The following is a 90,573-nucleotide window of genomic DNA, read 5'->3' on the forward strand; positions in this document are numbered from 1 at the left end:
GAAGAGACCCGCGTGCGCCAGCGCTACAACGACCTCATCGTGCGCGAAGAGGCCCGCAAGAACGCGATGACCCGCGTGAAGGTCATGCGCGCCCTGCGCAACTACCTGGAGGACCAGGGTTTCGTGGAGATCGAGACCCCGATGCTGCAGACCCTGCACGGTGGCGCGGCTGCTCGCCCGTTCGTCACCCACTCCAACGCGCTCGACATTGACCTCTACCTGCGTATCGCGCCGGAGTTGTACTTGAAGCGCGCCGTCGTCGGCGGCATTGACCGCGTCTTCGAGATTAACCGTAACTTCCGCAACGAGGGTGTCGACCGCTCGCACTCCCCAGAGTTCGCCATGCTCGAGACCTACGCCGCATGGGGCGACTACAACGACTGCGCCCGCACCACCCGCGAGTCCATCCAGGCGGTTGCTCAGGCGGTCTTCGGTTCCCACAAGGTCACCTTGGCCGACGGTACCGAGTACGACTTCGGCGGCGAAGAGTGGCCGGAGATCGAAATGTACCCGTCCCTCAACGAGGCCCTGCAGCGCAAGTTCCCAGGCCAGCCTGAGGTCACTATCGACACCGACGTTGAGACTCTCAAGGGCATCGCCGACGTCATCGGCCTCGACGTCCCGAAGAACGGCGGCTGGGGCCACGGCAAGCTCGTTGAGGAGATCTGGGAGGTGCTCTGCGAGGATCAGCTCGAAGGCCCAATCTTCGTCAAGAATTTCCCGGTCGAGACCTCCCCGCTGACCCGCCAGCACCGCTCCATCCCGGGCGTTACCGAGAAGTGGGACCTCTACGTCCGTGGCTTCGAGCTGGCCACCGGCTACTCCGAGCTGGTTGACCCGGTCATCCAGCGCGAGCGCTTCGAGGATCAGGCTCGTCTGGCCGCCGGCGGCGACGATGAAGCCATGGTCCTCGACGAGGACTTCCTGGCCGCCATGGAGCAGGGCATGCCTCCGACAGCCGGTACCGGCATGGGCATGGACCGCCTGCTCATGGCCCTGACCGGCCTGGGTATTCGCGAGACGGTCCTCTTCCCAATCGTGAAACCGGAAAAGTAGACGGCCTTAGCAGGTTGGAATCTCGGCTGCGGATTCCAGCTCGCCCCGATAGAAAATCACAAAATTCGAGTGTTTTCCGTCGGGGTAAAAGCCGGTGAGGTCACCGGAGTTGGAAGTGTCTTTGCTCACAAACCCGATCTTGAACTTACGAAGTGGCGGGCGTGTCACCTAACGTGACACTTCGTGTCTCAAGAATCTAATAATGCAGCTAGTTCGAATCGTCTGTCCCGCGACGTAGTTATCAACCTCTCGATTTTGGTCCTCGGGGCCATGATCATGATTCTCAATGAGACTTCCTTGTCTGTCGCCTTGCCCGCGATCATGGCGGACTTCAGTATTCCTGCCACCTCTGCGCAGTGGTTGACTACCGGTTTCATGCTCACCATGGGCGTGACTATCCCGACGACGGGTTTCTTGCTCGAGCGTTTCACAACTCGCCAGATTTTCCTCGCCTCTACCGGGATGTTTCTTGCCGGTACAGTCATTGCAGCGCTGGCGCCAGTCTTCATCGTCTTGCTTGCTGGCCGCGTGGTGCAGGCTGCCGGAACAGCATTGATGATTCCGACGCTGATGACAGTAGCGATGACGCTAGTGCCACCACAGCGACGTGGCTCAGTAATGGGAATTATCTCTATTGTCATTTCGGTTGCACCAGCCCTAGGTCCGACGGTTGGTGGCGCAATCCTCAATGCCTTGAGCTGGCACTTCATCTTCTGGGCAATGGTTCCCTTGGTGGCTTTCATTCTGCTTGCCGGTGCGATCAAGCTGGTTAACGTGGGCGAGAACCGCAACACCCCGTTGGATCCATTTTCTGTAGTGCTTTCGGTCCTAGCTTTCGGAGGTTTGGTGTATGGCCTTTCCTCCATCGAGAAGATGCTCGAAGGAAAGGGCATGGTGGAGATCATCGTTTCGGTGGTCGGCGTCGTAGCGCTCATCATCTTCACCCGCCGTCAGATGAGCCTGGCAAAGGATAATCGTGCGCTGTTGGATCTGCGCCCGTTCCGCGTGCGCAACTACACCATCGCGGTGGCCATCATGCTCATCTCATTCGGTCTGATGCTGGGCTCAGTGACGGTGCTGCCTATTTACCTCCAGACCTCCGTGGGTGTTTCCGCCCTAGTGACGGGCCTTGTGGTGATGCCCGGCGGTTTGTTGCAGGGCATCATCTCTCCGTTCGTGGGCCGTATTTTTGACGCGCGTGGTCCGCGGCCGCTGATGATTCCGGGCGCTATCCTGCTGGTTGCGGGCCTGGGCTTGATGGCGACTCTCGACGCCGATTCCCGGGTGTGGATGGTTGTTGCCATGCACGTCACCTTTGCCTTGGGCATGGGTTTGATGATGACGCCGCTGATGACCACGGCTTTGTCTTCACTGCCGCATGAGCTTTACTCGCATGGCTCGGCGATCATGAACACCCTGCAGCAGCTCGCGGGCGCGACGGGAACAGCTTTCTTGGTTGTATTCCTGACTCGTGGCACCGTGGCCGGCATGCAGTCGGGAATGGACGAGGCCGCCGCGATCGCGCAGGGCGCCCACTGGGCTTTCCTGTTCGCCGGCGCGGCGTCGATTGTGGTGCTCGTGCTGGCGCCGCTGCTGCGTCCGGTCCCGCAGGACTAACAGGGGGAGAGGAACTCCGCGCGGGTGGAGAGGATACGCGGGTTGCCACCCAGGTGGGAAGCAGCGTAGCACGGCGCATCGGTGTCGAAGCCATAGTCAATGACCACCGGGTAGACCTTGCCCTCTGCTACCTCGCCGCGTAGTGACGGGCAGATTCCCGGGTTGTAGTACTCCGCGCCGGGGTTGTTAGCAACAGATCGTTGGATTTGCGGAAGGGCCTCTGCGGGGCTGTTGGCCACGACGGAATCGACGATCAGCACGCCGCGGCCGTCGCAAGCAACTGCGGAAGGATTAAATCCAGCGGGTAAGTCCGAGCTGGAATCTTTAGTTGCAGGCGCCGTGTATTCCTGCGTGACCGTCTGCTCCACGGTCTTGGTCATGGTTGCAGCTTCTTTAGATTTCTCGCACTCAGTGCGTTGGCTGTTTTCTGGATTCTCATCCTCTTGCGCGGTGCTCCCAGTTGCAGGGGCTTCGGCAAGTGGGGCTAGCTGGGACTGCGCATTTTCTTTGGCACCGCCCAGCATTCGCATGGCCAGAACACTGCCGCCAACCAGTGCAATTAGTGCTAGGACTGCGACGGCAATCGCGATGTAGATGCTCTTGTTTTCCTGCGAATTATCCATGGCCGCTGCTCCTTTAGGCGCACAATTGCATCTTTAGGCGCGCGTTTTCCGCCTCTGTGCCCCAGATAATGAAGGCGGACTGGGTGCCAGGTACTGCCATGTAATAGGTCGGCTCCTCGGCGTTCGGGGCTTCGAAGCTCTGGATGGTGCACTGGCCATTGGAAAGCTCGGTTGGATCAGGAGGCAGGATGGCGTCGCGGGCTTCCACGGATTCGTAGGAGGCGACGGCATAGCTTAAGTCGTCGCCCTCACAGGTGATCTTCGCCAGCTGGCCTTCCTCCGGCTCGCGGTGGTGGCACTTGGTATCGCCGTAGCCGGAGGTGCCGCTGCGCGAGCCCAGCAGTCCAGGGTAGGCCTCTGCGAGGTTGCTTTCATCATCGTTCCAGCCCGGGTACTGGTTGAAGAAGAAGATGCCGGCGGCGGCGAGAACGACCACTGCCAGTGCGGCGCATAGCGCGATGAGGCCGGTCTTCTTGCCAGAGCCGGACTTCTTTTCTGCAACCGGTGCAGCAAATCCCGCACCGTTTGGTTGGCCCTGCATCTGCCCCTGCGGCTGGCCTTGCTGGAACCCCTGCTGGTACTGGCCTTGCTGCATCATCGGCTGCTGCTGCGGCATGTACTGCGGTGGCATCTGCTGCTGCGGGGCCTGCTGCGCTGGCTGAGGCTGCGTCTGCGGGTGGGTTTGCTCGCGGGGTGCCGCAGCTTGCGGGCTGGCGAACTGGGAAGCAAAACCTGCGGCTGCGGCACCAGCTGCTCCCGCTGCAGCGGTGCCGGTGGAAGTAGAGGCGTTACGCAGGGCGTCGATAACCGTGCCAGCTGAGTTGAACTGGGAATTTGGCTTGAACTCCGGATGTGCAGACTTAATGAGCTCCGCAAAGCGCTGCGTGACCTGCTCAGCGGTGACGTTGCCCACGCCCGGGCCTGCCGCACACAGCACCGCATTGCTGCGCGAACCCGTAACCATGATGCGGCGTGGATGCAGCGCATGCATGGCAAAGCCCGTCTGGTTGTTCTGCAACAGGTAATCCACTGCCTCGGACAAAGGCGTAAAAACTGAAAGCGCCTCGGTCTTGGTGAGGTGCTGCGCGCCTAGGCCAGAGCCGGTGAAGGTAGAAAGTGGCTCGCCGGAAAGTGCGGCGCGCACCAGAAAGTCCTGGCCCTTTTCTGTGGTTCCGGTGCCGACGAGCGGGGCGATGGAGCGATGGTGGACGTCGGCAAGCGCGGAGGCTTGCTTAACCGCACCGCGGTGGTTGGCCTCAAAAAGCTCGACCGTCATTGGCTTATTAGAGGAGTCCACGACACCGAAAAGCGTGGAGACCGAGGATTCGTCCATTACGGAAAGCTGACGGAGTTGATGCTGAGTAGAGAAGAACTCAGGGAGCTTTTTCACAGGGATTCATCCTTTTAAATAATGGTTTTGGGCCTTTTCGCATTTAAGAGTAACGGCAACCGAGTCAAACTCCAGTAGCGAGGTGTAAAGAAACCTTCTGAAAGGCCTGTTCGCTACCGGCGTACAGTGCCCTGAGCTGGGAAAAGGTGCCTTCTGGAGAGTTGGTTCTAAAAACCGTGAATTGCATGTCCAGTCGGCGCGTTAGAGTGGGTGACACATTATTAGCGAAAGCATAGAGGTATAAGGCAATGTTCGAGAGGTTTACCGACCGTGCCCGCCGCGTCATCGTCCTGGCGCAGGAGGAAGCACGCATGCTCAACCACAACTACATCGGCACCGAGCACATTTTGCTCGGCCTCATCCACGAGGGTGAAGGCGTTGCCGCCAAGGCACTGGAGTCCATGGGCATCTCGCTTGAGGACGTCCGCCGCGAAGTAGAGGAAATTATCGGTCACGGCTCCCAGCCACACACCGGTCACATTCCGTTTACACCGCGCGCGAAGAAGGTGCTGGAGCTTTCCCTACGTGAGGGCCTGCAGATGGGCCACAAGTACATCGGTACTGAGTTCCTGCTGCTGGGCCTCATCCGCGAGGGCGAGGGCGTGGCAGCGCAGGTACTTATCAAGCTTGGCGCTGACCTGCCGCGCGTTCGTCAGCAGGTTATCCAGCTGTTGTCTGGTTACGAGGGCGGCAATGGTGAAAACGACGGCCAGTCCCAGGGCGGGCCAGTCGGTGCTGGTGCCGGCGCGGGCGCAGGCCTGGGTGGCCGCACCGCACCGTCCGGCGCGGGCGAGCGCTCCAATTCCTTGGTTCTTGACCAGTTTGGTCGCAACCTGACCCAGGCCGCCAAGGATGGCAAGCTCGACCCAGTTGTGGGCCGCGATTCCGAGATTGAGCGCATCATGCAGGTGCTCTCCCGCCGTACCAAGAACAACCCGGTTCTCATTGGTGAGCCTGGTGTTGGTAAGACCGCAGTTGTGGAGGGCCTGGCTCTCGACATCGTTAACGGTAAAGTCCCTGAGACCCTCAAGGACAAGCAGCTGTACTCGCTTGACCTTGGTTCTTTGGTTGCGGGTTCCCGCTACCGTGGTGATTTCGAGGAACGCCTGAAGAAGGTCCTCAAGGAGATTAATCAGCGCGGTGACATCATCCTGTTTATCGATGAGATTCACACCCTGGTTGGCGCAGGTGCAGCAGAGGGCGCAATCGACGCCGCTTCGCTGCTGAAGCCGAAGTTGGCCCGCGGTGAGCTCCAGACCATCGGTGCTACCACTTTGGACGAGTACCGCAAGCATATTGAGAAGGATGCCGCACTGGAGCGTCGTTTCCAGCCGGTCAAGGTCGACGAGCCTTCCCTGGATGACACCATCCTCATCCTCAAGGGCCTGCGCGATAAGTACGAGGCACACCACCGCGTTTCTTACACTGACGAGGCTCTGAAGGCTGCGGCCTCCCTGTCTGACCGCTACATCAATGACCGCTTCCTGCCGGATAAGGCCGTTGACCTCCTCGATGAGGCTGGTGCCCGCATGCGCATTAAGCGCATGACTGCTCCGGAAGGCCTGCGTGAGGTCGATGACCGCATCGCTGAGGTCCGCCGCGAGAAGGAAGCGGCTATCGACGCCCAGGACTTCGAGAAGGCAGCCGGCTTGCGCGACAAGGAGCGCAAACTCGGTGAAGAGCGCGCTGAGAAGGAAAAGCAGTGGCGCTCCGGCGACCTCGAGGAAATCGCTGAGGTCGGTGAGGAACAAATCGCTGAGGTCCTGGCACACTGGACCGGCATCCCTGTGCTCAAGCTGACGGAGAAGGAATCTTCCCGCTTGCTGCACATGGAAGATGAGCTGCACAAGCGCATCATTGGTCAGGACGAGGCAGTCAAGGCAGTGTCCCGCGCTATCCGCCGTACCCGCGCAGGTCTCAAGGACCCGCGTCGTCCTTCCGGTTCCTTCATCTTCGCCGGTCCGTCCGGTGTTGGTAAGACGGAACTTTCGAAGTCCCTGGCTAACTTCCTGTTCGGCTCTGATGATGACCTCATCCAGATCGACATGGGCGAGTTCCACGACCGCTTCACCGCATCCCGTCTCTTCGGTGCCCCTCCGGGATACGTTGGCTACGAAGAGGGTGGCCAGCTGACGGAGAAGGTTCGCCGCAAGCCATTCTCCGTGGTTCTCTTCGACGAGATTGAGAAGGCCCACAAGGAGATTTACAACACCTTGCTGCAGGTTCTCGAGGACGGCCGCCTTACCGACGGCCAGGGTCGCATCGTGGACTTTAAGAACACGGTCCTGATTTTCACCTCAAACCTGGGTACGCAAGATATCTCTAAGGCTGTGGGCTTGGGCTTTAGCGGTTCCTCCGAAACGGATAGCGATGCTCAGTACGAGCGCATGAAGAATAAGGTCAACGACGAGCTGAAGAAGCATTTCCGCCCAGAGTTCCTCAACCGTATCGACGAGATTGTGGTCTTCCACCAGCTCACTCAGGAGCAGATCGTTGAGATGGTCGAGCTGCTCATTGGCCGTGTGGAAAAGCAGCTGGCAGAGCGCGACATGGGCATCGAGCTGACCCAGAAAGCTAAGGATCTACTGGCAAAGCGCGGATTCGATCCAGTCTTGGGTGCTCGTCCGCTGCGCCGTACCATTCAGCGCGAGATTGAGGATCAGCTCTCCGAGAAGATCCTCTTCGGTGAAATCGGTGCTGGTGAAATCATCACCGTTGACGTGGAGAACTGGGACGGCGAGTCCAAGGACAACGCTTCTGCGACCTTTACCTTCAGCCCACGCCCGCGTCCGTTGCCGGAGGGCACGTTCGAGGAGGAACTCGAGGATGCCGAGGTACGCGAGGCTGACGAGGAGCTCGTGGCAGAGCAGAACGACAGTCCTGATTCCATCACCAGCGATGTCTTGCCAGACCCAACCGACGATGATAACCCGCCAGCTGCCGGTGCTGGCCAGCCTATCTAGGCTGAACTAGACGTGGTGCCGCCCTTTTGGGCGGCACCTTTGTCGTTTTCCCGGGGCAGCCAACTGCGCAGCCGCCCTAATTGCCAAATTGTGCCGAAAAATCAGACATTTCCGCCCACAATTTGGCAGTTGGGCTCATCTGGCGCCGACCAAGCCACCACTTCCCAAGGGGCAAGGGAAAGAACGCGATACAAAAAGCAGAACCTAGAGGCAGTTGGTGGGAGCAGGGACGTCGTTGAAACGCGCCATCAAGTAGTCCAAGCCGCGCGGTACGGAAGTCATCATCGGGCCAGCGTGGCCCAGGCCCGTACCGTTGATGAAGGTGACGGCCGGGGCCGCCTCAAACTGGACGGCGCTGCCCATGCGGCAGTACTGGCCAGCCATGGTGCGTGCCTGCTCGTAAGGGATGAGGTCATCGGTAGGGGAGTTGGCCACCAGAATCGGGCCAGTCACCGGGTGCTTGCCCAGCTTTTGCTCCTCCAGCAAGCGTGCGGCGGCCGGCTCGCGGGAAACGAGGTGGGCGAAGGACTCACCAGTCTTGGTTAGCTGGGAGGTGCGCGTAAAGCCCCAAGTGGCCATGGAATCACCGATGCAGGCGTCCGCGGCCGAACGCAGGAAGTGGATGCCGCGCTCGTTGAACTGCGGAATGATCGCGTTATAAAACTCCGGGCTGCGCTCCGCGAAGCCGTTGATGGCGTATCCCAAGACGTGGACGATACTCGAACCGTCCACCGCGTTCATCACCGCGAGCAGGTCAGCCGGCGGGGCACCAGCGTAGGTTCCCTTGATGTTGAGCTCGGGCGCATAGAGCGCCGCATACTCCGCCGCGGCCGCAGCAGCGCCGCCGCCCTGCGAGTAGCCTGCAAAGCCCACCGGGGAGGTCAAAGGCGCGCCGGAGAGCGCAAGGCCGGCGCGGGCGGCGTCGAGAACCGCGTGCGCTTGCTCAATGTTGTTGACATAAGAGTGGTGTCCAGGCGTGCCCAGCCCGATGTAGTCCGTGACCACCACCCGGATCCCGTGCTCAGCGGCCTGCTGGAAGAAAGGGTACTCATAGTTCATGTTCAACGTGGGCTGGCCGGCTGGGCCTAAAGCCAGGTTGCCCACCTGGCTGCCGGAGCGCGACGGCGCGCACTGGTCACCCTGGCCGCGCGTGCCCGGCGCGAACACGATGGTGGGGCGCTCGCCCTTGCCAGTCCACGGGCGCTGCGGCTCAAACACGGTTCCCGTCACCGGGGTGGCCATGCCATCGGAGCGGGTCGAGCCGTATGTGAAGGTGGTGGCGCGCGCACCCGTGGCAGACGACATCTGCGCTACCGGATGGCTCGCAGGGCGAGAGTCCATGACGGTGCCCGCGCCGGGCGCATTCACGCCAGGATTCGCCGGCGCTGAAACCGCACCGGTGTCTGCGGCTACGTCAGTGACGTCGGAGGTGTCCTGCGCTGGTTCGACGCCGAGTGCTGCAGGAACGGGGACGCTAAGGGCGGCGGTGAGTACCGCGGCCGCGATGAGACGAGGGAACTTCACGCACTAAACTCTAGCGGCCAGCGCAAGTGGGGGTGCGCTAAAATTTGTCACCATGGGCATTCAATACCGTTCACGCAAGAAAACCGGCAAGAATAGCTGGATTAATATCTCCGGCTCTGGGGCATCCATGTCCACCAAAGTTGGGCCCGTGACCTTCAATTCCCGCGGCGGCATGTGGATCAACCTGCCCGGTGGCCTGAACTTCCGGGGTCGCTGGCGCTAAAGACCAGCGCTTTAGCCATGCGAGAGCCAACTCCTGACTATGTCCGGATGGGCATCGAAGCCGACGTCATTTTGCGCTTGGGCATGTTGCTCATGGGCGCAGGTACGTCCGGCTACCGCGTGCTGCGCGGCATGAAGCGCGCGGCCCGTGCCCTGGGCTTCGACCGGCTCGATGCCAACGTGGGCGTTACGCAGATTACCTGCACCTTCCACAAGGGCCGCGCATTTCGCACGGTGGTGGCGCAGCAGCATTCGCCGGCTGTCGACGCCTCCCGCATCGAGGCCCTCGAGGACCTCACCCACCATCGGCTGTATGCCGGCATTACCGCTGAGGAACTCGATGCTTTTCTCGACGACATCGAATCGCACGTCGTCAAGCGCTGGAACGGCTGGGTCCTGGCTAGCGCTGCGGGCGTGGCCTGCGCTTCCTTCGCGGTTCTTAACTACTTCCAGTCTTATGTGGTGCTGCTGGTTGCCTTGGCCGCGTTCTGCGGGCAGTTCACCCGCTGGGCCTTGCATCACAGGCATGTGCACCAGCTGGGTTGCATCGTTGCCGGCGGTGCGGTCTCGAGCATGGTCTACTTCCTCACCACGGAGGCCCTCGCGCTTATCGGCTGGGCGGATCCCGCCGAATTCTCTTCGGGCTACGTGGCGGCGGTGCTATTCCTCATACCAGGTTTCCCGTTGTTCTCCGCCATCATCGATTTGGCCCGTTTCGACTTCGACGCCGGCATGGCGCGCCTGAGTTACTCGCTCACCGTCATCATCGCGGCCACGTTCACAGTGGCCATGGTCAGCTGGTTCACCGAACTGACCCCAATCCCGCCTGCCCCAGCTCCCGACGCCACCTGGTACGCCGCCGCGGTAGTCGCCAGCTTCTTAGGCATCGCCGGCTTTGCGTTCCTGTTTAACTCCTCGCGCCGCATGGTGCTGGCCGCGGCACTCGTGGGCACGGTGGCGAACATGGCGCGCCTTGGCATTTTATCGCTGGGCACCACGAGCTACTTCGCGGCATTCGTGGGCGGCGTCATCATCGGCCTGCTGGGCGCGCAGGTGGCTCGCAAGATGCATCTGCCGCGCATTACCACCACGGTCCCCGCCGCAGTCATCATGATTCCCGGCACCGCGATGTTCCGCGCGGTATTCCACCTTAACGCGGGCAACATGGACCAGTCGCTTTCGAACCTCGCCACCGCGACGATGGTCGTCATGTCCATCGGTTGCGGCCTCGTCTTTGCCCGCCTGCTCTCCGACCGGGATTGGGCGCTTGGCAGACTCATCGACTTCAGCCGCCCGCCGCACGACTCTAGGTACTAGAGCGTATTAAGCCGGCAAGTGGAACAGGCCCTGGGAATCTTGCTCCGCGAGGCCGTCGTCAAGCAGCGATGCCAAAGCCCTGGAACGCTGCGCTGCATCGGGCCACACCACGTCGATGGAACTTTGCGGCACCGGCCCCGATGCCCCGCGCAGCACGTCGAGGATGAGCCCGCGCACTTGGCGGTCGGTTCCCTTGAACTTCTGTATGCGTTTCTTTGCGCGCGTGAGCTCCTCCTCGCTGGGCGGCGGGCAGCCCGCGAGTTGCCACGCGCAGCCCGTGCGCAGCGGGCACTCCTCGCACTTCGGCGACTTCGCCGTGCACACGAGAGCCCCGAGCTCCATCAACGCGGCGGAAAAGCGTGGGCCATTTACCGCGGGTAGGAGTGCCTCCACCTGCGCCAACTCCTTCTTGGACGGTTGCGGCTGGAGGAACTGCCCATCCACGGCGCGGGCGTAGACGCGGCGCACGTTGGTGTCCACCACCGGCACGTTGCGCCCGTAATGGAAGCACGCCACGGCCCGCGCGGTGTACTCGCCGATGCCGGGCAGGGCCAGCAGCTTGGCGACGTCGCTTGGCACCGGGGCCTCACCAATCTCCTGCGCGCACTCCCACAAGCGCAGCGCGCGGCGGGGATAGCCGAGCTTGCCCCAAGCGCGCAGGACCTCAGCTCGGGAGGCCGCGGCGAAGTCCGCCGGGGTGGGCCAGCGCTCCATCCATTCCTCCCATACCGGAGCCACACGCGCGACGGGCGTTTGCTGGCTCATGACCTCGCTGAGCAGAACGCCCCACGCGGAGGTCCCGGGGCGTCGCCAAGGCAGCGGGCGTTCGGCGGAGTCGAACCATGTGAGGAGGGCGGCGGTATCAATCATCGGGAATCAGTGTAGGACAGCGGTGGTAGGGGACTACAGTTAGTGACATGCCACTTTCTAAAGTTCCACAAGATCCACAAAAGGTTTGGGAAGCTCTGCAAGCGGGCAACCAGCGCCTAGTAACCGGCAACGTCATCTCCGTCAACGATGATGCCCACATTCGCGCCGGGCTCACCAAGGGCCAGGATCCGCGCGTCATCGTGCTTTCGTGCTCCGACTCGCGCGCCCCTATTGAGCACGTATTCAACATTGGCTTTGGCGACGCCTTCGTCATCCGCACCGCCGGTCACATCCTCGATAACGCGGTACTGGCTTCGTTGGATTACGCCCTGGAGAATCTGAACGCCAACTTGCTCGTGGTCATGGGCCACCAGTCCTGCGGCGCGGTTGCTGCGGCTTCCGCGTTCCTCAACGGCGACATGAATCTACCGACCGGCCTGCAGCGCCCAATCATTGAGAAGGTAGCTGCGTCTGCGCTGCAGTCGCGCCGTGAGGGCCGCGACTCCACTCCGGATTTCGAGCGGGAGAACACTGCACAGACGGTTTCACAGATCATCGCGGATGTGCCTGCGGCCCGCCGGCTTCTCGACGCCGGAACCCTCGGCGTCGTGGGCTTGCGCTATCTGCTGGAGGATTCCAGTGTGGAGACCGTAGTACTGCACGGTGTGCAGTAGCTTAGTGCTGCACTCGCTCTCTCCCCAGTTGAGTCCCGCCATTTAGCCAGACACGCGGCGAGGGTTAGTGCAGGTTAGGGGCGTGGCCCCTTAAAATCAAGAACGTGACTGAGAACCGACGCAACCCGCTGCCCCAAGAGATCTACATGCGCCGCCGAGTGGCCGCGCTGATTGGACTCCTGGTTGTCGTGGGCCTGCTCTTGTGGGCTGCGACCTCGATGTTTGGTGGCTCGGATGAATCGGTTCCGGCGGCTTCGACAAGTGCGCGTGGCTCCGAAGCGGCGCCGGAAACGAAGGCCACCTCGAAGGCGGAAAAGACCAGCTCCAAGGAGTCGAGCACGCAGCCGGCCTCAGACAGCGCCACGGCATCGGCCACCAACCCGAGCGAGGAGCCGAAGAAGAACACGTGCGCTCTTGCAGACCTGCAACTGACGGGCTCTGTCAGCAAGCCAACCTATGGCCCGGGCGAGCAGCCGACTTTCTACATGGAGGTCAACAACCCCACGGCCGTCGACTGTGTCATTGATTTGGAAGCCGACACCATGCGCTTCGAGGTCTATGACTTGAAGACCAACCAGAAGATGTGGACCGACACCGACTGCTACCCGCCGGTCGAGGAGAAGACGCAGACCTTCAAGCCGGGCGAGCCACGCAAGTTCGAAGCCGTGTGGTCGCGCAAGATGTCCCAGCCGGGCCAGTGCGTGGACCGTCAGGAATCGCCGGTGGGCGGATACTTCATGCACGTGGTCATTGGCGATAACGCAGCACCGGCTCAGACGTTCAACCTCGTGGATGCGAACGGCGCTTAGCCCAGCAGCGCTATGACCTCGCTGAGCGTAGCGGCCTGACGCACCCGAATCCCGGTGGCATCTACTTTGCCAGCCGGGACGATTGCGTTTTTATAGCCCAAGCGCGCGGCTTCGGCGAGGCGACGGTCCAGGTTTGGCACTCGGCGCAGCTCGCCGGCCAGGCCCACCTCGCCGATGACCACGGTCTTAGCCGGCAGCGGCTTTTCGTGTAGCGAGGACCACGTTGCCAGCGCCACCGCGAGGTCCGTGGCTGTCTCCTGAATGCGCACGCCGCCCACCGTGGCAACGTAAGCGTCCTTGTCATTGGTGCGCTGGCCCGCGCGTGCCTGCAGCACTGCTAGCACCATCGGCACACGGTTGGAGTCCAAGCCCGTGACCACGCGGCGCGGGTTCTTGGCCACAGGATCCACGGTCAGCGCCTGGACCTCCGCCAGGATGGGGCGAACGCCATCCATGGCCACGGTCACCGCTGAGCCATCGGGCGTGCTGCCGCGGTGCGAGAGGAAGAGCCCGGAAGGATCAGCGACCTCGCGGATGCCGCCGGAGGTCTGCTCGAAGCAGCCCACCTCATCGGTAGCGCCGAAGCGGTTCTTGATGCCGCGCAGCATGCGCAGGCTGGATTGGCGGTCGCCTTCGAAGTTGAGCACGACGTCGACAAGGTGCTCCAGCACGCGCGGGCCCGCCACGTTGCCGTCTTTGGTCACGTGGCCCACCAAGAGAACCGGAATGCCGGTGGACTTGGCTAAGGTGGTCAAAGCCGCGGTCACGGCCCGGGACTGTGCCACGCCGCCGGCCACGCCCTCGACGCCCGCGGCGTGCATGGTCTGCACCGAGTCTACGATGATGAGGCTGGGCTTGAGCTGCTCAACGTGTCCGAAGACTACATCCAGGTTCGACTCTGCGGCGAGATACAGCGTGTCATGCAGGGCGCCGGTGCGCTCGGCACGCGCCCGCACCTGGCCCGCGGATTCCTCCGCCGTAACGTAAAGAGCCTTGCGGTCTAGCTGCGCCCAACGCGAGGCCACCTCCAACAAGAGCGTGGACTTACCCACGCCTGGCTCGCCCGCCATGAGCACCACCGAACCCGGCACAATGCCCTTTCCCAGCACGCGGTCTAACTCCCTGATGCCGGTGGTAATGGTCTTGGTAGCGCTTGCCCCAATCTTGGTGATGGGCTGCGCCGGGCTGCTGGGAGTAAGCCCCTTGACCATCTGCCCTGTCACGGCCGCCGCAGCCGCCGAGCCTGCCAACGCCGCGGGCGCCGACTCCTGGAGCGTGCCCCACGAGCCGCAATCTGGGCAGCGGCCAAGCCACTTGGGGGAGACGTAGCCACACTCAGAACAGGTGTGGACGGGACGGGACTTCTTTGCCATGCCAGTAACTCTAGGACACCCACCGGACACGGGTACCTATCCGCCCCAAACGCAAAGCCCCGCACTCGAAAGTGCGGGGCTTCGAAAGCTTAAACCTTAGTGGTGGCCAGCTTCAGGCTTCTCGGTGGTGTAGCCCTCGGTGGACTTGGAGTCGCGATTGTACTCACCGGACTTCAGCGGGGAAGCGGAAACAGCAGCGTTTACCTCGATGGTGCCATTGTTGAAGGTGAAGGTAACCGGGCGGGAACCGGCGTAGCCGTAGTCCTCGTTCTGCAGGGTGGTCTCAACGTACTGGACGTTCTTGTTCTTCTCGTCCTTCTTGAGCTCCTTGAGGTTAGCCGCGGAGTCAGCGATGATGGACTGGTCGCGAGCCATTGGCTTAACGGAGCCGAGGTCAACGTCCTGGCCATCGACGGAAACGGACTCGAGGGTGATATCAGAAACCTCGTAGCCCTGGTTAACTGCTACGAACTTCAGGGAGGTCTCGCCGGAGTCCGGTTCGACCTGAATGGTGACGTCGCGAACTGCGACTGCGCCGTCCTCGGTGGCAGCGGAGGAACCGTCAACAGCCGCAACCTTGTCGGAAGTCTGGGTAACGTGGCCTGCAGAGCAGGAAGCCAATGCCAGCGCAGACAGGGCGGTTACGGAAATGATGGCACCGCGACGAGCGGCGGTCTTCAGTGGCTGCACTTTGAGGGTCCTCCATAGATTGCGATCACAAAGCTTATCAACGCTTTAGCCTAGTACCTTTCCGTGCCGAGTACACAGTTTCGTGAAAACCAATTGGGTAGTAAGCGGGGTAATACGGGGGTAGACGTGGGCGTCGGCAAGCAGCTGTGCGGCGCGTGCTAAACTTGTTGCCCTGTATGTGTGCCGTTAGCGGCGCGAACATTTAATAAGGAGTGGCAATGGAATTTAAGGTCGGAGAGGTCGTCGTCTACCCGCACCACGGTGCTGCCAGGATTGCTGATATTGAGCATCGCGAGATGGGTGGCGAGACCCTGGAGTACTTGGTGCTCCAGATCAATCAGTCTGACCTTGTGGTTCGCGTGCCTTCCAAGAACGTGGAGCTCGTCGGTGTTCGCGACGTCGTGGGTAAGGAAGGCCTCGAGAAGGTATTCTCCGTCCTGCGTGAAATCGACGTTGAAGAGGCCGGCAACTGGTCCCGCCGCTACAAGGCTAACCAGGAGCGCCTGGCTTCCGGCGACATCAACAAGGTTGCCGAGGTCGTCCGCGACCTGTGGCGCCGCGACCAGGACCGCGGTCTGTCCGCAGGTGAGAAGCGCATGCTGGCCAAGGCCCGTCAGATCCTCGTGGGCGAGCTAGCGTTGGCCTCCCCGGTCGACGAGAAGAAGGCCGACACCATGCTGGAAGAAATCGACGCCACCATCGAGCGCCACCGCGCCGCGGGCATCGTGGAAGACAAGTCCATCACCACCGACATCGACAACGACATCGATCTCGATGACCTCTCCTTCGACGACGAAGACGAATAAGCCCGTTGTCGCGCTCATCGCGGCAGCAGGGATGGGCACGCGCCTCGGCGCAGAAGTGCCCAAGGCCTACGTTGAGCTCCAAGGACGCACGCTCCTGGAACGCTCCGTAGCGACCATGGCGCGCAGCGGCGTGGTTAAACACGCGGTGGTCACCGTCTCTCCGGTGATGGAAGACACCGCGCGAGCATTGCTTGCCGACGCCCCCTTGCCCATCACCCTCGTCCACGGCGGCGGCGAGCGCGCCGACTCCGTGTGGGCCGGCCTGCAAGCCATTGACGAAGAGGACGCCGTGGTGCTCATTCACGACGCCGCCCGCGCCCTGACCCCGCCAGCCATGATCGCGCGCGTGGCCCAGACCGTCCTTGACGGCGCTCCCGCCGTCATCCCGGTTCTGCCGGTTTCCGACACCATCAAGATCGTCGACGCCGAGCGCGTTGTCTCCACTCCGGATCGTTCCTCACTGCGCGCCGTGCAGACCCCGCAAGGCTTCGACTTGGCCACGCTGCGCGGCGCCAACGAAAAGTACTTCTCCGGGCAGCAGGAGTTCATCGCCACCGATGACGCCAGCCTCATGGAATGGTTCGGCGTGCCCGTGGCCACCGTGCCGGGCGACCAGTTAGCGCTGAAAATCACCACGCCCATGGACCTCACCCTGGCTACCGCGATTCTCAAGGAGAACTCATGACCCAGCCGATCATCCCGCGCGTTGGCATCGCCACGGACGCGCACCAGATTGAGCCCGGCAAGCCCTGCTGGATCGCGGGCTTGCTCTTCGAGGGCGTGGACGGCTGCGAGGGCCACTCCGACGGCGATGTGGTGAGCCACGCGCTTGTCGACGCCCTCCTTTCCGCCTCCAACCTCGGCGACCTCGGCTCGTTTGTGGGCGTGGGTCGCAAAGAATACGACAATGTCTCCGGCGAGCGCCTGCTGCGCGAGTGCCGTGAGCTGCTCGAATCCCATGGCTTTGTCATCGGCAACGCCGCCGCTCAACTGGTGGGGCAGTCGCCGAAGATGGGCCCGCGCCGCGAAGAGGCCGAGCGCGTGCTCAGTGAGATTTTAGGCGCTCCCGTTTCCGTGTCCGCTACCACCACCGACCACCTGGGATTCACTGGCCGCTCCGAGGGCCGCGCAGCCGTGGCCACTGCGGTGGTCTGGAAACAGTAATTCGCGGGTCGCCCCAGCGCGTTCCTGCGCCGCAGCCTCTTCTTTTGGCACATACCCAGCCCTAGAAATGCAGCTTCCTGGTGAAAAGCGCGGCGTCGGAAAGCGTGGGCGAAAGCGAACAGGAGGTCTTGGTTTCCAGGGCTGGGTATTTGCCGGGAAAAGGCGCGCGTGACCAACGTGACCCGTACGGTGCAGGAATTTCAAAATGCCGGCTACCAGGTCGTTGGCCTGGACGCCGGCGGCGAGCACACGCTCGACACCTACACCGGTGGCAAGGACCCTGTGGTCATCGTCATCGGTTCTGAGGGAAAGGGCATCTCCCGCTTGGTGCGCGAGAATTGCGACGTCATCGTGTCCATTCCGATGACCGCCTGGGTTGAGTCCTTGAACGCATCCGTCGCCGCCGGTGCCGTGCTTTCGGAGTTCGCTCGTCGGCGTCGCGCGGCGAAGTAACACGTAATTTGGAGGGCGTCGCGTTGTGCGGCGCCTTTTTGCTGTTTTACCCGGCCTGGTTTTAGCTTTTGGGCAAATACCCAGGCCTGGAAAACCAGACCTCCTGCTCGCATCTTCTTGCGTTTGCCGACGCCCCGCAATCCACCAGAGAGCTGCGGATTGAGGCCTGGGTATTTGCGCGGAGTTGATGAATCTGCGAAAGGTAACTTTTGACACTTGAACGCTGTCCAGGGGCAGCGTATATCTTTTAGCAGCGCGCGCTATAAGTTCGGATTCTTCTCAAGAAAGGAATGCTTATGAAAGTGGGCATGGCTAAGCAGGCAACAGCTCCCAAGAAGTCCTCTGGAAATAAGTCCTACTACCGACACTGCTAAGGCTCGATGAAAACTTCAGTCAGACTAATAACCGTAGGGATTTGGATCTCTACGGTTATTAGCGCATTCATTGCCTTTGTCGGAGCCAGCCTCTTATCGACTCTGGATTACCGGCTTGGCAACGAGTTTGTCCAGATCGAAGACTTCAAACCTGACAGTCACACAGAAACACTGTTTCCTGAGCTTTCTGAATTTGCGGGGGACTCAGGATTTGACGTATCGATTTATTACTCCTCGCTAGCTGATTCGGATGGTGAGCTGCGAATCTACTCCTCGGCTCTGCCTTCAGGTGCAGTTAACTTTGAGTCTCAAAAGTTTCAGAGAGGCGAAAAGTTTGTTTGGTATCCATTGTCGGAAATTCCGACTAAGGAACCGCGCCAAGTTTTTAACATTAAAGGATCAGAAAATGACGCTCGAGACCTAACGACATGGTTGGAGGAGCGCGGGTATTCCGTGATAGGGCTCCAGAACTTGACTTGGAGTTTCGTCATGACTTCGTCGCTGCCTTTGTTGGTCGCGGCTGCTTTTCTACTCGCGCTCGTGTTGGGTGGCGGGCACTGCCTAGTGCGGGCTCGCGAAATCGGCATTCACAGACTTTTGGGGCTAAAGCTATCGCAGACGCTAAGGCTTGATGTAACGCGGCTTGCCAAGCAAACATGGCTACCATTTTTTCTTGCGATCATTTTTATTGCGGCGGCGTTGTATCTTTACAACGACTGGGCAGAAGCGACGTTGTTTTGGGCCTTTTTCGGCGTTTCTGTGTTGCTCCAATGGGTCGGTTTGGCGCTGGGCTATGTGCTCGGGCAGTTATTGGTTCGAAATATTTCGATCCCGCAGGCCATCAAAGGCAAGGTTCGGGCGCGTCCAATTACCTACGCACTGTATGCTGTCCGGCTATTGGCACTCTTGACGAGCCTGACGGCACTTTCACAGATGGTTGATACCGGTGCTGAGGTGTCCGCGCGAGAGGAATTGCAACCGTATTGGATCGGACATGCCAATGAGCAAGAGTTTGCCCTGAGCTCGAATAGCACTCCGGATGAAAAAGAACAGGCTGCAGCTGCAGCGCCCTTGCGTCAGGCGGACCGCGAAGGAAAGCTACTCTTAGCGGATCCTTTTTGGCTTACCTGGCCGACTCAACTGGAAGCCCCGGTTATTCTCAGCAACCATCGGTTCGCCGTTCAAGCTGGTGTTGCCCCTTCTGAAGAAGACGTAACCGTATGTGCTCCCGTTGCCCTCAGTGAAGAATCCAAACAGACGATTATTGACTCCGTTGCATTTGAAGCCGAACTCGCGAAGAAGAAAGTTCCAGATTTTAACTGGAAAGAGGATTGTTCGCTTGGGCAAGTCTTTTCCTATGACGTTGAGCTGCGGCCAGTAATAAATGACCCCATTGTGGTCTCGTTACCAGTGGGACTTGAAGCTATCGGTGACCGGAATTTACTCGCGAAAGCCTCGCAGAAAGTCCTCCTTGCCATCGAGCCAACTGTCGTTGGTGAGCTAAAAGATGGGACGGTGGGCAAGGTGCTTGCCACGGCACAACCGCATGCTGATTCCTGGCGATCGTCCCTTGAGGAAGCCAAAGATCAATTCAGCCTTTGGTCGTTAAACACGGTCGTAGCGATATTACTGGTTTCCTTGCTAATCGTCGCGGGGCTTTTCAGTTTCCAGGTGGCGTTCCGGCGAGAGCTCTATGTTTCCTTCATTTGTGGGCGCAGCCCGTGGAAGATGTGCAGGAAGATTCTGCTGGCCGAGCTATTCTTTTTCGTTACCACCATCGGCTGGGTTTTGTATCGTTTGCGCGAGCACAAGGAACAACTGGAATCGCACTATCCATCAACGTGGTCGATGGGGTTTGAAAACAGGTGGTCCACGGCAACCGTTCTTGCTGTGGCCGCATTTTCGATCGTGTGGATGTGTATTTCAATCGGTTTGACCTGGTGGATTAGTGCGCGAAATCAAATGCGCTGGACAGACAGCGAGGGAAATTAGGATATGGAAATTCAGGTTGAAGACCTTCACTACAGCGTGAAGGGAAAAATGATTCTTTCCGGCCTTACGCGGTCTTTTGCGGCTGGCCGGGTGACTGCATTAACCGGTGTCTCTGGAAGTGGAAAAACCACCCTGTTGAACCTCTTGGGCGGTCTAATCTCGCCGGACAAAGGCTCAATCATGTGGGATGGAAACAACATTGCATCGCTATCGGCAGGTCGACTGCGCAAGTATCGTCGCGAATGCGTTGGGTATCTCTTTCAAGACTACGGCTTGGTTCCTGACCTCACCGTTGTCGACAACGTGAAGCTCGCAGCCAGCAACGTTTCGCGCCGTGCTTTCGACGAGGCGCTAGACAGCGCTTTGGCGCAGGTTGGTTTACGCGGCTATGAAAAGCGTGTGGTCAGCGGCTTGTCTGGCGGCGAACAACAACGAGTAGCCTTGGCGAGGATCCTCGTTTCCAAGCCCAAAATCGTAGTGGCGGACGAGCCAACCGGGGCGCTTGACGAGGACAATGCTCAGCTGGTTGTTGAACACCTCCGTGCTTTCGCTGACCAAGGCGCCGTTGTCGTCGTCGCGACGCATTCCAAGCATGTAGCCGACCAAGCAGACTGCGAGGTAACGCTTTAGTGTGGCGATTGAAATACTCGGATATGCCGTGTCTCCTCGCAGGCATCCGAGACGATGAGCAACCGATACTCGATGAGCTAAGACGCTACTTCCTCTGGACCCAGGTTGAATGTGCGTCCACTCAATGGGAGCTGCTGAATGCACTGTCTCGCTCACAGGAGCAATTGCTGGTGTTGTGCGAGCGCAAAGACTCGGCGACCTGGGTATGGGATATACAAGAGTTAAAGAGCAGCGATTTCATTTACTTGGTGGATTATTCACAGCATTCGCGTGAGAAGCTTCAAAAGGCAATCAATTTGGGCGCGTCTGCATATTGTGTGGTTACCCCGGAATCTCGCTCCGGCCATGAGGGCCTTAAATTAAGTTGTTGCTTCGATATAAACGGCGTAGCTGTTGGGACAATGCCTGAACCAGATATGCAGCGAAACCTCGAGCGACTATCCGCGATTCAGCTTCGAGTTTTAAACGGAACTATATGTGGGCACTCAAATTATGGCATCGCGGAGGAAACCCATCTTTCTGTGCCGATGATCAAGAAAATAGTTTACCAGCTGCTCGACATATTTGCTGCAGAGAACAGAGTCCAGTTAGCCCTCAAAACCTTACCCGCTATGGGTTGAGCTGCCAATCCTGTTGCAAATTCCCAGGGCAGGAAAACCAGACCTCCTGCTCGCATTTTCACGCGCTTGCCGACGCCCCGCAATCCACCAGAGAGCTGCATTTCCAGGGCTGGGTAAGTAGCGGGGAGGCGAGCCGCGGGGCTATAAGCCGAAGAAATCCTCCACCACCTGGGCCGCGATGAAGCTATCGGTATTCGGGCCTAAGCGCGCGTCGAGCTCGTTGCCCGAGGGGATGACGTGGCCCACGCCTTCCATGGTCCACAGCTCCACTGGGTTTTTGCCTGGCCACGTGCGCAGCTCGACGTCGTCGAAGGGCCGAGACACAACAACCTCGCCCGCGCCGTTGAGCTCAGCAAAGCGTTGCGCAGTCCACGGCGCCGAGGTCACCTTTCCGCGCGTGCTGCCCATAATGCCTGCCTCACCACCCTCGTAGGGAGCGAGCGGGTCCGCAGTGCCGTGCATCATGAGCACCGGGGTGGGCTTATAGCCATCGGGATTAGACGGCGCATGGTTAGCACCGCTGCCCAGCGTGGAGGCGAAGATGCAGGCGCCGTCGAGGAGGCCGGGGGCGTCGAAAAGCAGGCGAATGACCATCTGCCCACCGTTGGAATAGCCGCACGCGAAGGTGTGCTGGGTTCCGTACTCGTGGTGGATTGTATCAACCACGTGGCGCAGGAACGCGACGTCGTCGATGCCCAGCTCGCGGGTCTTGACCGGCAGGATGGCGCGGGAGTCGTTGAAGTGGCGGCCCACGCCGTCCGGATAGACCACCACTGTGCCCGTGCGCTCGGCTAGCTCGTCGAAGGTGCCGTCCGTGAAGCGCCGCAAAACGCTGCCATTCTGCAGCGAACCGTGCAGGAAAAGCAGCAGGTTAGGGCCGGGATTCTCCGGCGCAACGACGGTGTACTTGCGCTTTTGGCCCTGAAATTCCACGGTGGTCATGGGCCACTAGTTTAGTCCTGGTGCGCGCAGTGCTCGTCGTGGGTGCTGGTGTGGTGCTTTTCCGAATCGCTGCGGCCCTCGAAGTGGGCTTTGGTGACGCGGGCGGCGGCGATGTCGTCGCGAACTGCGCGGCGGTTGCGCAACCAGCCGATGAGGCGGCAGACCAAATAGATGATGAAGGAAATCGTAGTCACGAAGACCGAGACCGGCAGGCCCGGAGCCAGCGACAAAATGAGACCACCCACGGCTGCGACCTCCGCGAAGATGGTGGACCACAAGACCGCACGCACGGGGGAGGAAGTAATCTGCACCGCCGCGGCGCCTGGCGTGATGAGCAGGGCCATGACGAGCAGCGAGCCGACAATCTGCACCGACTGCGCGGCGGTCAGGCCCACCAGGATGGCAAAGCCAACGGAAATAACGCGGACCGGAACGCCGGCCGCCTGGGCCATGACGGGGTCGGCGGAGGCGAAGAGCATCGGGCGCCAGAACAGCGCCACGATGGCCACGATGATGACCGTGGTCAGCGCGAGCAGCCATACCGAGGCCGCGGAAACGCCCACGATCTGGCCGGTCAGCAGCGTCATCGCCGTATTGGAGTTGCCCGGGTAGAGGTGCAAGAACAGCACGGACAGGCCGAGACCGAAGCTCATCACCACGCCAATGGCGCTATCTTGCTGGCCTTTGAGACCCAGCACCGCGAGGATGATCGCTGCCACGATGGCGCCGGCAATTGCGCCGAAGCCCAGGTTGAAACCAAAAAGCAGCGCCGCAGAAGCACCCATCAGTGCCAGCTCTGAGGTGGCGTGGACCGAGAAGGACATCTGCCGCAGCACGATGAGCGAGGTCATAACGCCGGACAAGATACCCAGCAGCGCGCAGGCCCACAGGGAGGATTGCACGAAGTCGACACTGAGCAGGTACTGGGTGTCTTCCCAAAACTTAGACAGCGAGCTAGACAACGATGAGCCTCCCATCGACTTCAATGACGTTGACCTTGGAACCGTAGAGCTCCGAGAGGACATCGGAGCGCATGACCTCGTCCACCGCGCCATACATGTGGCCGTGTGGGGCGATGTAGAGCACCTTGTCCACCACGCCCAGCACCGGGTTGATGCCGTGCGTCACGAACAGAATCGAGGTGCCGCGCTCCGTGCGCCAGCGGTCGAGTTTTTCCACCGTGGCCTGCTGGCGGGCCGGGTCCAGGGAAAGCAGCGGCTCGTCGGCGAGGATGAGCTGTGGGTCGTTGGACAGGGCCTGCGCCTGGCGGACCAATTGCTGCTGGCCGCCGGAAAGCTGGCCCACGCGGCGATCAGCGATGCCGGTGGCACCCACCTCGGCGAGCAGCTCGTCGACGCGGGCGCGGGAGGGGCGTCGCTTAGCGATGGCCCCATGTGCCAACGACAGTGAGACCAAATCCCGGGCGCGCATGGGCAAATCCTGCGGGAACATGCGCTGCTGCGGGATAAAGCCCACGCGCGCGTTGACCTCCACGCGGCCGCCGGTGAGTTGACGCGTGCCCAAGATGGTGCCGAGCAGCGTGGACTTGCCCACGCCATTAGGGCCCAAAACGGCGATAAACTCGCCGCTTTCGACGGCGAGGTTAAGGCCTGACCACAGCGGCTCTACCGCTGCATCATGGAACTGTACGAGCACTAGGCTTTGACCACCTCGAGTGCGGAGACAGCCTGGTCGTAGTAGTCGAGGAAGTTGGTGTCCTCCGGCGGGGTCTCGCCGATTTCCACGATCGGCACGTTGCGGTCCTCGGCAGCCTTGCGGATGCGCGAGGAGATGTCCGTCTCAGTCTGCGGGTTGTAAATCAGCAGGTCCACCTTGCCGTCCTTGACGGTCTGCAGAAAGCGCGCCAGGTCCGCCGCGGTTGGCTCGCCCTCGGACACAGTGGCCTTGCGGAAGCCCTCCGGCGTCACATCCAGGGCAGGGGTGTACTTCATGATGTAGTCCGCAATCGGCTCGGTCTGCGCGTAGTTGAGCTTCGGCAGCTTCTCGACACGCGCCTTAATGCCCTCGACGCGCTCCAACAGCGGGTCTGCAGATGCCTTGGCCTCTGGGTTGGCCTTATTGACCAGGTCGGCGACCTCAGTGGCCACCTTCTCGATGGCGGCAGCGTCGTACCAGACGTGCTCGTTTCCCTCGATATTGGTGACCTTGGATGGGTCAGACTTGGCGACGGCCTTGGCTTCCATCGCGGTGACGACGTCCGGCTCTTCGTCGAGCTTGCCGTGGTCGGTCAGAGGGAGGGCGTGGATGATCTCGTCCTGATTCTTCACAGCTTGGTAGAGCCAGGAATCGTATCCGCCGCCGCCGACGATGAGGACGTCGGCCTCGTTGGCCTTAGCGATGTCTGCCGCGGTGGGCTCAAAGTGGTGCGGGTCGACGCCGTTGCCTTTGACGATGGGCTCAACCTCGACGTCGACATCTGCCTGCGCGGTGTCGATGACGGCTTCTGCTACGTCGGCCCAGATGGAGGTGGAGGCGACAACCTTGATGGTGTCGGAGTCGCCGGCGCCCTCGGAGTCGGCGCTAGAGCATGCAGTGAGGACGAGGCTGCCCGCGCACAGGGTGGCAACTGAGGCGGTGAAATGCTTTAGAGAAAAACTCATACCGTCTAGTTTGCGTTTGTTGAAAATTATTGTCAAATGATAATGTATTGAAAATCCGTGGCTCGGGAGCCGTAAAGAATGTGGGAGAACAAGGTAGGGTAACCAGCATGGTAAAACGCAGCCACAATCGGAAAACTCTGGCCTCGCTGGCTGCTGAATTGGGTGTATCTCGAACCACCGTATCCAACGCCTATAACCGCCCTGACCAGCTAGCGCCCGCCACTCGGGAGCGAATCCTCACTGCTGCGGCTGCGCACGGCTATACCGGGCCCGACCCCACCGCGCGCAGCCTGCGTACCCGCCGCGCGGATTCCACCGGCGTGCTGTTGACCGAACACCTTTCCTATGCCTTCGAGGACGCCGCCTCGGTGGACTTCTTGGCGGGAATGGCGGAGGCGTCGACAGGCGCTGCGACCACCCTCACGCTCATCCCCGCCGGGCCGGATGCGCCATCCGACGACGCCGCCGCCCTGCTCGCCCGCGCTGCCGTCGACGGCTTCGTTATCTACTCCGTTTCCGCGGGCTCCGTGGCCGCCGCGGCGCAGCGTGGCCTGCCCGTGGTGGTGTGCGACCAGCCCAAGGATTCCGGCCTGCCCTTCGTGGGCATCGACGATCGCGCTGCGATTAAGCCTGCGGCACGCGCGCTTGTCAACGCCGGGCACCGCAACATCGGTATCCTCTGCATCCGCCTGCGCCACGAGCGCCTCGACGGCTTTGTAACGCGCGAGCAGGTCGAAGCCGCAGACATGCACGTGCAGCGCGACCGCGTACTCGGAGCCCTCGACGTGTTTGATGACGCCGTGCTTTCCGACGTCCCCATCGTCACCCGCCACATCAACGACGCCAGCACCGCGCGCGCTGCCGCGGAAGAGCTGCTTGCCGAGCGCCCTGAGCTCACCGCGGTGCTGTGCACGACCGACTCGATGGCGCTCGGCGTGCTCGGTGTCTTGCGCGATGCTGGTCTCGCGGCACCGAAAGACCTCTCCGTGACCGGCTTCGATGGCATCACTACCGCACTGTTGGTGGGCCTGACCACCGTCGTGCAACCGAATAAAGCCAAAGGCGCGGCGGCAGGCCATATGTTGGCCGAGCATATCGACGCCGCGCTTTCCGAGACTGCCCCAGTGCACGACCATAAGCTACTGCCCACCCGTTTCAACGAGGGGACCACGGTGGGCTCGCCGCGCGAGCAGCATTTTTTGGATTGGCAGCTCTAGTCGGCACATTTTGCCAAATATTGCGCCAAAATTTGCCGAAATCAGCGCCTTGTTTGGCAAAATGTACCGCGCTTGCCCCGTTTAACGCGCATCACGCTTAAGTGCCGAAGTGAACCGCGCGGGCCGCAGCGAGCTCCTCCAAGAAATCAGACACAGCCGCAATATCCGGAACGCGGTGTGCGGCTAGCGTCTCGCCTTCGCCAACCTTCACACCCAGGTCTGGTGGCTGATTCAAAACCGCGAATCCGTCTTCATCGGTGACGTCATCACCCAGGAAGACGGTGGCGGTGGCGCCGACGCGCTCGCGCAGCTCGGAAATCCATGAACCTTTCGTGGCCTGGGTAGCGGAGAACTCGATGACAGACTTGCCGGCAGTCATGGGGAAACTGGCTGGGTCGAGTGCACGGCCAGCAGCGTAGGCCTCTGCCGCCAGATCCGGGTCGCTGAGCTCCAGCCGGCGCAGGTGGAGCACGCGCTGGAAAGGCTTAATCTCAATTTCCGCGCCAGGGAAGCGCTCCATGAGCTCGCGGATTTCTGCTTCCTTGCGGTCGAGGTGCTCCTGCATCTGCGGGGTCAACGCCGTGTCTTGCCACGAGGACTCCGCACCATGGGAGCCGCCCAGCAGCACCGGCTCGCGCAGCGGGAAGACGCGCTTTAAGCCCTCCAGGTGGCGGCCAGAAAGTGCTGCGACCGTGGTGTTGGGCAAGCCTGCGAGGCGCTCTAGCGCTGCCAGCGAGCGCGGTTCTGGCTCGGCCTCATAAATCGCCTTGGCGAAGCCGGCGAGGGTGCCGTCGAAGTCAGAGACCACGGCCAGGTGCTCGGTGGCAGCCACCTCAGCGAGGCCGGGAAAACTCGTGTGCGAATCAGTCATGGTCTCCATCCTAAAGCGAGACCATGCGGATAGCAGGCGAGTCCACCTCCGCGGTGTCTAGCGTTAGAACCAGCTGGTTGTTGGGGTTGAGGCGCACCTCGAACTTGTGCTCCTCAGCGAGCAAGTTGCGCAGCAGGTTATCTGCCCACAGGGCCGAACCCGTGCAGTCATCGGGGCGGGTATCGATGCGTACCTTATCGATGGTCATCAAGTCCGCATCGCGAATATTCGCTGCCTCCTCGCCCTCGGTATAGGACACCTTGGCCTGGAAAGGCGAGCAGCCAGTGGACCCCACAATGGAAGACTCGCCGAAGCTCATCTGCGGAACCGAGACCGTATTCTGCGGGATGGCCGAAGGCTCATCAGGCTTGGTGTAGATAGCCACGACCTGCCAATCCTTGCCCACGATGCGCTCGTCGCCGCGCGGGGTAGGGCCCTCGTCCTCCGAGCCGCACGCGCTGAGACCGACTGTGGCCACGAGCATTACTGCTGTGAGAAGTCGCTTCACTTACTCACCGCCGCCTCATCTAGAGCACCCAAGAACGCGCGGGACCACACGTTCACGTCATGCGAGATTACCTGCTCGTGAAGGTCGAGCATGCGTTGACGCATGGTGTCGGGGGCGTCGTCAAGCGCTTTAAGCGCGGAAAGCAGCGCGCGCTTGATGGACTCGATGTCGAAAGGATTGCACAAGTTGGCCTGCGTGAGCTCGTCTGCCGCGCCCGCGAACTCGGAGAGAACCAGCGCGCCGCGGCCGTCGGGATGCGCAGCCACGTACTCCTTGGCCACCAGGTTCATGCCGTCTTTGAAGGGGGTGACCAGCATGACGTCGGCAAGCCGGTAGTACTTGCGCAGCGCATCCTTGGGCACGGCGCGGTGGACGTAGTGAACCACCGGGCGTCCAATCTGTCCAAAGCGGCCATTGATGCGGCCCACGGCCTCCTCCACCTGGGAACGCGTGGCGCGGTAATGGTCGATACGCTCGCGCGACGGCGTGGCAACCTGCACCAGCGCCACCTCCCGTGGGTCAAGTGCCTCGGTTTCCAGCAACTCCTCGAAGGCCTTGAGGCGCTGCAGGATGCCCTTGGTGTAGTCCAGCCTGTCGACGCCCAGAATCACCCGGTGGTGCCCGCCGAACTCTGCGCGCAGACGGGCTACTTCCTGCTCGTCTGCGGGCGTGAAGTTCGCGAGGGAAGAGGTTTCGATGGAGATGGGGAAGGCGCCTACACCTACGGTGCGACCATCGACGTTGATCCCCGCGCTAATCTCGCGCGTGCTTACCTTGCCCGTGACCTCGAGATCGAGCCGTTTGGCCAGCTCGAGGAAGTTGCGGGCATTGGATTCGAGGTGGAAACCGATGACGTCGGCACCCATGAGGCCACGCACGACTTCCTCGCGCCACGGCAGCTGCAGGAACAGATCCGCAGAGGGGAAAGGGATGTGCAGGAAGAACCCGATGGTGAGGTCGGGGCGCAGCTGGCGCAGGATGCCTGGCAGGAGCTGCAGCTGGTAGTCCTGCACCCACACGGTGGCGTTGGGGGCAGCGACCTTGGCTACTTCCTCAGCGAATCGGAGGTTGACCTCGCGGTAAGCGTACCACCACTCGCGCTTATAGACGGGAGTGACGATGAGGTCGTGGTATAGCGGCCACAGGGTGGCGTTGGAAAATCCCTCGTAGAAGCCCTCGAAGTCGGCTTCGGTGAGTTTGACGGGGTGTAATAAGATGCCGCGCTCGGTGGTGAAAGGCTCGGGGGCGTCATTGATGACGCCTGGCCAGCCCACCCAGCAGCCCTGCTGGGCCTCCAGCACGGGGGACAGGGCCGTGACCAGTCCGCCGGGCGAGGCCTTCCAAGTGCGGGTGCCGTCAGGTTGGACCTCAAGGTCCACAGGGAGGCGGTTGGCCACCACCACGAAGGAATTGTCGTGGCCAGACATCTGCCCTAGGCCTTCTTCGTGGTCTTTTTAGCTGCCTTCTTGGCAGTCTTCTTGGTGGCCTTCTTAGTTGTCTTCTTCGTAGACTTCTTGGCAGCCTTCTTGGTGGTCTTCTTCGTAGACTTCTTGGCAGCCTTCTTGGTGGCCTTCTTTGGTGCGGCCTCGGCCTGCTCAGCGAGGACCTTCTTGTGGACCAAGCCCTCTGGCTCGACACCGAGCATGGACATCAAGGTCACGCCGTCGAGGAAGTCCTCGGCGTAAGTGGCAACGATGCGGCGCGCAGCGCGGGCGGTCTCTTCCTCGACTGCATTGGTTTGGTCCGCAGCGGGCTGAGTGTCAGTGACCTTTGGTGGCACGAAGTCCTCCTGAACGAGTTGTGAAAGCTTTCAGACAGGACATTCTACGCCATATGGCCGTGCGGTGCGGATTCGGGTCCAGCGGGCAGGGCTCGGTGGCGGGGGTGCCGCCCTAATTGCCAAATTGTTGCTGTTTTGCGCGCGATTTTGGCCACGATTCGGCATCTAGGCAGGCTGCACTCCAACGCTATGGCTGCGGATCCTGCGGCGTGGTGCCCGGTACCGTGTACTTCGGCCTAGTTGCCGAAGTGTCGCCGTTTGCCGTCCCGTTTTGCTCACGATCCGGCATTTGGGGCGGCTCAGAGTCGGATGCGGCGCCCTGCGGCTGTGCCTCCCACTGCGTGGTAACCGGCCACATCTCGGTGATGGTCTCCCACTCTTCCTTCCAGTCCTCGCCAATGGCCTGGTCTTGGAGCATACGCACCTGCTGCGCCGGCATCGGCGGCTTAGGCCCATGCTTCGGCGGCAGCACCGGTCTGTTGACCTTCGGCGCGAACGGCGAAAGCGGCACGCGCGGAATGCGCGGCTTGCGGGCAGCCAGGCGGCTGGCCTGGTGGAAGGAGAAGTGGCCAATGCGCTTAAACGCCGAGTACGGGCGGAAGTACTGCGGGCGGCGCAGGCGGCGGGCAACGCGCTCGCCCAGCACAACGCCAGCAGCCAGCGCACCAGCGATGGCAATAGCGCGGGCAAGGTTGGTAAAGCCCACAATCATTTGCTCATTCAGCGAGGCGTACATGCCGCGGTACAAGGTCAGACCCGGCAGCATCGGGGTATAGCCCACGATCATCGTGATAAGCGGCGGCATCATCCACCGGCGGGAGAGCAAGCCACCGGCCAGGCCCACAGCCACTGCGGAAATGCCGCTGGCCACCACAGCGCCCACGCCAAATGGAATGACCACAAAGTAGTAGAAGAGCATACCGGCGCCGGCCGTCAGACCAGAGATGGTGACCTCAATCCACGAGGCGCCACAAGCCAGTGCAAAGGCCGCCGAACCGATGCTGCCGAACAGAATGAGCAGCGGAACCTGGTGGTAGACCGGCGGCGCGAGCGTCGCCAGCGGCGGCAGCGTAAAGCCCATCCAGTCCGAGAACTGAATACCAACGCCAACGCCGGCGATGATAGCGCCCGTGGCCAGCATTGCCTCAAAGAAGCGAGCCGCCGAGGTCACCGGTGCGCGGGTGATGCCGTCAACCAAGCATTGCACCAGCGTGAGGCCAGCGACGAGGACGATGATTCCCGAACCAATAATCTGCGAAGGCGAGAACGTAATGCCCATGCCCGCAGCCAAGTTGTAGAGGATTGCCGCAGGCACGACGGCCAAGAATCCGCCAATAATGTTCTGGTAGAACGGCGGCACTCGGAACTTCGCGGCCCACGTGTTCACACCCATGATGAGCAAAGAGACGAAAAACGCCACGACGCCAACCAAGGCATCGCCGCCCAGCATGACCGCGAAGGAACCGCCCATAACGCCCCAGCCCGCCAGAACGGTGGAGGTGCGATAAGGCGCCTTCATGTTGTTGATCTCATCGAGGACGCGCTCAGCCATCGCCGGCGGGGTGGCGCCCGAACGGATGGAGTAGATCAGGCGGTCCACAGCAGAGAGCTTGGAAAAGTCCACGGTAATAGCCGGTGCCACGCGGAAGACGTGGAGATTGCGGCGGTTGGCGCCGGTGCCAATTGCAGTGTGGATCGTGATCGTATTCATCATGATGTCCACGTGGCAGTAGTGCAGACCATAAGACGACGCCACGAGGTGAATCTGCGCCTTCGCGTCTGAGTTCGCGGTGCCAGCGCTGATGAGGATTTCACCCACGCGGGCCGCGATCTCCATGACGCCCGTGACTTGGGCGGCATCGGTCAGGTCAACCGGCGCCAGCGGCGATGGTGGCGGCGCGGCCTTAGCCGCGTCGATCGTGGCAACGTAGCCGGAAGAGGCACTAAAACGCTCTCTCCATGCGGAAAAGAAAGACACCCAACTAACCCCTAAACACGAACTCTAGAAATGACCAAAACTTGCGCGGAGACCATTCCTGCACTCTAACTGTTATGACTCGCGTGCGCACAGGCCACCCCAGCATTTTTCTAGGGCGCGGTGCTCAGGTACGATTCTTCGCAGCGGTATTAACCGCGGTGCTGGAGTGGCGCAATCGGTAGCGCAACGCACTTGTAATGCGTAGGTTGCGAGTTCAAGTCTCGTCTCCAGCTCAAAAAGCCCTGGTAGAACAAATTTCTGCCGGGGCAAACTTCATAAAAACAGACAAAGTGTCTAAAAAGTGGATAACTAAAAACACGCGCCCTGGTTCCGGGCGGGCCGGCTGCGACGCGGGCTGTGTCATGTTGCCGGTGCGCGGGTCTGCCCTCTTCTCGAAGTGCGCAATTTGCGCACTTTCAGCGCCGCTACCCGCGCCTGGGCGTTACCGTTCGCAGCCTGCGATAATGCGCGCCCGTTTAAGCGGTTGAGGGGTACTGGCATACACGGGCGAAAGTTCAACGCCTTAAACGGCGATATTGGACAGGGAAAACGCCGTCGTTTGCCCAGCGTGGCGAAACTTTTTGGCCGTGCGTAAAAATCCGTGGACGCGGCCAAAGTCGGGGAGGAGTCCGCTGGAGAACCCGCCTAAGAATTATGTGGGGTGCAATTCTGGAACCCGTACACACTGCGCAGTCCTAAGCCTTTCGGCGACTGTGGTAACCAGGGGCGGGACAACTCCCCGCCCCTAGCGGTGGTGTGATATCACGCGCGCGTGCGCGCGATGGGGTACCTCGGCGCGCGGGGAGAGAGGAAAGGCCCGCCCCCGTCCTTTTCCGCTGGGCTTTTCATTAGTGATTTTTTGGCCCCCTCCCCCCAGGCACCGAGCGTTAGACCGCCGGGTCTTCGGTGGTGGTCACGTCGCCGGCTTCGGCCGGGTCGGGCTTGATGGCTGCGGCGTCGGTGGTGAGCAGCATCTGCACGATGCCAGGGCCGCGGGTCACGGTGGGAGCGAAGCGGCCCTCGGCGCGGAAAGTGACGTGGTTGTAGTCGAAGTCCTCGCCGGTGCGGTTCCATTCGAACTTGAGGTGGCCGTCGGTTCTCACGGCTACAGACTGGGCGTTAATGGCGAAGCCGTTGCCCTGCGGGACGCGCGGGCTAGTCACTACGGGTACACCCCAGAGCAGGCCGTGAGTTTGGTCGACGGGTGCGGCGTTGAAGAGGAAAGAGCCGGAGCCGGTGGCCTTCGCGGTTTCCATGAGTGCCCAATCCTCGGGGTTGAGGATAAAGGCGTTCACGTCAAGGCCGAGCGTTTCGAGCTTGGACTTTGCCAGGCGGGCGGTGGTGAAGCCGTCTTCCTTGAAGGCTGCGGTCTGCGCACCGGTGGCTCCAGCTAGGACGTTGACGAGCCATGCTTCGACCTTCTCCATGACGCCGGAAATCATTTCGCTTGAGATGAAGTTTCCGAGTCCGTTCACGTCTTCGAGCATGTACTCGTCGACGTGCTTGACCAAGTGGGCAACGACGGCGAGCTCGCCATTCACGCGCTCGAAGCCGAGGTTCGACTCGGGCTTCTTCGTGCCAGTAGGAACGATGCCGGCCTTGAGTTCGCGGACGGTCTGGCGAAGGTAGGTAAACGCCGGGGTGGCCTGCATGTAGGTCGGGAGGATATCGAGGATTGTCGTGGGCTTGGAGCCCTGTTGCTGGATATCGGTCTCGACAGTGAGCGGCACGACGAGCTGGCCGGTGGCAGCTAGGCCGCTATCGGCCTTCTGCTTGAAGTCGGTTACAGCGCGGTCGGCCACGGTGGCGCGGGACTTGGTGGAGGTGGGAAGTGCGAGCTTGTCACTCATGATGGAGGATTCCTTCTTTCGGTTTTTGTTGAGGGAGCGGAAGAGCGCGTCATTGGCGTATTTCTTGTTGAACTCTTCGATGCTGTCCTCTTCGATTGCTTGGCCCGCGGCGGCTATACGGCTGAAGAGGTCTTGTCGATCGCGGGCCTTTTGGCGCTGGTTCGGCAGGTCTCGAATGAGTTCGATTTGCTTGAGCTGCTCCGTGGTGAGTCCGGACTTTCGTTCGGCGGCGGTGTCGACGATCTCCTTCACGGCTTTCTGTTCGACGAATTCGGCGGTCTGTTCATCGAGTTTCATCGAGTCCTTGAGCAGAGCTCGGGAGTCCTTGGACTTGAGCAGAGCCGAGAGGTAGAGCGTTTGGTCATCGAAATCGTTGAAGAGCGTCGAGACGAGCTTTGCCTGCGAGTCGGACGCGGCGGACTTAGCGACGATTTCCGGGGACACGGCGAAGCCACCGGGCGGGGCGGCTTTAACGCTGGTGATCTTTGCTTCCGGGTTCGCGCCCGTCATTACGACGGAGACCTCGATTAGTTCGAGCTTGGTTATCCGGTAGACGGGTTGATTGTCGACGGTATCGTCGGCGCCGTCCAGGACGCGGAAGGCGAAAGACATATCTTTGATTCGTCCGGACTTAATCAGATTGTAGACACGTTGTCCGCTTAGATCGTCCATGTCGAGCTGACAGCGAACGAGAAGGCCGCGTTCGTCTTCGAGGGCTTCGATAACGACGCCTACATGGCTTCCCAGGTCGGTTAGGTGGTTGTAGAGTAGCGGGATTTTCTTTCCCGCGGCGTTGAGTGCGGCGAGTGATTCGGTGAAGGCACCGGGTTCAATGATGTCGCCGTAGGAGTCGATGTTTCCGAAGACCGCTGCGTAACCCTCGATGATGCCGGAGCTTTCATCGGCGTTCTTGGTCTTGAAATCAACGACTTTCGTAGTCGTGTTCATAGAGATCTCTCCATTAGAAGGAATGGGTGATTTGGGCATAGCGGAGCAGACATGCTCGACGCGGGGCCGATTCGTTCGATAGAGGGCACGGCGCTGGGGGTCGGCCCGCGGTCGCGGCCTTGAGGGCGGCGCCGGGGCGGACGTGCGCGGTGTAGCGAACAATTCGGACACTAGCACGTGTTGTCGATTCCGGGAAGAAGTGGCGTCGGCAACGGTGGTAGCGTTACGCGCTTTCGCGGACTTTGAAGTACTTCCCTTTGCCGTCGCGCGCTATCTCCCCTTCATCGGCGAGACGATTTAGAAATTCGTCTAGGTCTCCTATCTCTTTGATTTGGTCTACCGTTAGAGAGCCTTTAACGACGGCGGGGGATTGCCCGAATTGGTCGTAGAGCGCGTCCAGGACGGCGGCGCGAGTCTCGTTAGTCACGCGTCCTGGTCGAGATATTTGTGGTGAAATTTGTTCAGTTGGATCACTTTCCTGGGGGTGATCCAACTGGAAAAGTTGCCCAGTTGGATCATCGCGTTTCCCCTGCATATCGCCAGTTGGATCAGTTGGATCACTCTCACGAGTGCGAGGGGACTTTTCTTGCTTGATGATCCGACTGGGCAGAGACCACACAGCAGTTCGCGGGAAACCTCCGGGTTCGGAATGACCGTCGAGTTTCTTGAAGGCGCGCTTGATGGTTCCCTCGGAACCGGCCCCGGCCTTCTTCGCGGCCTTGAAGACTTCGGGTCGAGGTGTAGGCCCGCGTTCGGTGAGGTAGTCTTCGAGCCACATTTCGGCCGTCGTTCGGTCGTCGGCGTCTTCGTCGGCCTGGCGGTCGAGTAGTTCGGTCGCGATGGTGTCGGTGAACTCTCCCCACTCGATGGCCCCTAGTTCAGTGAAGGTTCCGTCGTCGAGCTTGACCGGGCGCGAAACGAGAGATGCTTCACGTGAGACGATGCCGCGTGCGAGGTTTGCTTTCGTGTTCGAGACGATGAGTCGGCCGTCGTCGTCCATTGCGGCAGAAAGCACGCTGCGGGCGATTTGAGACCACGCAATGGAACCTAGAAGTAGCTTGCCGGTGTCCTTGCCTTCGGCCTTGCCAAAGTGTGCGAGACCGACGACGGTGATGCCATAGCGGTCTGCGGCAGCGGCGAGGGGCTCGAGGAATTGGCGGACGTGGTCGTCTTTGTACCCGTCGAGTTTCGGATCCATTGATGATTTCGCGGCGTCGAGGACAACGAACTTCACGCCCTGGTCGTTGAGCTCGTCGAAGAGAAGGTTGGTGTCCTGCGGGAGTTTAAGGTGTCCTTCGTTGCCGGTTTCGGTTTCGACGTCGATAAAGAACACGTTGTCGAGGTTCGCACCAGCGGCCTGCAAGCGCGGTTTCACGGTGTAGGAGCGTGAGTCTTCGGAATTGAGGTAGGCGCACTTCACGCCTTTCTTGCTCAACTGGGAAACCCAGTCGCACGCGATGGTCGACTTGCCGATGCCTTCACGGCCGGCGAGTAGTGTGAGCATACCGGCGGGGATCCACTGGTCGATAACCCAGTCGATGGTTTCGGTCTTGATGCTCGTTGCCGGGGTGAGCTTCACTCGACGGCGGCCGATTTTGGCGCCCTGGTCGACGAGCTCGTCGGAGGTATGGCCGGCTGCGATGTGGTCGGATAAGTCCTTGCCTTCTTTCGCGGCCTTGATGATGATCGACTTCGGGCGCGGTGACATGCCGGTCAGGTAGGTGAAGACTTTGTCGGCGCGTTTGCGGCCGGGGGCGTCGTTGTCGGCGATAATGATGACGTCACGGTCGGCGAGCGGTGCCCAGTCCGCTCGATCCGGGCTAGTGCTGGCGCCCTGGGCTTGCGTCACGGCGGCGGCGTGCCAGACATGCGCGGCGGTATCGGCGTCTTTTTCACCTTCGACAACGTAGACCGGCCCGTTGTTGGATAGGCTGTCGAGTCCGTAAAGGTTAGTGCCCTTGGTGTTGCCAATTTGTTTAAAGACTTTGGCGGGGTCGCGGCATACAATGCGGCCGTCGCCGTAGTCGTAGCGTGCCCCGGTCTCCTCGTCGAAGAGGTCGCGGACGGTGAGCCCTAGGGCGTCGAGGACGTCGTCGGTTTCTCCGTTGTGGCAGTAGATGAGTGTTTGCTTGCCGTTGTAGGTGACGGAGGTGCCCCGGTCAGTGTCACTATGGCCGGGCGTCTGGAAACTAATTTGCGTGTCACTCCGGTACGTGACGTGAAGGCCGGCTTCTTCGACGGCGTTGAGAACACGCTCGAATGATGTTCGGTCAGTGTTGTATCCTGGCATTAAGGAAACCTTCTTCCCCGTTGACCCCGTCGAGGTACACACTCGGCGGGGTTCCGCATGTGTGCGGACTGATCGTCTATGACTATTCGGTTGGTATGAAATGTTGTGCGGATTCGCTCTTGTTTTCTCAGGGGCGCCACAGCGGGGTGTTCACGGGTGCTGTGGCCTGGTGCCCGCCCGGTGCTCGAAACCGGGTGCCTGCCAGTCGGGCTTGCCGGTGACTAGGCGGCAATAAAGTCAAGGTTGTTGAGTAGGTCCATAACGTCAGCAATGATGAGGACGTCGGCCTGGTCGAGAAGGTCGTTAAGCATCGTCGTCCTCCCCGTCGTCCCACGAAGTGCGGCCTGCGCGCTTGAGTGCTGCGTCGTCTAGAGCCTTGAGGGCGTCGAGCCATACAGTCACGTCTCGGCTGGCGCGGTACGCGTCCACTAGCTCGTACTGGAGATCGTCGCGTGAGATGTCGTCGCGGCCGGTGACTTGGCGAATGATGGCGCGCTCTTCTTCGGCCAGGGCTCGTTGCCAGGCGAGGAACTCTTCGCGCTGGGCTTCACGTTCACGTTTGGCGCGGGCTTCGGCGTCAACCGCCTCGGCACACTCACGGCAGATAACGACCGGCCTGGGGTTGCCCAGGCGACGAATGTCGTCGCGGTTGATATAGACCGGCGAGTCCTGGCGGTCGAAGGCTCGGCCGTCGTAGTAGACGCCACCCGTGCGGCGAATATGCGCGATTACGGTATGCTGGTCATGATTCGAGTTGATAGACGGCTCGTTGTTTCCCTCGTTGGTGTTGGTCGCACCAGCGGGGGCGTTTTGGTTTTTCGTGATCATGGTGTCTCCTTAGACGACAATGTCTTGGGGTGGGATTGGGGCGTCGGTGGTGCCGGATGGGTGCATCGTGGTCACAGTGTCTGGGCGGTAGCGAACACCAGACGGATCGGTGATAGCCGCTCCCTTGTAGCGGACTCGGACGGGATAGCCGTTGCTGTAGTGGGTGGCACGGTGCACGTTGTGGTGCATGGCTTCTTTGCGGACAGTGTCGCGGATGCTGTCGAGGATGTAGATCGCGTTCTTCAGGTTTTCGGGCAGCTCGACGAACTCCGGGCAAGTGCCGTTGATGTCCTGAATTTCTGCGTTAGCAGCGTCGAGCGAAGCAAGCACGCTATCAGCGAGGTAAGCGAGCGAGTCTTGCGGCAAATACTTTGCAAGCAATTACGCCACCTCCAGGGTTTCGGGGAGCTCGTCGATTCCGAGAAGCTCGAGAAGTGGCGCAGTCGGGACGACATAGCGGCCCCCAATCTGAATGACCTTCGTGGGGAAGTTGTCGGCGCGAATAGCGGCGTACGCGCTGCTGAACGAAATGCCCAACAGAGTCGCGGCCTGCCGAACACTCACGGTGGCGGGTGAGAGTAAAGACATAAGGCTCCTTGAAGTGTTTGAATTGTGCAACTATTTTGGCACAACACGAACATAACACATCGCGAACTAATAAAAAAGCACATAATGAACATATTGCGAATGTTCGAGTCGTGCAGCATGATTGACACATGGAAAACAGCGACGGCAACCAATTTGGAAAGAACCTCGTTAGAATCCGCGAGAGGCTTGAAGTAAACCGCACTGAACTGCAACGACGTATTGCTGAACGTGGCCACGACATGCATATGACGACGCTTCGGCGTATTGAATCGGGAGAACAGGAACCTAAAATCTCCGACGCAATTCGAATTGCCGAGGCTCTCGGGGTGTCAGTTGAACTCTTGCTTTCCAGTTCAAATGAGTATCCGGTCCTAAACGATGTTGAGCTATCCCGTGCGCAGTATCATGCGGCAGTTCGAGAAGCGTGCATTGCACTAAGTGAATGGGAAAAGCGAGGGCGCGAGCTTTTTAAGAACCTTCAGGACGCGCGAGATGCAGGCGTGCCCGAAAAACTATTGTTCGATGCAGCGGATGAACTCGGACGCTCTAACAATATCTACGGAGTGCTAGAGACCTGGGAATCTTCTTCAACAGGGGGTCAAAATTGGTATGAAACTCTCCTTGGGGAAACTGGGCGGGAGTGATGGCTCGCGGTAGGCCGGCTACTCCGTTGGGGACGCATGGTGAAGTCCATGTAACGCCACTGTCGGAAAGCAACAATAAGTTCAGGGCTTCAACCTATTTACGCTTATTGAACGGTAAAACCGTTCGCGTGCGCGCAACCGGGGCCAGTGAAGCGAAAGCTAAACGAGCACTTGAAGAGCGATGCGCGCAACGGCTCCAGGGCGAGGACAACGAGGAGCTAGGCACCACCTCGAGACTGTCACGACTCATTGAACTATGGATCGCACAACACGACGTCTCCGAAAGCTCCCGTAACACGTACCAAAAATGCATCGACCTACATATCAACCAGCAGATAGGCGACATTCGACTAAACGAGCTGTCAACGCAAAAACTACAAGCATTCCTAGAGTCCCTAAGCCCTGGCACGGCTAAGACAGCACGTGCGGCCCTGGGAAGCGCTGCGGGACTCGCGGTGCGGTGGGGAGTGATGAACCGAAACCCCGTTCGCGATACGAAACTTAAAGCCACAAAGAGAAAAGACCCCAACGCGCTAACAGACAAAGAGATGGACGACTACCGGAACGCCGTCGAAAAATGGTGTGGCAGCAACGAGATGGGCACCAAACGCGGTGAGTCCCTGCTTGAGATCGTTGACGTGTTGCGCGGTAGCGGCATGAGGATCGGTGAAGTTCTAGGGCTCGTCTGGAGTGACATAGACCTAGATAAGGGCACGGTTGCCATTACTGGGCAAGTGGACAACAAGGGCGGGCGAAAGAATTGGCCTAAGACCGAATCGTCCAGGCGCATAATCACGGTGAATCAGGGCGCGGTCAATGCGCTGCGCAGGCAGTGGGAGAAAGAATATCGCCCGTATATGGGCGATACCGTGTTTCCAACGCGCAACGGAACTTTTCGTACTGTCGCCAATGTTGAGGGCGACTTAAGGAAAGCTCGAGGGGAGATGAAGATCGTCCCCCACGACTTCAGAAAGACAGTGGCAACACGCATCGAAGAGAAGTACGGCATGTTAGCGGCGTCGCGGTATCTGGGTCATTCCTCGACAAAGGTTACAGAGCAATCCTATCTTGCACGCCCTGACGTGCTGCCGAACTATACCGACGCGTTCTAAATGACTAGAAAGTGTCTAAATAGTAATCGGATTATTTGATGATAGGTCAAATTAGATGGACAGTTTTAGTGTCCTAAGCTGCACTAATTGGAGACACTGAAAATAACGGCACGGAACAAAACGACCAAAAACTAAGCGTAGGTTGCGAGTTCAAGTCTCGTCTCCAGCTCAAGACTGCTTTACGTGGAGCTCCCCGGTGTCCAAGAACGCCAGGAGGAGCTCCACTATTTTTTTGCGTGAAGTCGCCGGAATCTTGCGCTCGGTCAGGTGGTCATGCACCCACAAGCCGTTGCCCAGCAGCGTTACGATGAGCGGGCTGAGGTTATTTCCGGCTGGGTCGGGCATCCAGCGCTTGTCGACGTCACGCCATTGCTCCATGAAGTCCGCGTGTTGCTGTGAGTGAATGCTCATCAGCAGCTCGATGAGCGGATCGTTCTTGCCCAAGGACAAGATGAGTGCCCGGTAGCGCTCCTTCTCACTGAGCTCCTCCGCCTTCTTGCCACCAGCCAGCGCCTCCAGCTCGTCCTCCCAGCGCTGCGCGCAGAAGCGGTGGCAGTCCACCAGCAGCGCGTGCCGGGAGGGGAAGTGGTAGATGAGCCCCGACTTGGAGATGCCGGTGGCGGTGGCGAGGGCGTCGTAAGTCACGGCGTGCACGCCCTCCGCCTCGATGATGGCGAGGGCGGCCTCGAGGGCCTCGGTCTTCTTGCTAATGCGCGGCATTATTGCCTCCAGACTTGGGGTTGTGCTTGAAGCACCAGCCGGTTACTGCGGCTAGAACGAGCATAAAGGCCATGAGCCCGCCCAAGGTGGTGAGGTAGGCCTCGTTGTAGGCGCTGGCGGCGGTGTCGTGGGTCGCGGCGTCGTAAAGCGCCTGCATGCCTGAGATGCCTTCGGGAAGGTTGCGGGCGTAGAGCAACGGGAGGATGGAGCCCGTGATTGCGATGGACAGCAACGTGCCGAACTCGTAGGAGACCTCCTCCACGCCCGCGGCCATGCCGGAGCGGTGCGCCGGTGCCGCGCCGATGATGGCCGTGGAGGACACGGACATCGTCAAGCCCGCGCCAATACCCATCGTGAGCATGCCCGCGACGAAGAGCCAGAAGATGCCGTGGTGGCCGGCCCACATTGCGATGCCGATGCCCGCCGCCATGAACAGGAAACCGCCCGCGATGATGGGCAGAAAACCCCAGCGGTGCAGGTTAGCGCCGCCCAGCGTGGACATCGGGAGTGCAGCGATGGCCACCGCGGAGATGGTCAGGCCGGCGTGGAGGGGCGAGAGGCCGTCGACAAGCTGCAGCTTTTGGGTAGTGAGCATCTCCAAGCCGGACATGCCAAACATGGCGCCGCCCGCGGTGATGACGCCGCCGGTAAAGACGGGGGAGCGGAAGATGTCGAAGGTCAGCAGTGGGTCCGTGAGCTGGTTCTGGCGGCGGGCAAAGAGGAATGCGCCGACGAGGAAGACCAGCAGTGCGCCACCGGCGAGACTGAAATGGGAGCCCGCGAAGGACTTGATGGAAAGCACCAGCGAAGACAGCGTCACTAGGGCGAAGAGCGAGGAGATGAAGTCCCAGTGTTTCTCGGGATTCGGCTGATTGGGAGGTGCGAGAAAGTAGGTCAGGGTCAGTGCAATGAGGACGATGGGCACGTTGATGAGGAAGACCGAACCCCACCAAAAGTGCTCCAACAGGAATCCTCCCACGGTGGGGCCGGCGGCGGCGCCGACTACGGCGACCGAGCCCCAGATGCCGATGGCGGTGTTGCGCTCGATTTCGTCGTCGAAGGTCAGGCGAATGAGCGCGAGAGTTGCGGGCATCATGACGGCAGCGCCGAGTCCGAGCAGCGCGCGGGCCCCGACGAGGAACCATGCGCTGGGGGCGAGGGCTGCAGCTAGGGAGGCTCCGCCAAACAGGAAGAGGCCGCTGACGAACATGCGGCGGTGGCCGATGCGGTCGCCCAAGGTACCGGTGCCTAAAAGAAGGCCGGCGAGCACTAGCGCGTAAGCGTTGATGATCCACAGCTGCTGAGTCGAGGTGGTGTGGAGCTGCTCAGCGAGTGCGGGGAGCGCGGTGTACAGGATGGAGTTATCCAGGCCGATCATGAGCAGGCCGAGGGAGACCACAGCGAAGAACGTCCAGCGTTGGGCCTTTGTCGGTTGGGTGGCGGCGTGATTGTGCTCGGTATTTAGTGCGACCATGCGGGATACTGTACCGAACGGTCATTACAGTTTCAAACCCGTGGAAGGGCGTGTGCTCCGTGTCACCCGAGTGGGGTGAGCGTGAGTCTTAAGCAATTTGTTGGCACGGCAGTGCCTGTGCGAGGACACTGGGGTGCGGAGATTTTCTAAAGACTTTCTAGTTACAAAATCCTCAAGACTATTTCTGAAAGAAGCACAATTATGGCGAAAAATTACGCAGAACAGCTCGTAGAAACTCTCGAGGCGCAGGGTGTCGAGCGCATTTATGGCCTCGTGGGTGACTCCCTGAACCCTATTGTTGACGCAGTCCGCCGCTCCTCGATCGACTGGGTTCACGTCCGCAACGAGGAAGCCGCAGCCTTCGCCGCTGAGGCAGATTCCCTGACCACCGGCAAGCTTGCGGTGTGTGCGGCATCGTGCGGCCCTGGTAACACCCACTTGGTGCAGGGGCTTTACGACGCCCACCGCAACGGCGCCAAGGTCCTAGCCATCGCCTCCCACATCCCATCCCGCCAGATCGGCTCCAAGTTCTTCCAGGAGACCCACCCGGAGATGCTCTTCAACGAGTGCTCCGCTTACTGCGAGATGGTCAATTCTGCTGATCAGGGCGGCGTTATCCTGCACCACGCAATCCAGTCCACCATGGCTGGCAAGGGTGTATCCGTGCTGGTCATCCCGGGCGACGTTTCCACGCAGGAGGCTGGGGACGACACCTTTACCGGCTCCACCATCTCCGCCGGCCGCCCGGTTGTGTTCCCAGACCCAGCCGAGGCTGCAGCCCTGACTCAGGCCATCAATGAGGCTAAGACCGTGGCGCTCTTCGTCGGTGCAGGCGTCAAGGATGCGCGTGAGCAGGTGCTGGCTCTGGCTGAGAAGATCAAGGCGCCAATCGGCCACGCCCTGGGCGGCAAGATGTACATCCAGTACGACAACCCGTTCGACGTCGGCATGTCCGGTCTGCTGGGGTACGGCGCGGCTCACGACGCCACCCACGAGGCCGATCTGCTCATCCTGCTGGGCACCGACTTCCCGTACAACGACTTCCTGTCAAAGGAGAACGTGGCGCAGGTCGACATCGACGGCTCCCACATCGGCCGCCGTACCAAGATCAAGTACCCGGTCACCGGTGACGTTGCTGCCACCATCGAGAACATCCTTCCGCACATTGATGAGAAGAAGGATCGCCGCTTCCTGGACAAGATGCTCAAGGAGCACTACAACAAGCTCAACCACGTGGTGGAGGCCTACACCAAGAAGGCTGAGAAGATGAAGCCTATCCACCCAGAGTTCGTGGCCAACATCATCGATGAAGAAGCGGCTGACGACGCCGTCTTCACCGTCGACACCGGCATGTGCAACGTCTGGGGCGCGCGCTACATCACGCCGAACGGCAAGCGCGAGCAGATCGGCTCCTTCCGCCACGGCACCATGGCCAACGCCCTTCCGATGGCCATTGGAGCACAGGCCGCTAACGAAGGCCGCCAGGTCATTTCCTTCTCTGGCGATGGCGGACTGTCCATGCTCATGGGTGAGCTGCTCACCGTGAAGCTGCACAACCTGCCGGTGAAGACCTTCGTCTTCAACAACTCCTCGCTGGGTATGGTCAAGCTGGAGATGCTGGTCCAAGGCCTGCCAGAGCACGAGACCGACCACGCACACGTGGACTACGCGGCGATTGCTGAGGCTGCGGGCATCAAGCACATCCGCATCGAGGACCCAAAGAAGGCCCGCAAGCAGATCCGCGAGGCGCTGGCATTCGACGGCCCAGTTCTGGTGGACATGGTCACCGACCCGAACGCACTGTCCATCCCACCGACACTGACCTTCGAGCAGCTTCTGGGCTTCTCCAAGGCAGCTACCCGCACTGTATTCGGCGGCGGCGTGGGCCAGATGCTGCAGCTGGCACAGTCCAACCTGCGTAACATCCCGCGTCCGTAGCGAGCTAAAGCTCGCTACGGACGGCCAAGCGGCTCGCTACGGACGGCCAAGCGGCTCGCTACGGGAGGCCAAAAGGCTCGCTACGGGAGGCCAAAAGGCTCGCTAGCTTTTGTGCGGATCGCGCACCGGAATGAGGATGAGCGCGCCGACGAGCAGGACCAGGCCGATGGCCAGCACGCCGCCGCGGTCGCCTTGGCCGAGCCACGACACAAACAGGCCGAAGAGCAGGGGAGTCAGCCAGCTCACCGCGCGGCCGGTCGTGGCATAAAGTCCGAACATCTCGCCCTCGCGGCCCGCAGGGGCAACGCGGGCGAGGAAGCCACGGGCCGAAGCCTGCGCCGGGCCCACACATAGGCACAGGACGAGCCCGCAAATCCAGAAGGCCGTGGCGCCCGAAGCAAAATACATCACAATGGCCATCGCCGTGAGCGTGATGAGACAGGTGACGATGATGGCCTTGGGGCCCACATGGTCGTCGATAAGCCCGCCTATCACCGCACCCAGTGCAGCGGCGACGTTGGCGGCAACGCCGAAGATGAGGACGTCGCCAGGCAAAAGCCCATAGACGGATACGCCGAGCACGGCACCAAAACTAAACACCGCGGACAATCCGTCGCGGAATATGGCGGAGGCGAAAAGAAAGTAGACCGCATTGCGGTCCACCTGCCACAGATCCCGCAGCGTGCGGAAGAGCTCCTTGTAGGAATCCACCACGCCGCCGGCCGCACCGCCCGAAGGCGTAATTTCCGGAACACGAAACAGCACTGGCAGGGCGCTCACACCAAACCAGATGGCCGCCAGCAGCGCCACCATGCGCATGTTGAAGCCGCCCTCCGTGGAAAGCCCCAGCGCGCCGCCATCCCCGGACACGAAACCGAAGTAGCAGATGAGCAGCAGCACGATGCCGCCAAAATAGCCCGCGGACCAGCCCAGGCCGGAGACCCTGCCCACCTTGTCCTCCTCAGCCACCTGATTGAGCTGCGCGAAGTAGTTGACCTCAGCGAACTGGATGGTCACTGAGCCCACCGCGAGGACCAGCAGACCCAGCCAGAAGTACACGGGCGCATCGTTGCGGATGAATGCGAGTGCCGCCATGGCAAGGAACGTCATAAGAGACCAAAAGCCCAGCGCGCGGCGGCGCCTGCCCAACCGGTCGGAGCGCTGCCCCATGACCGGGGTGACCGCAAAGATAACAAGGCCCGCCACCGTCATGGACCATGACAGCCACTGTGCGGGAGTGAACTGAGAATCGATCTGCTTGCCCACCGAGTCGGTCAAGTAGACGGAGAAGATGAAGGTCACCAGCACCGCGTTGAACGCAGCCGAACCCCAGTCCCACATTGCCCAAGCTGCCACGGTCGCCTTGTCCGTGCGCATGTTTGTGCGCTTGCGCGTGGGCGTATCAAAACCCGTACTAGGAGAGGCGAGCGAGTTGGCCGGGGAGTCAGTCATAAGTCGAAATACTAAGGCCTAGAAAAGGATTCTGCTTGACTTAGGGAAAATAGCTAGCCTGGAGGTTCACAGGTTGCGTCCAGAATCTCTTCAGTGCCCTTGGATGGCGAGGTGTCATTATCTAAAAGAAGCTCAAGAGAGAAACATTTAATCCGCAATCTCCCAACATCTGCCAAACGCAGCCACTGAAGGAAGTTACAAGAAACAATGGACGATAGTAAAGAAGTAAAAGTCCTCGTAGTTGACGATGAGCCAAATATCGTGGAGTTACTCACCGTATCCCTGAAGTTCCAGGGATTCGAAGTATTTAGTGCTAACTCTGGCACCGAAGCGCTGCGCGTGGCCCGCGAAGTCAACCCAGACGCCTACATCATGGACGTCATGATGCCCGGCATGGATGGCTTTGAGCTCCTAGGCAAGCTGCGCCAGGAAGGCCTCGACGGCCCGGTCCTTTACCTGACCGCCAAGGACAGCGTGGATCAGCGCATCCACGGCCTGACCATCGGCGCCGATGACTATGTGACCAAGCCATTCAGCCTAGAAGAGGTCATCACCCGCCTGCGCGTCATCCTGCGCCGCGGCGCCAACGTGGACGACGTTAACAATGACGCCACCATCTCCTATGCGGATCTGACCCTCAACGATGACACCCACGAGGTCACCAAGGGCGGCGAGATCATCGAGCTTTCGCCCACAGAGTTCAACCTTTTGCGCTACCTGATGCAGAACAAGGAAGTCGTGCTTTCCAAGTCCAAGATTCTGGACAACGTGTGGCACTACGACTTCGGTGGTGACGGCAACGTCGTCGAATCTTATATTTCCTACCTGCGCCGCAAGATCGATACCGGGGATACCCAGCTCATCCACACCGTCCGCGGCGTCGGCTATGTGCTGCGTATGCCGCGCTCCTAAGCGTCCTCAAAGTCCGAGAAACTAAAACCTAATGAGCACTTCTGATTCCGCGGCACCAAAGGTACCGCTTGATTCGCCTGAACCGGTGGTAACTACGGGCGCTGCGGTTCCCGTCGGCGAGCCTGCTAAGCGACGCCGCGTGCAGCGACCCAAGGCGATGCCTTTGCGCACTTGGTTGCTCGTGCTCATGGTCTTGGTCTCTGGTCTGGGTCTTGCCGGTTCCTCGTTGGCTGTTTCCTCGATCATGACTGACGTCATGTACGCGAACGTGGACGAGCAGCTCAAAGAGGCCACCAATGGCTGGGTTCGCAACCTGAGCAACGATTCCTACGCGGGCGACTACTCCCGGCGTCCACCGACGGAATACGTTGTTTTGTCCTATCTGCCGGACGGAACCATTCTCTACACCGGCCCCAATGCCAGCATGCCGGACGCCAAGAAGCTCTATATTGATGACGAGCCGGCAACCATCAATTCAGTGGGAGATTCTGAAACCAAGTGGCGTGCCGTGGCCATCAAGCAAAACGGCACGGTCACCATCGTGGCCAAAGACCTGACCCGTGAGACGATCATGCTGCGCGGTCTCGCGATCGTGCAGATCATCATTACAGCGGTGGTCATGGGCATCATCGCTGTTGTCGGTATGTGGTTCATCCGCCGCGCGCTGCGCCCATTGCGAGTGGTGGAGAAAACTGCCTCGCAGATTGCGGCGGGAGACCTCGACAAGCGTGTCCCGGATTGGCCGCTACACACCGAGGTGGGCCAGCTTTCCGCCGCCCTCAACATCATGCTGGGGCAGCTGCAGCGTTCCGTGGTGCAGGCGCAGGAGAAAGAGGAACAGATGCGCCGCTTCGTGGGCGATGCCTCCCACGAGTTGCGCACCCCGCTTACCAGTTTGCGTGGCTACACCGAGTTGTATCGCTCCGGCGCCACGCAGGACGTGGACATGGTCTTTTCCAAGATTGATGATGAGTCCAAGCGCATGTCCCTTCTGGTTGAGGATCTCCTCGCGTTGACCCGTGCGGAGGGGTCGCGCCTAGACATGGGCACCGTGGATATGCTTGAACTAGTGCTCTCAGCTGGTTCTTCGGCCCGCGCGGCCTTCCCTGGTCGCCAGATCGATGTGGTCAATGAGGCCGCCGATATCCCGCTGGTTAAGGGTGATCCTGACCGTCTGCACCAGGTGCTGCTCAACCTGGTCTCCAACGCGCTTCGCCACGGTGGCGAGGAAGCGAAGGTCAAGCTCACCATCCGCGAGGAAGCGGGGGAGAAGGGCACTGATGTGCTTATCGACGTCGCGGATGACGGCAAGGGCATGACCCCCGAGGATGCCAGCCACATCTTTGAACGCTTCTACCGCGCGGATACCTCGCGTACCCGCGATACAGGCGGCTCCGGTTTAGGCCTGGCCATTGTGAAGTCCCTTGTGGAACAACACGGAGGCAGGATCTCTGTGGAGTCTGCGCTGGGCGAAGGCTCAACGTTTACGTTGCGCCTGCCCGCGCTGGCTGCCTAGCGGCGGCCTTCCTCGTCAGTGCCGAGGTGCTGACGGATGCGGGCTGCTGCCTCATCCATGGCGGCCGGGTCGGTGGCGTCGGCGGCATAAGCCTTGGCGAAGTCATACTCCTCCATCTTCTCGGTGGGGAAGAGGTGGATGTGGGTGTGTGGCACATCGAAGCCCGCGATGATGTAGCCGGTGCGTGGGGTGTCAAAGGCGGTCTTGATAGCAGCGCCAATTTCCAGTGCCACCGCATTGAGGTGCGCCCACGTAGCTGGGTCAAGGTCAGTCCACTTATCTACTTCCTCGACTGGTACCACGAGGGTGTGGCCGTAGCGCAGCGGTTCGATGGACAAAAAAGCCACGCAGGTTTCATCGCGGTAGACAAAGCGGCCTGGCAGCTCGCCATTAATAATCTTGGTAAATACAGAAGACATGGTGACTAGGCTACCGCCAGTTAAGATAGGCGGCATGCGCATTCTCGTAATTGGCTCGGGCGGCCGCGAACACGCCCTGCTCAAAGGTCTCAAGGCAGATCCACTGACCACCGAACTTCACGTTGCCCCTGGCTCGCCTAATTTCGCGGACTTGGCCACCGTGCACCCTGCGTACTCCAAGGTTGATGACCCAGCTCAGATGCTTCAGCTGGCGCAGAAGATTGACGCTGAGCTCGTCGTCGTCGGCCCCGAGGTGCCGCTTGTGGCCGGCGTTGCCGACGAGCTGCGTGCCAACGGCATCGCCGTGTTTGGCCCCAACAAGTCCGCAGCTCAGATCGAGGGTTCCAAGGCTTTTGCCAAGGACATCATGAACGCAGCTGGCGTGAAGACGGCGCGTGCGGAGCAGCTCGTGCCGGGCACGTCCGATGCCGAGATCGAGGCAGCACTCGACCGCTTCGGCCCGCACTTCGTGGTCAAGGATGATGGACTTGCTGGCGGCAAGGGTGTTGTGGTCACCGATGATCGCGCTGCTGCCAAAGAGCACGTGAACGAGGTTCACGCGGCAGGAAACCCGGTCCTGCTCGAATCTTTCCTCGATGGCCCAGAAGTTTCCCTGTTCTGCTTGGTCGACGGCGAGACCGTTGTCCCGCTGCTGCCGGCACAGGACCACAAGCGTGCCTACGACAATGACGAGGGTCCCAATACCGGCGGCATGGGGGCGTACACCCCGTTGCCGTGGCTGCCTGCCGACGGCGTGCAGCGCATCGTGGATGAAGTGTGCAAGCCGGTTGCCGCAGAAATGGTCAAGCGCGGCAACCCGTACTCGGGCTTGCTTTACGCCGGTCTGGCGTGGGGCAAGGAAGGCATTGCCGTCGTTGAGTTCAACTGCCGCTTCGGCGACCCAGAAACCCAGGCTGTTTTGTCCATGTTGGAGTCCCCGTTGGCGGAGGCGCTGAACGCCACCGCTACTGGCACGCTCGCGGAGCTGGACGAGCTGAAGTGGAAGGACGGCTACGCCGTTACCGTCGTCCTGGCAGCAGAGGGCTACCCGGCCTCCCCACGCAAGGGCGACGTCATCACTGGCCCAGGTCTGGATGACCCGAACAAGGTTCTCCACGCGGGCACCTCGCAAGCCGAAGGCTCGCCAGGTGTTGAAGAGGAAGTCGATGTCATCTCCAACGGCGGCCGCGTGCTCAATGTCTTGGGCCAGGGCGCCACGCTCGCCGAGGCACGAGCTGCCGCCTACGAGGTGCTAGAAGGCCTCAAACTGGAAGGCAGCTTCTACCGTCGCGACATCGGAAAGCGTGCCGAAGACGGCGAGATTTCTATCTAGCTTTTTCTAACGCACCCCCGTATAGCCCAGCTTGCTTCCAAAAGGTTCAGGCTGGGCTTTATACGTGGAATAATGTTTCCCGTGGCTGATAAGAAGAACATTTCCAACGTCCTGTCCTCTCGTTATGCTTCCGCTGAGTTGTCCAACATTTGGAGCCCGGAGCACAAGATCATCCTCGAGCGCCAGCTGTGGATCGCTGTCATGCGCGCGCAGAAGGATCTGGGAGTAGATATCCCCGCCGAAGCTATCTCGGCATACGAGTCCGTGATTGACCAGGTTGACCTCGAGTCCATTGCCGCTCGCGAGCGCGTCACGCGCCATGACGTCAAGGCCCGTATCGAGGAGTTCAACGCGCTAGCTGGCTACGAGCACATCCACAAGGGCATGACCAGCCGCGACCTCACGGAGAACGTCGAGCAGCTGCAGATTCACTCCTCCCTGCGCCTCATCCGTGATAAAGCCATTGCTGTGCTTGCCCGCATCGGCAAGCACGCCGCCGATTACCAGACACTGGTGATGGCAGGTCGTTCGCACAACGTTGCCGCCCAAGCCACCACATTGGGCAAGCGCTTTGCTTCCGCAGCTGACGAAATGCTGCTGGGCATCGAGCGCGTGGAGTCCCTGCTCGCGCGATACCCGCTGCGCGGCATCAAGGGCCCGATGGGCACCTCCCAGGACATGCTTGACCTGATGGGCGGTTCCGAGGACAAGCTTGCTTCCCTGGAGACCGCAATTGCGGATCACCTGGGCTTCCACCGCATCTTCAACTCCGTGGGCCAGGTCTACCCACGCTCCCTCGACTTTGACGCAGTTTCGGCTCTGGTGGAGCTCGGCGCTGGTCCGTCCTCGCTGGCTACCACCATCCGCCTCATGGCCGGCAACGAGACCGTGACCGAGGGCTTCAAGGAAGGCCAGGTTGGCTCTTCTGCAATGCCGCACAAGATGAATGCTCGTTCTTGTGAGCGCGTGTGCGGTTTCCAGGTCATCCTGCGCGGCTACCTGACCATGGTGGCCGATCTGTCTGGCCAGCAGTGGAACGAGGGCGACGTGTTCTGCTCCGTGGTTCGCCGCGTGGCACTTCCGGATGCGTTCTTCGCTCTCGATGGCCAGTTTGAGACCTTCCTGACCGTGCTGGACGAGTTCGGTGCTTTCCCTGCCATGATTAACCGCGAGCTCGAGCGCTACCTGCCGTTCCTGGCCACCACCCGCATCCTCATGGCCGCCGTGCGCGCTGGTGTGGGCCGCGAGACCGCACACGAGGTCATCAAGGAAAATGCCGTGGCAGTTGCACTCAATATGCGTGAAAACGGTGGCGAGCAGGACCTCGTCGAGCGCCTTGCAGCCGATGAACGTCTGCCGATGAACGCAGCGGATCTTGAGGCTGCCCTGGCCGATAAGCACGCCTTCATTGGCGCCGCGGAGTCCCAGGTCAATCAGGTTCTCACCCGCATCAACAACCTGGTCAGCGAGCACCCGAAAGCGGCCGCTTATACCCCAGGCGAGATTCTCTAAAAGCGAATTAGGATAGGACTCATGCGCCCAGGACTTTCTTCTTATAAGCACCTTGCTTCCGGCAAGGTCCGTGACATTTATGACGTTGACGAGAACACCTTGTTGATGGTCGTCTCCGACCGCATCTCGGCCTACGACCACTCCCTGGACCCGGCTATCCCGGACAAGGGTCGTGTTCTGACCGCGACGTCGAAGTTCTTCTTTGATTCCATTGACTTCCCCAACCACCTGGCGGGTCCGCTTGATGACGAGCGCATCCCAGAAGAGGTCTTGGGCCGTGCAATGGTGGTCAAAAAGCTCGACATGCTGCCTTTCGAGTGCGTCGCGCGCGGCTACCTTACCGGCTCGGGACTTAAGGAATATCAGGAGAGCGGCACCGTCTGCGGCATCGAGCTGCCCGAAGGCCTTAGCGAGGCCTCCCGCTTGCCAGAGCCGATCTTCACACCGGCCACCAAGGCGGAGCAGGGCGAGCATGATGAGAACGTGTCCTTTGACGCGGTCGTCGCCAAGCTGGGCAAAGAGCGTGCTGAGGAGCTGCGCGACGCCACCCTGCGCATCTACTCCGAGGCCGCCCGCATCGCGGAGGAAAAAGGCATCATCCTGGCCGATACCAAGTTCGAGTTCGGCCTGGATGAAAACGGCACCCTCATCCTCGCAGACGAGGTGCTGACCCCGGATTCCTCCCGTTACTGGCCGGCCGATACGTATGAAGAGGGCAAGGTTCAGCCTTCCTTTGACAAGCAGTACGTGCGTAACTGGCTGACCTCCCCGGAGTCCGGTTGGGATCAGGCTGCTGACACCACACCGCCTCGCCTGCCTGACGACGTCGTCGAGGCCACCCGTGCTCGCTACGTTGAGGCTTATGAGCGTCTTTCGGGAAACTCCTTCTAAGGCCTAATGGCAACGCTCGTGGTCTTTCGCTACAAGGGGCTTATCAAAGGTTTCTTCTAGCCGCAGATTGCGTAAAGTGGGGCGGCATGACTGAATTGACCCCGCCGATTGCCGCAAAACACCCCATCGCCCGCGATTTTCATGGACGTACGTTCGTGGATGATTACGAGTGGATGCGGAATAAAGAATCCGCAGAAACGCTCGATTATCTGCGCGCGGAGAATGCTTATACTGAGCAGGAGACTGCGCATCTTAAAGAGCTGACTGAGAACATCTTCCAGGAAGTAAAGTCGCGCGTGAAGGAAACGGACATGTCCGTGCCTTCGCGCAGGGGCCAGTACTGGTATTACGGCCGCTCTGTCGAGGGCAAGAACTATGGCATTAGCTGCCGCGTTCCGGTGGCCGAAGGTGCTGACCCGTGGACCGCTCCCGTTATTCCAGAAGAAGGCGCGCCTGAGGGCGAGGAAATCCTCTTAGATGCCAACGAGCTAGCAGAAGGCACCGAATTCTTCGCGATGGGTGCCTCCACCGTCTCTGACTCCGGCAACCTGCTGGCTTATTCCGTAGATACCGCTGGCGACGAGCGTTTTTCTCTGGTCATCAAGGACTTGCGTACCGGCGAGCTGCTCTCCGACCGCCTCGAAGGCATCTTCTACGGTGCGACCTGGGTGGGTGATGACTACATCTTTTACACCACGGTCGATGATGCCTGGCGCCCAGATACCGTCTGGCGCCACAAGGTGGGAACCGAGCAGTCCGAAGACGTGCAGGTCATGCATGAAGCCGACGAGCACTTCAATATCGGCGTCGGCAGTATTCGCAGCGAGAAGTACCTGTTCATCGTCATCGGGTCGAAGCTGACCTCAGAGACCTGGGTGCTGGATCGCACGGACCCGGAAGGCGAATTCCAGGTTCTGTGGCAGCGCGAAGCAGGCGTTGACTACGACGTCGACTATGCCGAGATAGACGGCCAGGCCTATTGGTTTGTTACCCACAACGCCTCAGGCCCGAACTTCACCCTGGTCACCACGCCGCTGGCCGTAGGGGAGGACCTCGCACCGCTCCGCGAGCTCGATGTGCTGATTCCGCATCGCGAGGATGTGCGCCTGGAAGGCGTGGATACCTATCGCGACCAGGTTGTCGTAGGCTACCGCCGCGGCGGCATCGGGCGTGCCGCAATCATGGATGTACGCCATGGTTGGTCCGATTTTAAAGAACTAAACTTCAACGAAGAGCTCTACACCGTGAGCGTTGGCGGCAACCCGGAATGGGATGCTCCGGTACTGCGCGTGAGCTACACCTCCTTCATCCAGCCTTCGCAGCTTTTCGATTACCGCGTTGAGACTGGCGAGTACACCGTGCTCAAGGAACAAGAAGTCCCGGGCGGTTACAACAAGGATGACTACGTTGCCTACCGCATGTGGACGCAGGCTTCCGACGGCACCCAGATTCCGGTCTCCATCGTGCACCGCGCTGATCTTGACCGCACCAAAGCTAATCCGACGCTTCTCTACGGATACGGCTCTTATGAGACCAGCATGGACCCATACTTCTCCGTCTTCCGTCTGTCATTGATGGATCGCGGCATGATCTTCGCCATGGCGCACGTCCGCGGCGGCGGCGAAATGGGCCGCACCTGGTACGACGACGGCAAGCTTTTGCAGAAAAAGAACACTTTCACCGACTTCATCGCGGTGGCCGATGACCTCATTGCGCGCGGTGTCACTACCGCAAATCAGATGGTGGCGGAAGGCGGCTCCGCCGGTGGCCTGCTGATGGGTGCGGTGGCGAACATGGCCCCGGACCGCTTCACGGCCATCCAGGCCTCTGTGCCCTTCGTGGACCCTCTGACTTCCATCCTGAAGCCGGAGCTGCCGCTGACGGTCATCGAGTGGGAAGAGTGGGGCGACCCGTACCACGACCCAGAGGTCTATGACTACATGAAGTCCTATGCGCCTTATGAGAACGTCACTGCGCAGAACTACCCGGACATTCTGGCGATTACCTCGCTCAACGACACTCGCGTGCTCTACGTGGAACCGGCGAAGTGGATTGCCAAGCTGCGTGATACCGCAAAGGGCGGGCAGTTCCTGCTCAAGACGGAGATGGTTGCCGGCCACGGTGGCGTTTCAGGGCGTTATGACAAGTGGCGCCAGAATGCCTTCGAGTACGCGTGGACCATTAACAAGGCCACGGGGCTGAAAGCCTAGAAGCTCTTCGCCGCGCGGACTCGCGGTGGCTGTGCGATAATTGCACTTATGCATGGCCACCTTCTAGTTTCGATTTCCAGCATCTTTTCTGACACGCGGAAGCAAACTAGTAACCTCCTCAAAGAACTAGACCGGGAAGAAATCCCGGTCTCTTTGCTGGTTGCCCCACACATTGATGGCAATTGGCACCTGGCCAAGGATGACAAGACCTTAGGCTTTCTCAAAGAGCAGGAATCCGCGGGTAGGTTGCTCATCCTGAATGGCTTCGACCAAGCGGTGCAAGGCCGCCGCGCTGAGTTTGCCAACCTCGACTCGCACGAGGCAGATCTTCGTTTGAAGGGTGCCACGCGGCAGATGGCCAAGCTGGGCTTTGAGCCGAGCATCTTTGCACCTCCACGCTGGCGTATGTCGCCTGGCACCTTGGAGGTCCTGCCGAACTTTGCTTTCGACGTCGCGGCCTCCACGCGCGGCATTCACGAGCTGCGCTCCGGCAAGTTCCACCAGACCCGCAACCTGTCCTTCGGCGAGGGCTTCGGCGCGGCGAAGTGGTGGCGCCGCAACATTATTCGCGCTGCGGAGCGCTCCGCGCTGCGTGGCAACACCGTGCGTCTTTCCATCTCCGGCCGCAACCTTAATGACAGGAAAGTGGTCTCGGACTTCATCAAGGCGGTTGACCGCGCCGCAAGCGCCGGAGCGCAGCCAGCGGACTACGGCGTCTTTTTGGCGAAGCGTTAAAAGCCTCCCGCGGAAGTGCATCCCAAGCGTGCACCGAAGGCACGCCGAACGCGCAAAAGCGCACAATTTGCCAAGCAATCCCGGAAAATCAGCAAATTTTGGCGCACTATTTGGCAAATTGTGCCCACGCGAGGCCTCGGCGCCAGTAATCCCCCGGACCAAACCACCCCCAACCCGCCGCCCTATAGAATTGGTTTTCGTTCCCCGCGGGAAATACTGTGGGCACTAAGTCGACTACCGAGTTAAAACTTGAGCTGAATGAAACTGGAGGCACGATGGTTCAGCGCGTGTACGTGGAAAATCGCGAGGGTGGGCATGCCGCGGCATTGTCGAAAGAGTACGGCGTCAAAGTGCGCCTGCTCAACCGCTATGACGTAGAGGGCACCACGGATGAGGAGTTCGCCACCGCGGTTCAGCTGGTTCTCTCCGAACCGCAGGTAGACACAACCTATTCCACGTTGGACGAGGCTGGCATCGACGGAGAGGTCCTCGCGGTCGAGCCGCTGCCTGGTCAGTTCGATCAACGCGCGGACTCCGCTGCGCAGTGTATTCAGTTCCTTTTTGAAAAGGAGCGCCCGCGCGTTCGCACCGCTGTGGTCTACGCAGTCGAGGGCGCCATTCCGGAGGCCATGCGCGCAGGCCTCATCAACCCGGTGGAGGCCCGCGAGGCTTCCCTGGAGCTGCCTGAGACGCTGGCACTGCAGGTGGCCACGCCCGCTGACGTGGAGACCCTTGAGGGCTTTACTGCGCTTTCCGACGCCGCCCTCCCCGAATTCGTCGCATCCCACGGCCTGGCCATGGACGCTGACGACGCCACCTTGATTCGTAACTACTTTGCTTCCGAAGACCGCGAACCCACCATCACCGAGCTCAAGGTGATCGACACCTACTGGTCCGATCACTGCCGCCACACCACTTTTGAGACGGTTCTCGACTCCATCACCTTCAACGAGCCAGCCGTCGAGGCTGCTTACCAGGACTACCTCGCAGCCCGTGAGTCCATCGGCCGCACCAAGCCGGTGACCCTGATGGACATGGGCACCATCGCGGGCAAGGTCCTGCGTGCCACGGGCAAGCTCGACGCCATGGACGTCTCCGAAGAGATCAACGCCTGCACCGTGCACGTCACCATCACCGTGGATGGCAAGGAAGAGCCATGGCTGCTGCTCTTTAAAAACGAGACCCACAACCACCCAACTGAGATCGAGCCTTTCGGTGGCGCCGCTACCTGTATCGGTGGCGCTATCCGTGACCCGCTGTCCGGCCGCGGCTACGTCTACGGCGCCATGCGCATCTCCGGCTCCGGCAACCCACTGGAGACCACCACGCGCGCGGGCAAGCTGCCGCAGAAGACCATCGCGCGCGTGGCCGCTGCCGGTAACTCCTCCTACGGCAACCAGATCGGCCTGGCCACCGGCCTCGTCGACGAGCTCTATCACCCGGGCTATGTGGCCAAGCACCTCGAGATGGGTGCAGTTGTCGCGGGCGCGCCAGCAGCCAACGTGCGCCGCGAGGTGCCGACCGCAGGTGACCTCGTGGTCTTGGTCGGAGGTGCAACCGGCCGCGACGGCATCGGCGGAGCCACCGGTTCCTCCAAGTCCCACACCGTGGAGTCGCTGACCACCGCGGGCGCGGAGGTGCAGAAGGGTAATGCGCCGGAGGAGCGAAAGCTGCAGCGTCTGTTCCGCAACCCGGAATTCTCCAAGCTCATCAAGCGCTGCAACGACTTCGGCGCCGGCGGCGTCGCCGTGGCTGTGGGTGAGCTGGCTGATTCCCTTGAGATCAACCTGGACGCCGTTCCAAAGAAGTACGAGGGCCTCGACGGCACCGAGCTGGCGCTGTCTGAGTCTCAGGAGCGCATGGCTACCGTGATTGAGGCAGGCGACGTCGACAAGCTCATCGCCCTCGCCAACGAGGAGAACCTCAACGCCGTGGTCGTTGCGGAGGTCACTGACTCTGGCCGCATGCGCATGCACTGGCGCGGCACCACCATCGTGGATCTCTCACGCGAGTTCCTCAACACCAACGGCGCGGACAAGCACGCCACCGCTGACGTCGCCCCTGCTGGTGATTGGCGCGGCGCGTCCCGTGAGTGGGCGTGCCAGGAGGACTTCAACGCGTCCTTCCTCGGCATGGCCTCTGACCTCAATGTTGCCTCCAAGCAAGGCCTCTCCGAGCGCTTCGACTCCACCGTCGGCGCGGGTACCGTGCTCATGCCTTTCGGCGGCACGCGTCAGGCCACCCCGATTCAGGCAATGGCCAACACCCTCCCGGCGCTGGGCGAGACCACCAACTGCTCCGTGATGTCCTGGGGCTACAACCCATACGTCACCGAGGCCAGCCCGTACCACGGCGCCTACCTCGCCGTTGTGGAGTCCGTGTCCAAGCTGATTGCCACCGGCGCCTCCTTCGATGAGACCTACCTGTCTTTCCAGGAGTACTTCGAGCGCATGGACTCCGCTGCGGCTTGGGGCAAGCCGGCCGCCGCGCTGCTGGGCACCATCAAGGCCCAGCTTGGCCTCGGCGTCGCCGCGATTGGCGGCAAGGACTCCATGTCCGGAACCTTCGAAGAGCTGCACGTTCCACCAACGGTTATTTCGGTTGCCGTCAGCCACGACGACGCGGGCAACATGGTCCCTAACCACTTCAAGGCCGCAGGCCACCAGGTGACGCTGCTTTCGCCTGCGCTTGCCGACGCCTCCGATACCGCCCTCGCCGGCCTGCCTACCCCAGAGTCGCTGGTGGAGAACTTCCGTACCGTGACTGAGCTGCTGCGCTCAGGCAAGGTCGTCTCCGCGTACACCCCCGGCTTTGGCGGCCCTGCCGAGTCAGTCCTGAAGATGGGCTTGGGTGAGGGCATCGGCTTCGCCTTCGCTGACGACGCCCCTCTCTACGATTACGCCTACGGCGCCTTCGTCCTCGAGTGGGCAGAAGGCCAGGAGCCCGTTGCCGGCTCTGCCCTGGGTACCACCACCGCTGGCGGCTTCAGCTACCGCGGCGCGGAGGTCAGCTTTGCTGACGCTGAGGCTGCCTACTTGGGCACCCTGGAAGAGATTTACCCGACCACGGTGGAGCAGGCTGGCTCTGTTGACCTCGGCGCTGCTGCTAAGGGGGAGACGGTCGCACGGACTATCACCCCGACCTTCGGTGGGGCAAAGGCCACGGCGCTCATCCCGGTCTTCCCGGGCACCAACTGCGAGTACGACTCTGCGGCAGCGCTGCGTCGCGCGGGTATCGAGTCTGAGATCCTCGTGGTGCGCAACCGCACCCCTGAAGACATCGCCGAGTCCGTGGACCGCATGGCGGCTGCACTGGACCGCTCGCAGATGCTCTTCCTGCCGGGCGGCTTCTCCGGTGGTGACGAGCCGGATGGCTCCGCGAAGTTCATCACCTCCTTCCTGCGCAACCCGTCCCTGTCCGCAGGCGTGCAGGGCCTCCTCGACGAGCGCGGCGGCCTCATCCTGGGCATCTGCAACGGCTTCCAGGCGCTCATCAAGCTCGGCCTGGTTCCGTTCGGAGCCATCTCTAAGCCAGGCACTGAGACCCCGACCCTGACCTTCAACAGCATCGGCCGCCACCAGTCGCGCATCTCCCGCGTCCGCGTGGTCAACAACGATTCGCCATGGCTGTCCAAGGTCAATGAAGGCGACGTCTTCTCCGTCCCGATTTCGCATGGCGAGGGGCGCATCACCGCTGGTGAATCCGAGTGGGAGCGCCTAAAGGCAGCTGCCGTTACCCAGTACGTCGACGCTGCATGCAACCCGCTGATGGATATCTCTGTGAACCCGAACGGTGGCCTCTTCGCGCTGGAGGGCATCATGTCCGAGGACGGCCGCGTCCTGGGCAAGATGGGCCACTCTGAGCGCATCTCGCCGTCGACGTACAAGAACGTGCCGGGCGAGTACGACATGTTGCTCTTTGAGTCCGCGGCGGACTTCTTCCGCAAGTAGTTCCGAGCCCGGACTGGCCTGACGCGTGCCGAAGGCCAGCCGGTTTGGTCCTCCTGGTTGGGTCCCATTCCTTGGCTCCCTTTGCTAGCAAAGGGAGCCTTTTTCATCCCATAACACAAAACTCCACTCGCAATAGGACCCAACCAATGGGACCCAAAGACGGGGACCCAACCGGTGTGGGAGCCTCAGAGCGAGCGATGGTCTGTGCTCAGCTGATCTTCATCTGTTGCTCGAACCAGCCGAAGGAGTGCGCGCCCTGGTCAGTGGAGACAGCTCCTGGGGCATCCGGTTTATGCGCTCTTGGCCGCCCTGTACACCTGGCAAGAGATAGAAGCTCGGGCGTGGCTGGTCACCACCGGGGAGCAGAACATTGTTGGAGATACCCTTGAACCCCTGAGGTTAGGCCCGTATAGTTACGGAAACGTAAGTTTAGTGTTGAGGCTAAATAGATTCCCAAAGTAAGGCTTTCTTGATGGCGATCCAACATAGGGTCACGACCCCCGACGAAAAATGCGAAAACGGCGCTTTAGAAAAACTCATTGAGCGCCGCTATTTCGTGGCAGACCGCGGCGAACGCCCACTAACGCGTGGGTGGGGTCACCTCTTCGCGGCTATTGTTTCCGTGATTGCCTCCACTGTCTTAATTACGTTTGCGTGGATGAGCATCTCGTGGGACCAGGCGCTTGCAGTGACCGTTTATGGCGTTGGGGTGGTGGGGCTCTTCGGCGTTTCGGCCCTCTATCACCGTTGGCCATGGCCCACCGCGCGGGCGGTGCGATGGTGGCGGCGCGCTGACCATGCCACCATCGCGGTGTTTATTGCTGCCACCTATACGCCGCTCTGTGCGATTGTGCTTGAGCCGGTCCAGGCTGCTTGGATGCTGGGCATAGCGTGGGTTGGCGCAATTATGGGCGTCATCCTGAATCTGGTGTGGATTGACCACCCACGCTGGCTCGATGTGGTGGTGTACCTGGCCTTGGGATGGTTGGTCTTACCTTTGATTCCAACGTTGTGGACTGAGGCGGGACCCGCTGTGGTGTGGTTGCTGTTCGCAGGCGGCGTCATCTATTCCGTGGGCGCGTTGGCCTATGGCTTTAAATGGCCAGGCCGCAACGCCCGGTGGTACGGCTACCACGAGCACTTTCACACGGCAACTATCGCCGCCGCCGTTGTGCACATGGTCGCCGTCTGGATGGTCGTTGCGGCCTAACTAGTGGTGCGCCGCTTTAGTTAGTGGCGAAGCGGGTCCACGCCTGCCTCGGTGAGCATCGGAATGTTGGATGCCTCGGACGGGATGCCGAAGGCGTCTACCAAGACCACCGACCAGGGCGCCAGGGAATCGACGAGGTCGTTGATGGCGGCGCGAGCAGCCTTCATACGGCCTGCGGGAAGCAGGTTGTGCTCCTGATACCAACCGGCGTGCTCGACCAGCGTGGACAGAACGAACAGGTGACGTAGCTGCTCGAAGACCTGGCGAGCCAGCGAACCCTCTTCCAGGCGCTCCTCTGCTTCGATCATGGCCTGGACCAGCAGGGTATCCACGCGGGCCCAACCAGCCGCGATGAGGTGGTCCTGGCACTTGTCCACGATGGCGGCCGCCTGCACCTTATCCGCCTTGCGGGCTGGCTGGATGCGGCGCACGAGGGAGAAGAGCACGGACTGGGCGCGATCGTCGATGAGCTTGGCCTGGTACACGGCGTCGAAAAGCGATGCCTCATTCGGGTTCACCAAGTCCACCAGCCCCTGCAAGCGAGTGGTGAAGCCGGTGCGGCGGCGGACCACCTCGGTGGCGGTTGTCGCGGCGTAACGCACGGTGTCCCATGGGGACATGTCGTTCATCGCGCGGCCATATGCCGTGAGTAGATTCTTGCCCACCATCTGGATGAGGACGGTGTTGTCGCCCTCGAAGGTGGCGCAGACATCGGAGTCGGCACGGTAGGTGGTCAGGCGGTTCTCCGACATGTAGCCGGCGCCGCCGCAGGCCTCACGGCATTCTTGAATGGTGCGGATGGCGTGCTGGGTTTGCGCTGCTTTGATGGCGCCGGCGAGGGACTCCATCTCGCGGGAGGCGAACTTCTGCTCCTCATCCGGGGTGGTCACGGACCATGTGCCGGACTCCTGCTGGTCGTTCATTTCCTGGTAGCGCTCCAGGATCTGGTTGTGGAGCAGGTGCAGCGCATAGGTACGTGCGAGCGGGATGAGCAGGCGGCGGCGGTGCTGGCGGTGATCGATGAGACGCTTTTCGGAACCGGTTGCGCCTTCGAACTGGCGACGTCGGTTGGCGTAGCGCAGTGCAATATCCAACGAGGCTTCAGTCGCGGCACCGGCAGCGCCCGCCACGCCCATGCGGCCGCGGATGAGCGTGCCCAGCATGGTGAAAAAGCGGGCGTTGGGATTCTCAATAGGGGAGGTGTACTTGCCTTTCTCGTCGACATCGGCGAACCGGTTGAGCAGGTTTACACGGGGAACCCGGACATTGTCGAAGCGCAATGTGCCGTTGTCCACGCCGACCAGGCCGCCCTTGTGGCCGTGGTCGCCCAAGGTGACACCCGGCAGGGAGTTACCCTCTTCGTCGCGAATCGGCACGATGATGGCGTGCACGCCGTGGCTGCGGCCATCGCTGCCCGGGGTGTAGAGCTGTGTAAAGACCACTGCAGCGCGGCCGTCCTTTGCGGCGTTGCCGATGTAGTTCTTTACCGCGGTGTCCTTTGGAGTGTTGATGATGAACTCATCAGTCTCCGGATCATAGGTAGCGGTAGTCTCCAGGGACTGGACGTCAGAACCGTGACCGCGCTCGGTCATGGCGAAGCAACCAGGTAGCTCAAGGCTGCTTGCCTTTTCTACCCATTCGAGGTGGCGTTCGGTGCCCAGCTGGTCGAGCGCACCTCCCCACAGGCCCCACTGCACGCCGGACTTGATGGCCAGGGAACCGTCGGCCCATGCCAGGCCTTCCAGAGTGAAGGTGGAAAGAATCGGCTTGCCCGGACCGCCATTGTCGCGGCGCAGTCCCTTTTGGAAGCCGCCGAAGTCGCGGACCTTTGCAAGGTTGTTAAAGGTGTGCTCGCGCTGCTCGGCAACCGAGAGCTCAGGACGTGGGAAGAGGCTTGGATCGTCGATGAATTCGCGCAACTCGTGGCGGAAAGAGGCGTGTGGGCCGTCGAGAAGCGCTCCCAGCTCGGTGGCCACGGAAGGCTTCGGAGTGGTGGGCAGGCGGCCTGGGCTGCGCGGCTCGGCTTGGGCCGGTGCAGAACGGGCGTCGCCGCGGCCAGGGTTTTGTTCCTTGTTGGAGTCTCTGCTCAGAGTCTTGGTGAGTGCCATGATGGGTTTCCTTAATTGATTGGAGAGTTTGGGCAGGTGGTCTCGTTGGTGTTCTAGTGCTCGACGATGGCCGCCACGCCCTGGCCGCCGGCTGCGCAGATGGAAATCAGAGCGCGGCCGCCGCCGTTTTCTTCCAGAATCTTGGCGGTGGTGGCCAGGATGCGGGTGCCGGTTGCGGCGAACGGGTGGCCCGCTGCCAAGGAGGAGCCCTTTACGTTGAGCTTGGTGCGGTCGATGGGGCCGAGCGCGCCGGGCAGTCCGAGACGCTCGCGGCAGTAGGTCTCATCTTCCCAGGCAGTCAGCGTGGCCAGTACCTGGGAGGCAAATGCCTCGTGGACCTCATAGAAGTCGAAGTCCTGCAGGCTGAGGCCGTTGCGCTCAAGCAGGCGAGGAACCGCGTAGGTCGGTGCCATAAGCAGGCCGTCGCCGCCGTGGATGAAGTCCACTGCAGCGGTCTCGGAGTCCACCAGGTAGGCAAGCGGTTCGAGGTTATGCTGTGCGGCCCAGTCCTCGTTGCCAAGCAGCGCCACTGAGGCGCCATCGGTAAGCGGTGTGGAGTTTCCTGCAGTCATCGTGGCCTGGGTGCCGTGCTGCTGGGCGTCGCGCTTGCCGAAGACTGGCTTGAGTTGTCCGAGCTTTTCCAAGGTGGAGTCCGCGCGCAGGTTGGTGTCGCGGTTGACGCCCAAGAAGCCGGTGGTCAGGTCAGTAAAAAAGCCCTCTTCCCAGGCCTGGTGTAGCTTCTGGTGGGACTCCAACGCCAGCTGGTCTTGGTCGGCGCGGGTGACCTTCAACTCGCGGGCGGTGATGGCTGCATGGTCACCCATGGAAAGGCCGGTGCGTGGCTCGCCGTTCTGGGGCTGCTCCGGCGCCAGCTGTCCCGGGCGAATGGAGCCAATGAGCTGTGCACGCTGGGCCACGGTCTTGGCGCGGGAGAGGTTAATGAGGGTCCGGCGCAGAGAGTCGTTGACGGCGAGCGGTGCGTCCGAGGTGGTGTCGGTGCCACCCGCGATGCCGGAGCTGATGCGGCCCTGGGCGATGGCGTCACCGACGTGGATGGCCGCTGCCAGCGAGGTGCAGCATGCCTGCTGGAGGTCGATGGCTGGGGTAGTGGAGTCGAGCGCAGAACCCAGAACCACCTCACGGGTGAGGTTGAAATCGCGGGAGTGCTTGAGAACCGCGCCGGCGGCGACGAGTCCTAGGCGCTCGTCGTGCAGTCCATAGCGGGCGACGAGGCCGTCGAGCGCGCTCGTCAGCATGTCTTGGTTGGAGGCATGCGCGTATTCCTTGTTGGAACGAGCGAACGGGATGCGGTTGCCGCCTAGGATTGCTACGCGGTGCGAAGTGGTGGTCATTGCGACTCCTTGGTGGGAAATCCTTGCTAGGAACGTGCTAGGAAAAAGTTTTCACTCAAATGCTCTACATCACAGGCTGAATGATATTGTTAGTTCTATCACTTAATTAACTAAACTTGCAAGCTACTACATAAAGGCTTGCAACCTTGTTAAGGGAAGGAATTTAAATGCCAAAAATTAACTTCGCCGAGAAACTGATCAACTCCCCTGTCGCCGCCAAGGCAGGCGTGCCGCAGGGGTATCCATTGCGCCGCTTCACCCCCGGCGAGCCGGCTCTCGACGGCCCGGTTGTCATCGGAGCAGCAGGGGAGGGGCGCATCGCCACATTCCTTAACTCGCAGCTCGCGGTGGACTATCAGCTGTTGTCCGTGACTGCGGAGTCCAAGCGCGCAGCGCTCGTCTTCGACGTCACCGGGATCTGCAAGCTCGAACAGTTGCGCGAGCTCTACGACTTCTTCCACCCGCAGCTGCGCAACCTCACCGCCAACGCGCGCCTGCTGGTCATCGGCACCACCCCGGAGGCCGCCGATACCGTCGACGCCCGCATTGCGGCCCGTGCCCTCGAAGGCTTCACGCGCTCCCTCGCAAAAGAAATGCGGAAGGGCGGCACCGTAAATCTGGTGTGGGTCGACCCGGCAGCCACCGCTGAGGTGGAGTCCACCGTGCGCTTCTTCCTCTCCGGCAAGTCAGCGTTTGTGGACGGCCAGGTGGTTCGCGTTAAGGCTGGTTCTGGCGGCAAGGACCATGATTGGTCCGCCCCATTGGCTGGCCGTTTAGCCGTGGTCACGGGCGCTGCGCGCGGAATCGGAGCCACCATCGCGGAGGTCTTCGCTCGCGATGGCGCAGACATTATTTGCATCGATATTCCGGGCGCCAGCGAGCACCTCAGCGCCACTGCCAACAATGTGAAGGGCACGGCGCTGCCGCTCGACGTCACGGATGCCGGTGCCGCCGCGGCCATCGCCAAGCATGCGCAGGATCGCTACGGCCGCGCCATCGACGTTATCGTCCACAACGCCGGCATCACTCGCGACAAGCTGCTGGCCAACATGAACGAAGGCCAGTGGGATGCAGTGTTGGCCGTCAACCTCCTGGCACCGGTGCGCATCACCGAGAAGCTCATCGAAAATGGTGACCTCGCCCCGGGCGCAGCCGTTGTGGGCGTGTCCTCCATGGCGGGTATTTCCGGAAACCGCGGCCAGACCAACTACGCCACCACCAAGGCGGGCGTCATCGGGCTTGTCGACGCCCTCCAACCGCTCCTCGCCGAGTCCGGTTCCACTATTAACGCGGTGGCCCCTGGCTTCATCGAGACCGCGATGACCGCCGCCATGCCTACCGGCCCGCGCGAGATTGGCCGCCGAATCAACTCGCTGCAACAGGGCGGCCAGCCTGTCGACGTCGCTGAGACCGTGGCTTACTTCGCGGCCGCCTCCTCCGCGGCCGTTTCCGGCAATACCGTCCGCGTCTGCGGCCAGAACATGATGGGAGCCTAAATGACTGCGCTCAACGTAGTGAACCTGCCCGCCGTTCCGGAGCTCAGCGAGCTCTACCGCAAGCAGGTGACTAAAGCGGTTCCCGCCATGGTGCCGGGCCTAAAACCCAAACGCACAATCGATGACCCGGCAACCGCCTTCCGTGTTGATGACGTCTGCATCGATCCCATTCACCTCGCCCGCTACTGCCAGGCAGTGGGATTCCGCCTTGGCAACGAAGCGCCGGTGACTTACCCCTACGCCCTGGCCTTCCCCTTAGCGGTGAAAGTAATGGACTCACCGGGTTTCCCATTCCCCGCGATGGGTATCGTGCACCTGTCCAACAAGATTGAACAGTTCCGCCCCCTCCATGTCGAGGACACGTTCACCATCAATGTCCACGCGGAAAACCTTCGCCCGCACCGCAAGGGTTTGGTCCTGGACATGATTACGTCCATCTACGTCGAGGACGTGTTGGTCTGGCAGCAGACCTCCGCCTTCCTAGGCCCTGGCGCCAAGTTCTCTTCCTCCACCCCAGAAGAAGTTGCATCCCGCCCAGAAGCCACGCGCTTCCTGCCGCAGCCGCAGGCCCCAGCTGCCGGAACCAACCCCGTTTCGACCCTCCGCTTTAGCCCCGAGCCCACCAAGGTCTATGCGGAAGCGTCCGGCGATAAGAACCCGATTCACACCTCACGGGCGGGCGCCAAGCTCTTTGGCTTCCCCAATACCATTGCCCACGGCATGTACACGCATGCCTCGATGCTCACCGCACTGGAGGGGCGGCTCCCCGAAGCCGTCCGCGTCCAAGCCGACTTCTACAAGCCGGTCATTCTTCCCGCGTCCACCGCGCTCTTTGCCAGCGCGCACGACCGTGCGTGGACGCTCGAACTACGCAAGGCCAAGGACGTCGACAAGCTGCACGTGGCAGCCGCCGTCGAATCGCTCAGCTAATCAGCACCTAGCTGGGCTCACCGCATGGCTAGTCTAGGTGCTGGTGCTGCGGTGCCACCACGAGCGGCTTCGGGGAGTATTGTCCGCGCAGGTTACGCAGAATGCCGGCGTGCTCCCACAGCGCCTTGTCTTCGGCCGTCTTCGGCGTGAACTGGCGTGCTGCAATCGGCTGCCAGTCCGCGTCCATCGCCATGTAGGACACCGTGGCGTGGATGGCGGTCTCCAAGTTCTGACGTCCGCCGCGTGGGTTGCCTGAGCGCACGTGAATGGACATCTGCATTGAGCGGGCGTCGGTTCGCATCATGCGGGCGTCGACCTCGATGAGGTCACCGATGGAAATCGGGCGGTAGAAGCGAATGCCGCCGGCGTAGACTGCCACGGTGTGCTCGCCGGACCACTCCATGGTGCAGGCAGCGCCCGCCTCATCGATCCACTCCATTGCCGTGCCGCCGTGGACCTTGCCGCCCCAGTTGACGTCGGTCGGCTTGGCCAGGAAGCGGTTGATCATGCGCGGGGCGTCGGAAGGCCCGTCATAAGTCTGCTTCTCCATCTCTTCCTCGATGGCCTTGCGCAGCTCAATGCGGGATTCCGCGGCTTCCCACACGCGGCGGTGATCGTCGGAGGAAGGTTCAAAGGAAGGAACTGGGGTGGACTTGCCGGTTTCCGGGTCCTTGGCCACGAAGATGACCAGGCAGTCGCACGCGCGGGTGAAGATGCCGTCGCGCGGATCGGCAGATAGCACCTCGTTCACGATGTGCATCGAAGAACGGCCCGTCATTGCGATGCGCGAGCGCACCTCTACCAGGTGGCCCGAAGGGATCGGGCGAGTGAAGTGAATGTGTCCCACATAGGCGGTCACGCAGTACATTCCGGACCACTGCACCGCGCATGCGTACGCGGCCTTATCGATCCACTCTAGGACGCGGCCGCCGCCAATGCCCTGCGCACCAGCGATGGTCATGTCCGTGGGCGCCGCCATGAATCGAAGCGTGATCGATGGCGACTTTGCGGTTTCAGTATTCTCTTGTTCCGGAAGGGTAAGTGACATGCATAGAAAGTTATCAGGGAGGCCGAATTAGCGCATGAAAAATAAGGTAGACCCAGCGGCCACGCGCGCTGCCGTAGTGGCGGTCCAAGACTGGATAAAACGCCCCGATGAGGTGGAAAAACCAGGTAGGGCATTGCTTGCCGACGCCGTCCGTCGCACCGCCCGCACCCTCGAAGCCGACGCGCCGGGGCACTCGGTGGAACTGCGGGTGCCCCCATTCGTGGCAGTCCAGTGCATCGAGGGTCCCCGTCATACCCGCGGCACTCCACCCAATGTGGTGGAGACCGACGCTTTGACATGGTTGCAGCTGGCTACAGGCTTGCTCAGCTGGGAGGACGCCGTTGGCGCAGCTCAGGTGGATGCCTCTGGCTCGCGCTCAGGGGAAATCGCTGCATGGTTGCCCATCATTCCGTTAGTTTCTACCGGCCACAACGGCTAGGATTGCAGCCGTGGTAGCTGAACTAACTCCCCATATCACCAATCTCGATGATCGCAGCGAGACCGAACCGCGCGAGGAATGCGGTGTCTTTGGCGTCTGGGCCCCGGGCGAAGAAGTATCGAAGTTGACCTACTTCGGTCTGTTTGCACTGCAGCACCGCGGCCAGGAGGCTGCCGGTATCGCTGTGGGTGATGATGACAGCATCGTCGTATTCAAAGACATGGGCCTCGTGGCCAACATCTTTGATGAATCCATCCTCGCGTCCCTGCAGGGCAACGTCGCCGTGGGACACACGCGCTACTCTACTGCGGGCGGTAAGGAATGGTCCAACGTGCAGCCCATGTTCGGCACCTCGCCGAGCGGCGTCGATATCGCGCTGGGCCACAACGGCAACCTGGTCAACTACCTTGAGCTGCGCGCTGAGGCAATCGAGCGAGGGCTCATTAAGCCGCATGAAGAGTCGGTTTCTGACTCCATGTGCTTGTCCATGCTGCTTGCCGACGGCGTGAGTGAGGACGTTAGCGTCTTTGAATCGGCGCGCGCCCTGCTCCCTCGTGTTAAAGGTGCATTCTGCCTGACCTTTACTGATGGCCACACTCTCTACGCTGCGCGCGACCCGCACGGCGTGCGCCCGCTGGTGCTGGGCCGTTTGCCAAAGGGCTGGGTCGTGGCTTCGGAGACTTGTGCGCTCGACATCGTCGGCGCGCAGTTCATCCGCGAGATTGAACCGGGCGAGCTCATCTCCATCAACGAGGCGGGCATCCGCTCGGAGAAGTTCGCGGAGCCAACTCACCACGGTTGCGTCTTCGAGTACGTCTACCTGGCACGTCCTGATACCGACATCAAGGGCCGTTCGGTGAACGCGACGCGTGTGGAAATTGGGCGTCGTCTAGCGCGGCAATACCCGGCCCCAGATGCGGACCTAGTCATTCCTGTGCCTGAGTCTGGCAACCCGGCGGCCGTGGGCTATGCCCGCGAGTCCGGCATCACCTTCGCGCACGGCCTGGTGAAGAATGCGTACGTTGGTCGCACCTTCATTCAGCCCACACAGACCCTGCGCCAGCTGGGCATCCGCCTGAAACTGAACCCGTTGCGCGAGGTCATCGAGGGCAAGAGTCTCGTGGTGGTGGATGACTCCATCGTCCGAGGCAACACCCAGCGTGCGCTCATCCGCATGCTGCGTGAGGCAGGCGCTGCCGAGGTGCACGTGCGCATCGCCTCGCCACCGGTGAAGTGGCCGTGCTTCTACGGCATTGACTTCGCCTCCCCGGGCGAGCTCATCGCTAATGCCAACCCGTCTGATGACCCGGAAGTAGTCTGCAAGACTATCTGCGACGCCATCGGTGCGGACTCCCTCGGCTTCGTCTCCATTGAGGAGATGGTCGCCGCGACCGAACAGCCGCAACACGAGCTGTGCACCGCTTGCTTTGACGGTGTCTACCCACTCGGCCTCCCGGCCGGCAACCCGAATGCTGAGGCCGTGCGCTCCGTGCTCGGCTCTGAATCTTAAAAGACTTGAAGGACTCAACAATGAGCGAGAACACTTACGCCGCAGCAGGCGTCAGCATCGAAGAAGGCGACCGTGCCGTTACCCTGTTTGCCCCGCACGCAAAGCGTGCCTCCCGCCCGGAGGTCGTGGGTGGTCTCGGCGGTTTCGCCGGCCTGTTCAAGCTGGGCGATTACAAGGAGCCGGTCCTGGCCGCGGGTTCCGACGGCGTGGGCACCAAGCTGGCTGTGGCGCAGGCCATGGACAAGCACGACACCATCGGCATCGACCTCGTGGCAATGTGTGTGGATGACCTCGTGGTCTGTGGCGCTGAGCCGCTGTTCCTGCAGGACTACATCGCTGTGGGCAAGGTCGTGCCGGAGAAGGTCGCGGAGATCGTGAAAGGTATTGCTGAGGGCTGCGTCCAGGCTGGCGCTGCGCTCCTCGGTGGTGAGACCGCTGAGCACCCGGGCGTAATGGATCCGGAGGAGTACGACGTTTCCGCAACTGCAGTCGGCGTTGTTGAGGCTGACTCCATCCTGGGCCCGGACAAGGTCCGCGACGGAGACGTCCTCATCGCCATGGCTTCCTCTGGTCTGCACTCTAACGGCTACTCCTTGGCTCGTTACGTCCTGCTGGAGCAGGCTGGTCTGCCTCTCGACGGTCACATCGAAGAGCTTGGCCGTACCCTGGGCGAGGAGCTGCTTGAGCCGACCCGCATTTACGCCAAGGACTGCCTGGCGCTGACCGCTGAGTGCAACGTTTCCACCTTCTGCCACGTCACTGGCGGTGGCCTGGCTGGCAACTTGGAGCGCGTTATCCCTGAGGGCCTGACCGCTGAGGTCAACCGCTCTACGTGGACCCCAGGCCAGATTTTCAAGACCATCTCCTCCGTGGGCAAGGTTTCCCTCGAAGAGATGGAGAAGACCTTCAACATGGGCGTTGGCATGATTGCGGTTGTCTCCCCGGAGGACCGCGAGCGCGCTATGGCCATGATGGCTGCCCGCCACGTCGATGCCTGGGAGTTGGGCACCATTCGCGCTGCGGGCGAGGGTGAAGCTCGCGTCATCATGAATGGTGAGCACCCGAACTTCTAAGCCCGTCCAACCACTTCTGCTTTCGGCCTTCCAGTCTCTGCCACATCGCGGTGGAGGAGGGGAGGCCGTTTGTGGTTTGCCATTTGGGGCGTCTGTCCCGCGGCCGCCAAATGCAGTCGGAGCCTAGTGTGGCTCCAAATGGTGAGGTTGCACTGTAATCACTGTGACTGCAGTGGGCTCCTGGGGCGGGTGACGCCTCACCTCACCATTTGTTCCTCACCATTTGGAAATGCCGGCCGAGGGAAGGCCGAGGGAAGGCCGAGGGAAGGCCGAGGGAAGGCCGAGGGAAGAGCAGGGGCGGCTCAGGCAGACCAGGGAAGAGGCCGTGAAGAGCAGGACAGTGCGGGTAAGAGCAGGGCAACGCGGGAAAGAGCCGGACAGCGGCCAAAGCAAAGGGCCGCAACCGCGCGAAGCGGCTGCGGCCTACAGCTGGAGTTCCAGCGGCGAAAAGGAAAGCGCCTTAGCGCTTGCCCTCGTCGTCTTGGTCGTCTTCGTCCCACTCGTCGACGTAGTCGGCATAAGGATCTTCGTCCTCATAATCGTGGGAGTTATTCGGGTTTTGGGAGGCGAGCTCCCGCTGGAGCGAATCCAGATCCATTTCGGGCGAATTGTACTTCAGCTGGCGTGCAACTTTGGTCTGCTTTGCCTTTGCGCGTCCGCGTCCCATGTGCATGACCCCCTTGAGGTGAGTAGGGCGTTCCAGGGATTCTTGGACGCCCCATCGGCTTAAATCTAAAAGTGAATCTTCCTGTTAGACACAATAGCCTGTGTGACGAAAAAATTCCGAACCACCCCCTAGTTATTGCAAAAGTAGTGGTATAACTCGCCTCTTTCGGCCATTGAGTTAGCGGCCACGCAGCTTTTCCACGGCCGCGCGCCCAGCCTTGGCCCCTTCGTCGGTAGGCAAGGAGTCCTCTTCCACAGACGCGGCAACGTCGCCGATCGTTAGCTGACCGCCCGTGAGCGCGGAACGCTTGATCAATGCCAGGGCAATCGGGCCATAGTCGCAGTCATCGACAATGGTGCCCAGTCGGCCCACGCGGCGCCCGCCCAGGGTTACCTCGTCACCAATCGCAGGCCGGTTTGGAGCCGAGCCATCGAGGTAAAGCATCACCAGCAAGCGCGGGGAACAGCCGAGGTTCTCCACGCGGGCCACGGTTTCCTGCCCGCGGTAGCAACCCTTGTCCAAGTGCACAAAGGCCGGTCCCTGCGAGCGGCGAATCCAGTGCGGTACCTCATGCGCGATTGCTTTGTCGTCCAAGTCCGCGGCGAGCTCAGGTTCCAACGCGCGCACGCGCTCCGCGGTAAATGCCATCAACCCCACGAGGGTTCCGCCGGCTGCCTCCAGCTCGGCCACGGCCTCACCGAGGCGCGAGCGCGGAATCAGGTGGTCGGTGCGATGGGGCCCGCGCCATACGACGTCCCGGGAAAGTACCGCATCAGCCGGTGCGGGAAGCGCTTCGCCCAGCACAGTCACCACGGCTAGCTCCGCCTCTTCCACGGTTACCTGGGACCAGAAGATCATCTTGGTCAAAAAGCTCAGCAGCGAATCGAACTGCGCTGCAGGCACGTCGAGATAGAACGCATCCTCGACACGGGAGAGGTCTACCTGGTGGAGCACGCGGCCCTGCATATCGAGGTCGAGTGCGCCGGCGTGAAAACCGGAGGAGACGTCGTCTAGCTTCTGCGAAAGCAGATTGTTTAGGAACGTTGCGGCTTCAGGTCCCGCAACTTTGATGACGCGGCGCTGGGATCGGTCCACAATTGCGGAACCGGTCTCTACTGATCGCTGCTCCACGAGCGGATCGCCATAGTGCCAGGCGATACCGACGGCGTCGACAAGCGTGGCGTCTTGGATTTCTGATGCGCCGGGGCGCTGAAGAAGTGGCGAAGAATAACTCACGGGTTCCGATGGTAGGGCATAATGAAAAATATGGAGTTCACGCCTCGAAAAGAGCCGGTCATCTACGTTGTTGAGCCTTATGGCGGCTCGGTGCGCAAGCATTTGCCGTCGTTGCCGCTCGTTTATTGGGATGACGCCGCAGTTACCCGGGGAGACGGAATCTTTGAGTCTCTGCTTATCCGAGATGGCAAGGCCGCGAACCTCGCGCGCCATGGCCAACGTTTTATTAACTCGGCGCTGGCTCTCGAGCTGCCCGAGCCGCAGTTGGAGAAGTGGGAAGAGGCCACCAACCTGGCTATCGCCGACTATTTCGGGCCTGATGGCCAAGGCGAGGCCAAGTGCACCTGGACCTATACCCGCGGGCGCGCCTCGACCGGACACCCCACCGCGTGGGTAGTGGTGCAGCCCATCGACGCCAAGATTATTGAGCAGCGTGCCAAGGGAGTGAAGGTCATGACCACACCGCGGTTGTGGCAGGTGGCTGAGGAGCTTCCCGCCAAGACCCTGAACTACGCGGCCACAATGGCCACGCTGCGCCTGGCGCGAGGCAAGGGCTTTGAGGACGTGATCTTCACCGACCCGGAGACGGGCTTGGTGCTGGAGGGCGCGACGTCGACAGTCGTGGCGGTACGCGGTGACAAGCTGCGTACCCCGGCGGGCAAGGGAATCCTGCCGGGCACTACCCAGGCCGCGCTTTTCGAGTACGCCACGGAAAAGGGCTATCGCTGCAAGGCCAAGGAGATCACCCCTGGATACCTGGAGCGCTCTGACTCTGTGTGGTTGGTCTCCTCGGTACGTACCGCTGTGCGCGTGACTAACCTTGATGGGACAAGGCTAAAGGCCCCAGATAACGCTGCGGAAATCCGGGACCTCTTGGATGCTGCTCTGGCGCGTTAGCCTGCCACGCGGGTGAGCTCAGCGGACATGTAAGGGCGCATCTCGCCGTCGACCATGCGCTCGTCTACCCAGCCGAGGTTGTTGTTCGGCATCAAGCCGTACATGCGCTTGCCCGGGCCAAAGTTCTTCGGGCCCATCTCCGTGACCATGGTGGAGGCGGATTCCAGCTGCCATGCACGCTCGTTGAAAGGCTCGCCGTAGAAGATTTCCACGATGCCGTTGGAAGAGGTGTAGGTCATTTCGATCTCGTCCTTGAGCGAGATGCGCCAGAAGCCGCTTTCACGGATATCCGCGCCGCTTGGCTTGCCTTCGGAATCGATGCGCCAGGTGCGAGAACTAAAGGTGAGGTAATTTTCGCCGTCGTGGCTCACGATGAGCTGCTGGCCAAAGCTGTACTGCTCGCCGGTGGTGTCATGTGCTTGGCCTTCGCCCTGCCATACGCCCACGAGGGGAAGGAGAGCCAGCAGGCCGTCGTGCAGGGAAGGACCCTGGCGCAGGTTAGCGGTCTCTTGCGCGAGTGGGTTCTCCACGATGTCTACTGCAGGGATATTGCGGGAAGCTGCGTCTTTCCACGCCTCCGCGGCGTGGTTTACGGCGTCGTTGCCGTTGATCTTCTGGGTGCTATTTTCGTTGCTATTTTCGCTCATGACGCACCAGCCTAGTCGTCTATGTACGTCAACAACCACTAGGCTGGTTCGCTGTGCGAGTACTAGCAATTTCAAATCCGAACTCGACTTCTCAGAGCGATGCCTTGTTCCGGCAGGTCATTCCGCTGCTTCGCGACGTCGAAGGCGCTCACATGCGCATGCAGTTCACCCATTACGCGGGGCATGCGGAGGAGATCGTGCGCGGAATGACACGCACCGATTTTGACGCCATCGTGGTCTTTGGCGGCGACGGGACCGTTAACGAGGTGGTCAACGGCCTGTTGGGGCCGGCTGACCGAAAGGACCGTCCGCGACCTGAAGAGCTTCCTGTCCTCGGCGTAGTTCCCACCGGTTCCGCGAACGTCTTTGTGCGTGCACTGGGAATTCCCAATACCCCGGTGGAGGCGGCCCACGTCTTGGCTCGCCTCATGGAGCGCGACACCCGCCGCAAGATTCACCTGGGTACGTGGAACGACCGTTGGTTTGCGGTCAACGCTGGTTTTGGTTTGGACGCCGACGTTCTTGCCCGAGTCGATCGCGCACGAGAGATGGGCTTTTCGGCCACGCCGCTGCGCTACCTCGCGGTTTCCGCGCAGGCTTACCTGCGGGCGCGCGTCATCCCACCGGAGATTTCCGTGCACGCGGTCAGCCGCGCAGGTGAGAAATTCACCGCCCACAAGGTCCCGCTGATGTTTACCTCGAATACCAACCCATGGACGTTCCTGGGCCCGCTTCCCGTGGTAACCAACCCGCGCAACTCCTTCGACGCGGGCCTGGGGCTATTTGGGGTTTCTGACTTGGGCGGCATCCATGGCCTAGTGGGCATGCTGCACCTGATGGGCGTGGACCGTCGGCGCTTGCTGTCCAAGATCACGCAGGCGCGTGCGCTGCAGTTCGACGATGCACAATCGGTTGATTTGGAGACGCCAACTCCGAAGCGCTTCCAAGCCGACGGCGAGTCCGTGGGCAAGTTCACCGAGGTGCACCTGGAATCGGTGGCAGATGCCATCGAGGTCTTCGCGCCCCTGCAGCCGCGCCCGCCCCACGAGCGGAGCGTGCGAGAGATTCTGCGCGACTTGATTCGCATCAAGTAGGCGCTGCCAGGCAACCGAGTCGCTAGTCCGCGAGCCACCCCCAGGGCTAGCTGCCCTCGTTAACCTTCTCCGCAGTGTCCTCCGCCTTTTGCTCGGCGTCCTTAACGGCCTTCTCCTCTGAGCCCTCTATTTCGAGAGGGGACAGCTGCGTGGACTTGAGCTTGATGTTGCGGCGTTGGACCTCGAAGGTGATCGAGCCGCCGTGGAGCTTGACGGACGTCGCCTGTGCAGGAAGTGGCAGCTCGCGGGTATCGAACTGGAGGGTAAAGGCCTTGATAAGGCGCGGGTCTTCGGTGTCGTAGACGTTCATGTGGAACTGCTCGCCGACCAAGCGCAGCGCCACCTTCACGGTGGACTTCTTTGTATCGCCCGGCAGCGTGCCCGTCAGCTCAGCCTCTGCCGCGGTGCCTCCGATGGGGGAGATGTTGTCGGGGTTGGCAATCGAGAGATCCGTAATCCCTAACAAACGTCCGAGCGCTACGCCATCGAGGCTGATACCGCGCGTGTACGTGGATACTGGTGCGCCCTCAAACTTGCCGCTGAAAACCTGCTGCGGCGTGATGGTGATGTCACGCATTGTGGTTGAGGCGTTGACCATGCCGAGCTTGGGTACCTCGACGTCGAGCGACTGCACCTCGAGATAAGGAATCTCCTTGGTTAGCGCAGCCAATGTATAAGGGATGCCGCCAATATAGACGTCGGGAGTGTTCTCCAGGCGCGAGACCGCCTTCGATTCCTGAGCCACTGTGTGCTCAGCGTGCATAGCCACTGCGGAGTCGCTAAGCCAGGCGATGCCGCCCACCAAGGCGACGACACCAAGGCGGACAATATGGCGGTTGATTTGGAGAACAGTCACCCCTCTATTCTTACCGCACGTACCCTGGTGGGCATGAATATCGAATCCCTGAATCTCACCCAAGACGCCGATCTCGCAGACAAGGTACGCGCTGGTGCCGAGCAAGCGCGCCGGGCAGATGGCATCGCGCCCTTGTCCGAGCAGTTCCTGCTTGGCCTGAGCGATGCGCGCTTGGAGCACCAGCATTACCTCGCCAAGGAAGGCGAGCAGGTAGTCGGTATCGCCGCTGTGGCCGGGCAGGATGTGGAGCTTTTTGTTCACCCCTCTCATCGCGGGCACGGCCTGGGCCAGGACCTCATTGAACACGTTCGCGCCGCCCAGCCGCATGCCCATTTCTGGGCGCACGGGAACCTGCCGGCAGCACGCGCGTTGGCGGCCCGCAACAATCTGCACCTGGTGCGACAGCTGCTGGTGATGGAGGTAAACGGGCAGAACCTGGCCAAGCACGCCGCGCTTGACGACGCCCCCTTTACCCACCTTAGTTACACCGATTCCGTTCAGCGGTGGGGCAAGGACTGGGTGGAACAGGAATGGGTGCGCGCCAACAACGAGGCATTCTCGTGGCACCCCGAGCAAGGTGGCTGGGATCTTGAGCGCTTTCACCGCGGAATGGAGGCGGATTGGTTCGATCCGGCGGACGTCCAATTCATGTGGGATGAGGAGAAAACCTCACCTCAGGGTGCTCCAACGATGGTCGGATTCCACTGGACCAAATGGCACACAGAAGAAACTCCTGAGTTTGGTGAGGTCTACGTGATCGGTCTTTCGGAGGCTTATCGCGGTCAAAAACTAGGCGGTCCATTGCTTCACGACGGCCTTCACCGCATGGTGGAAAAGGGAGCTGAGCGGGTAATTCTCTATGTTGAGGCGGATAACGAGCCGGCCGTGAGGGCGTATGAACGTTTGGGCTTCGAAGTTATTGAAGACCATTCCGTCTATTCGGATCGTGATTAGCCTCACGCGGATTGGGGACATGTTCACTTTTTGTTCACCTGAAACTACTACTGCGGTTAACCCGCTCCGGTTAGCTTTACATCCCGTGAGTTAACCGCGGTGTTGGTAATCATCTTTCAGCTCTTTCGCGAAATACCAATGCGAAGTGCGGTTTCCTCGGACTAACAATCTCTGTTCTTCGTTGAAAGGTTTCCCGTGACTCGCAACTTCAAGCGCACTGCTGCAATTTTCGGCATCATCGCCGCAACTTCCACCGGCCTCGTTGCCTGCTCTGAGTCCGGCTCCGGCTCTGAGGGCGGCTCTGAGGTCTCCGGTGACCTCACCGGCGAGGGTGCTTCTTCCCAGAAGAGCGCAATGTCCGTCTTTGAGAAGGCATTCCTGGCTGACTACCCAGACGCTAACTTCTCTTACACCTCTTCCGGTTCCGGCGCGGGTGTTGAGGCCTTCACCAACGGCACCGTTGACTTTGCTGGTTCCGACTCCGCTCTGAAGGAAGACAAGGGTGAGGTTGAGGCTGCCAAGGAGCGTTGCGAGGGCAACGACGCATGGCACCTGCCAACCACCATCGGCCCAGTTGCTATCGCTTATAACCTGGGTGACTCCGAGGTCAACCTGAAGACCGAGACCCTGGCAAAGATCTTCAAGGGCGAGATCACCAAGTGGAACGACAAAGAGATTAAGGCTGCCAACGAGGGCACCGAGCTTCCTGACACCGACATCACCGTCATCTTCCGTTCTGACGAGTCTGGTACCTCTGATAACTTCCAGAAGTTCCTGAAGACCGCTACCGGTAACTGGGACGATGAGGGCAAGCAGTTCCCAGACGCTGTCGGTGAGGGCGCAAACGGCTCCTCCGGTGTTGCTGACCAGGTTGCTTCCATCGAGGGTGCAATCACCTACGTTGAGGCTGGCTACGCACACCAGAAGGAAGGCGACGGCGTTAAGATTGCCAAGATCGACTTCGGCAACGGCCCTGTAGAGCTCTCCAACGAGTCCGTCGGTGTTGCACTCGACAACCTGGCATTCAAGGAGACCGGCTCCGAGCACAACATGGTTGTTGACTCCGAGGCTCTCTTCGGTTCCGACACCGCTGGTGCTTACCCACTCATCCTCACCACCTACAACATCGTTTGCTCCGCTGGTTACGATGAGGAGACCTCCGCTCTGGTGAAGGCCTTCATGAACACCGTTCTGGAGAACCAGAACGCTGACCTCGAGGCTGCTGGCTTCATCCCAGTCGCCGGCGACCACCTTGACCGCCTGAAGGCTGCGGTCGAAGCAATCCAGTAATCCTCTGGGCCCATACACTGCTTGCCCCCAAATCCGTTCCACTGAGCGCCTTTGGGGGCTGCGGTATGTCTTATAATTTCCAAACTTTCCGTTGAAAAGGATTTCGTAGTCTCATGGCAGACAACAATCTCACCACGGCGCCGGTCGATGAGCAGGACGTAATCACAACGTCCCAGCCTGCACTCGGCACTGACGGTCCTGAGGTAGCTTCCGTTGCTACCGGCGCGGGCGTAAAGCGCCCCGGCGACCGCGTCTTTGAGTTCCTCTCCACTGCTTCCGCAACGCTCATCACGGTGATGATTGCGGCTATCGCTGCCTTCCTGATTTGGCGCGCAGTTCCTGCGCTCAACGTCAATGAGGGCGGATTCCTGGGATTCTTTACCTACGGTCAGCGTTGGGAAACCAACGACACCGACGCAATGAAGTTCGGTATCCCGACCATGTTCGGATCGACGATCCTCATCTCCGTCGTGGCTTTGTTGATTGCCATGCCGATTGCACTCGGTATCGCCATCTTCCTTTCCAACTACGCTCCGGCACGCGCGGTTAAGCCACTGGGCTTCCTCGTTGACATGCTCGCAGCAGTTCCTTCGATTGTTTACGGTCTGTGGGGCTGGCAGGTGCTCGGCCCAGCTTTGTCCGGTTTCTACACCTGGCTGCACTCTTGGGCTGGTGGCTTCTTCCTCTTCACGACGTACGACAACTCGCCGTCCTTCACTACCGGCCGCAACATCTTTACCGGTGGCATCGTGCTGGCAGTGATGATTCTGCCGATTATCGCTGCTACCGCACGTGAGGTCTTTGTCCAGACGCCTCCGGGCCAGATCGAGTCCGCTTTGGCACTCGGCGCGACCCGCTGGGAAGTTATCCGCATGACCGTTCTGCCATTCGGTATGTCCGGCTACATCGCAGGCTCCATGCTGGGTCTGGGCCGTGCACTGGGTGAGACCATGGCTCTGTACATGGTTGTCTCCCCGCTGATTGACTTCCGCTTCTCGCTCTTCGACGGAGGTACTACCTTCGCAACGGCGATTGCTCTAGCAGCTTCCGAGTTCGGTAACGAGATGCGTGCAGGTGCATACATCGCGGCCGGTCTCATGCTGTTCTTCCTGACCTTCGTGGTCAACGCCATTGCCCGTTCCATCGTGAAGAACAAGTAGGAGGAAGAAAACAATGTCTACTCCAGTAAAGACTCTGCCTCAGAATTCCGGTTCTGTCTTCCTCGATATCTCTGCAGGCCGCAAGACTGCCAACAACGTCGCCACCATCATCGTGTGGGCCACGATGATTCTGGCCATGATTCCGCTCGTCTGGGTTCTGTGGGAGCTCTTCACCCGCGGTGCTGGTGCCATCCTTAACCCCGAGTGGTGGACCCTTTCCCAGCGCGGAATCCTCGACACCGAAGCCGGTGGCGGTGCACTCCACGCCATTATCGGTACTTTCGTACAGACGATTCTCGCGACGCTTATCTCCGTGCCAATCGGTATCTTCACCGCTATCTATCTGGTGGAGTACTCCCGCGGTGGCCTGCTTAGCCGCCTGACCACCTTCATGGTGGACATCCTCTCTGGTGTTCCTTCCATCGTTGCTGCACTGTTCGTCTTCGCAATGTGGATTACTCTCTTCGGCTTCGAGCGCTCCGGTATGGCTGTGGCACTTTCCTTGGTTCTGCTGATGATTCCAATTGTCGTCCGCAACACCGAGGAAATGCTCCGTGTGGTCCCAATGGACCTGCGTGAGGCCTCTTACGCCCTGGGTGTTCCAAAGTGGAAGACCATTGCGCGAATCGTTCTGCCGACCGCCCTCTCCGGCATCGTCACCGGCATCATGCTGGCTGTGGCCCGTGTTATGGGTGAATCCGCTCCGGTTCTGGTCTTGGTGGGTTCCACCTCTTCCATCAACTGGGATGCAATGGACGGCGCTATGTCCTCCTTGCCGCTGATGATGCTCGACATGTACAAGTCCGGTGCACAGCCGGCTGTTCTGGACAAACTGTGGGGCGCTGCGCTCACCCTGGTCCTCATCATCGCAATCCTCAACATTGGAGCTCGCATCATTTCTGCGAAGTTCTCCGTCAAGAAGTAAAACGCCGTCCCACTTAAAACCTCTCAACAGGAGTATCTTTCAATGTCAAAGCTTGAGCTCAACGACGTGAACATCTACTACGGTGACTTCCACGCCGTACAGAACGTCAACATGCAGATTCCAGCACAGGCAGTTACCGCATTCATTGGCCCTTCTGGCTGTGGCAAGTCCACCGTTCTGCGTACCCTCAACCGCATGCACGAGGTCATCCCAGGTGCATCCGTGAAGGGTGAAATTCTTCTCGACGGCCAGAACATCTATGGCCCGAAGGTTGACCCAGTTTCCGTTCGCAACACCATCGGCATGGTGTTCCAGAAGGCGAACCCATTCCCAACCATGTCCATTGAGGACAACGTCGTGGCTGGCCTGCGTCTGTCTGGTGAGAAGAACAAAAAGAAGCTGAAGGAAGTTGCTGAGAAGTCCCTGCGTGGCGCAAACCTCTGGGACGAGGTTAAGGACCGTCTGGACAAGCCGGGCGGCGGCCTCTCCGGTGGTCAGCAGCAGCGTCTGTGCATCGCTCGTGCGATTGCAGTCGAACCAGAGGTTCTCCTCATGGATGAGCCTTGCTCCGCACTCGACCCAATTTCCACTCTGGCTGTGGAGGACCTCATCCACGAACTGAAGGAAAACTTCACCATCGTTATCGTTACCCACAACATGCAGCAGGCAGCTCGTGTCTCTGACAAGACCGGTTTCTTCTCCCTCGAGGCGACCGGTAAGCCGGGCCACCTCGTAGAGTTCGATGACACCACCACCATCTTCAAGAACCCATCCAAGAAGGACACCGAGGACTACATCTCCGGCCGCTTCGGCTAAAGCACCAGTCTCACTTCTTGCTCGTTCCTGTGAACGCGTAGAGCCCTCGCACTCCTGCGACTATCTTGCTGCGGAATGCGAGGGCCCCTTTTATTCCCCGGATTGCGTGATACCGAATCCTGAAGTGTATTTAGACTTGCGTAGATAATTTATGTGCAAACGCAGAAACCCGACTTATCCTCTTCAATTGCGGCTTGAAAAGGTCTAGTCGGGTTATTGCTTTTAGCGGCGGAACTGACGCTCCAATTCGGCCATGCGGGATTCGAATTCCTTATCCCGCTCTTCCTCGCTTAGCTTGGCCATGTATTCCTCTGGTGCCAAGCCCGTGGACAGGTAAATGATGCGGCCTGCCACAGCGACGCAGTGGTCCGCGAAGCGCTCGTAGTAGCGCGTCATTTGAGCGGTTTCAACTGCTTCGCGCACGCTTGCTTTCCACTCTCGTTGCGTTAAGTAGGAGAGGAGATAGTGGTTTATGTCGTCGACAGCGTCATCCTCAGAAGCCATCCTCAATGCGGTGTCGGGGTCCGGCGTAACGAGGATTTCGCGGAGCTTTTTACTCATGTCAGTGACGAGGCGGTAGAGCTCCTCGAAGTAGCCGATGCAGTCAGCAGGGAGGACGGACTCGGGGTGGCGGCGCCGAGCAGCGGAGGCGACGTGCTGCGCCAGGCGGCCCATGCGGTAGAGATCCTCGACGATGTAGATGGAGGAAACTACCTGGCGAAGATCCTTGGCCATGGGGTTTTCGAGGGCGAGGAGCAGCACTGCGCGTTCCTCGCAGCGAGTGCGAACTTCGTCGAGGTCATCGCGCAGCGACAGGGACTCCTCGGCCGGCTGGAGTTCGGATTCCAGAAGGGCTTCGGAGGCTTTGGTCATGATGGTGTGGACGATGTCTCGCATGATGATGAGGTCATGCGAGAAGTCGTCGAGGTGTTCGCGATAAGCGGTACGCATGTCGAGAATAATAGACCAATTTTTGGTCTAGCGCTCGTTAAGGTTTTATTTATCCACCGGAGTGCATGATTTCCGCGCCCTCCGGCACGGTAGCGTCCTCTGGGTCGTCCAGCCAACCTTCCGGAAGGACCACCTTGGCGGGTGAGCCTTGACGCCCACGGGCGCCATCTGCGTCGTCGGCAAGCGCCTGCGAATTAGCCCACGGTGCCAATAGTTCCCGCAGGTTATCCACGGATTCGACGCGTGCCAGGCCCGAGCGAACCTCGCCGCCGACTGGGAATCCACGCAGGTACCAACCCACGTGCTTGCGGATATCGCGGCTTGCCTGGCGCTCGCCGTCGTGCTGTGCAAGTAACTCTGCGTGGCGAATCATAGTCTTCGTTACTTCACCCAGTGTCGGCTCTGCCGGGATGGGCTCGCCGCGCAGCTCGGCGGATAGTTCTGCAAAGAGCCACGGGCGGCCCAAGCAGCCGCGACCGACGACGACGCCGTCGCAGCCTGTCTGCTCCATCATCGCGCGCGCATCGGTGGCCTTGAAGATGTCGCCGTTGCCAAGCACGGGAATGCCCGAGTCGGCGAGATGTTCCTTCAGGCGTGCGATCTCGTTCCAATCGGCATGACCCGAGTAGCGCTGCGCGGCAGTGCGTCCGTGGAGTGCAACCGCGGCTGCACCTTCCTCGACGGCGATACGGCCGGCGTCAAGGTGCGTATGGTGCTCGTCATCGATGCCCACGCGCATCTTTACGGTAACCGGGATGTCGGTTCCTTCAGTTGCCTTTACCGCTGCTGCGATAATGTTGCCGAAGAGGCGGCGTTTGTAGGGCAGGGCGGAGCCGCCACCACGACGGGTCACCTTAGGTACGGGGCAGCCGAAGTTCATGTCGATGTGGTCTGCCAAGTTCTCGTCCACAATCATCTTGGCTGCTTTATATGTGTACTCCGGATCGACGGTATACAGCTGCAATGAACGGGGGTTTTCTTCCGGCCCAAAGGTGGTCATGTGCATGGTCTTTTCATTGCGCTCCACGAGGGCGCGCGCCGTCACCATTTCGCACACATACAGGCCTGAGACGGTGCCTGTTTTCTCTATTTCTTGTTCGCGGCAGAGCGTGCGGAAAGCCACGTTGGTCACGCCCGCCATAGGGGCTAGGACAACGGGGGAGTTGAGCTCGATTTTTCCGATTGCAAGATTCACGCAGCCAATTGTGCTCTTTTAGCAGGTTGGGTGGCAAGTTGTGGAAGACGGTGTGACGGGGGTGTGTAAGTTTGCGAAGATTTCGGTAAAACCTCAACAAGTTCGCTAATGTGGTGCATGTAACTCGCAGGGGTGGACCGTTACCTAGGTCTTTTCCCGTATAAAAAGGAGGATTTACCTTGTCCGATAGGATCGCATACGCGCCATTTAAGGACCTCGTTGTTTCTGCTGACGAGGCTGCAAAGTTTGTCAACAACGGTGACCGTGTCGGAATCTCCGGCTTCACCGGTGCTGGCTACCCAAAGGCGCTGCCGACCGCCATCGCTGAAAAGGCTAAGGCTGCACACGCAGCTGGCGAAGAATTCAAGATCGATCTCTTCTCCGGTGCTTCCACCGCTCCGGACTGTGACGGTGTTCTGGCGGAGGCAGACGCTCTGCGCTTCCGCTCCCCGTACAACTCCGATCCGATGCTGCGTAACAAGGCAAACGCCGGTGAGATTCTTTACCAGGACATCCACCTGTCCCACTCTGGCCAGCAGGTTGAAGAGGGCTTCTACGGTGACTTCCAGGTAGCTATCATCGAGGTCGTTCGTATCCTCGAGGACGGCAATATCATCCCGTCCTCCGCAGTAGGCAACAACCTTGAGTATATCGAGGCTGCAGACAAGATTATTCTGGAAGTTAACTCCTGGCAGTCCGAGAAGCTCGAGGGTATGCACGATATCTACAAGATTGAGAAGCTGCCAAACCGCCAGCCAATTCCAATCACCAAGGTTGATGACCGTATCGGTACCACTTACATCGAGCTTCCAACCGAGAAGGTCGTTGCAGTTGTTGAGACCAATGCTCCGGACCGCAATGCTCCGTTTAAGGAACCGGATGAGGTCTCTGAGAAGATCGCCGCTAACTTCATCGAGTTCCTCGAAGGCGAGGTTGCTGCTGGACGCCTTGAGTACGACAAGTTCATCATGCAGTCTGGTGTGGGCAACGTGCCAAACGCTGTGATGGCAGGTCTGCTCGAGTCCAAGTTTGAGAACATTCAGGCATACACCGAGGTCATCCAGGATGGCATGCTTGACCTCATCGACGCAGGCAAGATGACTGTTGCTTCCGCGACCTCCTTTGCACTTTCCCCGGAGTACGCAGAGAAGATGAACGCTGAAGCTGAGCGATACCGCAAGCACATCATCCTGCGTCCGCAGCAGGTCTCCAACCACCCGGAGGTTATCCGCCGCGTGGGTCTCATTTCCTCCAACGGCATGATTGAGGCCGATATTTACGGCAACATCAACTCCACCAACGTTGGCGGCTCCCGCATCATGAACGGCACCGGCGGCTCCGGTGACTTCACCCGCAACGGTTACATCACCACGTTCGTTTCCCCGTCTGTGGCAAAGGACGGCGCAATCTCCGCGATTGTTCCTTTCGTTTCCCACACTGACCACACCGAGCACGACACCATGGTCATCATCACCGAGTACGGTGTCGCTGACTTGCGTGGTCTCGCACCGCGTGAGCGCGTGGAGAAGGTCATCGCCGTGGCGCACCCGGATTACCGTCCGATGCTGGAGGAGTACTTTGAGCGCGCGAAGGCGAACAAGTTCGTCCACACCCCGCATGATCTGAAGACCGCATTCGATTTCCAGATCAACTTCGCTGAGAAGGGCGACATGCGCGGCTAATCGCTTGCAACGTTAACCCTCGGCAGTTTGCCGGGGGTTATTTCGTATTTACTGGACTGGGATACTAGACTGGTTCAGCGTTGGGCCTTTAGCTCAGTTGGTAGAGCTACGGACTTTTAATCCGCAGGTCCCGGGTTCGAGCCCCGGAGGGCCCACAGCAGGAATCCCTCGGCATAACGATGCCGAGGGATTTTTACTTGCCTGGTGGTTATCAGGGCTTTTGATCCGGGGTGAAGAGAGCATAGGGAGAAACGTTTCTTCCAAACAATGCAGCCAAGCCGCGTCAGGTCGGTGGCCGGTGCAGCTATATTCAGGGCAACATCTGCGCCTGTGTTGCCGACGCAGCGTCCTGTGGATTCGTGGTGGGGGCTATTTTGCTATCAAGCGCTCAATCGGTCCTCCGCGCATGCGGGCGCATTATGAAATGATGCGCCCGAACATTAACAACAGCTACACCATCGGGTGCTTCTCGGACTCCAATCCTCGCGGAGGAGCGGGAGGATTACCTCAACATTGTTGGGTAAAAAGCTTAGTGCTTGACCAGCTTTTTGATGGCGGTCATCGCTTCTTCTAGCTTTTCTTTGGCTACCTCGCCGTCCTCGGCGGCGGCGCCGGCCACACAGTGCTCGATATGGTCCTGGAGGAGTGCTAAAGAGACGTTTTCTAGGGCAGAGGTCACCGCGGAAATCTGCGTGATGATGTCGATGCAGTACTGGTCTTCCTCGATCATGCGATGGATGCCGCGGGCTTGACCCTCGATGCGCTTAAGGCGGGTAAGGTACTTTGCCTTGTTTTCACTATCCGCGTTGTAGCCGTGCACATGTGGCTCATGACAAGCGCAGGTTTCGTGCTGGTCAGACATGATGTTTCGCCTTTCGTCCGGGGCGATTTTGTATCGCGTGGCATCTCCAGTATATTTTTAAAAAGTTGCTTCAAGGCAACGGGCCCCCATCGTCTAGCGGCCTAGGACACCGCCCTTTCACGGCGGCGGCACGGGTTCGAATCCCGTTGGGGGTACGAAGCTCTTTTGCTTCATACCGGTCTTTTTAAGGCCACAATTCAATATGGCCCTGTGGCGCAGTTGGTTAGCGCGCCGCCCTGTCACGGCGGAGGTCGCGGGTTCAAGTCCCGTCAGGGTCGCCATATTGCAAGCCGGTTCCAGGATTGGGGCCGGCTTTTGTCATGTCCAAGTCCCATTCCGGTGGCGCAATTGTGTTCTGGGTCATGCGCTCTTTGCTTAGAACTTTAGTCGGTATCTGCGTGCAGTGTGTGCCCGAGACAATCGGTGAACAAGATAGGTATGGCAGCGGGGCACGACTAGGCCTGCTAGACGCGGTGGCTGCGCTGGTGCTTGCGCTGACTGGGGTGGCTACCTGGCCGACGCGTGCGGAGGATGCTGGCGGGACGTCGGAAAGCGCGGTGTGAATTTTGGATGCATCGAGCTCGATGACATAGCCAGGGTCAAAGTCGACCTTCGAGCCAGTGGGTTTCGATAGGCCGCAAGTCACGACCAACGCCGCACGGTCAAACGAGACTCAACGCGAGACCTATGGTGAGGATCGTCCTAACTGACAATTTGAGCGTCTCTGATCGACGATCTGGAGCCTTCGTTGGCAACTGTGCAGGTTTCTTCTTCTCGGCCGAGTGCTGGTCGCGTTAGCCCCGCCGTGGAAGCAAAGCAGCGCCAAATAGCCCTAAAGAATTGTCCTGAAATTGCTGTTAAGGTGCGGATTTGTCTAGCTTCAAGAACGTTGTGTAGAGTAACTACTCGTGCCAGAGAGCACAACAACAATAGAATATGGCCCTGTGGCGCAGTTGGTTAGCGCGCCGCCCTGTCACGGCGGAGGTCGCGGGTTCAAGTCCCGTCAGGGTCGCCGAAGTCCTTAGCGGCTTCTGGCCAGATAGCTCAGTCGGTAGAGCACACGCCTGAAAAGTGTGGGGTCGCCAGTTCGATCCTGGCTCTGGCCACAAATCAACCCCCTTCTTCAGAAGGGGGTTCTTTTGGTTTTGCAGAAGTGGTTTAATGGGCCGCATGACTACTTCTGTTGCACGCCAAACTGACACCTCCCGTTTCGTAATTACCGTCGATGGGGAAGAGGCCGGCTTCGCGGAGTACGCCGACACCGCAGAAACCCGCGATTTCCACCACACCGTGGTCCACGAGGGCTTCCAAGGCCAGGGCCTGTCCAAACCGCTCATCAAGGCCGCGCTGGAGGATGAATCCACCGCCGGCAAGCGCGTCATCGCTAGCTGCTCTGCCGTCGCGAGCTTCATCGGGAAGAACCCGGAATACCAGCACCTGCTCGAGAACTAAAACCTAAAAGTGGGCCCCACGTTCGTGTGGGACCCACTTTTCCGCGCTTGGCGACGTCGCAAAGCAGCAGCTAGATGTAGTAGTCTGGGTCGACCAGTTTGATGCGCTCGTCCTTCTTGCGCGGCCTATTTGTGGCCGGAATACCGATGGCAATGTGCTCTGCCGGCACGTCCTTGGTGACGACCGCGTTCGCACCGATAGCGGAGCCCTCACCGATGGTGATAGGGCCCAGCACCTTGGCGCCAGCGCCAATCGTGACGTTGTCTTGGACAGTGGGGTGGCGCTTGGTCTGAGTAAGAACCTGACCACCCAGGGTGACGCCGTGATAAATCATGACGCCATCGCCGATTTCGGCGGTCTCACCAATCACGATGCCCATCCCGTGGTCAATGAAGAAACGGCGGCCAATGGTGGCTCCAGGGTGAATCTCAATGCCGGTGAAGAAGCGGTTAATCTGCGCCAGAATTCGTGCAGGGCCGCGCCATCCGCGTTTCCACATCCAGTGACAGATGCGGTGAACCCAAATTGCGTGCAAGCCTGAGTAGACAATGGCATTTTCTGCATCACTACGGGCAGCTGGATCATGATCACGGGCGTTCGCCAAATCCTCGCGGATCATCTTCAGGATGTTCATGTGGTCCATACTACGGGCATAGAAATAGCACCCACCAAGAAGATGGGTGCTTTTCATTCAAGTGATAGGAAATTATGCCTCGCGGATGTCCTCGAAGAGGACGGTGGAGACGTAGCGCTCACCGAAGTCCGGCAGGACGACCACGATGGTCTTGCCCTTGAACTCTGGGCGTGCAGCCAGCTTCAAAGCAGCGGAGACGTTCGCGCCAGCGGAGATGCCAACGAGCAGACCCTCGTCGGTTGCCAGCTTGCGGGAGGTTGCGATTGCCTCCTCGTTGGTGGCGGTCAGGACCTCGTCGAGAAGCTCGCGGTCGAGAACCTCAGGGACGAAGTTTGCGCCGATGCCCTGGATCTTGTGCGGACCTGCGTGACCCTCGGAAAGAACAGGGGAGTCAGAAGGCTCGACTGCAGCCAGGTGCAGGTCCGGGTTCTGGGACTTCAGGTAACGGCCCACGCCGGTAACGGTGCCGCCGGTGCCCACGCCTGCGACGAAGGCATCAACCTTGCCCTCTGCGTCCTTCCAGATCTCCGGACCGGTGGTTGCCTCGTGGATCTTCGGGTTTGCCTCGTTGGCGAACTGGGAAGCGAGGATGGCGTTGTCGGTGTTGGCGATAATCTCGTTTGCCTTGTCGACTGCGCCCTTCATGCCGGCAGCACCTGGGGTGAGGACAATCTCTGCACCGTAAGCGCGCAGCAGAACCTTGCGCTCGTTGGACATGGTCTCCGGCATAGTGAGGATGACCTTGTAACCCAAGGTGGCGCCAGCGAAGGCAAGTGCAATACCGGTGTTGCCGGAGGTTGCCTCAACGATGGTGCCGCCTGGCTTCAGCTCGCCGGATTCAACGGCGGCGTCGATAATGGCCTTGCCAATACGGTCCTTAACGGAGTTAGCAGGGTTAAAGGACTCAACCTTAACGAGAATCTCGGCGTCGAGGCCCTCGGTGAGGCGGTTGAGGCGTACCAGCGGAGTGTTACCGATGGTTTCCAGAATGTTGTTGTAAACAGCCATTTTGTGGACTCCTTGGGAAATCTGTTCTTGCGTACCCCAGTCACTGTACACCACGCCACTAGACCAAGTGGTATATAAATTCTGTACCGATCATTCGGGCACCGTTTGTTGGATTCCGATCAATGTTTAATGGTACGGCGATTTATTATTACCCCCGTTCGCCGGTTATACTGCGGTGAAGGTGTTCTTTTACCTCCGAATCGTGTGGTGGGTATGGGTGCACCTACTGGTTACCCCCAACTAGGAGAGATTCTCATGGAGCCGCATCGCCTCAAAGATGATGACGAAGCCGTACGCGCCGCCCTGTCTTCCCTGAAGACCGCAACCGGCATTCCCGTCACGATGTATGGAACCCTGCTTCCTGATAACCGCCTGCAAATCACTCAGTGGGTTGGGCTTCGCACTCCCGCTTTGCAAAACCTCATTATCGATGCCGGTGTAGGCGTCGGTGGTCGCGTTGTTAGCACACGGCGCGCGGTTGGTGTCTCGGACTACTCTCGCGCGACGACCATCTCGCACGAAAACGACCGTCACATCCAGGACGAGGGCCTGCACTCCATTGTTGCTGTTCCCGTTACTGTGCAACGCGAAATTCGTGGAGTGCTTTACGTGGGTGTCCACTCGCCGGTGCGCCTGGGTGACAAAGTCATCGAAGAGGTGACCATGACTGCCCGCTGCCTGGAGCAAGATTTGGCAGTTAACTCCGCTATGCGTCGCGCCGACGGCGGTAAGAGTGGCGCAGCGCGCGGCCATGTCATGAACGGTGCGGAGTGGGAGCAGGTTCGCTCCACGCACTCCAAACTGCGCATGTTGGCTAATCGGGTTGAGGATGAAGACCTGCGCAAGGAGCTTGAAGCTCTGTGCGACCAGATGGTTTCCCCGGTGCGGGTCAAGCAGTCCACCAAGCTTTCTGCCCGCGAACTCGACGTCTTGTCCTGTGTCGCGCTCGGTCATACCAATGTGGAGGCCGCAGAAGAAATGGGCATTGGTGCCGAGACCGTTAAGTCTTACTTGCGCTCTGTGATGCGTAAATTGGGCGCACACACTCGCTACGAAGCGGTCAATGCTGCCCGTCGAATTGGCGCTTTGCCCTGATAGATTCAACTTTTTAGACCGGATGCCCCTGAAGCTCGCAGAAGTTTTTCAGGGGCATCCGGTAGTTTAGGGAGATGTGAAAGACCAATTTATTGTCTCCGGCGGTGCTCGACTCGAAGGCACGGTTGTGGTTGATGGCGCCAAGAACAGCGTCCTCAAGCTCATGGCCGCAGCCCTTCTCGCAGAGGGCACTACGACGCTGACCAACTGTCCGCAAATCCTCGATGTGCCCCTGATGTGCAAAGTTCTTGAAGGTCTCGGCTGTGAAGTGGAAATTGACGGCTCCGTCGTTTCCATCACGGTCCCAAAGAAACCGCAGTCTAATGCTGATTTTGATGCAGTCCGGCAGTTTCGCGCTTCAGTTTGCGTGCTCGGCCCACTGACTGCTCGGTGTGGTCATGCCAAGGTAGCGCTGCCTGGCGGAGACGCTATTGGTTCGCGACCACTCGACATGCACCAATCGGGTCTGGAAAAGATGGGTGCCCGCACACGCATTGAACATGGTGCTGTGGTTGCGGAAGCTGATGGACTTCATGGTGCAAGCATCAAGCTCGACTTCCCTTCGGTGGGTGCTACGGAAAATATCCTTACCGCCGCAGTCTTGGCAGACGGAGAGACCGTTCTTCACAACGCAGCGCGCGAACCCGAGATCGTCGACCTGTGCACGATGCTCAAGGAAATGGGTGCAAATATCGAGGGGGAGGGAAGCTCTACCATCACGATTCGGGGTGTGGAGAAGCTGCATCCAACCGAGCATAAGGTCATCGGAGATCGCATCGTTGCGGGCACTTGGGCCTATGCGGCGGTTATGACGCAAGGCGACATTACGGTCGGTGGAATCGCTCCGCGCCACCTTCACCTGCCACTAGAGAAGCTGAAGTCCGCCGGCGCGGAAATCGAGGCTTATGACAACGGTTTCCGTGTCTGCATGCGCAAGCGTCCAGTAGCGGTGGATTATCAGACTCTGCCTTTCCCGGGATTCCCCACTGACTTGCAGCCGATGGCCATCGGTCTTTCTGCGATTGCGGATGGTACCACCATCATCACCGAGAACGTCTTCGAGTCCCGCTTCCGCTTCGTGGACGAGATGCTGCGCCTTGGCGCCGATGCACAGGTGGACGGTCACCACGTGGTCATCCGCGGCCAGGAAAGGCTGTCGTCCACGCATGTGTGGAGTTCCGATATTCGGGCGGGCGCCGGTTTGGTTCTCTCCGCACTGTGCGCGGATGAGGTGACTACGGTGCACGACGTCTTCCATATTGACCGCGGGTATCCCAATTTTGTGGAGAACCTGACGCGTCTAGGGGCTACCATCGAGCGCACCCAAGAGCCGGAGCTTTACTAAGCGCTTGACGACGTCTCTTTTACTCCCGAGTATGCACGCCAAAAGGCGTTGTGTGCTGGGGATTTGTGTTGGTTGGTTGTGGTGTGTAACTTTATGTGAGTCAGCGCGACCGACAGCGCCCACAGTCACGCAGTGACTGGCTGAAGTGGCGGGAGGAAAACAGGCCCTGACGAAAATAATTTTTTGCTCATGATGGGCTGTCACTATTTAAATGGTGGCTGCTTGTTGTGTAGTG

General features: G+C 60.4%; 80 protein-coding genes, 6 tRNA genes and 1 pseudogene (1 of these 87 only partly in view). 50 read left to right on the plus strand and 37 right to left on the minus strand.

Features of this window, described 5'->3' with window-relative positions; genetic code table 11:
• A protein-coding gene (lysS, locus tag CHU71_RS02360; protein ID WP_147760058.1) for a lysine--tRNA ligase crosses the window boundary here: on the plus strand, positions 1-1,056 show its 3' portion. Its footprint begins 522 nt before the window's first position; 1,056 of the gene's 1,578 nt are visible here — the last part of the coding sequence; its start codon lies off the left edge, out of view; its stop codon occupies positions 1,054-1,056.
• 6 nt (positions 1,057-1,062) lie between these two features.
• Here the strand turns inward: lysS and CHU71_RS12970 are convergent, their stop codons facing one another.
• Complete coding sequence (locus CHU71_RS12970) at positions 1,063-1,185, minus strand: hypothetical protein (RefSeq protein WP_255456376.1); 123 nt, start codon at positions 1,183-1,185, stop codon at positions 1,063-1,065.
• 54 nt (positions 1,186-1,239) lie between these two features.
• On the opposite strand from CHU71_RS12970, the gene CHU71_RS02365 reads away from it, so the two are divergent.
• Positions 1,240-2,673, plus strand: a complete 1,434-nt coding sequence (locus tag CHU71_RS02365) for an MDR family MFS transporter (RefSeq protein WP_147760059.1) — start codon at positions 1,240-1,242, stop codon at positions 2,671-2,673.
• On the opposite strand, the gene CHU71_RS02370 is transcribed toward CHU71_RS02365, so the two are convergent.
• Positions 2,670-3,296, minus strand: coding sequence for a hypothetical protein (locus CHU71_RS02370; protein ID WP_147760060.1), 627 nt, complete (start codon positions 3,294-3,296; stop codon positions 2,670-2,672). The two genes, CHU71_RS02365 and CHU71_RS02370, sit on opposite strands and share 4 nt — an antisense overlap.
• A gap of 13 nt (positions 3,297-3,309) precedes the next feature.
• Entirely contained in the window at positions 3,310-4,686 is a 1,377-nt protein-coding gene (locus CHU71_RS02375) for a serine/threonine protein kinase (protein WP_147760061.1), read from the minus strand.
• A gap of 248 nt (positions 4,687-4,934) precedes the next feature.
• Between CHU71_RS02375 and CHU71_RS02380 the strand changes: the two genes are divergently transcribed.
• Positions 4,935-7,649 carry an ATP-dependent Clp protease ATP-binding subunit gene (locus CHU71_RS02380; RefSeq protein ID WP_070420506.1) on the plus strand — a complete coding sequence of 905 codons (2,715 nt, stop codon included), beginning with the start codon at positions 4,935-4,937 and terminating at the stop codon, positions 7,647-7,649.
• Between the two features lie 204 nt (positions 7,650-7,853).
• Here CHU71_RS02380 and CHU71_RS02385 read toward each other — a convergent pair whose 3' ends face one another.
• On the minus strand, positions 7,854-9,173 hold the full coding sequence (locus CHU71_RS02385) for a lipase family protein (protein ID WP_255456377.1): 1,320 nt from the start codon (positions 9,171-9,173) through the stop codon (positions 7,854-7,856).
• Between the two features lie 52 nt (positions 9,174-9,225).
• Between CHU71_RS02385 and CHU71_RS02390 the strand changes: the two genes are divergently transcribed.
• On the plus strand, positions 9,226-9,396 hold the full coding sequence (locus CHU71_RS02390; protein ID WP_005529875.1) for a DUF4236 domain-containing protein: 171 nt from the start codon (positions 9,226-9,228) through the stop codon (positions 9,394-9,396).
• A gap of 47 nt (positions 9,397-9,443) precedes the next feature.
• On the plus strand, positions 9,444-10,712 hold the full coding sequence (locus tag CHU71_RS02395) for a threonine/serine exporter ThrE family protein (RefSeq protein WP_049159911.1): 1,269 nt from the start codon (positions 9,444-9,446) through the stop codon (positions 10,710-10,712).
• A 6-nt stretch (positions 10,713-10,718) separates the two neighbouring features.
• Here the strand turns inward: CHU71_RS02395 and CHU71_RS02400 are convergent, their stop codons facing one another.
• Positions 10,719-11,582 (minus strand): A/G-specific adenine glycosylase, encoded by an 864-nt coding sequence (locus CHU71_RS02400; protein ID WP_187271995.1) that lies wholly within the window; start codon positions 11,580-11,582, stop codon positions 10,719-10,721.
• Between the two features lie 47 nt (positions 11,583-11,629).
• Here CHU71_RS02400 and CHU71_RS02405 point away from each other — a divergent pair, with 47 nt between their 5' ends.
• The gene (locus CHU71_RS02405; RefSeq protein ID WP_005529881.1) at positions 11,630-12,256 is read left to right on the plus strand and encodes a carbonic anhydrase; all 627 of its coding nucleotides are present in this window, start codon (positions 11,630-11,632) and stop codon (positions 12,254-12,256) included.
• Between the two features lie 104 nt (positions 12,257-12,360).
• On the plus strand, positions 12,361-13,065 hold the full coding sequence (locus tag CHU71_RS12750; RefSeq protein WP_236593672.1) for a hypothetical protein: 705 nt from the start codon (positions 12,361-12,363) through the stop codon (positions 13,063-13,065).
• Here the strand turns inward: CHU71_RS12750 and radA are convergent.
• Together radA and CHU71_RS02425 are read right to left on the minus strand one after the other, a co-directional pair.
• Positions 13,062-14,438 (minus strand): DNA repair protein RadA, encoded by a 1,377-nt coding sequence (gene radA, locus CHU71_RS02420; protein ID WP_147760064.1) that lies wholly within the window; start codon positions 14,436-14,438, stop codon positions 13,062-13,064. The two genes, CHU71_RS12750 and radA, sit on opposite strands and share 4 nt — an antisense overlap.
• 96 nt (positions 14,439-14,534) lie before the next feature.
• Positions 14,535-15,128 carry a hypothetical protein gene (locus tag CHU71_RS02425; protein WP_005529886.1) on the minus strand — a complete coding sequence of 198 codons (594 nt, stop codon included), beginning with the start codon at positions 15,126-15,128 and terminating at the stop codon, positions 14,535-14,537.
• A gap of 218 nt (positions 15,129-15,346) precedes the next feature.
• Between CHU71_RS02425 and CHU71_RS02430 the strand changes: the two genes are divergently transcribed.
• The 7 genes and pseudogenes from CHU71_RS02430 (at position 15,347) to CHU71_RS02460 (ending at position 21,167) form a co-directional block, all read left to right on the plus strand.
• Complete coding sequence (locus tag CHU71_RS02430; RefSeq protein ID WP_005529888.1) at positions 15,347-15,934, plus strand: CarD family transcriptional regulator; 588 nt, start codon at positions 15,347-15,349, stop codon at positions 15,932-15,934.
• A complete protein-coding gene (ispD, locus tag CHU71_RS02435) occupies positions 15,903-16,619 on the plus strand; it encodes a 2-C-methyl-D-erythritol 4-phosphate cytidylyltransferase (RefSeq protein WP_147760065.1) in 717 nt (238 codons plus the stop codon). The genes CHU71_RS02430 and ispD overlap by 32 nt, the downstream gene beginning before the upstream one ends.
• Positions 16,616-17,098, plus strand: coding sequence for a 2-C-methyl-D-erythritol 2,4-cyclodiphosphate synthase (gene ispF / locus CHU71_RS02440; RefSeq protein WP_147760066.1), 483 nt, complete (start codon positions 16,616-16,618; stop codon positions 17,096-17,098). The genes ispD and ispF overlap by 4 nt, the downstream gene beginning before the upstream one ends.
• Before the next feature lie 162 nt (positions 17,099-17,260).
• A pseudogene (locus CHU71_RS02445) lies at positions 17,261-17,551 on the plus strand (TrmH family RNA methyltransferase); the annotation flags it as partial.
• A 380-nt stretch (positions 17,552-17,931) separates the two neighbouring features.
• Positions 17,932-19,917: a hypothetical protein gene (locus CHU71_RS02450; RefSeq protein ID WP_147760067.1), complete on the plus strand. Its 1,986-nt coding sequence runs from the start codon at positions 17,932-17,934 to the stop codon at positions 19,915-19,917.
• A 3-nt stretch (positions 19,918-19,920) separates the two neighbouring features.
• A complete protein-coding gene (ccmA, locus tag CHU71_RS02455) occupies positions 19,921-20,547 on the plus strand; it encodes a heme ABC exporter ATP-binding protein CcmA (RefSeq protein ID WP_147760068.1) in 627 nt (208 codons plus the stop codon).
• A gap of 8 nt (positions 20,548-20,555) precedes the next feature.
• On the plus strand, positions 20,556-21,167 hold the full coding sequence (locus tag CHU71_RS02460) for a response regulator transcription factor (RefSeq protein WP_187271996.1): 612 nt from the start codon (positions 20,556-20,558) through the stop codon (positions 21,165-21,167).
• Positions 21,168-21,308: 141 nt separating this feature from the next.
• Here CHU71_RS02460 and CHU71_RS02465 read toward each other — a convergent pair whose 3' ends face one another.
• The 4 genes from CHU71_RS02465 to CHU71_RS02480 are packed head-to-tail and all read right to left on the minus strand — an operon-like array spanning position 21,309 to position 24,730.
• A complete protein-coding gene (locus tag CHU71_RS02465; protein ID WP_147760070.1) occupies positions 21,309-22,109 on the minus strand; it encodes a PHB depolymerase family esterase in 801 nt (266 codons plus the stop codon).
• A gap of 11 nt (positions 22,110-22,120) precedes the next feature.
• A complete protein-coding gene (locus CHU71_RS02470; RefSeq protein WP_172953457.1) occupies positions 22,121-23,086 on the minus strand; it encodes a metal ABC transporter permease in 966 nt (321 codons plus the stop codon).
• The gene (locus CHU71_RS02475; protein WP_147760071.1) at positions 23,064-23,765 is read right to left on the minus strand and encodes a metal ABC transporter ATP-binding protein; all 702 of its coding nucleotides are present in this window, start codon (positions 23,763-23,765) and stop codon (positions 23,064-23,066) included. The genes CHU71_RS02470 and CHU71_RS02475 overlap by 23 nt, the downstream gene beginning before the upstream one ends.
• Positions 23,765-24,730, minus strand: coding sequence for a metal ABC transporter solute-binding protein, Zn/Mn family (locus CHU71_RS02480; RefSeq protein WP_187271997.1), 966 nt, complete (start codon positions 24,728-24,730; stop codon positions 23,765-23,767). Before CHU71_RS02480 ends, CHU71_RS02475 begins: the two co-directional genes overlap by 1 nt.
• A 107-nt stretch (positions 24,731-24,837) precedes the next feature.
• On the opposite strand from CHU71_RS02480, the gene CHU71_RS02485 reads away from it, so the two are divergent.
• Complete coding sequence (locus CHU71_RS02485; protein ID WP_147760072.1) at positions 24,838-25,947, plus strand: LacI family DNA-binding transcriptional regulator; 1,110 nt, start codon at positions 24,838-24,840, stop codon at positions 25,945-25,947.
• A gap of 97 nt (positions 25,948-26,044) precedes the next feature.
• Here CHU71_RS02485 and otsB read toward each other — a convergent pair whose 3' ends face one another.
• From otsB to CHU71_RS02510, 5 genes are all read right to left on the minus strand, one after another.
• Complete coding sequence (gene otsB / locus CHU71_RS02490) at positions 26,045-26,827, minus strand: trehalose-phosphatase (RefSeq protein WP_147760073.1); 783 nt, start codon at positions 26,825-26,827, stop codon at positions 26,045-26,047.
• 1 nt (position 26,828) lies between these two features.
• Positions 26,829-27,326 carry a hypothetical protein gene (locus tag CHU71_RS02495; protein WP_239298360.1) on the minus strand — a complete coding sequence of 166 codons (498 nt, stop codon included), beginning with the start codon at positions 27,324-27,326 and terminating at the stop codon, positions 26,829-26,831.
• Complete coding sequence (locus CHU71_RS02500; RefSeq protein WP_147760074.1) at positions 27,323-28,753, minus strand: trehalose-6-phosphate synthase; 1,431 nt, start codon at positions 28,751-28,753, stop codon at positions 27,323-27,325. Before CHU71_RS02500 ends, CHU71_RS02495 begins: the two co-directional genes overlap by 4 nt.
• 5 nt (positions 28,754-28,758) lie before the next feature.
• Positions 28,759-29,106: a hypothetical protein gene (locus CHU71_RS02505; RefSeq protein WP_049151433.1), complete on the minus strand. Its 348-nt coding sequence runs from the start codon at positions 29,104-29,106 to the stop codon at positions 28,759-28,761.
• Between the two features lie 187 nt (positions 29,107-29,293).
• Positions 29,294-31,084: a threonine/serine exporter ThrE family protein gene (locus CHU71_RS02510; protein ID WP_147760075.1), complete on the minus strand. Its 1,791-nt coding sequence runs from the start codon at positions 31,082-31,084 to the stop codon at positions 29,294-29,296.
• Positions 31,085-31,244: 160 nt separating this feature from the next.
• On the opposite strand from CHU71_RS02510, the gene CHU71_RS02515 reads away from it, so the two are divergent.
• Positions 31,245-31,317: transfer RNA gene (locus tag CHU71_RS02515), tRNA-Thr, on the plus strand.
• 654 nt (positions 31,318-31,971) lie between these two features.
• Here the strand turns inward: CHU71_RS02515 and CHU71_RS02520 are convergent.
• From CHU71_RS02520 to CHU71_RS02540, 5 genes are all read right to left on the minus strand, one after another.
• Complete coding sequence (locus tag CHU71_RS02520) at positions 31,972-33,882, minus strand: HK97 family phage prohead protease (protein ID WP_187271998.1); 1,911 nt, start codon at positions 33,880-33,882, stop codon at positions 31,972-31,974.
• Between the two features lie 223 nt (positions 33,883-34,105).
• Positions 34,106-36,172: an AAA family ATPase gene (locus CHU71_RS02525; RefSeq protein WP_147760077.1), complete on the minus strand. Its 2,067-nt coding sequence runs from the start codon at positions 36,170-36,172 to the stop codon at positions 34,106-34,108.
• Positions 36,173-36,475: 303 nt separating this feature from the next.
• Positions 36,476-37,000, minus strand: a complete 525-nt coding sequence (locus tag CHU71_RS02530; protein ID WP_147760078.1) for a hypothetical protein — start codon at positions 36,998-37,000, stop codon at positions 36,476-36,478.
• 9 nt (positions 37,001-37,009) lie between these two features.
• Positions 37,010-37,381, minus strand: a complete 372-nt coding sequence (locus CHU71_RS02535; protein WP_147760079.1) for a hypothetical protein — start codon at positions 37,379-37,381, stop codon at positions 37,010-37,012.
• A complete protein-coding gene (locus CHU71_RS02540) occupies positions 37,382-37,588 on the minus strand; it encodes an AlpA family transcriptional regulator (RefSeq protein WP_147760080.1) in 207 nt (68 codons plus the stop codon).
• Between the two features lie 128 nt (positions 37,589-37,716).
• Here CHU71_RS02540 and CHU71_RS02545 point away from each other — a divergent pair, with 128 nt between their 5' ends.
• The gene (locus CHU71_RS02545; RefSeq protein WP_147760081.1) at positions 37,717-38,232 is read left to right on the plus strand and encodes a helix-turn-helix domain-containing protein; all 516 of its coding nucleotides are present in this window, start codon (positions 37,717-37,719) and stop codon (positions 38,230-38,232) included.
• A gap of 128 nt (positions 38,233-38,360) precedes the next feature.
• Positions 38,361-39,344, plus strand: coding sequence for a tyrosine-type recombinase/integrase (locus CHU71_RS02550; RefSeq protein ID WP_187271999.1), 984 nt, complete (start codon positions 38,361-38,363; stop codon positions 39,342-39,344).
• Between the two features lie 168 nt (positions 39,345-39,512).
• On the opposite strand, the gene CHU71_RS02555 is transcribed toward CHU71_RS02550, so the two are convergent.
• Positions 39,513-40,064, minus strand: coding sequence for a TetR/AcrR family transcriptional regulator (locus CHU71_RS02555; RefSeq protein WP_147760083.1), 552 nt, complete (start codon positions 40,062-40,064; stop codon positions 39,513-39,515).
• Complete coding sequence (locus CHU71_RS02560; RefSeq protein WP_147760084.1) at positions 40,051-41,538, minus strand: MFS transporter; 1,488 nt, start codon at positions 41,536-41,538, stop codon at positions 40,051-40,053. The genes CHU71_RS02555 and CHU71_RS02560 overlap by 14 nt, the downstream gene beginning before the upstream one ends.
• 201 nt (positions 41,539-41,739) lie before the next feature.
• Here CHU71_RS02560 and CHU71_RS02565 point away from each other — a divergent pair, with 201 nt between their 5' ends.
• Positions 41,740-43,476, plus strand: a complete 1,737-nt coding sequence (locus tag CHU71_RS02565) for a pyruvate dehydrogenase (protein ID WP_147760085.1) — start codon at positions 41,740-41,742, stop codon at positions 43,474-43,476.
• 102 nt (positions 43,477-43,578) lie between these two features.
• Here CHU71_RS02565 and CHU71_RS02570 read toward each other — a convergent pair whose 3' ends face one another.
• Complete coding sequence (locus tag CHU71_RS02570; protein WP_147760086.1) at positions 43,579-44,928, minus strand: MFS transporter; 1,350 nt, start codon at positions 44,926-44,928, stop codon at positions 43,579-43,581.
• A 207-nt stretch (positions 44,929-45,135) separates the two neighbouring features.
• Here CHU71_RS02570 and CHU71_RS02575 point away from each other — a divergent pair, with 207 nt between their 5' ends.
• Both CHU71_RS02575 and CHU71_RS02580 read left to right on the plus strand, forming a co-directional pair.
• Positions 45,136-45,840: a response regulator transcription factor gene (locus CHU71_RS02575; protein WP_049147033.1), complete on the plus strand. Its 705-nt coding sequence runs from the start codon at positions 45,136-45,138 to the stop codon at positions 45,838-45,840.
• Positions 45,841-45,997: 157 nt separating this feature from the next.
• On the plus strand, positions 45,998-47,356 hold the full coding sequence (locus CHU71_RS02580) for a cell wall metabolism sensor histidine kinase WalK (RefSeq protein ID WP_100619523.1): 1,359 nt from the start codon (positions 45,998-46,000) through the stop codon (positions 47,354-47,356).
• Here the strand turns inward: CHU71_RS02580 and CHU71_RS02585 are convergent.
• On the minus strand, positions 47,353-47,775 hold the full coding sequence (locus CHU71_RS02585; RefSeq protein ID WP_005531319.1) for an HIT family protein: 423 nt from the start codon (positions 47,773-47,775) through the stop codon (positions 47,353-47,355). The genes CHU71_RS02580 and CHU71_RS02585 overlap by 4 nt on opposite strands.
• 34 nt (positions 47,776-47,809) lie before the next feature.
• On the opposite strand from CHU71_RS02585, the gene purD reads away from it, so the two are divergent.
• The 7 genes from purD (at position 47,810) to CHU71_RS02620 (ending at position 59,616) form a co-directional block, all read left to right on the plus strand.
• The gene (gene purD, locus CHU71_RS02590) at positions 47,810-49,108 is read left to right on the plus strand and encodes a phosphoribosylamine--glycine ligase (RefSeq protein ID WP_049147032.1); all 1,299 of its coding nucleotides are present in this window, start codon (positions 47,810-47,812) and stop codon (positions 49,106-49,108) included.
• Positions 49,109-49,180: 72 nt separating this feature from the next.
• Positions 49,181-50,620, plus strand: a complete 1,440-nt coding sequence (gene purB, locus CHU71_RS02595; protein WP_005531323.1) for an adenylosuccinate lyase — start codon at positions 49,181-49,183, stop codon at positions 50,618-50,620.
• A 21-nt stretch (positions 50,621-50,641) separates the two neighbouring features.
• The gene (locus CHU71_RS02600; RefSeq protein WP_147760087.1) at positions 50,642-51,511 is read left to right on the plus strand and encodes a phosphoribosylaminoimidazolesuccinocarboxamide synthase; all 870 of its coding nucleotides are present in this window, start codon (positions 50,642-50,644) and stop codon (positions 51,509-51,511) included.
• Between the two features lie 86 nt (positions 51,512-51,597).
• Positions 51,598-53,721, plus strand: a complete 2,124-nt coding sequence (locus CHU71_RS02605; protein ID WP_147760088.1) for a S9 family peptidase — start codon at positions 51,598-51,600, stop codon at positions 53,719-53,721.
• A 48-nt stretch (positions 53,722-53,769) separates the two neighbouring features.
• Entirely contained in the window at positions 53,770-54,456 is a 687-nt protein-coding gene (locus CHU71_RS02610; protein ID WP_049192112.1) for a DUF2334 domain-containing protein, read from the plus strand.
• A 287-nt stretch (positions 54,457-54,743) separates the two neighbouring features.
• On the plus strand, positions 54,744-58,406 hold the full coding sequence (locus CHU71_RS02615; protein ID WP_255456378.1) for a phosphoribosylformylglycinamidine synthase: 3,663 nt from the start codon (positions 54,744-54,746) through the stop codon (positions 58,404-58,406).
• A 472-nt stretch (positions 58,407-58,878) separates the two neighbouring features.
• Positions 58,879-59,616 (plus strand): hemolysin III family protein, encoded by a 738-nt coding sequence (locus CHU71_RS02620; protein ID WP_147760090.1) that lies wholly within the window; start codon positions 58,879-58,881, stop codon positions 59,614-59,616.
• A gap of 20 nt (positions 59,617-59,636) precedes the next feature.
• Here the strand turns inward: CHU71_RS02620 and CHU71_RS02625 are convergent, their stop codons facing one another.
• Both CHU71_RS02625 and CHU71_RS02630 read right to left on the minus strand, forming a co-directional pair.
• Positions 59,637-61,724, minus strand: coding sequence for an acyl-CoA dehydrogenase family protein (locus CHU71_RS02625; RefSeq protein ID WP_147760091.1), 2,088 nt, complete (start codon positions 61,722-61,724; stop codon positions 59,637-59,639).
• 53 nt (positions 61,725-61,777) lie between these two features.
• The gene (locus CHU71_RS02630; RefSeq protein ID WP_147760092.1) at positions 61,778-63,076 is read right to left on the minus strand and encodes an acetyl-CoA C-acetyltransferase; all 1,299 of its coding nucleotides are present in this window, start codon (positions 63,074-63,076) and stop codon (positions 61,778-61,780) included.
• A gap of 167 nt (positions 63,077-63,243) precedes the next feature.
• On the opposite strand from CHU71_RS02630, the gene CHU71_RS02635 reads away from it, so the two are divergent.
• Both CHU71_RS02635 and CHU71_RS02640 read left to right on the plus strand, forming a co-directional pair.
• Positions 63,244-64,572 carry a 3-oxoacyl-ACP reductase gene (locus CHU71_RS02635; RefSeq protein WP_147760093.1) on the plus strand — a complete coding sequence of 443 codons (1,329 nt, stop codon included), beginning with the start codon at positions 63,244-63,246 and terminating at the stop codon, positions 64,570-64,572.
• Positions 64,573-65,502, plus strand: coding sequence for a MaoC/PaaZ C-terminal domain-containing protein (locus CHU71_RS02640; protein ID WP_147760094.1), 930 nt, complete (start codon positions 64,573-64,575; stop codon positions 65,500-65,502).
• Positions 65,503-65,530: 28 nt separating this feature from the next.
• On the opposite strand, the gene CHU71_RS02645 is transcribed toward CHU71_RS02640, so the two are convergent.
• Positions 65,531-66,550 carry an acyl-CoA thioesterase gene (locus CHU71_RS02645; protein WP_046646036.1) on the minus strand — a complete coding sequence of 340 codons (1,020 nt, stop codon included), beginning with the start codon at positions 66,548-66,550 and terminating at the stop codon, positions 65,531-65,533.
• 34 nt (positions 66,551-66,584) lie between these two features.
• Here CHU71_RS02645 and CHU71_RS02650 point away from each other — a divergent pair, with 34 nt between their 5' ends.
• The 3 genes from CHU71_RS02650 to purM are packed head-to-tail and all read left to right on the plus strand — an operon-like array spanning position 66,585 to position 69,572.
• Positions 66,585-66,989: a sterol carrier family protein gene (locus CHU71_RS02650; protein ID WP_070419958.1), complete on the plus strand. Its 405-nt coding sequence runs from the start codon at positions 66,585-66,587 to the stop codon at positions 66,987-66,989.
• 10 nt (positions 66,990-66,999) lie between these two features.
• Entirely contained in the window at positions 67,000-68,499 is a 1,500-nt protein-coding gene (gene purF, locus CHU71_RS02655) for an amidophosphoribosyltransferase (protein WP_147760095.1), read from the plus strand.
• Positions 68,500-68,519: 20 nt separating this feature from the next.
• On the plus strand, positions 68,520-69,572 hold the full coding sequence (gene purM, locus CHU71_RS02660) for a phosphoribosylformylglycinamidine cyclo-ligase (RefSeq protein WP_147760096.1): 1,053 nt from the start codon (positions 68,520-68,522) through the stop codon (positions 69,570-69,572).
• A gap of 460 nt (positions 69,573-70,032) precedes the next feature.
• Here purM and CHU71_RS02665 read toward each other — a convergent pair whose 3' ends face one another.
• Both CHU71_RS02665 and CHU71_RS02670 read right to left on the minus strand, forming a co-directional pair.
• Entirely contained in the window at positions 70,033-70,239 is a 207-nt protein-coding gene (locus CHU71_RS02665) for a DUF3073 domain-containing protein (protein WP_034657466.1), read from the minus strand.
• A gap of 177 nt (positions 70,240-70,416) precedes the next feature.
• A complete protein-coding gene (locus CHU71_RS02670) occupies positions 70,417-71,475 on the minus strand; it encodes a folate-binding protein YgfZ (RefSeq protein WP_147760097.1) in 1,059 nt (352 codons plus the stop codon).
• A 30-nt stretch (positions 71,476-71,505) separates the two neighbouring features.
• Here CHU71_RS02670 and CHU71_RS02675 point away from each other — a divergent pair, with 30 nt between their 5' ends.
• Positions 71,506-72,372: an aminodeoxychorismate lyase gene (locus CHU71_RS02675; protein WP_370450476.1), complete on the plus strand. Its 867-nt coding sequence runs from the start codon at positions 71,506-71,508 to the stop codon at positions 72,370-72,372.
• On the opposite strand, the gene CHU71_RS02680 is transcribed toward CHU71_RS02675, so the two are convergent.
• Positions 72,369-73,019 carry an FABP family protein gene (locus tag CHU71_RS02680; RefSeq protein ID WP_147760098.1) on the minus strand — a complete coding sequence of 217 codons (651 nt, stop codon included), beginning with the start codon at positions 73,017-73,019 and terminating at the stop codon, positions 72,369-72,371. The two genes, CHU71_RS02675 and CHU71_RS02680, sit on opposite strands and share 4 nt — an antisense overlap.
• A gap of 53 nt (positions 73,020-73,072) precedes the next feature.
• Between CHU71_RS02680 and CHU71_RS02685 the strand changes: the two genes are divergently transcribed.
• Positions 73,073-74,113, plus strand: coding sequence for a diacylglycerol kinase family protein (locus CHU71_RS02685; RefSeq protein ID WP_070419953.1), 1,041 nt, complete (start codon positions 73,073-73,075; stop codon positions 74,111-74,113).
• A gap of 46 nt (positions 74,114-74,159) precedes the next feature.
• Here the strand turns inward: CHU71_RS02685 and CHU71_RS02690 are convergent, their stop codons facing one another.
• The gene (locus CHU71_RS02690) at positions 74,160-74,969 is read right to left on the minus strand and encodes a DUF2993 domain-containing protein (protein ID WP_070419952.1); all 810 of its coding nucleotides are present in this window, start codon (positions 74,967-74,969) and stop codon (positions 74,160-74,162) included.
• A 33-nt stretch (positions 74,970-75,002) separates the two neighbouring features.
• Between CHU71_RS02690 and mshD the strand changes: the two genes are divergently transcribed.
• From mshD to pstB, 5 genes are all read left to right on the plus strand, one after another.
• The gene (mshD, locus tag CHU71_RS02695) at positions 75,003-75,923 is read left to right on the plus strand and encodes a mycothiol synthase (protein ID WP_147760099.1); all 921 of its coding nucleotides are present in this window, start codon (positions 75,003-75,005) and stop codon (positions 75,921-75,923) included.
• A 195-nt stretch (positions 75,924-76,118) separates the two neighbouring features.
• Positions 76,119-77,213: a phosphate ABC transporter substrate-binding protein PstS gene (pstS, locus tag CHU71_RS02700; RefSeq protein ID WP_147760100.1), complete on the plus strand. Its 1,095-nt coding sequence runs from the start codon at positions 76,119-76,121 to the stop codon at positions 77,211-77,213.
• Between the two features lie 113 nt (positions 77,214-77,326).
• The gene (pstC, locus tag CHU71_RS02705; protein ID WP_005531370.1) at positions 77,327-78,373 is read left to right on the plus strand and encodes a phosphate ABC transporter permease subunit PstC; all 1,047 of its coding nucleotides are present in this window, start codon (positions 77,327-77,329) and stop codon (positions 78,371-78,373) included.
• Positions 78,374-78,386: 13 nt separating this feature from the next.
• A complete protein-coding gene (pstA, locus tag CHU71_RS02710; protein WP_046646029.1) occupies positions 78,387-79,298 on the plus strand; it encodes a phosphate ABC transporter permease PstA in 912 nt (303 codons plus the stop codon).
• Between the two features lie 42 nt (positions 79,299-79,340).
• Positions 79,341-80,114, plus strand: coding sequence for a phosphate ABC transporter ATP-binding protein PstB (gene pstB / locus CHU71_RS02715; RefSeq protein WP_005531374.1), 774 nt, complete (start codon positions 79,341-79,343; stop codon positions 80,112-80,114).
• Between the two features lie 222 nt (positions 80,115-80,336).
• Here the strand turns inward: pstB and phoU are convergent, their stop codons facing one another.
• Positions 80,337-81,065: a phosphate signaling complex protein PhoU gene (phoU, locus tag CHU71_RS02720; RefSeq protein WP_046646027.1), complete on the minus strand. Its 729-nt coding sequence runs from the start codon at positions 81,063-81,065 to the stop codon at positions 80,337-80,339.
• 49 nt (positions 81,066-81,114) lie between these two features.
• Positions 81,115-82,260: a tRNA dihydrouridine synthase DusB gene (dusB, locus tag CHU71_RS02725; RefSeq protein WP_005531378.1), complete on the minus strand. Its 1,146-nt coding sequence runs from the start codon at positions 82,258-82,260 to the stop codon at positions 81,115-81,117.
• 179 nt (positions 82,261-82,439) lie between these two features.
• Here dusB and CHU71_RS02730 point away from each other — a divergent pair, with 179 nt between their 5' ends.
• Both CHU71_RS02730 and CHU71_RS02735 read left to right on the plus strand, forming a co-directional pair.
• Positions 82,440-83,942, plus strand: a complete 1,503-nt coding sequence (locus tag CHU71_RS02730) for an acetyl-CoA hydrolase/transferase family protein (RefSeq protein ID WP_147760101.1) — start codon at positions 82,440-82,442, stop codon at positions 83,940-83,942.
• Between the two features lie 82 nt (positions 83,943-84,024).
• Positions 84,025-84,097: transfer RNA gene (locus CHU71_RS02735), tRNA-Lys, on the plus strand.
• A 374-nt stretch (positions 84,098-84,471) separates the two neighbouring features.
• Here the strand turns inward: CHU71_RS02735 and CHU71_RS02740 are convergent.
• Complete coding sequence (locus tag CHU71_RS02740) at positions 84,472-84,804, minus strand: metal-sensitive transcriptional regulator (protein WP_046646025.1); 333 nt, start codon at positions 84,802-84,804, stop codon at positions 84,472-84,474.
• An 82-nt stretch (positions 84,805-84,886) separates the two neighbouring features.
• Here CHU71_RS02740 and CHU71_RS02745 point away from each other — a divergent pair.
• The 6 genes from CHU71_RS02745 to CHU71_RS02770 all read left to right on the plus strand — a co-directional run bounded on the left by CHU71_RS02745 (position 84,887) and on the right by CHU71_RS02770 (position 86,256).
• Positions 84,887-84,959: transfer RNA gene (locus CHU71_RS02745), tRNA-Glu, on the plus strand.
• A gap of 49 nt (positions 84,960-85,008) precedes the next feature.
• A tRNA-Asp gene (locus CHU71_RS02750) sits at positions 85,009-85,085 on the plus strand.
• Between the two features lie 39 nt (positions 85,086-85,124).
• Entirely contained in the window at positions 85,125-85,367 is a 243-nt protein-coding gene (locus CHU71_RS02755) for a hypothetical protein (RefSeq protein ID WP_147760102.1), read from the plus strand.
• A 375-nt stretch (positions 85,368-85,742) separates the two neighbouring features.
• Positions 85,743-85,816: transfer RNA gene (locus tag CHU71_RS02760), tRNA-Asp, on the plus strand.
• Positions 85,817-85,837: 21 nt separating this feature from the next.
• A tRNA-Phe gene (locus tag CHU71_RS02765) sits at positions 85,838-85,910 on the plus strand.
• A gap of 55 nt (positions 85,911-85,965) precedes the next feature.
• Positions 85,966-86,256 carry a GNAT family N-acetyltransferase gene (locus CHU71_RS02770; protein WP_147760103.1) on the plus strand — a complete coding sequence of 97 codons (291 nt, stop codon included), beginning with the start codon at positions 85,966-85,968 and terminating at the stop codon, positions 86,254-86,256.
• A 70-nt stretch (positions 86,257-86,326) separates the two neighbouring features.
• On the opposite strand, the gene epsC is transcribed toward CHU71_RS02770, so the two are convergent.
• Both epsC and cysK read right to left on the minus strand, forming a co-directional pair.
• Positions 86,327-86,890, minus strand: a complete 564-nt coding sequence (gene epsC, locus CHU71_RS02775) for a serine O-acetyltransferase EpsC (protein ID WP_086890779.1) — start codon at positions 86,888-86,890, stop codon at positions 86,327-86,329.
• A 72-nt stretch (positions 86,891-86,962) separates the two neighbouring features.
• Positions 86,963-87,898, minus strand: coding sequence for a cysteine synthase A (gene cysK / locus CHU71_RS02780; protein WP_049064319.1), 936 nt, complete (start codon positions 87,896-87,898; stop codon positions 86,963-86,965).
• Positions 87,899-88,153: 255 nt separating this feature from the next.
• Here cysK and ramA point away from each other — a divergent pair, with 255 nt between their 5' ends.
• Together ramA and murA are read left to right on the plus strand one after the other, a co-directional pair.
• Positions 88,154-88,993 (plus strand): acetate metabolism transcriptional regulator RamA, encoded by an 840-nt coding sequence (gene ramA, locus CHU71_RS02785; protein WP_049160464.1) that lies wholly within the window; start codon positions 88,154-88,156, stop codon positions 88,991-88,993.
• Positions 88,994-89,069: 76 nt separating this feature from the next.
• Positions 89,070-90,338 carry a UDP-N-acetylglucosamine 1-carboxyvinyltransferase gene (murA, locus tag CHU71_RS02790; RefSeq protein ID WP_147760104.1) on the plus strand — a complete coding sequence of 423 codons (1,269 nt, stop codon included), beginning with the start codon at positions 89,070-89,072 and terminating at the stop codon, positions 90,336-90,338.
• Positions 90,339-90,573: the final 235 nt, after the last annotated feature.

Source organism: Corynebacterium sp. LK14, assembly GCF_008042215.1.
GTDB classification, from domain to species: Bacteria; Actinomycetota; Actinomycetes; order Mycobacteriales; family Mycobacteriaceae; genus Corynebacterium; species Corynebacterium striatum.

Bases quoted from the DNA above. Each gene is read 5' to 3' on its own strand.
- CHU71_RS02485 (WP_147760072.1), top strand. From the start codon at position 24,838: ATGGTAAAACGCAGCCACAATCGGAAAACTCTGGCCTCGCTGGCTGCT.
- otsB (WP_147760073.1), bottom strand. From the start codon at position 26,827: ATGGAGACCATGACTGATTCGCACACGAGTTTTCCCGGCCTCGCTGAG.
- CHU71_RS02755 (WP_147760102.1), top strand. From the start codon at position 85,125: ATGTCCAAGTCCCATTCCGGTGGCGCAATTGTGTTCTGGGTCATGCGC.
- cysK (WP_049064319.1), bottom strand. From the start codon at position 87,898: ATGGCTGTTTACAACAACATTCTGGAAACCATCGGTAACACTCCGCTG.
- pstA (WP_046646029.1), top strand. From the start codon at position 78,387: ATGTCTACTCCAGTAAAGACTCTGCCTCAGAATTCCGGTTCTGTCTTC.
- CHU71_RS02665 (WP_034657466.1), bottom strand. From the start codon at position 70,239: ATGGGACGCGGACGCGCAAAGGCAAAGCAGACCAAAGTTGCACGCCAG.
- CHU71_RS02405 (WP_005529881.1), top strand. From the start codon at position 11,630: ATGCCACTTTCTAAAGTTCCACAAGATCCACAAAAGGTTTGGGAAGCT.
- CHU71_RS02540 (WP_147760080.1), bottom strand. From the start codon at position 37,588: ATGTCTTTACTCTCACCCGCCACCGTGAGTGTTCGGCAGGCCGCGACT.
- CHU71_RS02600 (WP_147760087.1), top strand. From the start codon at position 50,642: ATGCGCCCAGGACTTTCTTCTTATAAGCACCTTGCTTCCGGCAAGGTC.
- ramA (WP_049160464.1), top strand. From the start codon at position 88,154: ATGGAGCCGCATCGCCTCAAAGATGATGACGAAGCCGTACGCGCCGCC.
- radA (WP_147760064.1), bottom strand. From the start codon at position 14,438: ATGGCAAAGAAGTCCCGTCCCGTCCACACCTGTTCTGAGTGTGGCTAC.
- CHU71_RS02450 (WP_147760067.1), top strand. From the start codon at position 17,932: ATGAAAACTTCAGTCAGACTAATAACCGTAGGGATTTGGATCTCTACG.
- CHU71_RS02545 (WP_147760081.1), top strand. From the start codon at position 37,717: ATGGAAAACAGCGACGGCAACCAATTTGGAAAGAACCTCGTTAGAATC.
- mshD (WP_147760099.1), top strand. From the start codon at position 75,003: ATGAATATCGAATCCCTGAATCTCACCCAAGACGCCGATCTCGCAGAC.
- CHU71_RS02740 (WP_046646025.1), bottom strand. From the start codon at position 84,804: ATGTCTGACCAGCACGAAACCTGCGCTTGTCATGAGCCACATGTGCAC.
- CHU71_RS02620 (WP_147760090.1), top strand. From the start codon at position 58,879: ATGGCGATCCAACATAGGGTCACGACCCCCGACGAAAAATGCGAAAAC.
- ccmA (WP_147760068.1), top strand. From the start codon at position 19,921: ATGGAAATTCAGGTTGAAGACCTTCACTACAGCGTGAAGGGAAAAATG.
- pstB (WP_005531374.1), top strand. From the start codon at position 79,341: ATGTCAAAGCTTGAGCTCAACGACGTGAACATCTACTACGGTGACTTC.
- CHU71_RS02635 (WP_147760093.1), top strand. From the start codon at position 63,244: ATGCCAAAAATTAACTTCGCCGAGAAACTGATCAACTCCCCTGTCGCC.
- CHU71_RS02770 (WP_147760103.1), top strand. From the start codon at position 85,966: ATGGGCCGCATGACTACTTCTGTTGCACGCCAAACTGACACCTCCCGT.
- CHU71_RS02380 (WP_070420506.1), top strand. From the start codon at position 4,935: ATGTTCGAGAGGTTTACCGACCGTGCCCGCCGCGTCATCGTCCTGGCG.
- CHU71_RS02565 (WP_147760085.1), top strand. From the start codon at position 41,740: ATGGCGAAAAATTACGCAGAACAGCTCGTAGAAACTCTCGAGGCGCAG.
- CHU71_RS02585 (WP_005531319.1), bottom strand. From the start codon at position 47,775: ATGTCTTCTGTATTTACCAAGATTATTAATGGCGAGCTGCCAGGCCGC.
- purD (WP_049147032.1), top strand. From the start codon at position 47,810: ATGCGCATTCTCGTAATTGGCTCGGGCGGCCGCGAACACGCCCTGCTC.
- ispF (WP_147760066.1), top strand. From the start codon at position 16,616: ATGACCCAGCCGATCATCCCGCGCGTTGGCATCGCCACGGACGCGCAC.
- CHU71_RS02530 (WP_147760078.1), bottom strand. From the start codon at position 37,000: ATGATCACGAAAAACCAAAACGCCCCCGCTGGTGCGACCAACACCAAC.
- CHU71_RS02500 (WP_147760074.1), bottom strand. From the start codon at position 28,753: ATGTCTGGCCACGACAATTCCTTCGTGGTGGTGGCCAACCGCCTCCCT.
- phoU (WP_046646027.1), bottom strand. From the start codon at position 81,065: ATGCGTACCGCTTATCGCGAACACCTCGACGACTTCTCGCATGACCTC.
- CHU71_RS02430 (WP_005529888.1), top strand. From the start codon at position 15,347: ATGGAATTTAAGGTCGGAGAGGTCGTCGTCTACCCGCACCACGGTGCT.
- CHU71_RS02645 (WP_046646036.1), bottom strand. From the start codon at position 66,550: ATGTCACTTACCCTTCCGGAACAAGAGAATACTGAAACCGCAAAGTCG.
- CHU71_RS02465 (WP_147760070.1), bottom strand. From the start codon at position 22,109: ATGACCACCGTGGAATTTCAGGGCCAAAAGCGCAAGTACACCGTCGTT.
- CHU71_RS02395 (WP_049159911.1), top strand. From the start codon at position 9,444: ATGGGCATCGAAGCCGACGTCATTTTGCGCTTGGGCATGTTGCTCATG.
- CHU71_RS02470 (WP_172953457.1), bottom strand. From the start codon at position 23,086: ATGGGAGGCTCATCGTTGTCTAGCTCGCTGTCTAAGTTTTGGGAAGAC.
- CHU71_RS02560 (WP_147760084.1), bottom strand. From the start codon at position 41,538: ATGGTCGCACTAAATACCGAGCACAATCACGCCGCCACCCAACCGACA.
- CHU71_RS02610 (WP_049192112.1), top strand. From the start codon at position 53,770: ATGCATGGCCACCTTCTAGTTTCGATTTCCAGCATCTTTTCTGACACG.
- CHU71_RS02525 (WP_147760077.1), bottom strand. From the start codon at position 36,172: ATGCCAGGATACAACACTGACCGAACATCATTCGAGCGTGTTCTCAAC.
- CHU71_RS02605 (WP_147760088.1), top strand. From the start codon at position 51,598: ATGACTGAATTGACCCCGCCGATTGCCGCAAAACACCCCATCGCCCGC.
- purM (WP_147760096.1), top strand. From the start codon at position 68,520: ATGAGCGAGAACACTTACGCCGCAGCAGGCGTCAGCATCGAAGAAGGC.
- CHU71_RS02520 (WP_187271998.1), bottom strand. From the start codon at position 33,882: ATGAACACGACTACGAAAGTCGTTGATTTCAAGACCAAGAACGCCGAT.
- ispD (WP_147760065.1), top strand. From the start codon at position 15,903: ATGACCTCTCCTTCGACGACGAAGACGAATAAGCCCGTTGTCGCGCTC.
- CHU71_RS02640 (WP_147760094.1), top strand. From the start codon at position 64,573: ATGACTGCGCTCAACGTAGTGAACCTGCCCGCCGTTCCGGAGCTCAGC.
- pstC (WP_005531370.1), top strand. From the start codon at position 77,327: ATGGCAGACAACAATCTCACCACGGCGCCGGTCGATGAGCAGGACGTA.
- purB (WP_005531323.1), top strand. From the start codon at position 49,181: ATGTTTCCCGTGGCTGATAAGAAGAACATTTCCAACGTCCTGTCCTCT.
- CHU71_RS02575 (WP_049147033.1), top strand. From the start codon at position 45,136: ATGGACGATAGTAAAGAAGTAAAAGTCCTCGTAGTTGACGATGAGCCA.
- CHU71_RS02675 (WP_370450476.1), top strand. From the start codon at position 71,506: ATGGAGTTCACGCCTCGAAAAGAGCCGGTCATCTACGTTGTTGAGCCT.
- CHU71_RS02580 (WP_100619523.1), top strand. From the start codon at position 45,998: ATGCCTTTGCGCACTTGGTTGCTCGTGCTCATGGTCTTGGTCTCTGGT.
- CHU71_RS02630 (WP_147760092.1), bottom strand. From the start codon at position 63,076: ATGACCACCACTTCGCACCGCGTAGCAATCCTAGGCGGCAACCGCATC.
- CHU71_RS02370 (WP_147760060.1), bottom strand. From the start codon at position 3,296: ATGGATAATTCGCAGGAAAACAAGAGCATCTACATCGCGATTGCCGTC.
- CHU71_RS02555 (WP_147760083.1), bottom strand. From the start codon at position 40,064: ATGCCGCGCATTAGCAAGAAGACCGAGGCCCTCGAGGCCGCCCTCGCC.
- CHU71_RS02625 (WP_147760091.1), bottom strand. From the start codon at position 61,724: ATGGCACTCACCAAGACTCTGAGCAGAGACTCCAACAAGGAACAAAAC.
- CHU71_RS02480 (WP_187271997.1), bottom strand. From the start codon at position 24,730: ATGAGTTTTTCTCTAAAGCATTTCACCGCCTCAGTTGCCACCCTGTGC.
- CHU71_RS02400 (WP_187271995.1), bottom strand. From the start codon at position 11,582: ATGATTGATACCGCCGCCCTCCTCACATGGTTCGACTCCGCCGAACGC.
- epsC (WP_086890779.1), bottom strand. From the start codon at position 86,890: ATGAACATCCTGAAGATGATCCGCGAGGATTTGGCGAACGCCCGTGAT.
- CHU71_RS02390 (WP_005529875.1), top strand. From the start codon at position 9,226: ATGGGCATTCAATACCGTTCACGCAAGAAAACCGGCAAGAATAGCTGG.
- CHU71_RS02680 (WP_147760098.1), bottom strand. From the start codon at position 73,019: ATGAGCGAAAATAGCAACGAAAATAGCACCCAGAAGATCAACGGCAAC.
- CHU71_RS02570 (WP_147760086.1), bottom strand. From the start codon at position 44,928: ATGACTGACTCCCCGGCCAACTCGCTCGCCTCTCCTAGTACGGGTTTT.
- CHU71_RS02650 (WP_070419958.1), top strand. From the start codon at position 66,585: ATGAAAAATAAGGTAGACCCAGCGGCCACGCGCGCTGCCGTAGTGGCG.